This window comes from Amycolatopsis benzoatilytica AK 16/65 (assembly GCF_000383915.1).
Lineage (GTDB): Bacteria > Actinomycetota > Actinomycetes > Mycobacteriales > Pseudonocardiaceae > Amycolatopsis > Amycolatopsis benzoatilytica.
Genome location: NZ_KB912942.1, coordinates 7900203 through 8012862 on the forward strand (window position 1 = coordinate 7900203; position 112660 = coordinate 8012862).

Genomic DNA, 112660 nt, shown 5'->3' on the forward strand with positions numbered 1-112660 from the left:
CCGGCTGGCGCATCCGCCGGAGGTCGACGTCGAGGTGTCCCGCCGGATGGGCCTTTTCGTGGTCGCGACGCTGGCCGAACGGCACGCCATCCAGGTGTCGCTGCGCCTGGCCGAAGGCCGTGGGCTGACCGCGACCGTCGTGGTGCCGTCCGGGCTGATCACCGAGGCCCCGCCGCTGCCGCAGCCGCCCGCGCCGGTCGAGCCGGAACCCGCGCCGCCGCAGGACCTGTTGCCACCGCTCGCTCCGCTCGCCCCGCTGGAGGAGCCCGCCGGACCCGGGGAACCGGACGAGCTGGTCGCGCCGACGCTCGATGCCGGTCCGCTCCGCCGCGCGCCGGTGGTCGAGGACGCGCCGGCGTGGCCGGCCGAATCGGTGCGCTCGCATCTCGAGATCGACGCGCCGACCGACCGGATGCCCGCCTACCGCGACGTGCTCTCGCGGTGGTTCGACCATTCGGCGCCGGCGGAGGACCCGGCGGCGCCGGAGCCGCGGACGGTGGCGCCGATGCCGGAGGTGCCCGCGTTCGAGCCGCAGCCGGCCGCGGAAGACGAACCGCTCGCCGACGGAGCCGCCCGGTGGCAGCAGACGGTGCGCGTGCCGCCGGTCCGCGCCGAACCGGAGCCGGTGGACTGCCAGCCCGCCGAGCAGCTGGCCGAGCCGGTATTCCCGACCGCCGACCCGGACGAGCTGGCTCCGGAGTGGCCGACGCCCGAGCAGCTGGAACAAGAGGACGGCGCCGAGCCCACCTGGCCGTTCCTGCGGGTCGCCGACGTGGCGGACGGCCCCGCCGCGGCACCCCAGCGGCGGCCGATACTCTCGCTTTCCCCCGATGCGGTGCGCGCCCGGATGACGAGCCTGCAAGGCGGCTTCCGGCGCGGCAGGCACGCCCAGGGGGACAGCACCACCCCACCACCCCGTCATCGGATCGAAACGGATGAGGCATGAGCTCGAAGACCGCCCTGCTGGAAGTGATCGCGCTGGGTCCGCAGGACGCGGAGAGCGCGCAGGAGGGCGGAGCGGACCGGCTCGAACTGATCTCCGACATGGCCAATGACGGGCTGACTCCGAGCGAGGCGACCGTCCGCGACGTGCTCGCCGCGTGTGATCTCCCGGTGCGCGTGATGCTGCGTGCGGAGAACACCTTCCGCGCCGGCGCGATCGACGAGCTGTGCGCCACCGCCGCCCGGCTCGTCGCGGCGGGCGCGCGGGAATTCGTGTTCGGCTTCCTGACCGAGGACGGCGAGGTCGACGTCGACGCGTGCCAGGCGCTGCTGAAGGAGATCGACGGACGGCAGTGGACGTTCCACCGCGCTATCGACCGCGCGCGCGATCCGATCGCCGCCTACGACGTGCTCGCCGAATTGGGCTGCGACACGGTTCTGGCCGCCGGCCACCCGAACGGCGTCGGCAGCGGATTGTCGGTGCTGCAGCAGTTGGCGCGCCGGACCGACGGACCGGCATTGCTGGTCGGCGGCGGTTTGCGCCCCCAGCAAGTGCATTTGCTGCGGGCCGGCGGGGTGCGCGGCTTCCACGTGGGCGGCGCGGTGCGACCGTCCGGTTGGGACGTTCCGGTCGACGCGGCCGCGGTCCGCGAATGGGCCGAGCTCGTCAACGGCTGAGCAGGCGGGGCAAGATCGGCTTGCCGGCCAGCGAGACCTTGCCGAGACCTGACGTCCCGGCAAGGTCTTCTCATTTTCTTGACAACCGCGCGGGCGCGTGCGCGCAAGGGCCGGAAATGTCGGCGGCATCCGTATTCCTGCTTTCGGCTGGTACCGGACGAATGCGGACAGTGCGCCGCTAATCGGTTAAAAAGCGAGGTTGGTGGAAGAAAAACTAACCGTTGGAAAAGCATAGCCAAAAGTAGGTTTTTTTGTTTCGAGGGGTTTCTTAGGCTCCTGCTCGCGGGTCGGTAACCGCGATTGGCCGGCTCGGTCCCCGCCTCTCGAGAGGAATTCCCATGCGCTTGCGCAAGCTTGTCGCCGCAGCGGTCCCGCTGCCGGCCCTGCTGTGCCTGTCGGTGGCCGGCGTCGCGAACGCCGACCCACTGGTTCCCCTGACCGGAAATGCCGCGCCGCTCGCCGCCAGTGCCCGCTCCGGCGACGTGCCCGCCGCTCAGCCGATGACCGCCGCGCTGTCGCTGAAGCTGCACAACCAGCAGGCGCTGCAGAAGTTCCTCGCCGATGTGCAGGACCCGGCCTCGCCGAGTTACCACAAATTCCTCTCTCCGGAGCAATTCACTGCTGCATTCGGCCCAACGCAGGCCGAAACGGACCAGGCGGTGAATTTCCTTAAGCGCAGCGGTGCGACCGGAATCGAGGTTTCCGGAAACCGGCAGGCGATCACCTTCTCGGCCACCGCCGGGCAGCTGGAATCCGCCTTCCACACGCGCATCGGCAATTACACCGACCAGGTGACCGGCCGGAAGTTCTACGCGAACGACGCCGCGCCGGAACTGCCCGCCTCGGTCTCCGCGGTGGTCGACTCGGTCGTCGGCCTGGACAACCACGCGGTCAAGCACCACGCCAAGCCGGCCGCCGCGCCGCGCACCGTCAAGCCGGTCACGCCGACCATCCTCAAGACCGCGTACGGCACCAAGGGCCTCTCCGCCACCGGGGCGGGCGTGAACGTCGGCTTCGTCGAATTCGACGGCTACAAGAAGTCCGACATCACCGCCTACGACACGACCTACAGCCTCAAGGCGGGCTCGGTCACCACCGTGTCGGTCAACGGCGCCAACTACGACTCCAGCCCCGGCCAGGGCGAGACCGAGGTCGACCTGGACATCGAGGTCGTGCACGCGCTGGCCGCGGCCGCGAACGACTACGTGTACGAGGCCCCGAACTCCAACGCGGGCGAGCTGGCGATGTACCAGAAGATCGCGTCGGACAAGAAGGTCAGCGTCGTCTCGATCTCGTGGGGCTCCTGTGAGGCGGCGGAGGGCTCCTCGGCGGCCACCAGCGTCGACAAGGCGATCGCGACCGGCACCGCGGAGGGCATCAGCTACTTCGCCGCCGCGGGCGACGACGGCACCACCGACTGCGCCCGCCAGACCGGCAGCAAGGCGCAGGCGGTCGACTTCCCGGCGTCCAGCCCGAACGTCTCCGGCGTCGGCGGCACGCAGCTGACCGTCAACTCCACCAACGGCTACAGCAGCGAGACGACGTGGAACGACGGCGCCACCGGCGGTGCCGGCGGCGGCGGTATCTCGACCCTCTTCGCCGCGCCGTCCTGGCAGTCGAAGCAGAGCACGACCAAGCGCAAGGTCCCGGATGTCGCCGGCGACGCGGCGAAGGGCTCGGCGTACACCATCATTTCCGGCGGCCAGACCGGAAACGTCTGGGGCACCTCGGGCGCGGCTCCGCTGTGGGCCGGCTTCGCCACCCTGCAGAACGAGGTCCACAAGGGCTCGCTGGGCAACCTGAACCCGAAGTTCTACGGCATCGGCAACGGTTCTTCCTACGGGACCGGCTTCCACGACGTGACCACCGGCAACAACACCTTCAACGGCACCACCGGATTCTCCGCCGGCACGGGCTATGACCAGGTGACCGGCTGGGGCTCGTTCAACGGGACCGGACTGTCCAAGCTGATCGGCTGAACCTGATCTTCGGGGGCGGCCGGGCCGGGTTCTCCCGCCCGGCCGCTCCCGAGTTCACTTCGCTGGCCGGAACTTCCGGGCACGGCCGATTGACCTGCCGGAACCGCGCTGTTTGGATGAGCCGGGTGGATCCTCTCCTGACGACTCAACAGCAGGCACTGGTCGATCGAGCCGGCAAGCTCGCGGACGTGTTCGCGGAGCGGGCGGCCGAGCACGACCGCGAAAACACCTTCCCGTACGAGAACTACGAGGATCTGCGCGAAGCCGGTTTCCTTCGGCTGTCGGTGCCCGAGGAACTGGGCGGATTCGGCGCCGGGCTGCCGGAGATCCTGCCCGTGCTGGAACGGCTCGCGATGGGCGACGGCGCGACCGCGCTGGCCTTCACGATGCACCTGTCGCCGTTGGGTCAGTGGGCGAGCGTCTGGCGGCGCACCAAGGCGCCTCGGCTGGCGGAACTGCTGCGCAAGGCGGTCGACGGCGAGCTGATCTGGGCTTCGCTGACGAGCGAAACCGGGCTGCGCAACGACATGACCGACGCCAAGACGCAGGCGGTGCGGGTCGAGGGCGGGTTCGAGCTGACCGGCCGCAAGAGCTTCGCGACGAACTCTGCGGTCGCCACACACTGCTCGACCACCGCGCGCTATGAGGACGCCGAGGGCGGCCCTCGGCTGCTGCTGTGCCAGATTTCGCTGACCCAGCCCGGGGTTTCGATCCACCAGACGTGGAACACCATGGGCATGCGCGGCACGCAAAGCAACGACGTCGAGTTCGACAAGGTGTTCGTCGAGGACGCCGCGGTGGTGCACTCGCTGCCGGTCAAGCATCTGGACTCGCGCGTGCTGGAAACCGTATGGGCGTGGGCGATGCCGGCGTTCTCGGCGGTCTACACGGGAATCGCGGCCGGTGCGCTGGACTGGGCCGTGCGATCGCTGGTGCGGCGTGGCAAGGCCGAGGACCCGGTGCTGCAGGACGTGATCGGCGAATGCCAGATCCTGCTGGAAAGCTCGCGGGCGCTGATCTACCGGCAGGCCGACGAGGTCACCAGCCGGCGTCTGTTCACCGGCGACATCCAGGACGGCGTGGCCCGCAGCGCGGTGGTGAAGTACACCGCGGCGAACAACGCGGTGAAGGTGCTGCAGCGGCTGGTGGACGTGCTGGGCGGCATGTCGTACGCCAAGGCGCTGCCGTTCGAGCGGATGTGGCGGGACGTCCAGGCGAGCACGTTCATGCCGATGGGCAACCTGGCCGCGCGCAAGCTGATCGGCGCCAACGTGCTGGGTGTGCGGACGCTGCCGGAGATCGGCCCGGACGAGACCGGGCCGGATTCCCGGGCCAAGGAATGAGCCGCACCTCCCCAGGGCGCCGCTTGTCCGTGAAGGGCCCCTTGAGGGACTTGGATTCCCTCAAGGGGCCCTTCACGGACAGACAAGGCCGGCTGTTACCGGACCGGCAAGGCGAGTCCTTCGCGGACCGGCAGGTCAGCCCTTCTTGACGGCTTCGGCGGCGTCCGAAGAAGACTCCTTCGCGTCGTCCGATTCGGACTCGGCCACCGCGGCCGCGACTTCGGCGGCTTCCTGCTCGGCCAGATCCGCTGCGGCCTGGACCGCCGGACCGTGCAGCAACCGCGCCACTTCACCGCGCAGCGAAACGAATTCCGCCGATTCCCGGGTGGTGATCTGATCCCGTTCCGCGGGCAGGCCGACCTTCAGGTCGGCGACGATCCGGGCCGGCGACTTCGACAGCACGAGCACCCGGTCGCCCAGGTACACGCTCTCGTCGATGTCGTGCGTCACCAGCAGCACCGTGGTGCCCTGTTCGACCTGCACCCGGCGCAGCAGGTCCTCCAGTTCGAACCGGGTCTGCGCGTCCACCGACGCGAACGGCTCGTCCATCAGCAGCAGCGCCGGACGGCTCGCCAGCGCCCGCGCGATCGACACCCGCTGCTGCATGCCGCCGGACAGCTGCCACGGATACTTGCCCGCCGCGGCGGACAGGCCGACCGCTTCCAGCGCCTCGGCGGCCCGGGCGCGCCGGGTCGCCTTGTCGAGTTTGCTCCAGCGCAACGGGAATTCGACGTTCTTCGCGACCGACAGCCACGGGAACAGCGACCGGCTGTAGTCCTGGAACACCACAGCCAGATCGTCTGGCACCGAGGTGACCCGGTCGCCGTGCAGGCTCACCGTGCCGCCGGTCGGCGGGATCAGGCCGGCGATCGCGCGCAGCAGGGTGGACTTGCCGCAACCGGACGGGCCGACGATGCACGCCAGCTGCCCGGTCTCCACCGTGAACGACAGGTCGTTCACCGCGACGTGTGCGGAGTCGCCGCTGCCGTAGCGGTGGCTGAGGCCGGAGACCTCGAGCATGGTCGACATAACGGGAAACCTTCCTAGTTCCGGTTCCGGCCGGGCTGCCAGCCGAGCACCCGGCGCTCGATGCCCAGCAACGCGGCGTTGAACCCGTATCCGAGGATGCCCAGCAGCACGATCCACGCCCACATCTGGTCGAAGTCGTACGCGCGCTGGGCGGCGATCAACGCGTAGCCGATGCCGTTGAGAGCGCCGACCAGCTCGGAGATCGCCATCAGGATCAGCGCGATCGAGAGTGACAGCCGCAGCCCGGCGAAGATCTTCGGCAGCGCCGCGGGCAGCACGACCAGCCCGATCCAGTACCGCTTCGGAGTGCGGAACGCACGCGCCGTCTCCACCTTGACCTGGTCGACCGAGCGGACCCCGTCCACCGTGTTCAGCAGCACCGGCCACACCGAACCGAAGATGATCGTGGCCACCTGCATGCCCGGCCCGATGCCGAACAGCACGATGAACACCGGCACCAGCGCGGGCGGCGGGATGGCGCGGAAGAACGCGAACAGCGGCCCGACATAGTCCATCCCGGTCCGCGAACGGCCCAGCGCGGTGCCCAGCGCGACGCCGATCAGCACCGAGAGCAGCCAGCCGCCGAGGATCCGGGCGAGGCTCGGCAGGATGTGGTCGAATACCGGGTCGCCGAGGAACAGGTGTGCCGCCGGTCCGGTGAACCACAGCTTCCCGGCCGCGCCGAGGATCTGCGTCGGCGGCGGGAAGAACGGGCTCCCGGCCAGCCGGGCGGCGATCTCCCACAGCACCACGAGAACGACGAACAGCAGCCATTTGCGGGCGAACCCGCTGAGTCCGCGGCTCACCCGGCCGGGTACCGCGGACGGCTTCACGACCACACTCACGCGGCGGCTCCTTCAGCGGCGGCGTTCCATCGGAACAGCCGGTTGCCGAGCCGCTCCAGCCCCTCGTTGACGAGGTAGCCGAGGATCCCGGCGATCACCGTGCCGGCGAGCACGAGGTCCATCCGGCCCGGTCCGGAGCTGGCTTCCAGCACGAACTGCCCGATGCCGAGCTTCGCGCCGGCCAGGAATTCGGTGCTGATCACCAGGATCAGCGAAATCGCGGCGGACAGCCGGATTCCGGTGAACACGAACGGGGCGGCGTGCGGCAGCGCGACCGAGGTCAGCACGCGCGAGCGCGGGGTGCCGTAGGTGCGCGCGGTTTCCAGCAGCAGCGGGTCGATCTCGGCGAGCGCGTAGATGGTGTTGAACAGGATCGGCCACACCGCGGCGTATACGGCGAGGGTGATCTTCGCTTCCGGTCCGCCGCCGATCACCAGCAGTACCAACGGGATCAGCGCGACCGACGGGATCGGCCGGAGGAATTCGACGATCGACTTGGTCGCGTCGCGCAGCCACGGCACACTGCCGAGCAGCAGGCCGGCCGGCACCGCGATGGCGATCGAGATCAGCAGCGCGATCATCCAGGCGAGCACCGAGGCGATCGCGTCGCGGACGAACTCGACGTCGCCGAGCAACTGGCCGATCCGGGCGAACACCACGGTCGGCGGGGGCAGGTCGTTCTTGTCGATCAGGCCGGCCCGCACGACCGCCTCCCAGATCAGGAGGAAGCCGAGCAGGCCGGTCAGGTTCCGGAGAATCCGCACGTCAGGAAGCGCTGACCTGCGGGACGATCATCGACGCGACGTCGATCTTCGACGGGATCGAGTTGAACTGCTGCAACAGGTCCGGCACCCGCTGGATGCGCCGGGCGTCCAGAGTGGACTGGAAGGTCAGCAGCGTGGTGAGCTTCGCGGTCTGGGCGTCCACCTTGGAGAACTGGACCATCAGCGGCTCGATCTTGGACCGGTCGGCGGCGTCCTTGGTGGCCTTGACCATCGCGCGCTGGAACGCCGCGACCGTCTTCGGGTTCGCGTCGGTGAACTTGCCGAGCGAGCCGAAGCCCGCGGTCGGGAAGTCCTTGGTGCCGCCGGACGCGGTGTCGATGACCTCGACCGTGCCGTTGACCTTCGCCGACTGGGTGATGAACGGCTCGGTGAGGAAGCCAGCGTCCACGTCGCCGCGCTTGACCGCGGACCCGATGTCCGGGAACTTCATCGAAACCCAGGTGACGGTGGAGAAGTCCGCACCGTTGTCACGCATGACCGACTTGGTCAGGGTGTCGCAAATGGTGTTGGTCGCGGTGATCGCGATCTTCTTGTGCTCGAGGTCGTGCACGCTCTTCACCGGGCCGCCCGGCAGGGCCACAATCTCGGTGCTCTTGGGGCCGGCCGAGGAGCAGTCGGCGACCAGCTTGATGTCGCCGATGTTCTTGCTCTTGGCGATGAAGAACGGCGTGTAGCTGGAGTAGGCGATGTCCACCTCGCCGCCGATCAGCTTCGTCAGCGAAGCGTCACCGCTGGCCGCGTCGACCGTTTCGACCTCGAGACCCTCGTTCTTGAAGTAGCCGTTCTGCACCGCGAGGTGGAAGGGAGCCAGGTCGATGGTCGGCATGATCGACACCTTGATCTTGGCCTTCTCCACCCCCGAGCCGCCGCTCGTGCTGCCCGAATCGTCCGATCCGCCGAGCAGACCGCATCCGCTCGCGGTCATCGCGACACCGCCGGCCATCGCGAGCGACAGGAATCCGCGCCTGCCGTAGGTGCGGCGGCTGCTCGCTGCTTCATCAAACAAGGTCGCTCCTAGCAAATGGGCCCGCGTCTGGGATGGACGCGGGGGGAAGGTGGCTCATTGTCCGGAGTCACGCGGCTACTGTAGAGAAACCAGTCGATCACTCACAATGGGTGTTCATATACGATTCAGAAGTGTTGCTTGTCACTCGATCAGGTGATCGAATCTCCAGGTGCACGGGGGTTTGAGGACGTCGCGTGGGTGCCCTCGATGCCTTGATCGGCTGCCCGGGTGCTCCGTGGGCAACTTCTGGAGGGTTACAAATCGGCCAAGCGTTCGCTACCCTCTGCGCTGCAGTGTGAGGGTGTGGACCACCGATGTAGTGAGAGCAAGCCTTGGGAAAAAGGCACTCCGCAACCGCAGGCGCCGAGTCAGCGGTGGGTGGCCTCGGCCGAACGGACCACAAGATCGACCACGTGCGGGGACCGAACGTCATGCCAGACCTGAACCGATTCCGCGCCCGAGGCGGCGAGCGACCGCGCCAGGAAGTCGATCTTTTCACCCGTAAGGGTGTAACGGCTCGGTCAGCGGTCCAGGCCGATCTGGTCATGGACCACCTGCCGGGAGCGTGCGCGTAGTGGCCAGGAGCACGGCAGGTTCGGAATCAGCGGGCTCATCGGGTCCGGACGGCTTTGGTGGTGCGGCGGTGCCGAACGGAGAGACCCCGGGCGCGGCGGAGGCTCCCGCCGAGCAGAATCCGGCCAGCCCGCGGCAGCGGTCCTGGCTGGCTCTCGCCAACTGGCGGTTGCGCTCCAAGCTCGCCCTCATCCTCATCATCCCCACGCTGACCGCGCTCGTGCTCGGTGTTCTGCAAGTGGTCGGCAACGTGCGCTCAGCGGTCGACCTGGGCCACACCGCCGACCAGGTCGCGTTCGCCGAGAAGGTCACCGCGGTCGTGCACGACCTGCAGCGCGAGCGCGCACTGGCGGTCATCCGGGTCTCGTCGAACGACCCGCTGCGCCAAACCGGCCTCGACGCGCAGATCGCCAAGGTCGACCACGACGTGGACGAACTGCGCAACGCCGCGGTCAACCTGGACAGCACCGACCAGGCCGCCAGCGACCGGTACGCGCACGGCCTCCAGCGCCTCGACGCGCTGCGCCCGCTGCGCGAGGCGATGGCCAACGGCTACTCCGACCGCGCGATCCTCGACACCTACTCCTCGGTGCTCGACGCGCTGATCCAGCTCGGCCGCGAGGTCACCACCGCCACCACCGACCGGGACCTGCTCCGGGTCGGCAACAGCACCCAGGCGATCAGCGAGGCGAAGGAATACATCCTCCGCGGCGACTCCGCGCTGCAGATCGCCGCGTTCCGCAACGACTTCCCCGGCAACCTCCTCGACGAGACCCGAGCCGCCGAGGCCAGTGGCGACGCGCAGATCAGCGCCTTCCTCACCAACGCCACGCCCGACCAGGTGCAGCTGTACAACGACACCTACTCCGGTCCCGAGGTCGACGAACGGCGCCGGCTGCAGACCCAGGCGTTCGCCTCCGCCCAGCAGAACAAGCCGCTGAACATCGAGCCGACCGGGCTCGGCCAGGACTCCGCGGTCGCCGCCGACAAGCTCCGTGCGGTCGAGGCGTCGCTGCTGAGCCAGATGCGCGCCCAGGCCGACAGCCTGGCCAGCAACGCGGTCCGCTCGGCCTGGGTCGCCGGGGTCGTGGTGCTCGCCGCGCTGATCGCCGCGCTGATGCTGATGCTCGTCATCGCCCGGCTCATGCTGCGCCCGCTGCGGGTGCTGCGGAAGACCGCGCTGGACGTCGCCTACACCCGGCTGCCGGAAACCGTGCAGGCGATCCTGGACGACCCGGACCCGGTCAACGCCTCGAAGAAGGCGGTCGCACCGGTGCCGGTCGACTCTCGCGACGAGATCGGCGAAGTGGCGCGCTCGTTCGACGTGGTCCACGAGCAGGCCGTCAAGATGGCCGCCGAGCAGGCGCTGCTGCGCGAGAACGTCAACGGCATCTTCGTGAACCTCTCCCGGCGTTCGCAGCGGCTGGTGGAACGCCAGCTCGGCGTCATCGACCGGCTCGAGGCCGACGAGCAGGACCCGGACCATCTCGCCAGCCTGTTCGAGCTCGACCACCTGGCCACCCGGCTCCGCCGCAACGGCGAGTCGCTGCTGGTGCTCTCGGGCGCCGGCCTGGCGAAGTCGGTGCCCAAGCCGGTGCCCGCGGCCGACGTCATCGGCGCGGCGGTGTCGGAGATCGAGCAGTACGCCCGGATCGAGATCGGCATCGTGCCCGAGGTCGCGGTGCAGGGCCTGGCGATCCACGACCTCGTGCACGTGCTCGCCGAGCTGCTCGACAACGCGACGTACTTCTCCGAGCCGGAAACCAAGATCACCGTCCGCGCGGTCATCACCCGCAAGAAGGCGCTGGCGATCCAGGTCACCGACCACGGCGTCGGGATGAGCGAGGAACGCCTCGCCGAGGTCAACGAGCGCCTCGCCGACCCGCCGGACCTGGACGTGTCGGTGACCCGGCGGATGGGTCTGTACGTGGTCGCGCGGCTGGCCCAGCGCCACGGCATCGAGGTGCGGCTGCGCGAGAACGAGGACATCGAGGGCGGCGTGATCGCCCGGGTCGTGGTTCCGATGGAGCTGCTCACCCAGGTCCGGGCGGCGACCCCGCCGGCGCTGCGGCACACCCCGCCGCCACCGAACCGCAACGAGATCTCGCACCCGAGCCTGCCGCCGCTGAACCGCGAGCCGGAACCGCTGCCGCCGATCACCCCGCCGCCCGCCGCGGCGGAGCTGACCGAGGCGATCGGCTCGCCCGCGTCGGCCGCCGGTGCGGCCGAGAACGGCGGACTGGTCCCGCTCGACCAGCCGATCAGCCTGGACGACCTGGTGGCGGGCAACCGCGCGGCCGGCCCGTTCCTGAGCCCGGCGGTGCCGGCTTCGGAGGTGCCGGCCTGGCCGACCGCCGAGGACCTCGCCCCGCTCACCCGGGACACCAACGGCGACGGCGCGAGCCTTACGCAGACCGAGTTCGCGCCGCTGGCGTTGCCGAAGCGCGAGCCGAGGTACGTCGCGCCGGAAGCGCCGAAGGAAACGCCAGCCGAACCCGACGCTTCCGCGGCGCTCGAGGACGACGTTCCGACCCGGCGGCTGCCGATCTACCAGTCGGTGCTGTCGCGCTGGTTCAGCGAGGGCGAAGACGGCGACACTGGCGCCTCGGCGGAATCCGCGGCCGCGCCCGAGGCCCCGGCCGCCGAGGCGAACGGGGCCGATCTGACCGCCGAAGCGAACGGGTCCGACCTGGCGACCGAGCCGGTGTCCCGGCCCGAACCGGCGGCGAAGGCGGCTCCGGTCGAGTCGACCCCGCTCTACCCCGGCACGGACGAACCGGACGACAGCTGGCACAGCGTCTCCGACGAGGGCTGGCAGGCGGCGCAGTCGCTGCTGGAGTCCAAGAACGAGGAGATGACCTCCGCCGGGCTGCCCAAGCGCGTGCCGAACGCGTATCTGGTCCCGGGCTCGATCGGCAACGCGCCGGAACCGGCGCAGCAGAACTCGTTCACCGACGCGACCTCCGGAATGCCCGGAACGGGTGCGATCACCCGCTCGGCGACGGCTGCCCGCAGCCGGATGGCAAGCTTCCAGCGTGGGTACAAGTCCGGACGGCATGCGCTGAAGGAGCGGCCGCCGGAAGCCCGGCTCGACGAGGACGGGGTTCGCGTCACCGGGGCCGGGTATGTGAGCGACAGCAGTGAGGAGCGAGAGTGACACGGGCGGGAGTGCAGCCGGGAGGCGGCTCGGTGCAGCCGAACGGCAGGCAGGTCGGCGCCACCGCGGCGGGCAGCTTCGCATGGCTGATCACGGACTTCGTCCACCGAGTGCCCGGTGCGGCGCACGCGGTGGTCGTCTCGGCGGACGGTCTGCTGCTCGCGTCTTCGCGCGGGCTGCCGAAGGACCGGGCGGACCAGCTCGCGGCCGTCGCCTCGGGGCTGACCAGCCTCGCGCGCGGCGCGGCGAAGGTCTTCGAAGGCGGCCCGGTCGCGCAGACCGTGGTCGAGATGGCGAACGGATTCCTCTTCTTGATGTCGGTGTCCGACGGCTCGTGCCTCGCGGTGCTGGGCTCGCCGGAGAGCGACATCGGCTTGGTGGTGTACGAAATGACGCTGCTGGTCGAACGGGTCGGTCAGCAGCTGACACCGGAGATGCGGGCACAACTGCAGGGCGCTGCGGTCCGTCGCTAGGCGGACCTAGGACTACAGGAGTAAACCGTGGACGACGGGCGCTTGCGCGGCGATGGCCGGCTCGGTGACGAGCACACCGGAGGCTGGGGCGATCGAGACCAGAGCCGGGAGGACTGGAAGTCCTTCCGGGACCGGGTCGACCGCGAATGGCGTTCCCGGGAGGTCCGGGCCGCGGATTCCGAACCGGTGCGCGAACCGCCGAACTGGCTGACCGACTCCAACGCCGGACAACAGCCGGGCATCACCGCGATGCCCGGGTACCGCGAACGGCTGCTCGGCGGCCCCGGCGCGGAACTGTTCGGCGGGGCGAGCGGACCGCTGTACGACTCGGCCGAGTTCGCCGCGTTCAGTGCCGAACGGGACGGCGGGCCGTCGTCGAACGACCTGGCCGCCGCTCTGCCGGCGCAGGCGGCGGGCGAGTACGTGGACGAGCCGGCCGAGGTGGAGACCTCCGGCCTCGTCCGTCCTTACTTCCGCACCCGCGGCCGCACGAAACCGACCTACGACCTCGCGATCGAGGCGCTGGTGTCGACCAGCGAGCAGGGCCGGGTGCTCGACCGGGTCCGCGTGCCGGAGCACCGGTCGATCTGCGACCTGTGCCTGGACACCCGGTCGGTCGCCGAGGTGGCCGCGCTGCTGCGGTTGCCGCTCGGCGTGGTGCGGGTGCTGATTGGTGACGTGGCGGGCCTCGGCCTGGTGCTCGTGCACACGAGCAGCAGCAAGAATTCGGGCGACCGCCCCAGTATCGAGTTCATGGAAAGGGTGCTCAGTGGGCTTCGGAGAATTTGACTCCGACGCGAACACGCCGCAAGCAGGTCCGACCTCGTCGGCCAAGATCGTGGTCGCGGGCGGGTTCGGTTCGGGCAAGACGACGCTGGTCGGGGCGATCTCCGAGATCGACCCGCTGACCACCGAGGCCATGATGACCGAGGCCAGCGTTGGCCACGACGACACGTCGGCCACGCCGAACAAGTCGACCACCACGGTGGCGATGGACTTCGGCCGGCTTTCGCTCGACTCGGACCTCGTGCTGTACGTGTTCGGTACGCCGGGGCAGCACCGGTTCTGGTTCATGTGGGACGACCTCGCGGTCGGCGCGATCGGCGCGGTCGTGCTGGTGGACACGCGCCGGCTGGCCGACGCGTTCCCCTCGATCGACTTCTTCGAGAACCGGAAGCTGCCCTACGTCGTGGCGATTAACTGCTTCGACCGGCTGCTGCACCACCAGATCGAGGACGTGCGGCACGCGCTCACCATCTCGCCGTCGGTGCCGATCATGGCGTGCGACGCGCGGGAGCGGGAATCGGCGAAGCAGGTGCTGATCTCGGTCGTGCAGCACGCGATCGCGCACGACACGGCTTTGCGGGCGGGCTAGCCCCCGCCCGCGGTCCCCGCCGCCTTCCGCGAAGGAGGAACCGCAGACCCAGTCTTCCCGTCCCCCGCCCCCGGCGCGGGTGCGGCCGTTGGAGTGAACTCCACCGGCTTCACCCGCTTCGGGCAGTGGTGCCGCCGACCGGGGGCAGACCGTGGAGCTCTGCCCCTGCCGAGGGGCGCCGGCGAGCCCGATCGGCCGCCGGACCAGCGGTGACCTGCGCGGACATCCCACTGCGCACGGTGCCCGTTGCCACCACCGAGTGACCCGCGAATGCGTGGTTGTGCATGCGTTCGCGCGTTGTCGCCACCGGCAGACACGTACGGTGCCCGGACGCACGCTCGACACGACCGGGCGCGTGAATACGCTGGAGCGGCGTCTCCGCCTCGCGGCCAGGCCCCACGGCCTGCCGGGAGGAGCGGACGCACGGCAGCGTTCGACAGCTTGGAGGGACAGTGACCGATTCCGGCCGGTCAGCGGACCAGGGCACGTTCAGCTGGCTGATCTCGGATTTCGTGCGCCGGGTCCCGGGCGCGGCGCACGCCGTGCTGGTGTCGGCGGACGGCCTGATGCTCGCGCCGTCGGAGGGACTGCCGCAGGACCGGGCCGAGCAGCTGTCGGCGGTGGCGTCCGGGCTGGTCAGCCTGACCCAGGGGGCGGCGCGCTGCTTCGAGGCGGGCGGCGTGAACCAGACCGTGGTGGAGATGGAACTCGGGTACCTGTTCCTGATGTCGGTCTCCGACGGGTCCAGCCTCGCGGTGCTGGCCGCACCCACCTGCGACATCGGAACGGTGGCTTACGAGATGACGTTGCTGGTCGAACGGGTCGGCGAACAGATCACGCCGGAGCTGCGCGCGCAGCTGCAGGGCGGCGGGGTGCTGGGGTAGCGGATGAAGATCTCCGGATTCGGCGAACAGGAGACCGGCGCCTGGGACGCCTTGCACAAAGGGACGGAACGCGAGTCGTTCGACTCGCCCAGCCGCTTCGACATGAGCACGTTGGGCGTTCGGTTGCCGCACCGGCAGCCGCGTCCGGCCGCTCCGCCTCCGGCTCGGCCCGTTCCTCCGCCGGCTTCGCGGGCGGCCCAGGCTCCGGCCCCGGTGGCGCCGCGGCCGGTCGCGCCGGTGCTGCCGCCGCCCGCTCCGGTGCGGGAAGAGTCGTGGGACGACGGGTACGAGTGGGTCGAGGACGGCGAGTCCGGTTACTGGGAGGAACCCGCGCCGGCGGCTTCGGCAGGTCAGCCGGCGGTGCGTGACCCGTATTCGTTCGACGAGTACGCCGGGTCGCCGGGTCCGGAGGATCGGGCGGTGCCGGAGGGGTCGGCGTATCAGCGGCGGCCGGCCGACGAGGAGCGGCGCAGCCGGCACGCGCTGGAGGATCCGTACGAGACGGACCGGTTCTCCGCGGAGTCTCGAAACGCCTATGCGGAGGAGCGGTACGCCGACGGCGAGCCCGCCGCGGGGGCGTCCGACCTGGATCAGTTCTGGTCCGGGACGGAATCGGAGCCGGTGCCGGAGCCGGTTCGACCCGAGCCGCCGACGCAGCCGACCAAGTCTCGGGTGCGGCCGTACGCGCGCACTCGTGGACGGACCCGGTCGGACCACAACCTCGCGCTGGAGGCGTTGGTTTCCACCAGCGACGAAGGCCGTCGGTATCGCGGAGTGCGCTCGATCGAGCATCGGCGGATTTGCGATCTTTGCCTGGAAACCCGGTCGGTCGCGGAGATCGCCGCGCACCTGCACTTGCCGTTGGGCGTGGTGAAGGTGCTGGTGGGGGACATGGCGGATATCGGACTGGTGCTGCTGCACCAGACTGAGCTGATCCTGGGGGATCGGTCTTCGCGGGAGTTCATGGAGCGGGTTTTGCAGGGGCTGCGGCGGCTCTGAGCCGGGTTCTTGATGTCGTGAAGGACGGTCGCCCGGTCAGTCTTCGACGAGCGCGGCGGAAGTGATGCGGTGCAACGGGTACCGCTCGTTGTTGGCGCCTTCCAGGACGCCGCCGCCGACTCGCATCGGGCGTACTACCCGTTGACTGGCCGTGCCCCGGGAGTCCACGAACCCGATCCACACTTCCCGTTGTTCCAGTGTGGCGCGGGAAAGCAGGTCCAGGGTCGCGGTGGTGTCGGCACCGCCGCCGCCTGGTGCGCGGACGGTCGACCCGCGTCGTCGTGCGGCCGCTTGATCGCCCGCGCGCAGGTTCGACACGATTCGTGCGGTCTGTTCGTCGGTCAGCACTGCCTGTTCGCCTGCGCGCGGGCGCGCTGCTCGGGCTCGTGCGGGAAGCCGTCGTCCGGTGGGGCGCAGATCTACGACGCGGCCGTCCGGGCCTTCCGCGGCAGGGGCGAAACCCGCGCTGCGCAAGGCTTCCAGTACTTCGCCGAGCGGCGCGGAGCTGATCAGGACCGTCGGCGCGATCAGGCGTAAGTCGTACTCCGCGGCTACCGGGTGGGCGAGTACTTCGGCAAGCAGGGCCTCGTCGTCGCAGCGCAGGAACGAACCCGCGGCACCGCCGCGGAGGCGGCCGTGGCGGCGGGCTACGTCGTCGATCAGGTAGGTCAGCCCCTGCGGTACCGGGGTCGCCGACTTGTCGCGGAACATCGCGTGCAGTTCGTCGGCGGTTCGGCCAGTGTCCAGTGCGCGGCGGACGGACTGCTCGGTGATGCGGTAAACCGTTGCGTGGCCAGCGGATTCGACATTCGCGACCGCGGCCATCTCCGCCGCCAGCTCGGGTTCCAACGGGCCGGGTGCGACCACGGTGAGGTCGGCTTGCACCAGCACGTGACCGATCGGCGCGGGCAGGGCGTCGTGCATTGCTTCGACGGCGCCGGTGCGGTCCTCTTCCAGCAGCAGCCGGGTCGCGGTGGTGAGGCTGCCCAACCCGATCAGGCCCAGCGCGGTGGCCTCGTTCATGGTCCAGCGCACGGTCTCGTCGCGCAGCCGGCCGCCTCGGCGAGGGGCGCGCCAAGCCAGCACGGCAACCAGTTCGTCCGGGCTTTTCACGCCGGTGCCCGGGTTCAGTTCGGCCAGCGCGAGCAGCACTCGCCGCCGGGAGACGGGGGCGAGCGGACGGCGAAGTTCCTCGGACAGCGGAGCGATCGGCTTGTCTTTCGCGTCCCGTCCGCCGGCCAGGCCGGGCAGGCGCGGCAGTTCCAGCCAGGCTTGCGCCAGCGTCATCCAGCGTTGCACCGACGGCGACGCGAGCCAGCTGTCGGTCAGCATCGTCGGCACCCACTCGGGAGCGGTGTTTTCGCTGTCCGCGACGAGTCCCGCGCCGACGACCAGTTCGGCGAGCAAGGTCGCCCGGGTCTCGTCCACTTCGAGATCCTTGGCCAGCTTCTTCAGCTCGCGTACGCCGAGCCCGCCGGACTTGAGCACCGGAGGCGGCGAGTCCGACCAGGCGCGCAGCAGCGATTCCGTCTGCCGCAGCAGTTCCATCGCCTCGCCGGCCGCCGTGGTGTCCACAGTGTCCGTCCGATGTGGATTGACCGGCAGCTCGGGTTCGGTCAGCGCCGAGGGATCGAAGGCGAGGCCGCCGCGCAGCAGGAGGCCGAGTTCGCGGGGGAGCTCGACCGTCTGGTCGTCGCGCCGCAGCAGCAGGCCGCGGGCGAGCAGCTTCTGCACTGGGGTCGCCGCGTCGGACAGCGAGACGTCGAAGCTCGCGTCGCGGGTGCGGCCGATCGGCGGGCCGGCCGCCAGTGCGGTGAGCACGGCCCGCTCGTCGTCGCCGACCTCGGCGAGCCGGGCGTCTATGTCGGTGGCGGCCAGCGCGGGTGACGAGGCACCGAGCCCGGCCGGGTAGGGGCCGAGCGCGTCCCGGGCGGCCGGCGGCACGCGCAGCTCCTCGGCGGACCCCCAGACGAGGATCCGGGACCGCAGCCGGGCGAGCGGGGCGTCGATGTCGCGGCCGATCAGCGCGGTCACCGCGGACGACGGCACCGGATCGGTGTCGGCGCCGGCCACCAGCAGTGCGTCGAGCACCGCCAGGGTGAACGTGTCCAGGTCTTCGCAGGCTCGTGCGACCGACCCCGGCGTGCCGGCGCGGGTGGCGAGCACGGTGGTGTCGGACGGGGGCGGCGTGGACAGATCGCGCCGCGTGCGCAGCAGCTCGGCGAGCGCGTCGTCGGACTCCGCACGCAGCCAGTCCGCCAGGGAGGTCGCGGGCATAGACGTCCAGGATACCGGGCGGGTGCGCGCGCACGTCCGGCGTTCAGGCAGACTGTGTGCGAGTTAGCCGGACGAGGGCCTCGGAGGAAGCAGTGGCGAAGGGCGAAAAGACCAAGGGCATCGACCCCACTTGGCCGGGCGAGCCGGGCGAGCACCCGGTCACCGAGCTGTCCTCGGACCGGCAGGGCGCGCTTTCGCCCTTCGGCGATGTGACCTTCCCGCTCGACACGGTGCCCTACACGCACCCGGAGACCGAGATCAACCGCTGACCTGCGTCCGCTCGCGGGTAGCCGCTCCGCCGGGTGCCCGCGAGCGCGAAGTTACTGGTCAGTCACCCGGTTGGGGTGAGGTGGCGCGGGTCACCGGACTAGATTCGGACCCGTCTGAACCACCTCACCAGCGGGGAGTACGAGTCATGCCGGTTCCCGGTCCCGGGTATTCGATCACCGTCCGGGTCGAGGCCCCGGCTTCGTCCTCGGCCGCGGGCGACCTGACCACCGCGGTCGGCCGCGTCGGCGGCGTGCTGACGGCGTTCGACGTCGTCGAGTCGCACGCGGACATGATCGTGGTCGACATCAGCGCCAACGCGCTCTCGGAGAACCACGCGCAGGACATCACCCAGGCGCTCGAAACGCTGCCCGGCGTCCGCGTGCGCAAGGTGTCGGACCGGACGTTCCTGATCCACCTCGGCGGCAAGATCGAGGTCAGCCCCAAGGTCGCGCTCCGCAACCGCGACGACCTCTCCCGTGCCTACACCCCGGGCGTCGCCCGCGTGTGCCAGGCGATCGCCGCGAACCCGGAGGACGCGCGCCGGCTGACCATCAAGCGCAATACCGTCGCGGTGCTCACCGACGGTTCCGCGGTGCTCGGCCTCGGCAACATCGGCCCGGCCGCCGCGCTGCCGGTGATGGAAGGCAAGGCGGCGCTGTTCAAGAAGTTCGCCGGCGTCGACGCCTGGCCGGTCTGCCTGGACACCCAGGACACCGAAGAGATCATCATGATCGCGAAGGCGCTGGCCCCGGTTTACGGGGGCATCAACCTGGAAGACATCGCCGCGCCGCGCTGCTTCGAGATCGAGAAGCGGCTGCGCGAATCGCTGGACATCCCGGTGTTCCACGACGACCAGCACGGGACCGCGATCGTGGTGGTCGCCGCGCTGCGCAACGCGCTGCGCGTGGTCGGGAAAAACATCGAGGACTGCAAGATCGTGCTCAGCGGGGTCGGCGCGGCCGGCTCGGCGATCATCCGGCTGCTGCTGCGCAAGAACCCGGGCGACATCGTGGCGGCCGACATCGACGGCATCGTCTACCCGGACCGCGGCAACCTCGACGAGAACCTGACCTGGATCGCCGAGCACACGAACAAGGAGCGCCAGTCCGGCACCCTGCACGACGCGCTGGTCGGCGCGGACGTCTTCATCGGCGTCTCCGCCCCGAACCTGTTCGGGGCCGAGCAGGTCGCCACGATGAAGGACGACGCGGTCGTCTTCGCGCTGGCCAACCCGGACCCGGAGATCGACCCGCTGGAGGCGCAGAAGCACGCCGCGGTGGTCGCGACCGGCCGAAGCGACTTCCCGAACCAGATCAACAACGTGCTCGCGTTCCCGGGCGTATTCCGCGGCCTGCTCGACGCGGCGGCGAACAACATCGACGATTCCATGCTGCTGGCCGCTTCCGACGCGATCGCCGACGTGGTGGACAACGGCAAGCTCAACGCGTCGTTCATCGTCCCCAGCGTGTTCGACAACGCGGTCGCCCCGGCGGTCGCGGAAGCGGTGCGCAAGGCGGTGCGGGCGGAACGCGCCGGCTGACCCAGCCTCGTTCCATCCGTGAAGGGCTCCTTGAAGGAATCAGATTCCCTCAAGGAGCCCTTCACGGACTCTGGGCGAAGTTGCGCAGTAGCCTCGCGGTCGTGAGTGAACTCAGCCACGTAGACGAATCCGGCGCCGCCCGGATGGTCGACGTCTCGGAGAAGACGGCGTCGAAGCGCACCGCGCTGGCCGGCGGGACGGTCCACACCACCGAAGAGGTGGTCGGTCTCCTGTCCGCCAACGGCCTGCCCAAGGGCGACGCGCTGGCGACCGCGCGGATCGCCGGGATCATGGGCGCCAAGCGGGTGCCCGAGCTGATCCCGCTGTGCCACCAGATCGCGCTGTCCGGCGTCAAGGTGGAGTTCGAGCTGGACGGGGCCGCCGTGCACATCAGCGCGACGGCCAAGACCACCGACGTCACCGGCGTCGAGATGGAGGCGCTCACCGCGGTCGCGGTCGCCGGGCTCACCCTGCACGACATGATCAAGGCCGTCGACCCGGCGGCGACGCTCGACAACGTGCGGCTGATCCGCAAGGACGGCGGCAAGACCGGGACCTGGGAGCGGCCATGACCAGCACGGCACGCGTCATCGTCGCGTCCAATCGCGCCGCGCGAGGCGTCTACGAGGACAAGACCGGGCCGGTGCTCGTCTCCTGGCTGGCTGAGCGGGGCTACGAGGTGCCCGCGCCGGTCGTCGTCGAGGACGGCGACCCGGTCGGCCTGGCGCTGCGGGCGGCGGTGGCGGACGGCGTCCAGGTGATCCTGACGACCGGCGGCACCGGCATCTCGCCGACCGACCGGACCCCGGACGTCACGCGCGCGGTGCTCGACTACGAGCTGCCCGGCGTCGCGGACGCGATCCGGGCGGCCGGGTTGCCGAAAGTGCCCACCGCGGTGCTGTCCCGCGGCGTGGCCGGGGTCGCCGGGCGGACCCTGGTGGTGAACCTGCCGGGGTCGAGCGGCGGCGTGAAGGACGGTTTGCGGGTCCTGACCGACATCCTGGACCACGCGGTGGACCAGCTCGCCGGCGGCGACCACCCGCGCGAGGCCGCCCCCGCCGGTCCGCCGGTCCGGATCCTGCGCGCGGACGTGAGCGACCAGCCGCTGTCGGTCGAGGAACACGCGCGGCTGGTGGAGGACGAGGCCGCGGGGGCGGTGGTGACGTTTTCCGGCGTGGTGCGCGACCACGACGGCGGCAAGGGCGTGCGCGATCTGACTTACGAAGGCCACCCGACGGCGCGGGACGTGCTCGCCGAGGTGGTCGAGGACCTGGCGGCGCGCTGGAAGGGCGTACGCGCGGTGGCCGTGAGCCATCGCGTCGGTCCGCTGACGATCGGCGACGTCGCGCTCGCCTGCGCGGTCGCCGCCGAGCATCGTGGCCAGGCGTTCACCGCGTGTGCGGAGCTGGTCGACGAGGTGAAGGCGCGGCTTCCGGTGTGGAAGCACCAGCACTTCACCGACGGCACCGACGAATGGGTCAACTCGCCCTGATCCGCTCGGGAGCGGCCGGACCGGTTCTCACCGGCGCGGCCACTCACCAGGTTGGAGACGACGAAAGGCCCCACCGCCAGGGGATTGACGCGGTGGGGCCTTTCGGGCGTTCAGTCACAGCAGCAGCTGCGCCGGAACCCGCCTCACGAGGAGGCTCGGGTCACTTGGTGGCGAGCTTCTGGCCGACGACGATGAAGTTCGCGTTCGGCACGTACTGCTTGTTCAGGTCCTGCAGCTTCTGGTAGCCGCCCTGGATGTTGTGCTCCTTGGCGATCTTCGAGAGTGTGTCGCCCGCGACGACGGTGTAGTCGCCGTTCGGGTTCGATCCCGCGACCGCGGCCACCTGCTGGGTGACCTCCTTCTTCGGAGCGGTCACCTGCTTCTTGACCGACTTGGTGCTCTGCTTCGGGGTCGACTGGTGCGCGGAGGCGGCGCTGCCGCCCTTCTTGCCGCACACCGGCCAGGCGCCAATGCCCTGGCCCTGGAGAACGCGCTCGGCAACCGCGATCTGCTGGTCACGCGACGCGCCCTGCGGGCTGCCGGTGCCGCCGTAGGCCTTCCAGGTGCTCTGCGTGAACTGCAGGCCGCCGTAGTAGCCGTTTCCGGTGCTGGTGCTCCAGTTGCCGCCGCTCTCGCACTGCGCGATGGCGTCCCAGTTGGTCGCCGACGCGGGGGTCGCGGCGATCGCGAGGGGGGCGCCGACCGCGATACCCGCGACTGCGACACGGGCGATGGTGCGGGTGGCAGCGGACATCTTGCGGTGCTTGCCTCGGTAAGACATCTGAAACTTCTCGATTCCTGCGCCTGCGAGCTTCGCTGCGGGTCGGGTTGGGAGCCCGTCCGCCCGTTGCCGGGCGGCTGACGCGGACGGCGCACGACGCGCTGTCTTCGTCCCCTCGTCCCTGTCCGGAAATGCTTTCGCTCGGGGTATGGGTCCGGGATCCGTCGGACAGGGCTCGGCGCTACGGATTCCCGGTGTTGCTTGGTTGGTCGGGGCCAACCGAAAAGCGACGGTACGTAATGAGCGCCGTGATCGGAAATTATTCGGGCTGTGACCTACGTCACAGTAGCGGCACGCAACCTCGTTCGATCGCCTTGTTTATGCAGGTCAGAGCGTCGTTATCTGCCCGTTTTCTTGCCGAGATATTTCACGGATCGTGAGGCTTGGATCACGTCGATAAGGCGTCAGGGGTCCATTCGCGCCGGTTAAGCGCGGGCACCCTAAACCACTCGTCGATCAGTCCGCCACTGCAGCTGGAGTGGTTCTTTGAGCAGCTGGAATACGCCGTGAGCGAAACGCTTCGGAGAGTAGGGATAAAGAGTAATGGCCGCTCAGCGCGCGTATGCCGCCATTTGGCGTGGTCCGGACCAGATGGCCGGACAGGCCGGGGAAGTCGGTCTGTGCGGCGCTCAGCCGGGAGAACGGCGGATGAACGCAAGGGGTCGGCCGCGAGGGCTGGCAGGACGCTGCACGGCAGGCAAAAGTCACTGAGCGTGCACGGCACATTACTTAGAGCTTGCCGCGGGTCGTGCGCGCCGGACGGTCCGCTGGTCGGTCCGTGAAGGACCCCTTGAGGGAATCCAAGTCCCTGAAAGGGCCCTTCACGGACATCCGCCGTCGGCGAGGGCACCGGGCAGAGCCAGTTGTCGGCGAACAAACCGGGCGGATTCAGCCGCCGGCGAACGGCGGCAGCACGTCCAGCCGTGCTCCGTCGCTGAGCGCACGGCCGCGATCGCGCACCGCGACCTCGTTGACCAGGAAACTGGCAGCGTCGAGCACCCGGGACAGCCCGCCGGGGTGCAGCGCCCGCAGCGCCTCGATGGCGTTCGCCACGGTGGCGCCGTTCGCCAGCTCCACCTTCTCCTCTTCGGTACCGGCTGCGGCGCGGGCCGAGGCGAAGTACCGGACGACGACCGTCATCGACGAAGAGGTCGCCGCGGTGGCGGCCGGGGCCGGCGGGGAAGGGATGGTCATGCTCAACCGCCGATCGCGCTCATCGGCCGGATCGGCTGCGCGAACCCGGCCTCGTTGATCTCGTGGCCCGCGAGCTTGCCCCACATCGTGGCCCGCCACGCGTCCGCCACCTCTTCATCGCGCGCGCCCGCGCGCACGAGGGCGCGCAGGTCCGTCTCGTCGTTCGAGAACAGGCAAGACCGGACGGCGCCGTCCGCGGTCAGCCGGGTGCGCTCGCACGCGGAGCAGAACGGCCGGGTCACCGACGCGATCACGCCGACGTCGCCCGGGCCGCCGTCGACCAGCCAGCGTTCGGCGGGCGCGCCGCCGCGCGGGGCCGGGAACGGGGCCAGTTCGAACTCCTCGCCGAGCATCGCCAGGATCTCCTCGGCGGTGATCATGTCGCGGCGATTCCAGCCGTGCTGCGCGTCCAGCGGCATCTGCTCGATGAACCGCAGGTGGTAGCCCTCTTCCAGGCAGAACCGCAGCAGCGGCACCGCCTCGTGCTCGTTGTATCCGCGCATCAGCACGGAGTTGACCTTCACCGGAGACAGGCCGGCGTCGCGCGCGGCGGCCAGCCCGGCCAGCACGTGCGGCAGCCGGTCGCGGCGGGTCAGCTCGGCGAACCGCTCGCGGTCGATGGTGTCCAGCGAGACGTTGATCCGGTCCAGTCCGGCCGCCACCAGGCCAGGCGCGCGCTTGGCCAGCCCGATCCCGTTGGTGGTCATCGACACCCGGGGCCGCGGTTCGAGCGCGGTGACCCGCTCGATGATCCGCTCCAGGCCGGGTCGCAGGAGCGGTTCGCCGCCGGTCAGCCGGATGTCGGTGACGCCGAGCGTTTCGACCGCGATCCGCATCAGCCGGATCAGCTCGTCGTCGGTGAGCACCTGGTCGTTCGGCATCCAGTCGAGGCCCTCGGCCGGCATGCAGTAGGTGCAGCGCAGGTTGCACCGGTCGGTCAGGGAGACCCGGAGGTCGGTCGCGACCCGGCCGAAGGAATCGACGAGTCCTGGGTGCTCGGGCCGGGGCGTGCCGGACGTGCCTCGGTTGCCGGGGACACGAGGAAACCCGAGATCTACTGCCGTCATTGTGCTCAGGATAGCCCGCCCAGGCCGAAAAGGCAGGCTCGCGCAAACCAGAAAATTGCCCACGGTTCCGGTACCGCCGCTCTCGGTGAGCGCCGGGGCGGCGCACTCTTCGCGGCGGAGCAGTGAGATGACTCACTTCGCGAGATATTTCCGCAGTTCAGGCGGTGGGTGAAGGTCCTTGCCGCGGATCGGATCCAGTGCCGGCCGGAAGGGTCCGCCGAGCCCGATTCCGAGGAGCGGAAAGTGTTCGCCGGTTATCTGCGCGCAATGGCCGAAGCGTTACCGAAGAATAGGCATCGCGGATGGCTTTTCCGCATCTGCGGAGATAATGTTCCGGCCATGCCGCAATTTCGGTTGTCCGAGGCCGCCCGGCTGCTCGGCGTCAGCGACGACACGGTCCGCCGGTGGGTGCGCGCGGGCCAGTTGACCACCACTGACGACGCCGCCGGCCGCAAGGTGGTCGACGGTGCCCAGCTCGCCGCGTTCGCCCGGAACCAGGCCGCCGGCCCGGACGATCCGTCGGCGGTCGGTCGCTCCGCCCGCAATCGCTTCGTCGGGCTCGTCACCGAGGTCGTCGCCGACAAGGTGATGGCTCAGGTCGAGCTGCAGTGCGGGGCGCACCGAGTCGTGTCACTCATGAGCACCGAGGCGGTTCGCGAACTCGGGCTGCGCCCGGGCGTGCTCGCGGTCGCCGTGGTCAAGGCGACCACCGTCGTGGTGGAAACCCCGGAAGGATCCAGATGAAGAAGCTCGCCCTCGCCGTCGCCGGAACCGCGGCGATCGCGCTGACCGCCGGCGCCTGCAGCTCCAGCGACGAGCCCAGCACCGGCTCCGGTCCGGGGACCGCGGCTGTCCCGGCTCCGTCGAGCGGCACGCTGACGGTGTTCGCCGCCGCCTCGCTCACCGAGTCGTTCAACGCGCTGGGCAAGCAGTTCGAGGCCGCGCACCCGGGCGTCAAGGTCACCTTCGACTACGAAGGGTCCTCGGCGCTGGTGCAGAAGCTGGACAACGGGGCCAAGGCCGACGTGTTCGCCTCGGCCGACCAGAAGAACATGGACAAGGCCAGCCAGGACGGCGTGCTCGACGGCCAGCCCACTGTGTTCGCCACGAACAAGCTCGCCATCGCGGTCGCCAAGGGCAACCCGAAGGGCATCAAGACCTTCGCGGATCTGGTCAAGCCAGGCCTCAACGTGGTGGTGTGCGCGCAGCAGGTGCCGTGTGGTTCGGCGACCCAGAAGGTCGAGCAGACCACCGGCACCCAGCTCAAGCCGGTGAGCGAGGAGACCAACGTCAAGCAGGTGCTGGCCAAGGTCCAGTCCGGCGACGCGGACGCCGGCCTGGTGTACGTCACCGACGCGACCTCGGCCGCGGGCAAGGTGGACAAGGTCGACTTCCCGGAGGCGTCCGGCGCGGTCAACCAGTACCCGATCGCGGTCGTGAAGAACGCCCCGCAGGCGGCGCTGGCCAAGCAGTTCACCGACTTCGTCCTCGGCCCGCAGGGCAAGGCCGAGCTGGCCAAGATCGGGTTCGGCGCTGGCAAGTAAGGCGCGCTCGGGCGCGGCGGCCGACAATCGGTCGCCGCACGCCCGGGTGCCGCTGATCCTCTGGTTCCCCGCCGTCGTCGCGCTCGCGCTCGTCGTCCTGCCGGTGGTCGGCCTGCTGGTCCGATCTGACCTCGGCCGGCTGCCGTCGCTGCTGGTCACGCCGTCCTCGCTGAGCGCGTTGCGGCTTTCCCTGACCACCGCCGCACTGTCCACGCTCGCCTGCGTGCTGCTCGGCGTGCCACTGGCGGTCGTGCTGGCCCGGTCCCGGGTGCGCGGCGTCCGGCTGCTGCGTTCGGTGGTGCTGCTGCCGCTCGTGCTGCCACCGGTGGTCGGCGGACTGGCCCTGCTGTATCTGTTGGGCCGCAAAGGTTTCCTCGGGATGCTGATCACTTGGCTGAGCGGCGAGCAGGTGCCGTTCACGACCGCCGCGGTGGTGATCGCGCAGACCTTCGTCGCGATGCCGTTTCTCGTGGTCAGTCTCGAAGGCGCGCTGCGCGGTTCGGGTGACCGCTACGAGCAGGTCGCCTCGACGCTTGGCGCCCGCCCATGGACGGTGTTCCGCCGGGTGACGCTGCCGTTGCTGCTGCCGGCGCTCGGCTCCGGCGTGGTCTTGAGCTTCGCTCGTGCGCTCGGCGAGTTCGGCGCGACCATCACGTTCGCGGGCAGCCTGGAAGGGGTAACGCGGACTTTGCCGTTGGAGGTCTACACGCAGGCCGAAGTGGACATCGACAGTGCGGTCGCCTTGTCCCTGCTGCTGATCGTGGTGGCGCTCGTCGTGATCGCCGTCGCGCGGCCGCGTTCATGGGAAGGCGGTTTGCGGTGAGCCTTGCCGCCCGGATCGAGGCCGTCCGCGGCTCGTTCGAACTGTCCGTGTCGCTCGACGTGCCCACCGGGAAAGTGCTGGCACTGCTCGGCCCGAACGGCTCGGGCAAGTCGACCGTGCTGGGCTGCCTGTCCGGGCTGATCACGCCGGCCTCGGCGGAGATCACGGTAGCCGGGCGGGAACTGGCCGGGGTCCCGCCGCACCGCCGCGGGATCGGGCTGCTGTCGCAGGACGCGCTGCTGTTCCCGCACCTCTCGGCAGCGGACAACGTCGCCTTTTCGCCGCGTGCCACCGGATCCAGTCGCACCGCGGCGCGGGAACGGGCCCTGCACTGGCTGGCCGAAGTGGACGCTGCCGACCTCGCCGACCGGCGGCCCGGGCAGCTGTCCGGCGGACAGGCGCAGCGCGTCGCGATCGCCCGTGCGCTGGCGGCCGAACCGGATCTGCTGCTGCTGGACGAACCGTTCGCCGCCCTCGACGTCGATGCCGCACCGGCGATCCGCGGCCTGTTGCGGCGGGTGCTCAAAACCGGCCCGACCACGGTGCTCGTCACGCATGATCCGCTGGACGCGCTCGCGCTCGCCGACCACGTCGCGGTGATGAACGACGGCCGGATCGTCGAACGCGGCCTGACCCGTGCGGTGCTTTCGGCACCACGGACGGCGTTCACCGCGCGGATCGCGGGCCTCAACCTCGTCGCCGGCACTGCGGTCGAGGAGGGGCTGCGGACCGCTTCGGGTGAGGTGGTGTCGGGTATCCCGACCCCGGACGTCGTGCTGGGGGAGCCCGCGGTGGCAGTGTTCGCGCCGAACGCCGTGGCGGTCTATCCGCACGACGGCGAGCATCGCGGCAGCCCGCGCAATACGGCGGACGCGGTGATCGCGGCGATCGAGCCGCACGGCCCGGTGATTCGTGTCCGCGCTGAGGCCGACGGCTGGGCGCGCGGCTTGACCGCCGACCTCACCCCGGCCGCGGTCGCCGAACTCGCCCTGGAGCCCGGTTCGGCGGTGACGTTGTCGGTGAAGGCCGCGACCGTCGCGGTACACCCGGCCGCGACCACCTGACCTGGGCGCGCCTGCTCCTGCGCCCGCGCCCGCTCCGCCCGCTCGCGGGCCCTGAGTCCGTGAGGGGCCCCTTGGGGGAATCTGGGTCTGTGAGGGGCCCCTTGCGGGAATCTGCGTCCGTGAAGGGCCCCTTGTGGGCGGGCGGCAGCGGCGGCGGCCAGCGGGAACTTTCCGTCGATGTGGTTCAACCACGGAATCCGCTGTCTCTTGCCGCTGCGCCGGTCGATCGCCGGCCCCGGGAAATGTCCGGCGTGCGTCCACAATGCACTCGGCCGCAATGGCGAGTGCGGTCGCTGATCGCGGCGTCGGAAATTACTGCGGCAGCCCATTTTCGAGGCCCACGCAGGCAGCTCGCGTGCCTGCGCGCGTGGTAGGTTCCGCCCATGAGCGAAGGCCGGTGGACGTATCTCTCCGACATGGACGGCGTCCTGGTACGCGAGGAGCATCTGGTTCCCGGCGCGGACGAGTTCCTCGCCGAGTTGCGGAACAACCAGATCGACTTCCTGGTGCTCACCAACAATTCGATCTACACCCCGCGTGACCTGCGTGCGCGACTGCAGCGCACCGGGCTGGACATCCCCGAGGAAGCGATCTGGACCTCGGCTCTGGCCACCGCGAAGTTCCTCGACTCGCAGCGGCCGAACGGCACCGCGTTCGTGATCGGCGAGGCCGGGCTGACCACGGCGCTGCACGAGGTCGGCTATGTGCTGACCGAGCGCGACCCGGACTACGTGGTGCTCGGCGAGACCCGGACCTACAGCTTCAGTTCGATCACCAACGCGATCCGGCTGATCGAGAAGGGCGCGAAGTTCATCGCGACCAACCCGGACGCCACCGGCCCGAGCGTCGAGGGATCGATGCCGGCCACTGGTTCGGTCGCCGCGCTGATCGAGAAGGCCACCGGCCGCTCGCCGTATTACGTCGGCAAGCCCAACCCGCTGATGATGCGGTCCGCGCTGCGCCGGCTCGGTGCGCACTCGGAATCCACGCTGATGATCGGCGACCGGATGGACACCGACGTGCACTCCGGGATCGAGGCCGGGCTGCAGACGATCCTCGTGCTTACCGGCATCTCGAACGAGGAATCGGTGGAGAACTACCCGTACCGGCCGACCAAGGTGATCGGCTCGGTGGCAGACCTGATCGGGCGAACGCTCGACCCGTTCGGCGAAGGCTGACCGGCCACCGCCCGGGAGCAGGGCATATCGTCGAACAATGAGCGTCTATGTGGTGGGCGACGTCCACGGGCACCGCGACGCCCTCGTCGACGCGTTGCGGGCCGAGGGCCTGGTCGACGGCGACGGCAAGTGGACCGGGGCGGACGACCGGCTGTGGTTCCTCGGTGACTTCACCGACCGCGGCCCGGACGGCGTCGGCGTGATCGATCTGGTGCGTGAACTGCAGGAGCAGGCCGCCGATGCAGGTGGATCCGTGCAAATGCTGCTCGGCAACCACGAAATTCTGCTGCTCGGCATGTACCACTTCGGCGATCGCCCGGTCCCGTCCGACTTCGGCCCGCGCAGCTTCGCCCGCAGCTGGGAGATCAACGGCGGCCTGCTGTCGGATCAGGACCGGCTGACCCCCGAGCACATCGAGTGGCTCACCGAGCGCCCGCTGGCGGCGGTCGACGAGGACCACCTGCTGCTGCACTCGGACACCCTCGAGTACCTCGACTGGGGCGAGAGCATCGAGGCGATCAACGAGACCGCGCGCGGGATCCTGTCCGGCAGCAACATCGAGGACTGGTGGGACATCTGGCGCCGGATGACCACCCGGTACGCCTTCCGGGGCCCGGACGGCGAGGAGAACGCCCAGCGCCTGCTGGACGCACTGGGCGGGTCGCGGATCGTGCACGGGCACAGCGTGATCGCCGACCAGCTGGGGATCCACCCGACGCAGATCGAGGGGCCGTATCTCTACGCCGGGGGCAAGGCGCTGGGCATCGACGGCGGGCTGTTCGTGGGCGGGCCTTGTCTCGTCGTGAAGCTGCCGTTCGAGCCGGAGGATTAACCCGAGTTCGCCGGGCGGCCATGAGCGGTGGCGGATGCTGGCTCCGCCAAAGCCCGCTCGGGTGACGCGGCCGCCAGTGCCGCGCGTCAGCGCAACTCCACGATCTCCTTGCCCAGCGGCATCAGCGACACCGGGATCATTTTGAAGTTCGCCAGCCCGAGCGGGATGCCGATGATCGTGATGCACAACAGCACGCCGCTGATCAGGTGCCCGATGCTCAGCCACAATCCGGCGAAAATGAACCAGATGACATTGCCCAGGAACGATCCGACCCCGGCGTCGCGCCGGTCGACCACGGTCCGGCCGAACGGCCACAGTGCGTAGTGCGCGATCCGGAACGACGCGATGCCGAACGGAATCGTGACGATCAGGACGCAGCAGACAACGCCGGCGACCAGATAGCCCAAGGCCATCCAGAATCCGGACAGCACCAGCCAGACGACGTTGAGAATCAAGCGCATCAGACGTACAACTCCCCGCTCACCACAGTGACGGCCTGCCCGCGCAGCAGCACGCGGTCGCCTCGGATCTCGGTTCGGACCGTGCCCTGGCGGGCGGAAACCTGGGTTCCGACCAGATTCGTCTTGCCCGATCGCTCGGCCCAGTACGGGGCCAGCGAACAATGCGCCGACCCGGTCACCGGGTCCTCGTCCACGCCGACGCCGGGACCGAAGAACCGGCTGACGAAGTCCTCGCCCTCGGCGGTGACGATGAGCCGTCCGGTCCAGGTGGCGCGGAGGGCGTCCAGATCGGGCCGCAGATCGCGCACGGCCTCGGCGCTCTCCAGCTCGGCGAAGAGGTTTTCCCGGGCGCGGCCGGTGAAGGTCGCGGGCGTGCCGTTGAGCAGGTGAGAGAGGTCTTCGCCGGTCTCGACGGGCGGGTCGGACGGGAAGTCCATCTCGATCCAGCCGTCCGCCTTGGTGCAGGTGAGCTGGCCGCTGAGAGTGTCGTAGACCTGGTGCCCGCCGAGCACATGCGTGACGGCGATGGTGGCGTGGCCGCACAGCGCGACCTCGTCGGTCGGGGTGAACCAGCGGAGCGGCTTGACGGCGGACCCGTCGTCGACCACGAAGGCCGTCTCGGAATGCTTCATCTCGGCGGCGACTTGCTGCATCCACGCGGCCTCGGCGGGCCGGTCGAGGACGACCACGCCGGCCGGATTGCCGGAAAACGCCTGGTCGGTGAAGGCGTCGACCAGATGGAACTGGACGCTGCTGGCACTCGGATCCATGACAGCGATCCTGCCGCGCCGAGCGGGGACCCGGCATCGGGGATTAGCCCTGAATTCTCAGCGCACGCCCTCTTCGATCGTCTCCAGCAGCCACCGCCGCAGATGTGCCCCGGTGGACGGCGTGAAGTGCAGCCGGAAGCCGCCGTCCGGCAGGGGGTCGGAGAACGTCAGGTACCGGCCGCCGTCGGTGTCTGCGAAGGTCGCCGTCGAGACCGGGCGCAGGGTGCCTCGGCCGGGACGCAGCGAGAGTTCCACCGTGCCGTGCCGGTGCAGCGGCCACTGCGAGTATCCGGCCAGCGCGTCCACGTCCCGCTTCGACGGCTTCGGCGGTACCTCCGGCGCGCCGGGCGCGCGCCGCGGCGGCGGGGGCTGGGTGATCGCGACTGGGGGGACCGGCAGTGCCGGGTAGTCCGGGAACATGCTCAGCAGCAGGTCCACCAGCCGCTCGGGGCGGGACTGCCGGAAGCGGATGCCGTCTTCGATCTGCTCCGAGAACACGCCAAGGCCCTCGCCGATGCAGGCTCGGTACAGCACTGTTCCAGCCGGCAGTTCGGCCGCGCGCACGATGATCAGCACGTCCGGCTTGGTCCAGGCGCGCAGCGTCGCCTCGACGTCCCGGTCGAGTTTGTCGGCTTCGGCCAGGCCGCGGCCGCGCATCGCCGCCCACGCCTGTTCCGACAGCCGTTTGTGTTCGGTCATCGTCGCGCCCGCGCTGCGGATCTCGAATGGATGCCACGCCGCGGGCAGTCCGCTGCGCTGCACCGCGACGTCGGTCTCGGTCCAGCTCAGCGAGAATTCCTCTGGCAACGTCCCGGTCCCCTCGTGCGCGAATCTGCCGGCACCGAGCGTAGCGGAATCCGCACCGGGATCAGCCGATCGCGACGTGCGGACACCCCACAACGAGGGTGGCGGCGGGGTCCGAAATCGGACTTAGACTCAGGCCAGTCGAAGAAGACCGCCACGGGAGGCACCATGCCTGACGCCCCAGCTCTGCCCAGTTACGCCTCCGGGACGTCCACCGTCCCTCTCCTTGGCGACACGATCGGGGACAATTTCGATCGCACGGTCGCGGCGTTCGGCGATCGGGACGCGCTCGTCGACTGCGAGGCCGGTGCCCGCTGGAGCTACCGTGAACTGGCCGCCGAGGTCGACACCCTCGCGCACGGGCTGCTCGCGTCCGGCATCGGCAAGGGCGACCGCGTCGGGATCTGGTCGCCCAACCGGGCGGAGTGGACGTTCCTGCAATACGCGACGGCGAAGATCGGCGCGATCCTGGTCAACATCAACCCGGCCTACCGGTCGCACGAACTGCAGTACGTGCTGAACCAGGCGGGCATCCGGATGCTGGTCGCCGCGGACCAGTTCAAGACCTCGGACTACGCGGCGATGATCGAGGAGGTCCGGCCGAACTGCCCGGGCGTCGAGGCGGTCGTGCTGCTCGGCACTGGCTCCTGGACCGCGCTGATGGAGTCCGGCCGCGACGGCGACCCGGAGCGGCTGCGGCAGCTGCAGGCCGCGCTGTCCTCGGACGACCCGATCAACATCCAGTACACGTCCGGCACCACTGGCTTCCCCAAGGGCGCCACCCTCAGCCACCACAACATCCTCAACAACGGCTACTTCGTCGGGGAGCTGTGCAACTACACCGAGGAGGACCGGGTCTGCATCCCGGTGCCCTTCTACCACTGTTTCGGCATGGTGATGGGCAACCTCGCGTGCACCAGCCGCGGGGCGGCCATGATCATCCCGGCGCCTGCGTTCGACCCGAAGGCCACCCTCGCCGCGGTCGCCGCCGAACGCTGCACCTCGCTCTACGGCGTGCCGACGATGTTCATCGCCGAGCTGAACCACCCGGACTTCGAGACCTTCGACCTGTCCTCGCTGCGCACCGGCATCATGGCCGGCTCGCCGTGCCCGGTCGAGGTGATGAAGCAGGTCATCGACCGGATGGGGATGACCGAGGTGTCCATTTGCTACGGCATGACCGAGACGTCGCCGGTGTCCACCCAGACCCGCGCGGACGATTCGGTGGAGCGCCGGGTGTCCACCGTCGGCCGGACCGGGCCGCACCTGGAGTCCAAAGTGGTCGATCCGGAGACCGGGCTGACCGTGCCCCGGGGCACCCCCGGCGAGCTGTGCACGCGCGGCTACTCGGTGATGCTCGGCTACTGGGAGGAACCGGAGAAGACCGCCGAAGCGATCGACGCCGCGCGCTGGATGCACACCGGTGATCTCGCGGTGATGGACGACGAGGGCTACGTCAACATCACCGGCCGGATCAAGGACATGGTGATCCGCGGCGGCGAGAACATCTACCCGCGCGAGATCGAGGAATTCCTCTACACCCACCCGGACGTGCTGGACGCGCAGGTGATCGGCGTGCCGGACGTCAAGTACGGCGAGGAACTGATGGCGTGGGTCCGGATGCGCGAAGGCGCGCAGCCGCTGACCGCGGAATCCGTGCGCGAGTTCTGCCAGGGCAAACTCGCGCACTACAAGATCCCGCGCTACCTCCACGTCGTCGAGGAATTCCCGATGACGGTGACCGGCAAGGTGCGCAAGGTCGAAATGCGCCAGCAGGCGGTGACCCTGCTCGGGCTGGAGGAGGCGGCCGCACAGAAGCACGCGTGACCGGGCGGCGGCCGTCCACTGTGGACGGCCGCCGGCACCGGGTCAGGCCGAAGCCGCCGCCGCGGCCTCGGCGAGCGCCTTCGCGTCCTCTTCGCCGAAGGTGTCCTCCAGCTGTTCCGGCGAGTAGTCGAGGTCGATCTGCTCGACCGGCGTGCCGCGCGCGGATTCGATGGCGCCGAGCCGGCGCTGGGCGCGGTCGGCGGCGTACTGGATCAGTTCCTCCGGGTCGTTGTCGAACGGGACCTCTTCGAACTGGTCCTGCACCCACTGGATCATGCCCAGTGCGTGCGGCAGCAGTTCGCCCATCCGCTCCTGGACCGCGTCCCACATCGCGTCGTCCGCGGCGACATGCCGTCGGCAGGTGAAGGTGCCCCAGGCCATGTGGCGGCGCTCGTCGTCGCCGATGCGACGGACCAGTTCCTGCATGCCCGGCAGGATCTGGTTCTGCGTGCAGATCAGCTGCCACGAGTAGTAGCCGGTGAGGGCGAGGCTGCCTTCGATGACGTGGTTGTAGGTGACGCTCGCGCGGATCTGGTTGAGCGGGCTGGGATCGTTCTCCAGCGCACGCAGCGACTGCGGCAGCTCTTCGTAGAAAAGCTTGCGGTAGTGCGGGTTCTCCGCGACGTAGGAGTGCAGGTCGTCGTCCAGTCCTACCGCGTCCATCCAGCGCCGGAAGACCTCGACGTGCTTGGCTTCCTCGAAGCAGAACTGCGTCAGGTACATCTCGTCGCCGAACCGGCCGGTGGCCGACATCGCCCGCATGAACGGCTGGATGTCCTCGGTGACCGCCTCTTCGCCCGCGATGAACTGGGCGACGAGGTAGGTGGTGGAACGTTGTTGTTCCGGGGTCAGGCTTTCCCAGCCTTCGCGTTCCTGGCTGAAGTCCAGGTCCGCCGGGTTCCAGAACTTCTTGTTGCCCTTGACGAACAGGCGCAACGGGAACGAGTCCCAGTTCAGCCCGCCCTTGCGCAGCGAGGAGAATCCGCTGCGCAGCTCCGGAAGCGTGTCGGTCATGACTGGCCCTCTCGTTTCACTCCATTGTGGACGAATTGGTCGATGGCGGGGGCGAGCACCGCGAGGATCGAATCCGCGGCCTCGGCGGCGGAATGCGTCGGCAGCACCAGGTGGCTGAGCGACAGCCGGACCACCGTTTCGGCGAGCAGCGCAGCGTTTTCCGTGGTGAGCCGGGGCTCCAGCTCGAGGTACTGCTGTGCCGCGAGATCGGCGGACGCGGTGAGGATCGGCTCGCCGCGAGAGGTCAGCAGGGGCAGCAGATCCTCGCCGGCCTCGGTGCCGAGCGCCGCCGCGATCAGCCGGTTCTCGCGCGCGTGCTCGATCGTGTAGACGACCGCGCCGCGGATGCCCGCGAGCAGGTTTTCCGCGGCCTCGAACCGGCAGCGGATGCCGTCGAGGAATTCGGCCGCGGTGCGCAACGCGACGGCCTGGGTGAGCGCCGCCTTGCTGCCGAACTCGTTGTAGACGGTCTGCCGGCTGACCCCGGCCTGGGCGGCCACGTCGGCCATCCGCAGGCCCTGGTGGCCGTGGTCGGGGAGCAGGTCCGCGGCCGCGTCGAGCAGCGACTCGCGGAGGGAGGCTTTGGTCCGCTCGGTGAAGCTGGTCACACCCCGAGCTTGACACAGGATGATTCTGTGTCAAGCAGCTTTACCTGGATGGTGCACGTGTACAGCCATTGCCGGAATTGTCGGAGCGAACCGTTACCGTGTGGCGGTGGGCATCACGGTGGGCTTCGACCTCGACATGACTTTGATCGATCCACGGCCGGGCATGGCCGCGGTGATGAACGCGCTGGGCGTGGAGACCGGCCTGCCGCTGGACGGCGAAGCGTTCGCGTCGAACCTCGGCCCGCCCCTGGACCAGGCCCTGCGCGAGTTCGGTGCACCGGAGGACCGGCTGGTCGAACTCGTCGCGCGGTTCCGCGAGCTGTACCCGACGGTCGTGGTGCCCAGCACGGTCGCGCTGCCGGGTGCGGCGGAATCGCTGCGGGCGGTACGCGCGGTCGGCGGGCGGACGCTGGTGGTGACCGGGAAATACGGGCCGAACGCGCAGTTGCACGTGGACGCGCTGGGGTTCGAGGTGGACGAGCTGGTAGGCGAGCTGTGGTCCACGAACAAGGCCGGCGCGCTGATGGAGTTCGGGGCGCGGGCTTACGTGGGCGACCACCTCGGCGATGTACGCGGCGCACGGGCGGCGGGGGCGGTTTCGGTGGCAGTGGCCACCGGGCCGTGCACGCGGCAGGAACTGGCGGAGGAAGGGGCGGACGTGGTGTTCGCTTCGCTGACCGAGTTCCCGGAGTGGTTCGCGGAGACGTTCGTGGGGACGGTGGCGTAGCGGCTGACCTGGCTGCGCGGGAGCGGAGGCGGTGCCGTTCCCGCGTCCGGCGCAGCCGAGCGGCCGCCGCTCGGCGGGAAGTCGCAGGTCAGCCGTGCTTGCCCGCGCGGGCCTCCTGAATCAGCGCGATCAGACCGAGCAGCAGCCCGATCGGCGTGACCACTCCGGCCACCGCGCTCAGCCAGACCGGCAGGTTCTCCAGCCCGGCGGCGAACAGCACGAACACCGTGACCACCGCGATCATGCCGATGGCGAACAAACCGATGCCGAGCCGCATCAGGATCGGTTTGCCGGTGTGCTTCGCTGCGTTTTCCATGGACAAGAGGATATCCGGACTATCCGCTTCTCCCCAGCGGCTGTGGCGAGATACGCTTGACGGACGCGCGCCTCGGGTTCGCCCGGGGCGCGTTCGTTGTGACCTGCACAAGCAGAAGGACTGGTGAGGGAAGTGCCGACCGGCAAGGTCAAGTGGTACGACACGGAGAAGGGGTTCGGTTTCGTCACGCAAGATGGCGGTGCCGACGTCTACATCCGCAAGGCCGCGCTGCCGAAGGGCGTCGAGGGCCTGAAGGCCGGGCAGCGGCTCGAGTTCGGCGTAGCCGACGGCCGGCGCGGGCCGCAGGCGCTTTCCGTCCGGCTGCTGGACCCGCCGCCGTCGCTTGCCGAGGCTCGGCGGCGGCCGGCGGAGGAGCTGCACGGTCTGATCGAGGACATGATCAAGCTGCTGGAGCTGAAGGTCCAGCCGGACCTGCGACGCGACCGCTACCCGGATCGTAAGCACACCAAGCAGATCGCGGAGATCATGCGGGCGGTCGCCCGGGACCTCGATCCCTGATCCGCGACCGGCACCGGCTCCACTGACATTCCGTTAAGGGCCCCTTGCGGGAACTGGATTCCGGCAAGGGGCCCTTAACGGATCAAGACAGCGGGGTCAGCTGGGCTGGACCTGCAGCGACCACAGCGCGGTCGTGACCGCTTCCGCGTCGTTCGGGTCGCCGGTGCGGCTGACCACTGACGCCTGCGCGACCTCGACCACCACGATCTGGTCGTCCTTGGCCGGCGGCCGCGCGGTGTAGGCGTACCGGTCGCGCGAGGTGATGATGTCCTCCATCAGCGGCTGAGGCTGGCCCTTGCCGTTCAGGTACTGCACCGTCACCTTCCACGGCGTCTCGGCGATTTCCTTCGGCACCGAGATCTGCACCGGCTGGCCGGGCCGCACCTTCAGCTTGCCGGTCGCGCTGGGATTGGCCGCGCAGACCGCCGTCTTGATGTCGCAGTTGCCGATCGGCGTGACGTTCACGGTGTGCCCGTCGGCGTAGAACGTCACCTCGGACGGGCCCGGCCCGGAACAGCCGGCCACCGCGAAACCACCGACTGCCAGCATGGCGATGACCCGGGAACGTCGCATGTGCCGAGATTACCGGCGGCCTCGGCCGGCCCCGGGAGCGGGGAAGCTGCCGGTCGGTTCCGGGTGCAGCGGGCGGTTGCCGCCCAGCCCGGGCACCAGGGAGCCGCCGCGGCGGACCAGGTAGGTCTGGGCAAGGCCGACGCCGAGCAGGATCGTCACGACCAGGAACCCGATCCAGTACGTCGGAGGCAGCAGCAGCCCGACCGCGCCGCCGAAGCACCAGGACAGCTGCAGCACCGTCTCCGAACGCCCGAACGCGGACGCGCGCGACTGCTCCGGCAGGTCTTCCTGGATCACCGCGTCGAGGCTGATCTTCGCCAGCGCGCTCGCCGTGGCGCCGATCAGGCCGACGATCGCCGCGGTGGCCAGGCCGGGCAGCAGGGTCGCGACCAGGGTGGTCAGCGCGCACGCCGCGACACAGCCGACGATCACCTGGTCCGCTGAACCGAAGTGCAGCCGCGAACCCAGCGCGTTGCCGACGAACCCGCCCGCTCCGGCCGCGGCGCCGATCACGCCGAGCAGCAGCAGTTGCGTGAACGCGCTGTGTCCGGCTCCTTCGGTCTGCGCCTTCACCGCGAACGCGGCGAACATCATCAGGAAACCGGTCAGCACGCGCACCGAACCGTTGCCCCACAAGGCGACCACGATGTGCCTGCCCATCGGCTGGCGCTGCCGCTTCTGCTTCGGTTCCGGCCTGGCGGACAGCGACGCGGGCACTTCGCCCTCGGTCACCTCGACCCACGCCGGGATCCGCATCGACTGGACGGCCGCGGCGACGCAGATCACCGCGGTGAACCAGAGCGCGCCCGACGAGTTGGTTATGCCGCTCACGCCGCTCGCCAGAGCGCCGAACACGCCACCGGCGACCAGGCCGAACACGGTGATCCGCGCGTTGGTCTTCGACAGCGTGATCTCCGGCGGCACCACGCGCGGCGTGATCGCCGCCTTCAGCACGGTGAACGACTTCGACAGCACCATCATCCCGAGCGCCGCCGGGTACAGCAGCCAGTCGTCGAAGTGCAGCGCCATCACGACGGCCATCAGGCCCTGCCCGACCGACGACACGCACATCGCGAGCCGGCGGCCGCGCTGAATGCGGTCCAGCGCCGGCCCGATCACCGGTGCGACCAGCGCGAACGGCGCGATCGTGATCAGCAGGTACAGCGCGACCTTGCCCTTGCTCTCGCCGCTGGTGGCGGCGAAGAACAGCGTGTTGGCCAGCGCGACCGCCATCGCGGCGTCGCTGGCGTAGTTCAGCATCACGGCGTACATCAGCGAGGTGAGGCCGGACTTGTCCGCGCCGTCTGCCTTGGTGGCGCGCTGGAACGCGCCGATCGCCTGGCCGCTCAGCTGCTTGCTGCGCAGGGCGGCGACCCGCGTGACGGTGAGCTTCTTCGGCAGCTTCGGCACCGAACCCGCGCCGGGAACGGCCCCGGGCACCGCGGTGGTGCGCACCGCGTCGTCCTGCTCCTCGCCGACGCGCGGTTCGCCCGCGTAACCACCGGTGTCGTATGTCTCGTAGCCGGCGTTGCCAGGCCGGTCGTCGAACGGCCGCGGGTGCACCGGCTCGGTGCGATTTTCTCGAGGCGGGTACGGCCGGGCGCCCCGCGCGGGCGGCGGCCGGTGGTTTGCCGGGACCGCGCCGGTCGGCGCCTCGTCGGCGGTCGGCGGGTACGGGGGCACGTCGTCGTAGAACGAGCTGCGCGGCTCCGGCCGTCCGGGGTAGCCGCGCGGCGGTGAGTATCCGGGCGGCGGTTCCGCCGGGTAGCCGCGCGGCGGTTCGGCGGCGTAGCGCGGCGGTTCCCCGGGACGGCGCGGCGGTTCCGCCGGGATCCGCTCCGGCCGGGCGCGCGGCGGTTCGGGCGGGTAGTCCGCAGGTCGGCGCTGGTCAACCGCGTGCTCGACCCGGGTCGGCGGGATGTCTCGCCACGAGCGGGCCTGCGCGGCGCCGGGCTCCGGGGTCCACCGGCGCTTCTTCCGGCCGTGGCCTTTGCCCGACTGCCCGCCGAGGGGGCTGTCGGAACCGGAGCGCGAGCCGAAGAGTGCCACGGTTCAATCCTGCCTCATCGGGGTCCGGCCCCGCCCGCTCACGTGCCGGTTTATCGGTTTTCGGGGACGAACTTCACGCGGAACGACGACGGCCAGAGCTTCCCGGTCAGCAAGAACTCGTCGGTGCCGGGGATCGCCGCGATGCCGTTCAGCACGTCCTCGCCCGGACGGGTCGGCGTGCGGAGCCCGCTCGCGTCGATTTTCGCGGTGATGCGCCCGGTGTTCGCGTCGATGCGCAGGATGGTCCCGGTCTGCCAGACGTTCGCGTAAACGGTGTCGCCGACGCACTCGAGTTCGTTCAGCTGGTCCTGGCCGACATCGACGGATCCGGTGACCGCAAACGTTTGCGGATCACGAAACGTGAGCATCGACGACCCGTTGCTCATCACCAGCCGTCCGGACGGCTGGTGGCACAGGCCCCAGCCCTCGCCCTCGTACTGGACCCGGCGCAGCTCGGCGAGCGTCTGGGAGTCGCGTTCGATGGCGATGCCGTCGCGCCAGGTGAGTTGCCACAGCTTCGGGCCGAGCACGGTGATGCCCTCGGCGAACAGCGGCGAGGGGAGCGCCACCTGCTTGGCCGGCGCGCCGCCGGCCGGGCCCGCGGTGAGCGCGGACTGGCCTTCGAGACCACGGCTTTCATACAACGTGGCACCGGAGTACTCGAGCCCTTCGGTGAACGCGGCCGGGTCGTGCGGCAGGGTTCCGAGCACCTGGACCGTGAGCTGTTCGGGCTGGGCGGGCGCGGCTGGGGTGGCCGCGCAGCCGCCGAGCAGGGCGGCAGCCACCAGCGGCCAGACGATCAGGGTTCGCACAAGGAACAGCCTGGCACGGGCGGCGCGGATGCGTGCGGCACAATTGGGGGTATGACGCTGCTGTTGACCCTGGACGACGGCTTTCTCCACCAGAAGCTCGCGGACGCCGTCGGCGTCGCGCGGGAGGCGGTGCTGGCGAACGCACCCGAGGAACAGGTCGGCGAGCACGTCGGAGTGGAGCGCGAGGACGCCGTGTCCGCGACCCACCAATTCGAGGCAGCGGTGCCTGGGTACTGCGGCTGGCGCTGGTCGGTCACCGTCGCGACGGCCGGACCGGACGAGCCGGTCACAGTGAGCGAGCTCGTGCTGCAGCCAGGGCCGGACGCGCTGGTCGCGCCGGCTTGGGTGCCCTGGGAGCAGCGCGTGCGCGCGGGCGATCTCGGCGTCGGCGACCTGTTCCCTGCGGACAAGGACGACCCGCGGCTCTCGCCCGCCTACCTCCAGTCGGACGACCCGGCGGTCGAGGAAGCGGCGCACGAGGTCGGCCTCGGCCGGGTGCAGGTGCTCTCGCGCTACGGCCGGCTCGACGCGGCCGCCCGCTGGCACAGCGGCGAGTTCGGCCCCCGCTCGGACATGGCGCGCAGCGCCCCCGCGTCCTGCGGGACGTGCGGGTTCTTCATCCCGCTCGCCGGCTCGATGCGCGGCGCGTTCGGCGCGTGCACGAACGACATCGCACCCGCTGACGGGCATGTGGTGGACGTGGCTTACGGGTGTGGCGCGCACTCGGAGGTCAAGGTCGAGGTGATGTCGTCGGTTCCGGTGGCGGAGCTGGTCTACGACGATTCGCTGATCGACTTCACGACGGCGCCGGAAGCTGCTCCGGCTTCGGACGAGGCTGCTTCGGAAGAGGCGGCGGTGGACCCGGCGGTGGTGGCGGAAGCTGCCGAGGCGGCGGCGGAGGAGACTGTCGCGGCGCCGGAGGTCGAATCGGAAACCGCGGCGGAGGTCGCGGTGGAAGAGGTGGCGACGGAAGCCGTGGTCGCCACGGAGTTGGCCGAGTCGGCTGAAGCGGCTGAGCCGACCGAGTCGGCGGAGATCGCCGTTGAGCCGGTTGCGGTGGCGGAGTCTGCGGCGGCGGAGCAGGAGACTGCGGTCGCCGCCGAGCCGACCCAGGTCGTGGAGACCGAGGTCGTGGTCGCGGAGACCCCTGCCGATGACGAGCTGGCGTCGGCCGACGAGACCCCGGCGGACGAGGCTCGGGCGGACGAGACCCCGGCGGACGAGACCTCGGCGGACGCCGAGCCGGCGTCGGCCGACGAGACCCCGGCCGCTGTCGAGCGGGCTGAATCGGCGGAAGCGGCGGGAACGACGTCGTCCGGTGAGTGAAGTCGCTGAAGGGCTGTCGGATCCCTTCGGGACAGCTCGGCTGCGGGCGGCGGTACTGGCCGCCTGGCGCGACTCTCCCACTCGCTTCACCGAAGACACCAACTCCGAGCGCGACTTGCGCGTCGGCGCGTACCGGGACCGGCTCTTCGTCGAGCTGGCCCAGAACGCCGCCGACGCCGCGCAGGTCGCCGGGGAACCCGGCCGGATCCGGGTGTCTCTTGCGGACGGTGAGCTGCGGTTCGCGAACACGGGCGCACCGCTGAACTCGGCCGGGGTCGAGTCGCTGGCGTCGCTGCGCGCCTCGGCCAAACAGGGCACCGTCGGGCGGTTCGGCGTCGGCTTCGCGGCTGTGCTGACCGTCACCGACGAACCGCGCGTGGTGTCCGAGACCGGCGGCGTGGCGTTCTCGGCGCAGCGCACGCGCGAGGAGTCCGGCCGGGACGGCGACGTTCCAGTGCTGCGCTTGCCGTTTCCGATCGCGGAGACCCCGGACGCCGGTTTCGCCACCGAGGTCCGGTTGCCGCTCAAGGAATCCGGCCAGGACCTGCTGGACCGGTTCGCCGCCGAGATCGAGGACCTGCTGCTGGCGCTGCCCTGGCTGGCCGAGGCCGAAGTAGCCGGTCGCAAGTGGACGCGAAGCGGCGAGAAGATCGTGGAGATCGCTTCGCCGAACGGAACGCGGCGCTGGCTGAAGCACGGCTCGTGGGCGGTTCCGGTCGACGCGGACGGGGTGCCCGAAGCACTGGGCGACGACGTACTGCACGCGCCCACGCCCACGGACGAAGGCTTGTCGCTCCCAGCTCGGCTGATCGCCGACGTGCCGTTGGAGCCGTCGCGGCGGCGAGTGCTTCCGGGGGCGGAGCTTCGCGGCGCGCTGGAAAAGGCGGCGGACGAGTATCTCGGCCTGGTCCTCGCGGTGCCGGCCGAGTACCGGCCGGGGCTGGTCCCGGTCGCCGGGTTCCCGCAGTCCACTGTGGATGCTGAGCTGAAAGACCTGCTGTACCAAGCACTTGCCGAGCAACCCTGGCTTTCCGCGGTGGACGGCGAGCTGGTGTCCGGGCGGCAGGCGCGGGTGCTGGACCTGGACGGGCTGCCGGAACTGCTCGCCGACGTCATTCCCGGTCTGGTGTGGGCGACGACGGAGGCGGCTCGGCTGCTCAAGCCCGCTTCGGTGCGGCTGCTCACCATCCAGGATGTGCTCGAAGCCCTGGACGGCATCCAGCGCGAGCCGGAGTGGTGGCGCAAGCTGTACGCGGCGCTGGCGATGGCCGTCGAGAGCCACGCGCTGGTCCCGGCGCAGCTGGAGGGGTTGCCGGTTCCGCTGTCGGACGGGCGCACCCTGCCCGGCGCCAACGGGGCGTTGCTGGTGGACGGCAGCAGCGAACTCCGCGAACTGCTGTCCGATGTGGATGTTCCGGGACTGCGTCTGGTGCACCCGGGAGCGGCGCACGAACTGCTGGAACTGTTGGGGGCCAAGCACGCTGACGCGCGTCAGCTGCTCGAAGCCGACCAGCTGCGGTACGCGGTGGAGCACAGCGTCGCGGACGTCCGGTCCGGTTTGGACGGGATGAACCTGGCCGGCGCGGTCCTGCGGCTCGTCACCGACTGCGGAGACCAGGCACCGGAGTGGCTGGGCAACCTCGCGTTGCCCGCCGAGGACGGCTGGCGGCGCGCGGCCGAACTGGTGCTGCCGACGTCGCCGCTGCTGGACGTGATCGACCCTGAGGTGTTCGAGCCGGACGGCGCGCTTTCCGTACTGGACGAGGAATTCGCCGAAGACTGGCCGGTCGGGACGCTGGTCGCGGCCGGCGTGCTGGACTCGTTCGCGGTGGTCCGCGACGAGGAACCGCACGAACCCGACCACGATCTGCCGGACGAGGACCACTGGTGGGACTCGTTCGAGAAGCCGCCGGCCACGGTGGTGTCCATCCGGGACCTCGACCTCGTCGCGGACGACGCCTGGCCGGAGGCGCTGCGGCTGATCGCGGCGCGCCCGGAGACGTGGCAGGCGCTGCACAGTCCGGACGGTCACGCCGGCTGGTGGCTGGCTCGGTACGCGCTGCTGGCGGGCGAACCGCCCGGCTCGTGGCGGCTGGCGTCGGCGACCGGGCTGGCCGGGCTGTACGACGCGGTACCGGACCTGGATCTGAGCGACGACCTGCTCCGCGCGGTCGGCGTCCGCATCGGGCTGGAGCTGGAGACCGCTGACGACGTGGCCGATCTCCTCGACCGCCTCGGCGACCCGGACCGCAGTCCCACCCCCGGTCTCGTCGCTCGCGCGCACGCGGCGCTGGTGGCCGCTCCGGTCGAGGTTTCCGACGTCGACGCGCCCGCCCGGGTTCGCGCGGCGGACGGGTCGGTGGTCGAAGAGGCCGTCGTGCTCGACGTCCCGTGGTTCGCCGCGGCATTGCCCCCGGCGAAGCTCCTGGTCGCGCCGGTGGAGCCGGAGCGGCTAGCCGAACTGCTGGACTTGCCGGTGGCGAGCAGCCTCGCCGCCGACGTCGAGACCACCGGCGAGTACGTGGCCTGGGCCGATCTCCCGGCGCTGGCCCTCGCCGCGGACCAGCTCGGCATCGCGCTGCCGGACGGCGGCCTGCTGCTGCACGACACGCTGACCGTGTCGGTGGACGGCGAATCGCATGACGTCCCGTGGTGGTCGGACGACCGGCTGCACGCGGCGGACACGTCGGAGGGCTTGGCCCGCGCCTTCGCCTGGGCGAGCGGCCACTGGGGCGAGCGTTACCGGATCACCGCGCTGCTGGACGACCCCGCGCCGCGCACCCTGCTGAACTGACCTCGCGTGCGGCGAAGCCGGTCCTCACCGGTTTCGCCGCTCACGAGAACGTCAGAGCCGCTGTGCCGACTTCGATCCGCGCCGGGCGGCGGTGCGCTGCCAGAAAATGATCCCCAGCCCGATGAAACCGAGGACGATCCCGGCCACGCACGTCTGCACCCAGACCCCGCTCGCCGTGAAGAACAGCACCACGAGCGCGACAAGCCAGAGCGCAGTACCTACGATCACCACCGGCGTCAGGTCGGTGAGCCGCTTCGGCAGGTCCGGCGTGTGCCGCAATGCAGTCGTAACGTCCGGGGTACCGGTCGGTTCATCCACGAGGTGCAGCCTACCCGGTGCGAACAGCGAGACAGGCGGGGAAATGGCGGAGCAGAGCGCACGAAGTGCCCGGACGGGGTCCACTCTGGACCGCTTCTTCCGGATCAGCGAACGGGGGTCGACGCCCGGGCGGGAGATCCGCGGCGGCGTGGTCACCTTCGTCACGATGGCCTACATCGTGGTGCTGAACCCTCTGATCATCGGCAGTTTCGCGGCGAACACGCCGTCCGCGCACAAGGACGTGCTCGGCGCGATCCTGCCGGTGCCGCAGGTCGCCGCGGTGACCGCGCTGGTCGCCGGCGTGCTGACCATCCTGATGGGCCTGGTCGCGAACTACCCGTTCGGCATCGCCACCGGCCTCGGCATCAACAGCCTGCTCGCGGTCACCATCGCCCCGCAGATGACCTGGCCGGAGGCGATGGGCCTGGTGGTCATCGAGGGCGTGATCATCGTCGTGCTGGTGCTCACCGGGTTCCGCACCGCGGTGTTCCGCGCGGTGCCGGCGGAGCTGAAGTCGGCGATCGCGGTCGGCATCGGCCTGTTCATCTGCCTGATCGGGCTGGTCGACGCCGGCTTCGTGCGCCGGCTGCCGGACGCCGCGCACACCACGGTGCCGGTCGGGCTCGGCATCGACGGGTCCATCGCGTCCTGGCCGACCGCCGTGTTCGTGGTCGGGCTGCTGGTCACCGGGGTGCTGGTGGCCAAGAAGGTGAAGGGCGCGATCCTGATCGGCGTGCTCGGCTCGACCGTGCTCGCGATCGTGGTCGAAGCGATCGTGAAGGCCGGTCCGTCGAACGGCTCCGACCCGAAGGGCTGGAACCTCGGCTACCCGGCGCTGCCGGCCAAGGTGGTCGGCCTGCCCGACCTGTCGCTGGTCGGCGACGTCTCGTTCGGCGCGTGGACGCGGCTGCCGATCATCACCGTCGCGCTGCTGGTTTTCACCCTGGTGCTCGCCGACTTCTTCGACGCGATGGGCACGATGACCGGTCTCGGCAAGGAGGCCGGCCTGCTCAGCAAGGACGGCCAGCTGCCGAACGTCGGCAAGGCGCTGTTCGTGGAGGGCCTCGCGGGCGCGGCCGGCGGGTTCGGCTCGGCCAGCTCGAACACGGTGTTCGTGGAGTCCGCGGCGGGCATCGCCGAGGGCGCGCGGACCGGGCTCGCGAACGTCGTCACCGGCGTGCTGTTCCTCGCCGCGATGTTCCTGACCCCGCTGTATCAGGTGGTGCCGGTCGAGGCGGCCGCGCCGGCGCTGGTCGTGGTCGGCGCTCTGATGATGGCGCAGGTCCGCGACATCGACTTCACCAAGTTCTCGGTCGCGCTGCCCGCGTTCCTGACCATCGTGGTCATGCCGTTCACCTACTCGATCGCGAACGGCATCGGAGCGGGCTTCGTCAGCTACGTGGTGATCCAGGCGGTGACCGGGAAGGTCCGCAAGATCCACCCGTTGATGTGGGTGATCGCGGTGGCGTTCGTCGCCTACTTCGCGGTCGGGCCGATCCAGGCCGCGCTGCGCTGACTGGGTGATCCAGCCGGAAAGCCCTGACCGGCGCAAACGCGCCCGGATAGTCGTGAGGTATGCTAACTATATGTCCGGCGACCCGCACGAGCGCTCTCTCGCGAGCCGCCTTCGGCTCGCGGTGGTGCGGCTCAACCGCAGGCTCCGGGCACAGCGGGTGGGCGAAGACGTGTCGCTGACGCAGATCGCGGCGCTGTCCACCCTGTACAAATGCGGCCCGCTGACCCCCGGTCAGCTCGCCGCGAAGGAAGGCGTCCAGCCGCCCTCGATGACGAGGGTGATCGCCGCGCTCGAAGAGATGAAGTTCGTCGTGCGCAGGCCGCACCCGACCGATGGCAGGCAGGCCATCGTCGAGCTGTCCGACGAGGGCCTCGCGTACGTGCGCAAGGCCATCTCGGTGCGAGAGGCGTGGCTGGATCAGCGATTGGCCGAACTCGGCGAGGAAGAGCTCGAAGTGCTCTCCCGCGCCGCGGAGATCATCGACAGGATGGCGGGGAACTAGCACAGGTGACGACCACGGGTAGCGAAACAGGATGTCCGGCCCAATCCGCTGCTACCCGGGAAACGGCATCACCGCCGACCGGTTCCGCCCCACCCGGTCCCCGCTTCTCCACCGCCGGGAAATCGTCGTCTCCGCCGGAGCCCGGTGCGGGCAAGAACCGCCGCACCATGTTCGCCTCGCTGCGGGTGCGGAACTACCGGCTGTTCTTCAGCGGCCAGGTGATCTCGAACATCGGCACCTGGATGCAGCGCATCGCGCAGGACTGGCTGGTGTTCACGCTGTCCGGCAACGACCCAGTGGCGCTGGGCATCGCGGTCGCCCTGCAGTTCACGCCGACCGTGCTGCTGTCGCTGTGGGCGGGCGTGCTCGCCGATCGGGTCGACAAGCGCCGGCTGCTGATGATCATCCAGTCCGTCAACTGCGTGCAGGCGGTGCTGCTCGGTGCGCTCGACCTGGCCGGAGTAGCGCAGCTTTGGCACGTGTACCTGCTGTGCGTCATGCTCGGCGCGACGTCGGCGATCGAAGTGCCGACGCGGCAGTCGTTCGTCGCCGAGATGGTCGGCCGCGACCAGGTGGCGAACGCGGTCGCGCTGAACTCGTCGATCTTCAACATGGCGCGCATCGTCGGCCCGGCCATCGCCGGGTTCGCGATCACCTGGGTCGGCACCGGCTGGCTGTTCATCGCGAACGCGGCGAGCACGCTCGCGGTGATCATCGGGCTCGCGTTGATGAACCCGGCGAAGCTGTTCCGGGGCCCGGCGATCCCGCGGGCGAAGGGCCAGCTGGTCGAGGGTCTGCGCTACGTGCGCGGGCGGCCGGATCTGGTGACCGTGATGGTGCTGATGTTCTTCGTCAGCACCTTCGGCATCACCTACTTCACGTCGCTGCCGATCGTCGCGGCGAACGTCTTCCACACTCAGGCGGACGGCTACGGGTTGCTGTCGACGCTGGTCGCGGTGGGCACCTTTACCGGCGCGCTGGCGTCCGCGCGCCGCGGCGCGAAGAGCCGGCCCCGGGTGCGGCTGATGCTGGTGTCGGCCGGGCTGCTCGGCGTGTTCGAGATGATCACCGCGTTCATGCCGACCTACGTGAGTTTCGGCATCGCGCTGATCCCGCTCGGCTACGCCACGATCACCTTCCTGAACACGGCGAACGCACTGGTGCAGACCTCGGTGTCGCCGGAGATGCGCGGCCGCGTGATGGGCATCTACGTGCTGGTGCTGATCGGCGGGAACCCGATCGGCGGCCCGATGACCGGTTGGATGGCCGACGCGCTGGGCGGCCGTTCGCCGTTCTACATCGGCGGCGCGGTCTCGGCGATCGCGGCGGTGGTGTGCGCGGCGATCCTGATCCGGCGCGGCGGTGTGAAACTGCCCCGACGGCTGGGCAACGGGCTGCGGATTCTGCCCCGGGAACGGGTCTGAACTGCGAAAACGCGTGAGTGACCGGCGAAAGTCGTCACTCGGGCGAGTGAGACGGGCGTCTCCGCGAGGCCGGTCTTGCGCGAGGTGATGAGGTTAGGCTAACCTCATCCTTGTCCGCTTCGTGGTGGGAGCGGCAGTCAGTTCGGGAATGGACAGAGCCCCGCGACCTGGGAACCCCAGGGGGCGGGGCTCTGTTCGTGCTCGGGGCTGATGCTGGCGGACGGACGGCGAGCGGCGTGCTCGCCGGTTACGAAGAATGCAGCGCGGGCGTCTCCAGCGGATGCTCTCCCGGTCGCACCGGCAGCCGGTTCAGGCTGATCCCGAAGTAGACCCGGTACGCGAGCCGCACGGACGCGTCGGTCGGCAGCAACACCTCGTTCCGCACTCCGTCCACCGTCTCGATCAGCCGATCGCCCGAGAGCGTCACGCGGCCTTGGGCGGTCGGGCGGGAACAGGTCAGGCTCTGCGTGAAGTGCGACTTCGGCGACGTCGACTGCCACCAGGCCATCGGTGCGAAGTCCGCGAGATCGCGCGGGCGACGTTCCAGCCGGTACGCGGGCTTGCCGTCGACCAGCACGTCCACGTCGCCGTACGGGGCGTCCAGCAGGAGGTATTCGCCGTCTTGGTCTTGCTGTGGTTCCACCGACGAAAGGGCTAGCGGGACCCGGCTGAACTTGCCGAATCCGACGTCCACGAGCCATTGCTCGCCCTCGATCCGGACCAGAATGGCGGCGTGGTCCAGCGGCGGGCCGGCGACGCCAGCGTCATTGAACACCTTCGCCGCGTGCAGCGTCGCGGCGAAGCCGAGTTTGCGCAACAGGACAGCGAACAGGCCGTTCAGCTCGTAGCAGAACCCGCCACGACGGCGGGTCACGATCTTGTCGAACAGGGTTTCTTCGGTGAGGTCGATGGGTTCGCCAAGGTGCACGCTGAGGTTCTCGAACGGGACGTGCAGCAGGTGGCGCTCCTGCAGCAGCCGCAGCGCGGCCAGATCGGCCGCCGCGGGCACCGGCAGGTCCAGGCGGGCAAGGTAGGCGTCGACGTCCATGGCTACCACTCTCACACCTCGAGTGCGCTTCAGGTCAAGGGATTTACTGATCCGACCAAAAGCAGGCCGACCTCCACCCGGCACGTAGCCGTTGCTGCGAAGCCATTAGGCCGTGACTGTGGTCGGACTGGTAACGATCGGCACAGTAACGGGACCCGGCCCGGCGGCCGGGTCCCGTGTGCTCAACCGAGCAGCAGGCCGTTGCCGCCGGCGACGGCGTTGTCGAAGCGCTTGCCGATCTCGGCCCAGTCGAAGATGTTCCACAGGGCGTTGACGTAGTCCGGCTTGACGTTCTTGTAGTCGAGGTAGAACGCGTGCTCCCAGACGTCGACCAGCAGGATCGGGGTGGTCGGCAGGACCAGGTTGTTGTGGTGGTCGCGCAGCTGCTGGGTGATCAGCGTCTTGCCGATCGGGTCCCAGGACAGCGCGCCCCAGCCGTTGCCCTGGATGGTGGTGGACACGGCGGTGAACTGGGCCTTGAACTTGTCGAACGAGCCGAACGCCTCGTCGATGGCCGCGGCCAGCTCGCCGGTCGGCTTGTCGCCGCCGTTCGGCGAGAGGATCTTCCACCAGACGACGTGGTTGGCGTGCCCGGCGAGGTTGAACGCCAGGGTGGTCTCCAGGCCGACGATGTTGCCGAAGTCGCCCGCCTCGCGCGCGGCGGCGAGCTTGTCGAGGGTGTCGTTGGCGCCCTTGACGTAGGTCGCGTGGTGCTTGGTGTGGTGCAGCTCGTTGATCTCGCCCGAGATGTACGGCGCGAGGGCGCCGTAGTCGTAGTCGAGTTCGGGCAGCTGGTAGCGGGCCATGGGCCTTCCTTCTGGTCGACGCACGTTTAGCCTGCGGCATTTCCCGCGCAGGCCGTTCCTAAACGTGAGCCTGGTACTTCGAGCTAGGTAGAGGTCAACGCCGTGTGACCTGGCTCATGCCGCCGGATCCCGGTAGCGGTCGAGGTCGCGGGCGAGTTCGTCGAACACCGCCACGTTGTGTTCGAAGGCGGCCACTGATTCGTCGATCAGCCGTGCCCGCTCGTCGGTGCTCCACGGGGCGGCGTCCAGCTGTGTGCGGTAGCGGTCGCGGAACGCCGGGGCGCTGCCGATCTGGTCGAAGCGGTAGAAGAGCGTGCCCGCTTTGGCGAGATCGTACTTCTTTTCCAGCAGCCGCCGGATGATCTGGCCGCCGGCGATGTCGCCGAGATAGCGCGTGTAGTGGTGCGCGACGAACCCTCCGGACCACTTCGCCGCTTCGGCGATGCGCGCGGTGTACGCCTGGGTCGAGGCGAGCGGGGCGATCTCAGCCTGCCAGCCGGGGCCGACGAGGTGCGCCAAATCGCGTTCCAGCGCGGGCAGCCGGCGCAGCTCTTCGAACACGAACCGGCCGCCGACCGGGTCGCTCGCGATCGCGTCGCCGGCGCTCTCGATCGCCTGGTAGATGAAGTAGTACTGGGTGGCCAGTGCGGTGTAGCCGGCCAGTGTCAGCTCGCCGCCGAGCAGCGCGTTCATGTAGGCGGAGTGGTTGGCCTTCTCGTGCACGACCTTCGTGGACGCGCGCAGCTGTCCGGAGAAGGGGCTGGCTTCCGCGGTCACCGTCATGAGAGGGCCTCCCGGCATCTTTCTGACAAGCTGTCAGAAAGAGCGTAGGCCAGAACTGGGACTTAGGCTACCCTAAATCAGCTGGATTCCCCCGAACCGACCGCACGGCGAACGAACCGCACAGCCGCCTCGACGGCGTTTTCCAGCTGGTCAGCGGGCACGTCGATGACCTGGCGGCTGCCCAGCGCGGCGGTGACCATCGGGATCACCACATCGAGGTCTTGCGCGGGCCAGCTGCCCGCGTCGACCCCGGCGAGCAGGATGGCGCGCAGCTGTTCGGTGATCGGGTCGGCATGCGCGCTGATTCGTTGATACGCGGCGGGCGCGAGCGCGGACTCCAGTGCGGTGCCCGGGGGCAGGTGATGAGCGGCCAGCACGCGCAGCTGCAATCGGACGAACGTGGCCAGCTGGGCGGCCGGGTCCGGCTCGGCATCCACCGCGGCGCGCAGTTGCTCGACGTACCGGGCCGCTTCGTCCTCCACGAAAGCGACGAGCAGGCTTTCCTTGTCCGGGAAGTGGTTGTACATCGCGGTCCGGCCGAGCCCGGCCTCCGCCGCGACGCCGGCCAGGGTGATCGCGCCGAACCCGCGCTCGTAGAGCTGCGCGCGCACCACTTCGAACACCCGCGAACGCACTTCGCGGCGGTGCGCTTCGAGTGAGCCGCCGAGCACCTTCGGCACGCGCGCCACCCCCTTCTCGTGCAAAACACTTTAAGGGACCGCGCAAAACGGCTCAGGTGTCGAGGGACCAGGTGTGCACCGGCTCGCCGGACGAGGACAGCTCCAGGTACCGGCGCAGCATCCAGTTCAGCGCGGTCTCGCGGTCCGCACCGCGTTCCTGCGCGCGGAGCACGTAGTCCCGCTGCCACGTCGCACCGTTGCGCCGGGCGAGGCACCGGCGTTCGATGATGCCGAGATAACGCACGCGGGCCTCGTCGGACACGTCGGAGCGGCGCAATCCCTCGTGGGCCAGCGGCAACAGCACGCGCAACGCCAGCTCGTCCGGCGGGATCCAGCCGATGCCCGGCCAGTACAGCTGCGCGTCGAACCCCTTGCGGGCACCTTCGTACAGGTTTTCTTCCACCGCCTGGAAGGACATCTGCGACCAGACCGGGCGGTCCTCCTCGGCCAGCGCACGTTGCGCGCCGTAGAAGAATGCCGCGTTGGCCACGATGTCGGCGACTGTCGGGCCGGCCGGCAGCACCCGGTTCTCCACCCGCAGGTGCGGCCGGCCGTCGACCACGTCGTACACCGGACGGTTCCATCGCCAGATAGTTCCGTTGTGCATCCGCAGTTCGGAAAGCTTTGGCGCCTGCCCGGATTCGAACGCTTCGACCGGGTCTTCGAGGTCGGTCTCCGGCAGCAGGCCGGGGAAGTAGCGGACGTTTTCCTCGAACAGGTCGAAAATCGACGTGATCCACCGTTCGCCGAACCACACCCGCGGCCGCACGCCCTGGTTCTTCAGCTCCTCCGGCCGGGTGTCGGTGGCCTGCTGGAACAACGGGATCCGGGTTTCGTGCCACAACGCCTTGCCCAGCAGGAACGGCGAGTTCGCGGCGAGCGCGATCTGGACGCCGGCCAGGCACTGCGCGGCATTCCAGTGCGTCGCGAATTCCTCCGGAGCGACTTGCAGGTGAAGTTGGACTGAAGTGCAAGCTGCTTCCGGCAAAATGGATTCCGCGTAGTGCCGCAGCCGTTCCGGTGCGCCGCCGGGCAGCGCCGGACCGTCCATCGCCAGCGCCATCCGCTCGCCGCGGGCGGCGAAAATCTCGTCGTTCAGCGACGAATACCGTGTCTTGTGGGAAAGCCACTTCTGATCGAAGTGCTCCGCGCGCAGCGTCGGCAGGATGCCGATCATGGCCAGCGAGGAACCGGTGGCCGCGGCGGAGGTCTCCGCCTTCGCGAGATAGCCGTGCAGGTCCTGTTCCAGTTCCAGCGCGGAGTCCCCGGCGAGCGGCCGCGGCGGGACGTTCAGCTCCAGGTTGTGCTGGCTCAGTTCGCTCGTGAACGACGGATCGTTCATCGCTTCCAGCACCGCGGAGTTGGTCATCGACGGACGCAGTTGCCCGTCCACCAGATTCAGCTCGACTTCGAGACCGATATTCTTGCGGGGAAAGGAAAAACTCCCGTCGTTGAGCATCCTCGCCAGGGTGTCGAGACAGCGTTGGACCTTTCGGCGGTACCGTCCGCGGTCGAGCCGGCCGGGCTGTGCCGAGAGATCCGTACCCATGTGTGACGCGCTCCTAGAGTGCTGTCCGAGGCGTCCCGGGGCGAGGACTACCAGGCCGCCCACGGTCGCATAGCGCGGCACACCGGGGCTAGCGGCCAAACTGGTGCTCTCTGTCACGGCGGGTTGACGCTGCGCAAAAATGGGCCGTTCGCAGTACAACGCGCGACTCATTCGGACCAGTGGGCGCGGGTAGGGCCGGATGCGAGACTGTCCGATGTGGCTGAACTGATCTTCACCGAGGACCGCGATCACCCCGGACTCGATGACTTCCGCGACCTGTCCACAGCGGACCGGCGCCCGGACCGTCCCGGCGGGCGCGGATTGGTGATCGCCGAGGGCACCGTGGTGGTCAGCAGGTTGCTCGCTTCGCGCTATCCGGTGCGAGCACTGCTCGGCGTGGAGCGGCGGTTGCGGGAGCTGGAAGACGAACTCGCCGGCTTCGCCGTTCCGGCGTACGTCACCTCGGCGGAGACGATGGCCGACGTCGTCGGCTTCCACCTCAACCGCGGAGTGCTCGCGGTCGCGGACCGGCCGACGCCGCCGACCGTCGTCGAAATCGTCGAAGGCGCACAGGTTCTGGCCGTGCTGGAGGGGGTCGGCGACCACGAGAACCTGGGCGCGATCTTCCGCAACGCGGCCGCGCTCGGCGTCGACGGCGTGCTGCTCGGGCGGGGCTGTTCGGATCCGCTGTACCGGCGCAGCGTGCGAGTTTCGATGGGGCACGTGCTGCGGGTGCCGTTCGCGACCTTCGACAGCTGGCCCGGCGGGCTGGATGTGCTGCGGGCAAGGGGATTTTCGGTGGCCGCGCTCACCCCGCGGGCGGATTCCGTGCCGTTGCGGGGATTCCGCGACAGAGTCCCCGGACCGATCGCGCTGCTGCTCGGCGCGGAAGGCCCGGGCCTGACCGAGGAGGCCATCGCCGCCGCCGACGTCGCCGTGCGCATCGAGATGGTGCCCGGCGTCGATTCGCTGAACGTCGCCACGGCCGCGGCGATCGCGTTCCATGAGGTCGCCGCGGGGTCTTCCGCACTAGAGTGACCCCGGCACGTTTCTCGCGGGGAAGGACACTATGGAGCTGCGGATCCGGGGCGAGCAGGCAGTGCTGGCCGGTCCGGGCGGAGAGGGCGCGAGGGAGGTCGACCCGCGCCGGCTCGCGATCGGTCCGGACCTCGCCCTGGCGCTCCACGAATGGGCGCGCGTCGCGTCCGCGGTGACCCGGTCCGGACCGGACGCGGAGGGCGCCGCCGCCGTGGTGTCGCAGCGCGGCCGTCAGCTGGCCGCCCGGCTCGCCGCGGTGATGGGCACCCAAGTCCGTTTCGTCGACCCGGTGACCGGCGTGGAGGTCGTCGTCGACCCGCCGCCGCGGCCCGCGCAGCGACCGCCGCGTGCGACCAGTCCAGAGCCGACGCCGTGGCTGACCGGGCTGACGGTTTCGGCTTTCACGGCGGCACTGGTGGTCGTCGCGATGCTCGCGCTGGCCACCACCATCGCCGACGAAACAAGCAGCTGGCTCGCGCTGATCGCGGCACTCGTGGTGACCGGTGGCGTGGCGCCGTCGTTGTGGCTCGGGCGGAAGGTGCTGATCGTCCGCTGGGCGGTGTACGGGGCAGCGGTCGGGTTGGCGGCGTCGTGGGTCGGCGTGCTGGCGACCGTGTTCTGACGCCATGGCACCGATCGACCGGCTGCGCGCGCTCTGCGCGGCCGCAAGACAGACCGGTCCGTGAAGGGCCCGTTGAGGGAATCTGAGTCCCGCAAGGGGCCCTTCACGGACGGGAAATCGGGGGACGGCTCAGCCGCGCTGGGTGCGGACGCCGAGCAGCACGTCTTCCCAGGACGGCACGATGGGGTGGCTCTTCTTCGCCTTCGTGCGCGGCTGTTCGACGTCGTCGCTGTCGCCGTCCGAACCCGGGACGCGCGGAATTTCCCGGGTGTCGTCGTCGCCGTCGGCCGGGCCTTCGATGGCGCGCGGTTCCTCGACCGCGTCCAGCGTCGGCTGCACCACCGATTCCCGGGCCGGCGCGAGCGCGCGCACCGTCCGCGGCGCGACGTAGGCGTTCGGGTTCAGCAGGACTTCGGCGTTCTCGTCCAGCGCGTGCACCGTGCCGCCGTGCGCGCCGGGGGAGAACGACCAGTGCGCCCGGTTGTCCGAGCGGCCGGCCTTCCAGCGCAGCACCACGACCCACTTGCCGTCGTCGCCGCGCCACGCGTCCCAGGCGGCCTGGTTGTAGTCGTGGCCGCGGACGCCGAACGCGTACGCGATGACTTCGCCGAGCGTCTGCACGTCAGGCCCGTCCTCGCGGACCGGGTGCGCCGACTGCGCGAGCTCCGCGGTGCGGGACCGTTCGAGCAGCACGGGGTAGGCGAACCGCTCGACGCGCTGCGCCGAAACGCCCGCACTGCTCGCGACCTGCTCGACGGACTCGCCCGCGCGGATTCGCGCCTGGATCTCGCGTGGCCGCATCTGGCTCTCCAACTCGATCTCGATCTGGCCTAGCCGGGCTATGTCCCCCCTTGCCGCCGCGCGCAGTCTTTCGTCGGCCGGGAGCAGGAAGCGGGTACGGCTCGCCGGGTCCTCCAGCACCAGGGACTTCCCGTCCTCGTGCAGCCCGACCACCCGCAACGCCCGCATTTCTCGCCTCCCCGGCCTTCACCTTTGTGGGTGCCTACGTTAGAACGGCGCGTCGGCTTGACGTGCGAGGCGCGCCGACGCCTCACCCATCCGAACCTCAATCCGACGGCTGTCGTGGATCATCCTTCCGGCTGCTGACGCTGCGTGCTGCGGTGACACGCCGACCACGGTGCGTCACGAACGAGTGGTCGTGCGGGCGGCCGTCCGTCCGTCCCGAGGGCGTCACCGAAACAAAACCGCCCCGCGAGCCAGTCGGCCCGCGGGGCGGTTCGGGTTCTCTTCGGGTGCCGGCTCAGCCGAGGCGTTCCACCACGTACTCGATGCTCTGGGTCAGCTTCGTGACGTCGTCCGGGTCGATCGCCGGGAACAGGCCGACGCGCAGCTGGTTGCGGCCCAGCTTGCGGTACGGCTCGGTGTCGACGATGCCATTGGCGCGAAGGGTCTTCGCCACCGCCGCGGCGTCCACCTCGTCGGCGAAGTCGACGGTGCCGACGACCTGCGAGCGCAGGTCCGGGTTCGCCACGAACGGCGTCGTGTAGGAGGTCTTCTCGGCCCATTCGTAGAGCCGGGTCGAGGATTCCTTGGTGCGAGCGGTGGTCCAGGCCAGGCCGCCCTCGCCGTTCATCCACTCGATCTGCTCGGCGAGCAGGAAAAGCGTCGCGACGGCGGGAGTGTTGTAGGTCTGGTCCTTGCGCGAGTTGTCCAGCGCGGTGGTGAGCGACAGGAATTCGGGGACCCAGCGGTCGCTGGCTCCGATCTCGCCGATCCGCTCGACCGCGGCCGGCGACGCCAGCGCGATCCAGAGGCCGCCGTCGGAGGCGAACGACTTCTGCGGCGCGAAGTAGTAGACGTCGAAGTCCTCGGCGTTCACCGGCAGGCCGCCGGCCCCGGAGGTCGCGTCGATCGCGACCAGCGCGCCGTCGCTGCCCGCCGGGCGCCGCACCGGCACCGCGACGCCGGTCGAGGTCTCGTTGTGCGCCCAGCCGACCAGGTCGGCGCCCTCCTGGTAGGCGATCTCCGGCGCGCTGCCCGGGTCGGCCTTCACGACGATCGACTCGCCGAGGAACGGGGCCTTGTTGGTGACGGTGGCGAACTTCGACGAGAACTCGCCGTAGGTGAAGTGCTGGGCGCGCTCGCGCACCAGGCCGAACGCGGCGGCGTCCCAGAACGCGGTGGTGCCGCCGTTGCCGAGGATCACCTCGTAGCCCTCGGGCAGCGAGAACAATTCGGACAGACCGGCGCGCACCCGGCCGACCAGCGACTTCACCGGCTTCTGCCGGTGGGAGGTGCCGAGATAGGTGGAGCCGGACCGGGCGAGGGCGGCGAGCTGCTCTTCGCGGACCTTCGAGGGTCCGCAGCCGAAGCGGCCGTCGGCCGGCTTGAGGTCTGCGGGGATGGTCAACTCAGCGTCGGTCATGTACCCAGTCTCTCAGGTCGGGACGGGGCTGGTAACAGCACCGGGTGGGTGTCCGACATGTGGAACTGTGACGCAAACGCGCGGTTATCGGCCGCGGTGGGGATGGTTCGCGCTTTTCGCGGCGGGCGCGCTGGTGCACCCGTGGGATTCGACGGCGAAGATACGCCTGCCGATCGGGTTCGCGGTGACCCTGCTGCTGGTCTTCGTGCCGCGGTGGCCGTCGGTCCCGCCGAGGGTGGTCGCGCCGGTGCTGGCCGGGTTGGCTGTCGTGTTCGCCGGGCTTGTCGTCGCCGCGTTGATCGTCGAAAAGCCGGAGGCGAGCGAGGCTGGTGCGGCGGTCTTCGTGGCGGTGGTCGAGGGGTTGTTCCTGACCGGTTCGCTGCTGTGGTGGCGTTCGGTGCGCCGTCCGGCACCGGCTCGCGGGAAGGGGCCGCTGCGGGAGGTCCGGGCGGTCCTGGACGGGGAGACCAGCCAGTGGGACCACCGGACGGAGTTGCCGAGGCTGCTGCGCGTCACGGTTCGCCCGAGCGGCTACCTGACTCTGCTCGATTGCCCGGCCGAACAGGCTCGCGAACTGCGGCGGGCGGAGCGGCTGCGGCTGACCGAGCCAGACGAGCGGGGACGAGTCCAGGCGCGGATCGGCAAGGTGGCGGTGCCGGGACTTTTCACGAAGGACCCCACTGGGCTGCCAGTCCGGCCTTCGTCGTTCCGGCGCGCGCGGATGCTGGCCGCGATCGCCGTTCCGGTCGCGGTGCTGGTGGTGGCGGCCGCGGCGGGCGGGGTGCTCGCGGCGTTCTGGTTCATCGGAGGTTCGGGCTGGCCGACGCTGCTGCTGGCGTTGTTCTGGGGCGGGCTCGCGGCGATGTGGGCCGGGCAGGTTCGCGAGGACTGGCGGAGTCTTCAGGGGCCGCTGATTCCGCGCTGGGCCGCACTGGCCGACCGGCACGTGTGGCCGGGCGCGCCGGTCCGCGGCTGGATGGTGATGGAACCCGGCTGGCCGGTGCGGTTCGAGATCGAGCACTGCCCGCCGGACTTCGCGGCCGAGCTGCTGGACCATCGGCGAGTGTGGCTGCACGACGCGCCGACGCTGGGCGTGGCCGCGTTCGGGCTGCCGGGACAGGACGGCTACGTCAAAGCGGTGCTGTATCCGACTGGACGGCGGGCCTGGCCGCAGGACGAACCCGAACCTGAAGCCGAAGCCGGCGTCCCCGTCGTAGCGGGCTGAACCCGGCGGGCCCGGCGCGAAGGCCGGGCCCGCCGCGTCCTCAGCGCCAGCCGCCCTCGTCCAGGCCGCCCGGGATGGGCGCGGCCGGGTCGTACGGGGTGCGGCTGAAGATGAACGTCGCCAAGTTCAGGTGGTTCGCCTTTCCGGCGGCGTCGCGCCCGACGGTCAGCGTTTCGCCCGCGTAGTAGCCGTCCAGGCCGAGCCAGGTGTCCGGGCCCTCCGCGCGGAACCGGGACGCGCGGCCGGTGCCGACGGCCGGGTTCAGCGTGATCAGGCCGTCGCCGAGAACTCGCAGGAAGTACGGCGACGGGCCCCAGTGCCACAGGCCGGTCAGGGCCAGCAGTTCCGGGTCCACAGTGGACGGAAGCCATTCGGCCGGCAGCGCCGGTTCGAGCTCGTCGGCGGTGGTGAGCAGGTCGAGGCAAAGCTGGGTGATGCCGACGCCGGCGGTGGAGTTCGCGAAGCACAGCGCGCCGGTGCCGGTGGCCGGGTCGACCAGCGCCGCGGCGAGGAAGCCGGGCATCGAGCCGGTGTGCCCGGCCAGGTGCCGGCCCTGGTAGCGGACCACCATCAGGCCGAGACCGAAGCCGGTCGTCCACACCTCGGTGTCGTCGACGGTGTTCATGGTCCGCATCTCGTCCACCGTCGCGGCCGACAGCACGTCGCCGGTGTGGCCGCCGAGGAACGAGGTCCAGCGGCCGAGGTCGTTCACCGTCGACCAGAGCTGGCCGGCCGGAGCCATCGCGCCGGCGTCCGGCCAGCGCTCCGGCATCAGCACGTCGGCGAACGGGTGCACGGCGAATCCCTCGGCGTGCGCGCCCTCCGGATGCGGGGTGGTGCGGTGCATTCCCAGCGGGGAAAGGATTTCCTCGCGCACGACGTCGTACCACGGACGTCCGCGGTGCCGGGAGACCAGCTCGCCGAGCACGCCGTAGCCGACGTTCGAGTAGTGGAACTTCGACCCCGGGCGCAGCTTGGTCGCGCCCTTTTCCAGGCTGGCCACGAGCGCCGCCCAGTCCGCGCCGGGCGCGCGCTCCCACCACTGGCCGGGCGATTCCGAGGTGAGGCCGGAGGTGTGCGAGAGCAGCTGCGCGACCGTGGCGGCGCCGAACGCGGTGCCTGGCACATGCCGCTCCAGCGGATCGGTCAGGTCGAGCTTGCCCTCGTCGCGCAGCCGGAGTACCGCGGTCGCGATCATCGTCTTGGTGATCGACCCCAGCCGGTACTGCGTGTCGTCGGTGGGCCGCTCGCCGCCGACCCGGCCGCGGCCGCCGGACCAGACGAGCTCGCCGCCCCGCACCACGGCGGCGACGAGGGACGGGGCACGGCTGCCTGCCTGCTCTTGGGCGAGCCTTCGGTACAGGGCGAGTTCGGTGGAGTCGAGCATGGCGTCATTCTGCCTGGGCCGGTCCCTTCGCGGACCGGCGGTTCGACTGGCTTCGGTCAGCCGGACGAGAGTGCTTTGTCGATCCTCGCGGCGGTCGGCGCGGTCGCCGGTCCGTGCCGGGTGACGGCCAGCGCCGCCGCGATATTCGCCCGGCGGGCGGCGGTCCGCAGATCGCTTCCGCGCGCCAGCGCCGCGGCGAGAACACCGCCGTGCGTGTCTCCGGCGCCGTTGGTGTCGACAGCGGCGACGGGATACGCGGGCACGTGGGTCACCGGCGTGCCCGCGTCAGCGACCCAACAGCCGGTGCCGCCGGTGCGCACGATCGCGGCCCGGCCGCGGACCCGCTCCGCGAGCTCCGCCGCGGCCGACGCCGGATCGTCGAGGCCTGTCATGAGCTGGGCCTCCCGGTCGTTCACGCTGATCAGGTCGATGCGCGCCAGCACGTCGGAGATCAGGCCGGGGTCGAGGTCGCCGACGAGCGGCGACGGGTCGAACAGCACCCGGACCGTCCGGGGGAGTGCCGCCAGCCAGCCTGGCAGGGCTTTCGCGTTGACCGGATGGGCGAGGCTGTAGCCGGAGACGTAAACCAGATCGTCCGGGTGCACCGGGATCCGGTCCAGGTCTGCCCGGGTGAGCTGTCCCTCGGCTCCGGCCGAGGTGACGAAGGTGCGCTCGGCGCTCGCGTCGATCATCGCGACGCAGTATCCGCTGTCCACATCGGACAGACCGGGCTGGACGATCTCGAACCGGGACGAGGCGAGCGCGGACCGGACGATGTCGCCGAACGGACCGGTGCCGTACTGGCCGCCGAAGACCACGCCCAGTCCGTCACGCTGGGCCGCGACCATCGTGTTGTAGCCGCCACCCGCGGTGAGCGTGCTGGCCGAAGCGACGACATCGCCGCCGGGCTCCGGGATCGCGTCGACCGCGAGGACGAGGTCGACGATCACGTTTCCGGTGAAGACGAGCCGGGGGTCAGCCACGAGCCCGCTCCGAAACAGCCGGGACAGGTGCGTCCAGAGTGCCGCGTGCGCCGCCGAGTGCGAGGTAACCCGCGGCCGCCACCGCGAACGCGACGATCCAGGCGATGCCGCTCTGCCCCAGTCCGAGCAAGACGTATCCGCAGACCACGGCCGCCAGCCACGAACCGACCGCTCGCCATTCGACGCCACCGGCGTACCAGTACCGGCCGCCGCGGCCCATGTTCAGCAGTGCCTCCGGGTCGTACCAGCGCCGCTTGAGCAGATCGGCCAGGAAGACCGCGAGCCACGCGGTGATCGGGATGGCCAGCAGGGAGATGAAGCTGATGAACGGTCCGTAGAACGAGCCCGCGATCAGCATGAAGTAGATCGATCCGAGGAAGGTGACGACCACGTCGACCGACACCGCCCACACCCGAGGGATGCGCACCCCGAGGGTGAGCGTGGTCAGTCCAGCCGAGTACACCGAGAGGTGGTTCGAGAGCAGCAGCCCGCCGAACGCGGCGATCAGGTACGGCACCGCCATCCACGACGGCAGCAGGTCGCGGATGGCAGCCACCGGATCGTTCGCGGTCGCGAGGGTGGTGTCGCCCGCGCTGAGCACCGCGCCGAGCCCGATCAGCAGGACCAGCGGGATGCCCGCGCCGGCGGCACTGGAGGCGACCAGATGCCCGGCCTTGGCGCTGGTCTTCTGGTAGCGGGCCATGTCCGCGCCCGCGTTCGCCCAGCCAATGCCGGTGCCCGCGGCGATGGTGCCGATGCCGACCAGCACCGCGCTGAACGAGCCGCCCGGGGCCGCCGCCACCGCGGACCAGTCGACGGTGGCGATCAGCGCGACGGCGACCGCGATGTTGAGCGCGCCGAAGATCCAGGTCGCCCATTTCTGGATGACCAGGATCGCGGCATGGCCGAGCCCGGACACCAGCAGCGTGCAGAGTTCGAAGAGCGCGATCGCGGCCAGCGCGAGCAGCGGCACCGTCCTCGCGTCCGCGGAACTGCCGAACACCAAGGCGAACAACGACAACAACACGAACGCGCCGGTGGTGGTGTTGACGGTTTCCCAGCCGAGCCGGGAAAGCAGCGACACCAGAGTCGGGCCGGCGTTCCCGCGCGGGCCGAACACCGAGCGGGACAGCGTCATGCTCGGCGCTCCGCCGCGGCGGCCGGCGGTGGAGATTACCCCTACGATCGCGAACGACCCGCCCGCGCCGATCGCGGCGACCAGCAGAGCCTGCCAGAGATTCAGTCCCTGGACAGCGACCAGCGTCGCGCCGAGCGGCAGGCCGAGAATGGAGATGTTCGCGGCGAACCAGACCCAGAACAACTGGAGCGGGTTGCCGTTCCGTTCGTTCTCCGGGACAGGTTCGATGCCGCGTTGTTCGACGGCGGAGAGAGTGCGCATCGGGGTTCCCAACATCGTCGGTGGTTCGGGGAGGATCAGTCGCGCAACGCGAGCAGTTCCCTGGACAGCGAAGCGAGATCAAGGTCGTTCGTTTTGAGGAGGACGGCGCGTTCGGGGTCCGGCCACACTGCCGTTCCGTGTGTCGCGCCAAGGACGGCCCCGGCCATCGCGGCGACCGTGTCGGTGTCGCCGCCGAGTTCGGCCGCGAGACACAGCGCGCCCCACGGTTCTTCCGCGGTCGCGGCGATGGCGAACGCGGCGACCACGGATTCCTGCGAGGCCACCGAAGTCCCGATTACCTCGGCGATCGCGTCCGCGCGTTGGGACGTCGGTGTCCTTTGCAGATAAGGGATCGCCCACCGCAAGCGTGGGCCGATTTCCCCGCCCGCGGCCCAGTGCCCGCGGCGAGCGCCTTCGTCGGCAGCGGTGATCGCGACCTGTACCGCTTCGGTCAGATCGGCACCGGCCACTCCGGCGCTCACCGCCGCGCCGACGGCGGCCGCACTGGCGATGCCGAGCGAAGTGTTGTGCGTGGCCACGCTGGTCGCCTCGACCGCATCGACGAACTTCGGGATCGACCGGACGGAGCACGCGAGGCCGAGCGGGGTGATCCGCATGGCCGCGCCGTTGGTGGTGCCGTAGCGGCCTGCCTCGCCTGCCGGGATTCCGTCGGAAAGGCGCTGCAGTGCGGATTTGGTGCTCGGGCCGAGGAGGTCTAGCGAGCCGCGAGCGGCCATCGTGGCCTCCCACTCCAGCAGCCGTTCGGCGAACACCGTCACGTCGACCTGGCCGGTGCCTTCGATCAGCAGCCGGGCGAGCAGGACGGCCTGTTCGGTGTCGTCGGTGATCGAACCGGCGGGCAGGCCCGCGGCGATCTTCTGTCGCGGTCCCGCCGCGCGGAACCCGCGGATCGTCCCGTAGTCCTCCCGGATGTGCTGCCGGGACATGGATTGCGTCGGCATCCCGAGCGCGTCGCCGAAGGCCAGTCCCTCCAGCGCGCCGAGTGCGCGGTCGGCGAGGCTCACCGGCCACCGCCGAACTTCGTGTGCAGTCGGAACCGTTTCGGGTCCAGCCAGCTGGTGACCTTCTCCGCGAACCGGCCGTCCGCGGTGTAGGAGATCCGTACCGCGTGCAGGAAGGCGTCATCCGGGCGCCGGCCGAGCAGTTCGGCGTCGGCGGGTTCGAGCGGGGCCACCGCGATCCACTGCTCGCCCCGTGCCGAGCTGAGCCCGGCCTCGGCCATCGTCGCCGTCAGCGAGTTGCCGACCAGTCCTTCGAGCGGCACGTCGGCGATCCGGCCGACCGCGGGCACGCGGCTGCGCTCGAGTGACACCGGAGTGCCGTCGGCCAGCCTCCGGACGCGGTCGAGAGCGAGGAATTCCATCCCCGCCGATGCCACCGACGCGGCGAGCTCAGGGTCCACCACGAGCTGGGCGCGCACGATCTCGGCGCGAACCGGCGCGCCGAGCACCGCGAACGCGTGTCCCCAGCTGGGCTCGGCGCCGAGCGGCTGCCCGTCGAACGTGACGAAGGAGCCGACCCCGGTCTGAGTGTCGATCAGGTCTTCCTCGGCGAGCGAGCCGAGCGCTCGCCGGATCGTGCCCCGGCTGACCCCGAACCGCTGGGCTAGCTCGTTCTCCCCGGGCAGCAGCGCCCCGTTGCCGTAGCGCCCGGCGACGATCTCCGCACGCAGTTCAGCGGCGATCTCCTGGCGTTTCAGCGCGGTGCGGCCGCGTCGGTCCGGGCTCGTGTGCTCCACCATGAGCGGGAACGGTACCTGTTCAGTACCTGTACCGTAAAGGCTTGACATGGGTCGAGCCTGTCGATCTCAGCGTCCCGCCGACGGTCGCGGGGGAAACCCGGCGGTCAGCCGAGCAGATTCCGGTCCAGCGCGGTGGTGACCGCCGCCGTCCGATCGGACACGCCGAGCTTCGCGAACGACCGCAACAGGTGGGTTTTCACCGTCGCCTCGCTGATGTGCAGCTCCCGGCCGATTTCCGCGTTGGTGCCGCCCTTCGCGACCAGCCGCAGCACCTCGACCTCGCGCGCGGACAGCGGCGAGACGGGTTCCGGGTTCCGCATCCGGTGCACGAGCTTGCCCGCGACCGACGGTGCCAGCACGGTTTCGCCGCGGTGCGCGGCGCGGATCGCTCCGGCCAGTTCGCCGCGGGACGCGTCCTTCAGCAGATACCCGGCCGCGCCGGCCTCCACCGCGCGCAGGATGTCCGCGTCGGTTTCGTACGTGGTGAGCACGACGATTCGGCGACCGGGCGCCTGCTTGAGGATCGCGCGGATCGCGCCGACCCCGTCAAGGCCGGGCATCCGCAGGTCCATCAGGACCACGTCGGGCTGTTTCACGCTGTCGAGCGCGACCGCTTCGGCGCCGGATCCGGCCTCTCCGACCACGGTCAAGTCGTCCTCGGCTTCGAGCATTCCGCGCAGTCCTTCGCGGACTACCGGATGGTCGTCGACGAGCATGATCGTGATCACGCGGGCATCTCCAATTCCAGTTCGGTGCCGCCTCCGGGCCTGGCCCGCACGGCCAGCGTTCCGCCGACCTGCTCGACCCGCGAACGCATTCCGCGCAACCCGAATCCGGCCCCGGTCGCATCCGGCGCGAAGCCGCATCCGTTGTCCGCCACGAGCAACCGTACCGCTCCGTCCGCCGCGGACAGCCGGACGCGGACGTCGGTGGCCGCCGCGTGCTTGCGCACGTTCGACAGTGCTTCCTGCGTCGCGCGCAGCAGGACCACCTCGACTGCGGTGCGAAGCGGCGGCAGCGCATCGTCCACTTCGCACTGAACGGGCAGGCCGGCTTCCTCAGCCAGCCGATCCGCTTGGCGGCGCACGGCATCCGGCAGCGATCCGGAGGCCAAATCGGACGGTGCCAGCGCCGCGACCATCGCGCGGGCCTCGGCCAGGTTCTCCCGCGCGGTGCGGCCGGCCAGCGCCAGGTGTTTGCGCACAATGGACAGATCAGTGTCCAGTTCGGACTCCATCGCCTGGGTCAGCGCGATGATGCTGGTGAACCCCTGTGCCAGCGTGTCGTGGATTTCCCGGGCCAGCCGCTCGCGTTCGGCGGCGGTGCCCGCCTCCCGGGACAGCCGGGCGACCTCGGCCTGGCTGCTCTCGAGCTCCTGGATCAGCGCGGCGCGGGCTTTGCTCTGCTGCAGCACGTCGGTGGTGAACTTGCCGGCCAGCACGCTGAACACGATCAGGATCGCGGTCATCGGCAGCAGAATGGTCAGCAGTTGGCTGGACCAGCCGTTGTGCAGCACCGCCGACGCGGGCTCCAGCAAAACCAGTACCGACGTGGTCGCGACCGCGGGCCGCAGCTCCAGCAGCATGAACAGCAAGGGAGACGCGAAGAACAGGATGAAGCTGGCCGTGGTGTCCGCGAGAATGGCGGTGCCGGTGAACAGGAACACCGCGGCCGATGCGGCGATAGGGGCCGCCCCGCCTGCTTCGCCCTGCACGACCCGTCGGCCGAATGCCAGGTAGCCGAGCGCCAGCGCGGCCATCGCGGCCTCGGACACCACCTTGAGCGCGTGCGGCCCGTCGTCGAAGGCCACCAGGAGCGCGGTCGCCGCGTAGGCGACCGCGTACAGCACCTCCCAGGACCAGTACGACTGCTTCCACGCGTCGGGCTGGGTCACTTCGCTTCGTTCGTCCACCGGAACGTCGCCCTCGCCAGCACCAGGCCCACCACGCACCACCCCGCCAGCACCAGCGCCACCATCGGAAGTTCCCATGTCCCCGCCATCTCCTGGGTCGCGGCCTCCGGCGGCAGGAACACCGACCGGAAGCCCTGGCAGATCCATTTCAGCGGGAAGAACGACGCGATGTCGACCATGATCCTCGGCAGATGCGTGATCGGCGTGACGAACACCCCGGAAATGAACTGCAGCACCAAGTACACCAGCTGCACCAGCGCCACGGTTCCGTTGGCGGTGCGGGTGACCGAGCTGATCGCGATGCCGAGCAGTGTCGAGGACACGATGCCGAGCAGCAGCACCCAGAGCAGGGTCAGCCACTTCGCCGGATCGGACGGCAGCTGCAGACGGAACATCAGCATCGCGACCGCGGCCATCAGGACGGTCTGCGACACGCTGGTCACCGCGACCATCACCATCTTGCCGGCGAAGTACGCCGCGGCGGGCATCGGCGTGCCGCGCAATCGTTTCAGCGCACCGATTTCGCGGTCCGCGGCGATCCCGATGCCGACGCTGTTGAACGAGGTGGACACGATGCCCGCGCCGATCATGCCCGCGGCGAGCAGCTGCCCGGACGAAACGCCGGTCTGCGCGGTCGGTCCGTCCAAGATGGATCCGAGCAGGATCATCAGCACCGCGGGCAGCGAGAACGTGAAGACCACCTGCTCGCGATTGCGGAAGAACTGCCGCAGCTCGATCGCGCCGCGGGCAAGGCCGAGATGGAGCGTGCCCGGCACCGCCATCGTCGCGGTCACGATTCTTCCCCGATCAGGTTGAGGTAGACGTCTTCCAGGCTGGGTCGCGTCACGACGAGTCCTTCGAGTTCGCCGTGGACGCCGGCGAGCTGCGCGACGAGCTTCGTCGGGTACGGCGTGCGTTCAGCGTAGCTGCCGCGTTCGTCGTGCCACCGCACGACGGCTTCGGCACGTTCGCGGCCGCCGAGAGTCGCCGGGGTGCCCTCCGCGACGATCGAGCCGCGTGCGACCACCGCCAGCCGGTCGGCCAGCGCCTCGACCTCGTCGAGGTAGTGCGTGGTCAGGATGATCGTGGTGCCCTCGTCGGCGAGGCTGTCGATGAGCGTCCAGAACTGCCGCCGTGCCTCCGGATCGAACCCGGTGGTGGGCTCGTCCAGGAACAGCAGCTCCGGGCGGCCGACGATGCCGAGCGCCACGTCCACCCGCCGGCGCTGCCCGCCGGACAGCGCTTTCACCCGCGCCCCGGCCTTCGCGGTGAGGCCGACCTGGTCGATCACCTCCTCGGGGTCCCGCGGGTTCGGGTAGTACTTCGCGAAGTGCCGGACGGTCTCCGCGACGGTCAGTTCCGCCGCGTCGGAGGCCGTCTGCAACACGATGCCTAGGCGGGCGCGCCACGCACGCTCCGCGGTACCCGGGTCCTCGCCGAGGACGACGGCTTCGCCCGCCGTCCGCTGCCGATGCCCCTCCAGGATCTCGACGGTGGTCGTCTTGCCCGCGCCGTTGGGCCCGAGCAGGGCGAACACCTCGCCGTGCCGGATGTCGAGATCGATCCCGGCCACGGCCAGGTGGCCCGGGTACTCCTTGCGCAGTCCGCGCACTCGCACTGCTGTGCTCATGGGGCAAGCGTGCTCCGCCGCGATCGGTTCGCGGGACGTCCGGCCAGTGGAATCCGGCTGTCCACCGAACGGTGGACAGCGGCTTGCTCCGGGGTGGTTCCCCGTGAAACGACGCACTCCGCTGTTGACAAGTTGTCTAACATGACAAGATGTCTCACAAGCAGGTGACTGCCAGCGACGGAGTCCGCCTTTCGGCCCGGGTGAGTGGCAATCCGGACGGGCCCACCGTGGTGCTCGTGCACGGTTATCCGGACAACAGCTCGATGTGGGACGGCGTCGCCGCGGAGCTGCGCCGTGCGCATCGAGTCGTCGTCTACGACGTGCGGGGCGCGGGGGAGTCCGACAAGCCGCGTCCGCGCCGGGCGTACCGGCTGGACCAGCTCGCCGACGACCTCGCCGCCGTGGTCGACGAGGTGCAGCCGGAGGGCAGGGTCCACCTCGTCGCGCACGACTGGGGCTCCATCCAGGCCTGGCACGCGGTCACCGGCGACCGGCTGCGCGGCCGGATCGCTTCCTACACTTCGCTTTCCGGGCCCAGCCTGGATCACGCCGGGGCCTGGTTCCGCGCGCAACTGACCCGGCCGACCCCGCGCCGGCTCGGGCACGCGCTGCGCCAGTTCCTGCACTCGTACTACATCGTCGCGTTCCAGTTCCCGGTGCTGCCGGAACTCATGTGGCGCAGCGGAGCCATGGGCGCGCTGATCCGGAAACTGGAACCCGCCGAGTCCTCGCCGAAGATCTCGGACGGCGTGCACGGCCTCAAGCTGTACCGGGCGAACATGGGCCCGCGGCTGTCCCGGCCGCGCCCGCGTCCGGCCGACATCCCGGTCCAGGTGCTGGCCCCGACCGGCGACTCGTACGTGACAGCTCCGCTGCAGACCGAGGTCGAACGCTGGGTGCCGGACCTCTACGTCCGGCGCGTGATCGGCTCGCACTGGATCACCCGCGCCAAGCCCGCCGTCGTCGCGTCGGCGGCTGCGGAGTTGATCGCGTCGGTGGAAACCGGCGAGCAAACCCGCTCCTTGCGCCGAGCCCGGGCCGGCCGCACCGGCCGGTTCGCGCACCACTTGGTGGTGATCACCGGCGCGGGCAGCGGAATCGGCAGGGAAACCGCGCTGGCCTTCGCCGCGGAAGGCGCCGACGTCGTGGTCAGCGACATCAACGGCGCCTCCGCCGCGGAAACCGCGAAACTGGTGCGAGAGCGCGGCGTCGACGCTGGCGAGTACACAGTGGACTCGTCGGACGGTGCCGCGGTGGAGAAGTTCGCCCAGCAGGTGCGCGAGGAGTTCGGGGTGCCGGACATCGTCGTGAACAACGCCGGGATCGGCATGTCCGGCCCGTTCCTGGACACGACGATCGAGGACTGGGAAAAGGTCGTGGACGTCAACCTGTGGGGCGTGATCCACGGTTGCCGCGCCTTCGCGCCGATGATGAAGGAACGGTCGGAGGGCGGGCAGATCGTCAACCTCGCCTCGGCCGCGGCTTATCTGCCGTCGAAGATCCTCACCGCGTACGGAACGACCAAAGCCGCGGTTTTGGCGCTGAGCAACGGGTTGCGTGCGGAACTGGCCGAGGACGGCATCGGCGTGACGGCGATCTGCCCCGGGTTGGTGAACACCAACATCACCAGCACCACCCGGTTCGTCGGAGTGGACACCGCCGAGGAGCAGCGCCGGCAGAAGGCGTCGTCAAAGCTTTATGCCCGCCGCAATTTCGGCCCGGAGCGAGTGGCCCGCGACATTCTGAACGCGGTGGAGAAGAACGTCGCGATCCAACCGTCGACTCCGGAGGCGAAGGTCGCCTGGATCCTGTCCCGGCTGACGCCCGGAGTGCTGCGCGCGGCGGCGAAACTGGACGTCACCCCGTGAGCCGTCCGCGCCGGATGACCGCGCAGGCCCGCCGGGACGACCTGATCGCCGCGGCGCTGGACCTGTTCGGCACCCGAGCGCCGGAACTGGTCACGGTCGACGACATCGTGGCGAAGGCGGAGGTTTCGCGACCGCTGTTCTACCGGTATTTCCCCAGTCTGCGAGATCTGCAGATGCAGGCGTTGCGCACGGTCACCGACGGCTTGGTGGACCGCCTGGCGACGCTGGAGGAAGGCCCGCCGGAAGAACGCCTCCGGGCGGCGGTGCGGGGGTTGATCGACGTCGCCGCGCATTACCGAGAGGGATACGTGGCGCTGCTGCGCAGTGGTTCGGTGATCGCCACGTCGGAGACGGACGCGGCCATCGACGAAGTGAGAAACCGGGCAGTAGAACTGATCTTGGAATCGCTGCCCATCCCGAACCCGTCGCCCTTGGTGCTGCTGACGCTGCGCTGCTGGACCGCGGTCGTGGAAGGCGCGCTGCTCTCCTGGCTGCAAGAAGGCACCGTCCCGCGCGAAACGCTGGACGGCTGGCTCGTCGACCAGCTCACCGCGATGCTCGCCGCCACGCGCACCTGGGCCTAACCCGCCCCAATGTGGCATTGGGTGCATGCGACGCACCCAATGTGGCATTGGGTGCGTCTGATGCACCCAATGCCACATTGGGGCGTTCGGGTCAGGACTGGGTGACGTTGTCCCAGCCTTCGACGTCGGACGGCTTGCGCGGCCCCGGACCGACGTACTTGGCGGACGGACGAACCAGCCGGCCCGTCTTCTTCTGCTCCAGAATGTGCGCCGCCCACCCGGCGGTACGGGCGGACGAGAACATCGCCGGCATCATGTGCGGCGGCACCTGCGCGAAGTCCAGGATCACCGCGGCCCAGAACTCGACGTTCGTTTCGATCGGGTGGTCCGGACGCCGCTCCCGCAGCTCGGTCAACGCAGCCTGCTCCAGCGCGGCCGCGACCTCGTACCGCTCCGCGCCGAGCTCCTTGCAGGTGCGCCGCAGCACCCGGGCCCGCGGGTCCTCGGCCCGGTAAACCCGGTGCCCGAAGCCCATCAGCCGCTCCTTGCGGTCAAGGATTCCCTTGACCAGCGCCCGCGCGTCCCCGGTCTTCTCGACCTCTTCGATCATCGGCAGCACCCGGGCCGGCGCGCCGCCGTGCAGCGGCCCGGACATCGCGCCGATGGCACCGGACAGCGCCGCCGCGACGTCCGCGCCGGTGGAGGCGATGACGCGGGCGGTGAAGGTGGAGGCGTTCAACCCGTGCTCGGCAGCGGAAACCCAATACGCGTCAACCGCTTTGACGTGCGCCGGGTCCGGCTCGCCGCGCCAGCGGATCATGAACCGCTCGGTGATCGACTTGGCCTCGTCCACCCGCGTCTGCGGCACCGCCGGCTGTCCGATCCCGCGCGCGGACTGCGCGACATAGGACAGCGCCATCACCGAGGCACGGGCGAGCTGGTCGCGGGCCTCTTCGTCGGTGATGTCGAGCAGCGGCCGGTAGCCCCAGATCGGCGCCAGCATGGCGAGCGCGGCCTGGACGTCGACCCGGACGTCGCCGGTGTGCACCGGGAGCGGGAACGGCTCGGCGGGCGGCAGGCCATGGCCGAACCGGCCGTCGACCAGCAGCCCCCATACGTCGCCGAAGGTCACTTTCCCGGCGAGGTCCTCGATGTCGACGCCGCGGTAGCGCAGCGCCCCGCCGTCCCGGTCGGGTTCGGCGATTTCGGTACGGAACGCGATGACGCCTTCGAGGCCCGGTCGGAACCCGTCGTCGGCTTCATCGGTCTTGCTGATCGTGGAGGTAGTCACTCTTCGAGAACCCTTTCGATGCGCATTCCCCGGCTGTGTTTCTCACGCGCGCGGACGGGATACACGCTGGCTCCTGCGCGCCTCATCGCACGGTGGGACAAACCATGCTCCCTTTGCCCGCCGGGGGCAACGGAAGATGTCGTGGTTTCGGTCACGATTACGAGAACGATTCAGTCCAGCTAGGCCAGGCACGCCACTTTCTCCGCCACGAGCATGTGACCGGAGCCAGGTACCCCGGTGGCGCGCAGGTGAATCCGGGCTTGCGAAGCGGGGGCGCGGGGCTGGGCGGGCGGGTGGCCCGGGGCGGTGCGTCGGCCGGACTGCCAGAGCGGTGCGCGGGCGGGCGGCCGGGGCAGTGCGCGGCCAGGTGGCCCGGGACGGTGCACGGGGCAGGTTCCGAAGGCTGGATTATCGCCGGTTTGTCTACTTGCCCTGAGCGTGTCACGCCGAGTGATCGACGCCGTGCGGGTCCGCGCGGCTGCGCTGCAACTCGTTCTGCAGCCACTGTGGAAACGACCGGGCTGGATCTTCATCGACTATTCGGCCCTAGCCCCCGCGGCGAACGCTGCTTCAAGCGCATTCCAGGTGGGACACCGGCCGGTTTGCGCACCATCTCCGGGGCGCATAGCGCACCCGGACTGCGCCGACGGGCGGGACTCGCCGCGTGAACAAGTAGCGCTGGAGAGCGGGCTCGGCTGTGGCCGAGTCCTAGGACGGCAGGATTAGCCCTTCGGCAGGAGTGGTTCTAGTGCGGTGGCGTACTTCTCTGCCTGGGCACAGGCCTCCGCGGTACTCAAGTCCGAGGAGACGAGCACAAGTGCCCTCGACCGAGGTTCGACAGCCATGCCCACCTGGCACTGCCCAGTTGTATTTTGCGGCGAGGGTTGCTCGATTGACGGTCGACCGTTGATGTCTCCGCGTCGGGCTGTGTCTGGGCGCAGGATGTTGTCGGTGTAGAGCTGGCCGTCCTGCAACGCGATCGCCACGTCAATGCTGGAGGTCGTTCCAGTGGACGGCTTTTGCGATGCGCAAGCCCGCTTTTCGTCGGCGATAGAAGGGGTGGCCTTGGGGAATCCTTGGCCAGCGAGGATCTGGTCCAGCAGCGCGCATTGGTTCCGGGCGGCGAAAGGGTTGCCCGAGGGCGGTGCCGAAACCGAAGTGGCTGGTTTGCCCGGCTGAGCCGTCCCGGCGACTGGGCCGGAGCATCCGGCCAGCATGATCCCGAGTGTGCCGAGCGCCGCAAGTGTGATCGTCGCTGGTGAGGTGTTCACTGGCCGTTGGTTTCCTTGCTGAGGTCGGCGAACGAGACGGAGTGGGCGTGTTCGGTCTCGCGGTAGTTCTTGCGGGCGATGGTCAAGGCTTCCCGTGCCTGCAGGATGCCTTGCCGCATGAGATCGAGGTTGGGCAGGATGGAGCTGGCATCCCCGTCGGCAACTTTGACGTTGAAGTCGGCAACGTTTCGAGCGTAGTCGGACGATCCCATTCCGGCTGCCTGCGCCAGGAAGCCGACATCCCGGCTCATCCGGTTGTAGCCGTCGAGGAAGAAGTTGCAGGCGTTCAGATACGCCTGGAACCCCGCCTCATTGACCGCGAACGATCCGTTCTGTGCAAGCGTCTTCAGCCGGGCTCCACCGGCGTTCACCTGTTCGGCGGCCTTATGGTCGGTCAGCCCCAGTCCGAGGTTGGAGAAGAAGTCCGTGCCAGCGTCGCCAGCGGCCCCGCCAGTGCCGACGCCGGGTTCTCCGAAGTGTGCACCCGTCATGGTCCCCTCCGCCGCTTCCTGTCGTGAGCCCGCTACCACGGAGGGTAGCCGGTATCGGCATTTGCTGTCAGGCGCTTGCCGGATCCCGCCTCCGCTGCGCCAGGTAAACACTGCGTTTCCGGACTCAGCGCTCCCCCTTCCGCGGTGGTAGACCATTGCCATGCATCTGAGCCCGCAGGAGCGCGACAAACTGCTGGTCCACGTCGCGGCGGACGTGGCGCGCAAACGGCTCGAACGCGGCGTACGGCTCAATCACCCCGAGGCGGTCGCGCTCATCACCGACTACGTGCTGGAAGGGGCGCGCGACGGTCGCACGGTCAGCGAACTCGCTGCTGGCGGCCGGAGCGTGCTGTCCCGGGCGCAGGTGCTCGACGGAGTGCCGGAAATGATCGAGTCCGTGCAGGTGGAGGCGACGTTCCCGGACGGCACGAAGCTCGTCACGGTGCACGAGCCGATCGGCTGAGGAGGAAGTCGTGCGTCCAGGCGAGATCATCCCCGGCGACGAGCCGGTTCCGCTGAATCCGGGCCGCTCGCGCGTGCGGCTGCGGGTGCGCAATCTCGGCGACCGGCCGGTGCAGGTCGGTTCGCACTATCACTTCGCGGCGGTCAATCCCGGCCTCGAGTTCGACCGCGAGGCGGCGCGCGGGCACCGGCTCGATGTGCCCGCCGGCACGTCGGTGCGGTTCGAGCCGGGCATCGACCGCGAGGTGGACCTGGTTCCGCTCAGCGGTCATCGGCGGGTGCCGGGCCTGCGGGCCGAGTACGCGGGGGAGTTCTGATGCCGGAGATCGACCGGGAGCGCTACGCCGAATTGTTCGGCCCGACCGCGGGCGACCGGATCCGGCTCGCGGACACCGATCTGCTCATCGAGGTCACCGAGGACCGGTCGATGGGGCCGGGCGGCAGCGGCGACGAGGTGCTCTTCGGCGGCGGCAAGGTGATTCGCGAATCGATGGGGCAGGCCACCGCGACCCGTGCCGAGGGCGCGCCGGACCTGGTGATCACCGGGGCGGTCGTCCTCGACCACTGGGGGGTGGTCAAGGCCGACGTGGGGATCCGCGACGGACGTATCGTCGGCATCGGCAAGGCGGGCAATCCGGACACCATGGACGGAGTGGATCCGGCGCTGGTGATCGGTCCTTCCACGGAGGTGCTGGCGGGCAACGGGAAGATTCTCACCGCCGGCGGCATCGACTGCCACGTGCACTTCATCTGCCCGCAGCTGGTCGACACCGCGCTCGCGGCCGGGCTGACTACGCTCGTCGGCGGCGGGACCGGGCCCAGCGAAGGGTCGAAGGCGACCACGGTCACGCCCGGTGCCTGGAATCTCGGCCGGATGCTGTCCGCGATGGACGGCCAGCCGGTGAACGTCTTGTTGCTGGGCAAGGGAAACACCGTCCGCCCGGAGGCGTTGCGGGAGCAGCTGGCGGCCGGGGCCGGCGGGTTCAAGCTGCACGAGGACTGGGGGTCCACCCCGGCCGCGATCGATGCCTGCCTGACCGTCGCCGACGAGTCCGGCGTGCAGGTCGCGATCCACACCGACACCCTCAACGAAGCCGGCTTCCTGGAGTCCACTGTGGACGCCATCGGCGGCCGGTCGATCAACGCGTACCACACCGAGGGGGCCGGCGGCGGGCACGCGCCGGACATCATCGAGGTCGCCGGGATGGCGAACTTCCTTCCCTCGTCCACGAACCCGACCCGGCCGCACACCGTCAACACGCTCGACGAACACCTCGACATGCTGATGGTCTGCCACCACCTGAATCCGTCGGTGCCGGAGGACCTGGCGTTCGCGGAGAGCCGGATCCGGCCGAGCACGATCGCCGCCGAGGACGTGCTGCACGACCTCGGCGCGATCTCGATGATGAGTTCCGACGCGCAGGCGATGGGCCGGATCGGCGAGGTGATCATCCGCACCTGGCAGACCGCGCACGTGATGAAGCGCCGCCGGGGCGCGCTGCCTGGCGACGGCGCCGCGGACAACCTGCGGGCCCGCCGCTACGTCGCGAAGTACACGATCAATCCGGCGATCGCGCACGGGATGGACGGCGAGATCGGTTCGGTCGAGGTCGGCAAGCTCGCCGATCTGGTGCTGTGGGAACCGAAATTCTTCGGCGTGCGCCCGCACGTGGTGCTGAAGGGCGGATTCCCGGCGTGGGCGGCGATGGGCGACGCGAACGCTTCGATCCCCACCCCGCAACCGGTGCTGGCCCGGCCGATGTTCGGTGCCGCGCCCTCGGTCGCGGCCGCGTCCAGCCTTCATTTCGTGGCACCGGAAGCGATGGATTCCGGTCTGTCCGAACGGTTCCGGATCTCCCGTCGGCTCGTCCCGGTCGCCAATACCCGGCGGCGGACGAAGGCGGACATGGTGCTCAACGACGCGACACCGGAGATCCGGGTGGATCCGGACAGCTTCGCGGTGCGTGTGGACGGGGAACTCATCGAACCTCATCCGGTAGCCGAATTGCCAATGGCGCAAAGGTATTTCCTGTTCTGATGAATCCTTCCGCGCTGCTTCTCGCCGATTCCCGGTTCCCGGGCGGCGGGCACGTGCACTCGGGCGGCCTGGAAGAGGCGGCGGCCCGTGGTCTGGTGCGCTCGGAACGCGATCTGCCGGGCTTCCTCTATGGCCGGTTGCGCACCGCGGGCCTGCTCGCCGCGGTGTTCGCCGCCGCGTCGGCACACGCGGCCGCTCGGACTGTCCACAGCAGCCATTGGCTTCGGCTCGACCAGGAACTCGACGCGCGGACGCCTTCGCTGGCGCAACGGGAAGCCTCCCGGGCACAGGGCCGGGGCACCGCCCGAGCGGGACGGATCGCCTGGCCGTCACCGGTGCTCACCCGATTGCTGGCCGAGACGCCCCGCCCGCACCATCCGATCGTCGGCGGCGCGTTGGTCGGCATCGGCGGCGGCGCCCCGGTGGACGCGGCGATGGCGATGGCCTATCTCGCGGTGAGCGGCCCGGCGAGCGCGGCGGTGCGGCTGCTCGGGCTGGACCCGTTCGCGGTGAACGCGGTGGTCGTGCGGCTGGCCGGGCCGCTTCAGGAGGTCAGCGACGAGGCGGCGGCGACCGCGGGCGCCGATCCGGCCGATCTGCCCGCGCCGGCGTCGCCGGTGCTGGATCTGTTCGCCGAGGAACACGCTCGGCATCACCAGGAAGAGGTGCGTCTCTTTGCCAGTTGAACACGGCCACGGGCACGGGCACGTGCACCCGGTCAACTTCGACCCGACCGCCGCCGAACCGGACCGCTACGACGCCGCGCCCACCGCCGGGCGCGCGTACCGGATCGGCATCGGCGGACCGGTCGGCAGCGGCAAGACCGCGCTCACCGCCGCGCTCTGCCGGGCGCTGGGCGCCGAGCTGAACCTGGCGGTGGTCACCAACGACATCTACACCACCGAGGATGCCGACTTCCTGCGCAAGGCGGGCGTGCTCGACCCGGAGCGGATCGAGGCGGTGCAGACCGGGGCCTGCCCGCACACCGCGATCCGCGACGACATCACCGCGAATCTGGACGCCGTCGAGCGGCTGGAGGAGAAGTTCCCCGGGCTGGAACTGGTCATCGTGGAAAGCGGCGGGGACAACCTCACCGCGGTGTTCAGCCGCGGGCTGGCCGACAGCCAGATCTTCGTCGTCGACGTCGCGGGCGGGGACAAGGTGCCGCGCAAGGGCGGACCCGGCGTGACGACCGCCGACCTCCTGGTGATCAACAAGACCGACATCGCGCACCTGGTCGGCGCCGACCTGACGGTGATGACCTCGGACGCGCACCGGATGCGCGGGGACCTGCCGGTGCTCGCACAGTCCCTGGTGGACACCCCGGACGCACCGGCGGTCGCGGACTGGGTGCGTTCGCTGGTCCCGGTCCGGCACGGGTGAGGGCGCACGCGCGGCTGACCGCGGTCTTCGACGGCGGCCGGACCGTGCTGCGCGAGCTGAGGTCGATGGCCCCGCTTACCCTCGTCCCGCGTCGCGGCAGCGGGCCTGGCGCACTGGTTCACCTCGTCAGCTCGGCGACCGCGCCGCTCGGCGGGGACGACCTGCGGCTGGAGATCCACGTCGGCCCGCTCGCTGAGTTGACGCTCTCCGGCGTCGCGGCCACCCTCGTGTTGCCTGGGCTGGCCGGCGACGAGAGTTCGTCCACCGTGCAGGTGAGTGTCGAGGCAGGCGGTTCGTGCGCGTACCTGCCGGAGCCGACTGTCGTCACCGCGCGGTCCAACCATCACGCCGTCCTTCGCGCCGACCTGGCGGAAGACGCTCGATTCCACACCCGCGAGGTGCTCGTCCTCGGCAGAGAAGGGGAACGCCCGGGACGGCTGTCCTCGACGCTGCACGTGACACGAGCGGGAACCCCGGTGCTGCGGCAGACGCAGACGGTGGGCGACGCCGCGCTGGACGCCAGCCTCGCCGTACTGGCCGGGTATCGGGTGCTGGTGACCGAACTCGAGTTCGGCGGCCCGTCGCGGCCCGCCGCGTCCGGGCCGTGGTGGTCGCGGACCCCGCTCGCCGCGGGCGGCACGCTGACCACCGCGGTCGGCCCGGACGTGGTGACCGCGTCGAGCGCCGGTCTAGCCGGCGGTCCGGAAAGTCGGCGGGGGCAGTGAGACCGGACCGGCGGTGCGGCACATGTCGTGGCAGCTGCGGTCCAGGGTGCAGCACAGCGAGCAGATCGCGCCGCCCTGGTTGGCGCAGTCGGCGATGTCCGGCAGTTCGTAAGCGTCGCCGCAGACCGAACAGCGATGCGTGCTGCGCGGGTCCGACTCGGCTTCCGGACCGGAAACGAGGTTGGGCCGCACCAGGTAGTACCGGCCGCGGGTGGCCAGCGCGAGCGCGGGCACGAGCACGACCGCGATCACCAGCGCCAGCAGCGGGCTGAATGCTGCGAGGTATTCGCCGAACGCGCCGAAGTACGCCGCGATCGACACCGCTGACGCGCTCACCATCGCGCCGAATCCGACCGGATTGATCTTGTGCAGGTAAGCCCGCTTGAACTCGATGTACCGCGGGGAAAGCCCGAGCGGCTTCGCGATCACCAGGTCCGCGCACACCGCGCCGATCCAGGCGATCGCGACGTTCGAGTAGAAACCGAGGATCTTGTTCAGGAAGCCGAACGCGCCGAACTCCATCAGCGCGAGCGCGATCCCGCAGTTGACCAGCACATACCAGGCGCGGCCGGGGTGGCGGTGCAGCACACGGGAGAAGAAGTTCGCGAAGGACAGCGAACCGGAGTACGCGTTCGTCGTGTTGATCTTGATCTGCGAAACCACCACGAACAACGCGGCGAAGGTGAGCGCGGCCGGTCCGAGCGCGGGCCGCACCGCCTCGAGGTAGGGCGCGATCGGTTCCAGCGCCGCGGTTTTGCCGACCGCTCCGAGCGCGACGAAGGCCAGCAGCGCGCCGCCGATCTGTTTGGCCGCGCCGAGCACCACCCAGCCCGGCCCGGCGGCGAGCACCGCGGCCCACCAGGAGCGCTTGTTCTCCGCCGTCTTCGCCGGCATGAAGCGCAGGTAGTCGGCTTGTTCGCCGATCTGCCCGATCAATGACAACGCGATGCCCATCCCGAAGCCGAATCCGACCGCGGAGAATCCGGAACCCGCGCCGTCGACGCCGCCGAACGCGGCGAACTCGGCGAACCGCCCGGGTTCGCGCACGAGCACGACGACGAACGGCAGCACCAGTCCGGCGATCCAGATCGGCTGCGTCCAGGTCTGCATCTTCGCGACCGCGCCCATCCCGTAGAGCGCGAACGGCAGCACGATCAGCGTCGCCAGCAGGTAACCGATCGGCAGCGGAATGCCGAGCGCCAACTGGAACGCCTGGCCCATGATCGAGCCTTCGAGCGAGAAGAAGATCACCGTGAAGCTGGCGTACACCAGTGAGGTGAGGGTGGACCCGAAGTAGCCGAAACCGGCACCGCGGGTGAGCAAGTCCATGTCCACGCCGTAGGTCGCGCAGGCGCGCGCGATCGGCACGCCGGTCACGAAGATCACCACCGCGGCGGCCAGAATCGCGAGGACTCCCGAGGTGAAGCCGTAGGACAGGACGATGCTGGCGCCGATGGCGAAGTCGGCGAGGTAGGCGATCCCGCCGAGTGCGGTGGTCGCGACCACGAACGGCGACCAGCGCCGGAACGATTGCGCGGCGAAGCGCAGGGAGTAGTCCTCGCGGTTTTCGTCGGCGGCGAGTGCGGCGTAGGTGCGCTGTGGTTTTTCCGTGTCGTCGCGTTCGGACAGGATCTCGGTCATCTGGCCTGCCTCCGATGCTGGGGAACGGGTGCCGGAGCAGGTCGAAAGGTAGGGGTGGCCTGTATCGATCAGGGCCCAGCCGGTAAACAGCGAGTTACAACTCGGCGGCCTGCGGTTACGTCGCGATGGCGGGCCGGGCGTGGCAGGAGTCACCGTTCGGTGGGTTTCGCCGGGACTCCCGACCCAATACCGTCGGCGGATAGCCGTGATTCGACACCCTCACCAGGGGTAACGGAAGGTTGGGCCGGATGACACCGGAGATCGACGAGGCGGTCGTGCGGCTGCCTGGCATGCGGGTGGCCTACGACGGTGCGCCGTTCGACGAGTCCGCGCTGGCCGCCACCTGGCACGAGCAGCTGCAGAGCTGGCTGAGCCAGGCGATGTCGGAAGCGCTCGCGGAACCCAACGCGATGGTGCTCGCCACCGCCGACGCCGACGGACGGCCGTCCTCCCGCACCGTGCTGTGCAAGGGCCTGGACGAACGCGGCGTGGTGTTCTACACCAATTACACGTCGATGAAGAGCCACGATCTCACCGCGACGCGCTACGCGTCCGCCACCTTCCCCTGGTATCAGCTGCAGCGTCAGGTGACGGTGCGCGGCGAGGTGGAGAAGGTGAGCGCGGACGAGACGGCCGCGTACTGGGCCCAGCGGCCGCGTGGTTCGCAGCTCGGTGCTTGGGCCTCGCCGCAGTCTCGGGTGGTCGACGGCCGGCGCGCGCTGGAGAACGCGCTGCGGAACATCGAACGCCGCTTCGCCGACGTCGAGCGGATCCCGGCCCCGCCGCATTGGGGCGGCTGGCGGATCCGGCCGGACTTCGTCGAGTTCTGGCAGGGCCGGCAGGACCGGATGCACGACCGGCTGCGCTTCCACCGCACCCACGACGGCTGGCACGTAGAGCGCCTCGCCCCCTGACCCCGGCTCACGCGGCGAACTGTCCGTGAAGGGCCCCTTGCGGGAATCCAAGTCCGGCAAGGGGCCCTTCACGGACAGTCAGCGACTCTTGCGGGGAAAATCACCTGCGCCCAAATTATTAGCGCGGCTAAAGTAATCAGTCGTGACTTCAGAACCGGGCTTAATGCCGCCCCGCAAGGGGCTCCGCAAGCTGCTCAGCCGGATCGTCGTGGACACGCGTCCGCTGAAGATCCCCGCGTTCCGGCGGCTCTGGATGTCCACCGCGGTCACCGCGGTCGGCTCGCAGCTCACCGCGGTCGCGGTGCCGAAGCAGATCTTCGACCTCACCGGTTCCTCCGGCTACGTCGGGCTCACCGGCGCGGTCGCGCTCGTGCCGCTGCTCGTGTTCGGTCTCTGGGGCGGTGCGATCGCCGACGCGGTCGACCGGCGCAAGCTGCTGCTCGTCACGAACGTCGGCCTCACCGTCACGTCCGCGTTGCTGTGGCTGCAGGCGTTCGCCGGGATCGGCTCGGTGTGGCTGGTGCTCGGCCTGCTCGCGGTGAACCAAGCCTTCTTCGCGATCAACATGCCGACTCGCAGCGCGGTGGTCGCGAGGCTGGTGCCGGCCGCGCTGATGCCGTCGGCGAACGCGCTCAACACCACGATGGCCACCTTCGGCGCGGTCTTCGGGCCGTTGTTCGGCGGTGCGCTGATCCCGGTGATCGGACTGTCCACTTTGTACTTGGTGGACGTCGGCGCACTGGCGGTCACGCTGATCGCGGTGTGGCGGCTGCCGTCGATTCCGCCGCTCGGCGAAGGTGCGCGAAAAGCGGGCATCAGCTCGGTAATCGACGGATTCCGCTATCTGGCGGTCCAGAAAGTCCTGCTCGCGTCGTTCGTGGTGGACATCATCGCGATGGTCGCGGGCATGCCGCGCGCCCTGGTCCCGGAAATGGCCGAGCGCACGTTCGGCGATCCGCCGGGCGGCGGTCCGGCGCTCGGCTTGCTGTACGCCGCGATGCCCGCGGGCGCGGTGCTGATCGGGCTGTTTTCCGGCTGGCTGCACCGGGTGCAGCGGCACGGTGTCGCGGTGGTGCTGGCGATCTGCTGCTGGGGGGTGGCGATGGCCGGGTTCGGGCTCGCGCATTCGCTGTGGCTGGCGGTCCTGTTCATGGCCGCCGGCGGCGCTGCGGACATGGTGAGTTCGGTGTACCGGCAAGCGATCCTGCTGACCGCGACCACCGACGAGATGCGCGGCCGGCTCAGCGGCGTGTTCACCGTGGTGGTCGCGGGCGGTCCGCGCATCGCCGACCTCACGCACGGCTGGTCGGCCTCGGCCTGGGGCACCCGCGTGGCGGCTACCGGCGGCGGTTTCCTGGTGATCATTCTCGTGCTCGCTTCGCTGGCTGTGCTGCCGACGTTCTGGCGTTATCGGGCCGCGGTCGAAGAGGCCAGCTGAACCTGTTAGTCCAAACGGACTAGCATGCCCGATATGCGCGCATACCCAGTCGCTCTGGTGTTGTCCGCCGCTGTGCTCACCGCCTGCTCTTCAGGAGAGCAGAAGGCAGCCGCGCCGACGCCTTCGCCCGCCAATGCCCCGACCACGTCTTCGTCTTCGCCAGCGAACGGCAAGAAAACCGCGGACCCGTGTGCCTTGCTGCCGGCGGACGACGTCAGCAAGGCGATCAACATCCCCGGCATCGCCACGAAGCCCGGCCCGGCCCACAGCGATCCGAAGAACGGCGGCAAGGCCACCAGCTGTGAGTACGTCGTCCAGGGCAAGACGGCCGGTGCGCTCGCGGTGACCCGCTACGAGGGCCGCGAGGCAAAGCCCGCCGACATGGTCGCCGCGATCAAGAAGGCCAAGCCGGGAGCGGTCGACGTGCCGGGCTTCCCGGACGGCGCGGTGTACTACGTGGACGAGCAGAAGACCGCCACGCTCGCCGCGGCCAAGCTCTCCGGCGGCGTCCCGGTGCTGGTCAACTACACCGGACCGGTCAAAATGACCAAGGAAATGATGACCCCGCTGGTGCGCACCGCGGTATCCGGGGCCTGAACGGCGGATTTCCCCGGCCGGTCCGCTGGTGAGCCCGTTGCCCGGCCGCCCCGCGCAGGACTGCCTGGTGGCCGAGGTGCTGCTCGCGGTCGGGATGGTGTTGTGGGTGGTGAACGTCCTGGCGAAGCGGGTGCTGGACCGGCGGGTCAGTGGTGCGTCATCGCCGCCTGGAGCCACCAGGAGCTGAATCCGGCGATCTTCGCGTCGACCACCAGCGGCCGGTCGAGGCCGCCGCTCACCTTGGCGGCCACCTCGGCGAGATCTTCCTTCGTGCGTACGGTTATCCCGTCGCAGCCGTAGCCGCGGGCAATGGCGGCTAGGTCGGTGTCCGGGAACGTCACCGTGTCGGCGGGATGGCCGTCCGGCTCGAAGAAATAGACCTCGGCACCGTAAGCGTGGTCGTTGTAGACGACGATCAGCATCTTGAGGTTCAGCCGTACCACGGTTTCCAGTTCGGCGATGCTCATCAGGAACCCGCCGTCACCGCACGCGGCGACCGGGAACCGGTCCGGCTGCGCGAGGGCGGCCCCGACCGCGGTCGCCAGGCCGAGGCCGATCGACTGGAACGCTTGGGTGAAGCAGAAACCGTTCTCGTCGGGGACGTCGAGGTACATCGTCGGGTAGCCCATGAAGTTGCCGGAATCGACGCCGACGACGCGGTCGGCCGGGACGATGTCGTCCAGCGCGGCGGAAAGGACTCGGGGGTCGATCGCGTCCGCGGTGCTCACGTCCTCGTGGGCACGCCAGCGGATCTCCTCGCTGATCTTGGTTCCCAGGGCTTCGCTGCGATAACCACTGTGGACCTCGAGCTGGTCGGCGACCGCCGCCGCGGTGCCGGCGACGTCGCCGACGATGCCCAGGTGCACCGGCCGGTTCCGGCCGAGCGCGGCGGATTCGAGGTCGACCTGGACGAGCGTGGTGCCCGGGGAAAGCAGCCGGCCGTGCGCGGTGGTCCAGTCGTTGAGCGCCGATCCCCAGCCGACGACGACGTCCGCGCCTTGGATCAGTTCGGTCGTCAGCGGGGACGAGAAGCCGCCGGAAACCCCGATCGACCACGGTTCGCCGGTGAAAAGTCCTTTCGCGACCGCGCCTTCGGCGAGCAGAGCGCCGCACCGGTCCGCCAGCGCGATCAGCTCGGCCCTGGCGGACCGGGCCCCGCGTCCACAAAGGAACACCGGCCGGGACGCGCCTCGCAGGAGTGCGGCGAGCGCTTGGACGTCCGCATCGGCTGCTCGCGGATAGGGCAGCGGCTCGATCAGTGTGAGGTCGTCCAGCAGCGTTTCGTCGAAGGGCGCGTTCTGGATGTCCAGAGGGAGTCGCACGAGGACAGTACGCCGATCGCGCCGGGCCAGGGTGAACGCACGGCGGACGTCGGCCAAGGCGGTGGCCGCGGACCGGACCAGCACGCTGACCGCGCCGACGGACCGGGCGAGCGCGTCCTGATCGATGTGGAAGTTGGACAACGGATCGGTCGCCTCGCCGGTGACGACGAGCAGCGGGGTCCGGCTCTTCGCCGCTTCCCCAAGTCCGGTGGTCGCGTTGGCCAGCCCGCAGCCTTGATGGACGGAGACCACCGCGACTTCGCCGCTGCACCGCGCGTACGCGTCGGCCATCGTGGTCGCGCCGCCCTCGTGCCGGGCCGCGACGAACTCGGCTCCGCCCCGCACCAGGCCGTTGGTGACGTGGAAGTTCCCGCTGCCGACCACGCCGAACGCCCGCCGGACGCCGAATCGGGCGAGTGCGATCCCCACGGCCTGCGCGACGTTCACGAGGCCACCACCGCGAGCACTCGTGCCGGGCTGCCGGTGCCGCCGACGATCGGCAACGGGCAGACCACGACCAGCGCGCCGGTCGGCGGCAGCGAGCCGAGGTTCTGCAGGGAGGTGATGCCGTATTTGTCCGCGCCGAGCAGATGATGGTGGGCGGGCATCGGCGGGTCGAGCGCGAATCCGTTGCCCGAGTCGATCCCGACGGTTTCCACGCCGTAGCCGGCGATCGGCGTCTCCTCGGCGAGCCAGCGCGCCGCTTCGGCGGAGATGCCCGGGGTGTGGCTGGTCCCGTCGGAGAAGTTGAGGAACGCGTCGCGGTCCCGCGCGTACTGGTCCCAGCCCGAATGCACGAGCAGCCAGCCGCCCGGGCGCAGCGGCCCGTGTTCGGCCGTCCAGGCTTGGATGTGCTCGATCTCCAGCAGGAAGTCCGGGTCGGCGGCGGCCTGGGCGGAGATGTCCAGCACGTGCGCCGGGCCGATCAGCCTGCTGACCGGCAGCTGGGACACGTCCGCGCCGTCGCGGTTGGAGATCCAGTGCCGGGGAGCGTCCAGGTGGGTGCCGATGTGCTCGCCGGTGTGGATGTTGTTGTGCCGCCACAGCGGACCGGAGTCGTCGAACTCGCTGACCGGTTCGAGGCTGAAGTCGATCAGGTTCGCGAACGGCTCGGGCAGCCGCAGGGTCGGGGTGGCGGCGCTGAGCTGGTTGGTCAGGTCGACCACCCGCAATCCGCCGTCGGACAAACAGGTCAGGAGCTGGTCGATCGCGGATTCGGCGGAGGTGCTCATCGGTGCGTCCTCTCGGTCGCGGGAGCGCGCTATGTCGGATCTTTGACGGTCGTTGACAGCGCGTAAGGCCCTATCTACAGTACCGGTTTCAGCTGCACTGATGGAATAGCAGTATTTGATCAGTCAGAGTGAACAGGCTTTCGAGAACCTCGAGGAACGGAGCGTCGTGACCGACCAGCCCAGCCCGGCCGCCTTCCGGGAGCGTTTCCCCGCCTTCGCCGACTCGGTGCACCTCGCGAGCTGCAGCCAGGGTGCGCTGTCGGACGCGCTGACGGCGGAGCTTTTCGAGTTCCAGCACACGATCCGTGAGCACGGCGCGCCGTGGGGCATCTGGATGGCCAAGGTCGCGCAGGCCCGGGAGCTGTTCGCGCGGTTGATCGGCGCAGGGCCGGACGACATCGCAGTCGTGCCGTCCGCGTCCGAAGGGGCCTACCAGGTCGCGTCCACTCAGTCCTGGCACGAGCGATCGCGGCTCGTCACAACCGATCTGGAATTCCCTTCGCTCGGGCACGTCTGGCTTGCGCAGCAAGGACGTGGCGCGGCGGTGGAGTTCGCGGAGCAGCACGACGGCATCGTGGACGCCGAGGACTACGCCGCGCTCATCACGCACGAGACACAGCTGGTTTCCGTCCCATTGATCAGCTACGCCAACGGGTTGCGTTTCCCGGTGCGCGATGTCGCCGCGCTGGCCCGTGCGCACGGCGCGCGCACGTTCGTGGACGCGTATCAGGGCCTCGGCGTCGAGCCGGTCGATGTCACCGAACTCGGCTGCGACTACCTGGTCAGCGGCAGCCTGAAGTATCTGCTGGGTATCTCCGGGATCGCTTTCTTGTACGTTCGGCCCGGCGTGCGCGACGCGGTTTCCCCGCCGCTCACCGGCTGGTTCGGCCGGACGAACCCGTTCGAGTTCGATCCGCGGCACCTGGACTATCCGGCGCACGCCCGCCGCTTCGAGGCGGGGACGCCGTCAATTCCGTCCGCGTACGGCGCGGTAGCCGGGCTGACCTTGCTGCACCAGTTGGACGCTTCGCACATTCGCGACCACCTCACCGGATTGACCGGGCAACTCCAGCAACGGCTGCTCGACGCGGGTGAAACGCTCCGGTCGCCGCTCGACGAGGCGCGGCGCGGCCCGCTCGTCGCGCTGCGGGACCGGGATCCGGACGCGCTGGCCGCATTCCTCGCCGAGCGCCGGATCGTCTGCAGCCCTCGCGGCGACGTGCTGCGGATGTCCTTGCACTACTACAACAACGAGTCCGATCTCGACACCGTCGTCCGGGCGATCGCCGATTACCGGGTGAGTCAGTAGGGAGCAGACATGGCCGAGTCCCCGTCCCCGCACCAGCTGCAGCGCAGGTTGCGGAGCAGGCAGCTGACGATGATCGGAATCGGCGGGGCCATCGGCACCGGCCTGTTCCTCGGGTCGAGCCTGGCGATCTCGCACGCCGGACCGGCGGTCGTGCTCGCCTACGTCCTTTGTGGACTGGTCGCGCTGGTGATTTCCTGGGCGCTGGCCGAGATGGTGGTAGTGCATCCGACCGCGGGCGCGTTCGGCAGCATCGCGCAAAAGTATCTGGGCGCGGGCAGCGGATTCGTGGTGCGCTGGGCGTACTGGGCCATGCAAGTGATCGCCATCGGCGGTGAGACCATCGCGGCCGGAGTGTACGTGCAGTACTGGTGGCCGCAGATCCCGTTGTGGGTTCCGGTCGCGGTGTTCTCGCTGCTGGTGATCGTCGTCAACGGCGCGGCGGTGCACATTTTCGGCGAGTTCGAGTACTGGTTCGCGATGATCAAAGTGTGCGCGATTCTGGTCTTCATCGCACTCGGCCTGATCCTGGTCTTCTTCGGCCTGCCGCACACCCCCGCCGCTGGCACGGCCAACCTGAGCGCCGGCGGCGGATTCCTGCCGCACGGCGTGTCCGGGTTGTTGCTGGCGATGGTTTTCGTGCTGTTCAGCTACATCGGCACCGAGGTGGTGTCGGTGACCGCCGCGGAATCGGAGAACCCGACCCGCGACGTCCCCCGGGCCGCGCGGGCGATGGTGGTGCGGCTGGGCATTTTCTACGTCGCCGCGATGCTGGTCGTCGTGCTGGTCGTCCCGTGGACGGTGACCGGGGAAGGCGGTTCGATCACCGCCAGTCCGTTCGTCCGGGTCTTTCAGTCGGCCGGCATTCCGGCCGCGGCGACGGTGATGAACTTCGTGGTGCTCACCGCCGCGTTGTCGAGTGCCAACACCAATCTCTACCTGACCACGCGGATGCTGCATTCGCTTGCCTCGCACCGGTTCGCGCCGGCGTGGGCCGGCCGGTTGACCACCTCCGGGGTGCCCCGCAACGCCTTGGTGCTGTCCACCGCCGGGCTGATCATCGCGACCATCCTGTCGAAGAATTCGGACTCGAACGCGTATCTGGTGCTGTTCGGCATTTCGATCTTCGCGGCCTTGGTGGTGTGGATGATCATTCTGGTGACGCACCTGGCGTTCCGGATCCGCCGCCGCCGAGCCGGACTGCCGCCGTCGCCGGTACGGCTGTGGGGCGCGCCGGTGGTGAACGTCGTGGTGATCGCGTTCCTGGCCACGGTCCTGATTTCGACGTTCTGGATCGACGGGCTGGACCCGGCGTGGAAGTTCGGGATCCCGTTCTTCGCGCTGCTGGTGGTGGTTTACCTGGTGCTGCGGGCGACCGGGCGGGCCAAGCACGCGGTGGAGGCCGAGCTGGAGGATTCGACGTTGCTGCCGGTGCGGGAGCAGGCTTAGCGGGTGCCCGCTGGTCTGTCCGTGAAGGGCCCCTTGAGGGAATCCAAGTCTCTCAAGGGGCCCTTCACGGACAGGCAGCCAGACTGGTCGCCGGGCCGGGCTTCTCAGCGGCGCAGCGCCTGGAATTCGACCGGACTGTGCGCGCTGAAGATCGAGATCTCGTCCGCCTGGTCGCGGGCCAACGTCTGCAGCCGGGCGAGGTTGGCGCGGCGGGTGCGGCCGTCCATCTCGTTCATGACCTCGAAGGCGCGCATCCCCGGCGGGCAATGCGGCTTCACCGGGGCCATCTCGCCGTGGAAGAAGTACGCGTCGCCGGCGTGCAGGAGCCAGCCGTCGCCGGTGTCGACGGCCACTCCGGAATGGCCGTGCGTGTGGCCGGGCAGCGGCACGAGCAGGATCTCCGGCGGCAGACCGCGCAGCGGGCGCACCGCGTCGAAGCCGAACCAGCTGTCGCCGGCCTCGTCGTAGGTGCTCCAGAGCGGGCTGTGGGCGAACTGCGCGGCGCGGTAGCGGGTCTTCTCCGGGAAGCTCTTCGGGTTCCCGGCCGCGCGGCGTTCGGTCGTACGGACGTGCACCGTCGCGTCCGGGAAGTCGGCGAGGCCGCCCGCGTGGTCGACGTCCAGGTGCGTCATCACGATGTGCCGGACGTCCGCCGGGTCGTGGCCCAGCGCGCGGATCTGCTCGATCGCGGTTTCTTCCATCACCGGTTTGGCGCCGACCATCGCCATGAACGGGCCGCCGAGCCAGCGCCGCGAGTCGGTGACGCCGCGGGTGCCGAACCCGGTGTCGACCAGCACCAGCGCATCGGAGGTCTCCACGAGCAGGCAGTGCGCCACGATCAGGCTGCGCCGCAGCAGCCCGGGGCGGCCGTCGAGCGCCTTCCCGCCCAGCGGGTGCATCGTGCCGCAGTTGAGGTGGTGCACCTTCATACCCTGCTCCTCTCGCTCAGCCGCTCGAAGTCGGCCAGGTCGTGCGAGGCGAACACAGTCACCTCGTCGGCGTGGTCCCGGCGCAGCTCGCGCAGCCGCCGCTGGTTCTCGCGCCGCGGACCGGGCAGCGTCTGCACCCGTCGTTCGAACATAGCCAATCCGGGCGGGCAGTAGGGATCGGAGTCGATCTCCTGGTGGAAGAAATACGCGTCGCCGGCGTTGAGCACCCAGCCGGTCCCGGTGTCGACCGCGACGCCGGCGTGTCCGGCGGTGTGCCCGGCCAGCGGGACGAGCGCGATGCCCGGGAGCCCGTCCAGTTCGCGGACCGCGTCGAAGCCGAACCACTGGTCGCCCGCGTCCGGATAGGACTTCCACCGCGGGCCGTGCCGGAACTGGACGTCGCGGTAGCGCGGGTTGCCGGTGCGGTACGCGTCGAGTTCCTTGCCATAGACGTGCACGCGGGCGTGCGGGAAGTCGACCAGGCCGCCGGCGTGGTCGAGGTCCAGGTGAGTGACCACGATGTCGCGCACGTCGGCCGGATCGAAGCCGAGTGCGCGGATTCGGCTCAGCGCGGTTTCGCTTTCGTCGGCGACCGGGTTGGACGTGCGCAGGAACCGGGAGCCCAGCCAGCGGGCCGGGTCGGTGACGCTCGGCGAGCCCATGCCGGTCTCGATCAGCGCCAACCCGGTGCCGGTTTCCACCAGCAGGCAGTGGCAGACCAGTGTGGCGCGCCGGAACAGGCCGGGCTGCCCGTCGACCAGTTTGCCGCCGATCGGGCGCATCGTGCCGCAGTTGAAGTGATGTACGCGCATCAGGCGAACTCCCTTTCCACAGTGGTGTGCAGGTGGGCGGCGATGGCCTCCATCGGCGCGGTATCGCGGCGGGTGCGGGCGAGCAGCAGTGCTCCTTCGACGGCGGACAGCACTACGGTCGCTAGCGAAGCGGCGCGTTCCTCGGCCAGGCCGTGCGCGGTGAAGTAGGCGGAGAGGTGGTGCAGCCAGCTTTCGTAGCCTTGCTCGCAAGCTTCGCGAATCAGGGCGCTGTCGGTTGCTTCCAACGCGACCGTCGCGATCGGACAGCCGCTCCGGAAGTCCGATTCGGACAGTGCGGCGGCGAGCGCGGTCACGATCCGCTCGATCGCGGTGGCCGGGTCCGGGGCGTTCGCGGTGAGCTCGCCGAACTGCCCGGCCAGCCGTTCGCCGGAAAGCCGCACCGCCTCCGCCGCGAGCTGTTCCTTGCCGCCGGGGAAGTGGAAGTACAGCGAGCCCTTCGGGGCCCGGCTTTCGGACACCAGCTGGGTCATCCCGGTGGCGTGATAGCCCTGGGTGCGGAACAGTTCGGCCGCCGATTCCAGCATCCGGCGGCGCGTATCGGTGCGGTGGACCATGCGCCCACCGTAGCTCAAACTATGACGACCGGTCTAGTTAGTTCGAGGGGTGTCCGCGCTGTCCGCCACGCCGGTAATCTCGGCGCCATGGCGAACCCCACCGGAGAACAGTTCGAGATCACCCGCGGCAACGCCCGCGCCGTCATCACCGAAATCGGTGCCGGCCTGCGTGCGTTCGAGATCAGCGGCGTGCCGTATGTCGAGACGTTCGCCGAGGACGAGAAGCCGCCGAAAGCGCTCGGCGAGGTGCTGCTGCCGTGGCCGAACCGGACCAAGGCCGGCAAGTGGGAGTTCGAGGGCGAGGAGCAGCAGCTGGAGATCACCGAGGAAGCGCGCGGCAACGCCATCCACGGCCTGACCCGGCACCTCGAATGGGAGCTGCTGGAGCACGCGGAATCGTCGATCACCATGGCGGTGGACGTCGAGGTACAGCCCGGCTGGCCGGTCCCGCTGCGCGCGACCGTCACCTATGACCTGCAGCCGCGAGAGCTCGTCGTCACGCACGAAATCCGCAACGAGGGCGAGAAGCCGATCGGCGTCGGCCTCGGCACGCACCCGTACTTCCGGATCGGCGACGCGCCGACCGACGAGCTGACCCTCACCTTGAGCGCCACCCGGGTGCGGCCGGCCGCGCCGGACGAGCAAATGCCGTACGCGGACGAACAGGACGTCGAAGGCACCGAGTACGACTTCCGGTCCGGACGGTCGCTGGAGGGCGCGGACCTGGACACCGCGTTCGGCGGGCTGTCCCCGGCTGAAGACGGCACCCACCAGCACGTGCTCTCGCACGGCGACCAGCACCTGGTGGTCTGGGCCGGCCCGGACTTCCGCTGGGTGCAGGTATTCACGCCGGACGACCTGGTCGGGCGCGGCCGCGCGGTGGCGCTGGAGCCGATGACCTGCCCGGCGGACGCGTTGAACACCGGCACCGACCTGATCGAACTGGAGCCGGCCACGTCGTGGACCGGCAGCTGGGGGATCCGGGTCCCGTGACGCCGGAGATCCTCCCGGACGCAGCGGCCGGCGAACTGCTGACGCTGCAGCAGGCCGCCTATATCGGCGAAGCGCGAGCGCACCGGAACTTCGACCTGCCGCCGTTGCTGGACACCCTCGACGACATCCGGGCGGCGCTGGCCGACCCGTCGATCACCGTCTGGGGTTTCCGCGACGGCGGCCGGCTCGTGGCGAGCGTGCGGATGCGGCTGGCCGGCGAGGTCGGCGAGGTCGGCCGGCTGGTAGTGGCCCCGGATCGGCACGGCGAGGGCCTCGGCACCGCGCTGCTGACCGCGGCGGAGAACGCGACGCCGCCGGAAGTGACGGTATTCCGGCTGTGCACCGGCGAGCGCTCGGCCGGGCCGCGGTATTTGTACGGAAAACTCGGCTACCGCGAGACGCATCGCACCCCGGAAGCGGACTATCACCTGGTGCACCTGGAAAAACCCCGGGTGCGCGCATCCGGGTGAGTTCGTTAGCGTGTCGAACTATGGCTTACAAGGCGATTGTCGGGGGCTATGTCGTCCCTGTCGGTGCGGCTCCGATCGAGGGCGGCACCGTGCTTATCGAAGACGGCCGGATTCTCCAGGTCGGCGCTGAGGCCGACGTCGAGGTCCCGGAGGACGCCGAACTGGTCGACGCGTCCGGCAGCTGGGTGCTGCCCGGGTTCATCGACGCCCACGCGCACCTCGGCGTGCACGAGGAGGGCGAAGGCTGGGCGGGCAACGACACCAACGAAATGACCGATCCGAACGGGGCGCGCTTCCGCGCGGTCGACGGCATCGACCCGTATGAACCGGGCTTCGACGACGCGCTGGCCGGCGGCGTCACGAGCGTGGTGATCAAGCCGGGCTCGGGAAACCCGATCGGCGGCCAGACGATCGGCGTGAAGACCTGGGGCCGGTCCATCCTGGACATGACGTTCGCCGAGCAGGTCAGCGTGAAGAGCGCGCTGGGCGAGAACCCGAAGCGGGTGTACGGCGACAAGAAGGTGACACCGTCGACCCGCCTCGGCGTCGCGGCGATCCTGCGCGAGGCGTTCACCAAGGCGCGCAACTATCAGGAGAAGCGCGAGCACACCCGCGCCGAGGGCAAGCCGTTCGAGACGGACTTGACCAACGAGACGCTGGCGAAGGTCCTGGACGGCGAGCTGTACTGGGACCAGCACGTGCACCGCGCCGACGACATGGTCACCGCGATCCGGCTGGCCGACGAATTCGGCTACAAGCTGGTGATCAACCACGGCACCGAAGGCCACCTGATCGCTGATCTGCTGGCCGAACGCGGCATCCCGGTCATCCTGGGCCCGCTGTTCACCACGAAGTCGAAGGTGGAACTGCGCAACCGGACGCTGCGGTCGGCGGGCATCCTGGCGCGCGCCGGGGTGAAGATCTCGATCACCACCGACCACCCGGTGATCCCGATCAACTTCCTGGTGTACCAGGCCGCGCTCGCGGTGAAGGACGGCTTGGACCCGGAGACCGCGCTCAAGGCGCTGACCCAGCACCCGGCGGAGATGCTCGGCCTCGACGATCGGGTCGGCACGCTGGCCCCGGGCTTGGACGCCGACGTGGTCCTGTGGTCCGGCGACCCGCTGGACGTGATGAACCGCGCGATGCGCGTCTTCGTGCGGGGACAAGAGGTGTACCACTTCGACGAGTCGGCCGGCGAGGGCGTCTCGGCGGATCGGCGGTACCGGGAAGCTCGCTGAGGCGCCGCTCGGTTGGGGTGCGCCGGGCGGGGCGCCTCAATCGAGCAGCGCGGTGAGGTCGATCTCGAACGGGAACGGCTCGGTGGTGCGGAACTTCCCGGCGACGGCTGGGGCGTCCTGGTAGCCGAGTTCTCCGGCCTGGTGACAAGCGACCAGGGAGATCGGGTCGCTGAGGTCGAGGATCCAGTAGAACGGGATCCCGGCGTCGGCGTACTCGTCGTGTTTGGTTGTGTAGTCCGTGCGCTTCGAGCCAGGGGACACGATCTCGATGACCACGACGACCTCGTCCGCGCGGAACATCGCCGACTCCCGGTCCACCCTCTCGTTGGCCTTGCGGTACGTGACGATGGCGTCCGGACGCCGGGCCGAACCCGCTTCGCCCGGCGGAGCGAATCCCAGGTCGACGTCGACATCGAGGTTGAAATCCAGCTCTGGAGGCAACTGTGCCTCCAGAGCTTGGATAGCGTCTCCTCACGTCACCGGCATTGTCTCACGCATGCGCTGAGGCTGTCAGTGATCACATCGATACGGAGAGCCATGTTTCGCCGTCGGGTTGATCTTCAGGCGACTCGGCTGGTCAGGCGTTCTTCAGCGACCGCGCGATCACCATCCGCTGGATCTGGTTCGTCCCCTCGAAGATCTGCGGCACCTTCGCCTCCCGCATGTACCGCTCCACCGGGAAGTCCCGCGTGTACCCCGCGCCGCCCAGCACCTGCACCGCGTCCGTGGTCACCTTCATCGCGCCGTCCGTCGCGACGAGCTTCGCGATCGACGAGTGCCGCTGGAAGTCCATCCCGCGGTCGCGTCGCCGAGCGGCGTCCAGGTACGTCGCGCGGGCGGATTCCACCGTCGCGGCCATGTCCGCGAGCAGGAACTCCAGTCCCTGGAAGTCCGCGATCGGACGGCCGAACTGGGTCCGTCCCTTCGCGTACGCCACTGCCTCGTCCAGCGCCGCTTGTGCGAGCCCGACCGCGCACGCGGCGATCCCGAGCCGTCCCGAGCTGAGCGACGCCAGGGCGATCTTCAGCCCCATGCCTTCGCCGCCGATGAGGCGTTCGGCCGGGACGTGCGCGTCGTCGAACAGCATCTGCGCGGTCGGGGACCCGGTCAGGCCCATTTTCCGTTCGCGCGGCGCCGCGGACAGACCCGGAGTCGATGAGTCGACAAGGAGACATGAGATCCCTCGTCCGCTGTCGTCGCTGGTGCGGACCATCGTCGTGTAGAAGTCCGCGACTCCGGCGTGGGTGATCCACGCCTTCGCGCCGCGTACCACGTACTCGTCGCCGGATAGCCGCGCGCGCGTAGTCAGTGCTGCTGCGTCTGAGCCCGCCTGCGTCTCTGACAGTGCGTATGCGCCCAGGAGCGAGCCGCCCAGCATGTCCGGGAGCCACTTGTTCTGCTGTTCTTCGCTGCCGTAGTGCGCGAGCGCATAGCAGGACATCGTGTGCACCGAGAGTCCCACGCCGACGCTCATCCACGCGGCCGCGATCTCTTCCAGCGCCTGCAGGTAAACCTCGTACGGCTGCTCCGCGCCGCCCCACTGTTCCGGGTACGGGAGGCCCAGCAGGCCGGACTTGCCCATCAGGGCGAACAGGTCCCGCGGGAACTCCTCGTTCTCCTCGCCGGCCGCGGCACGCGGCTTCAGCTCGTCGCGGGAGATCTCCGTAACCAGGCTGAGCAGGTCTTCTGCCTCCGGGGTGGGCAGCAGACGTTCGACGGGCATGGTCGTCCTCCCAGCAGCGACGGTACTGAAAACAGTACTAACGGCCATTTGAGAGTACCGTATGCGGCGCGGCGCTGTCCCGCATCGGTAGGAGATAGTGACCTGATGTCCACCCCCGAAGCCCGTCGCCGGCCCACCGCGCGCCAACAGGCGCTGCTGCGCGAGCTCGAGACGCTGTTTCTGGCGGAGGGCTTCGCCGGCTTCACGCTCGACGACCTCGCCGCCCGGCTCCGCTGCTCGAAGTCGACGCTCTACGCGCTCGCGCCGAGCAAGGAGCAGCTGGCCGTCAAGGTCGTCGCGCACTTCTTCCGCGACGCGGCCGAGCGGCTGGAGAAGCGGATCGCCGGCATCGAGGACGCGCGCGAGCTGATCGGCGAGTACCTCTCCGGGGTCTCCGAGCACCTGAACCGGGCATCGCCGGAGTTCATGGCCGACATCGCCGCCTTCGCGCCCGCACGCGACACCTATCAGCTCAACAGCCGTGCCGCCGCCCGGCGGATCCGCGCGTTCATCGACAAGGGCGTCGCCGACGGGGTCTTCCGCGATGTGCACGCCCGGCTCGTCGCGGAAATGACCGGACTGATCATCGAAGGCATTCAGACCGGCGTGCTCGGCAGGCGCACCGACGTTTCCGACGCCGAAGCGTTCACCGCGCTCGGTGAACTTCTGCTCGGCGGACTGGACAAGAACTGATTTGTCCATTGCCGGACACGAATTGTCAGCGCGCGTTCCTCTACACTCGCCGCGTGATCGTGGTGGGTGGAGAGGCGCTGGTCGACCTCGTTCCTGGTGAACCGTTGGATTCCACTGTGGACGGTGGGCTGCGCGCGCTGCTGCCCCGGCTCGGCGGCGGACCGTACAACGTCGCGCTCGCCGCGGCCCGGCTCGGCGCGCCGACGGCTTTCCTGTCGCGGGTTTCCGCCGACCGGTTCGGCGTCGCGCTGGTGGATCGCCTTGCCGCGTCGCAGGTGGACATTTCCTTGCTGCAGCGCGGCGACGAACCGACCACGCTCGCCGTCGTCGCGTTGGACGAGCGCGGCGGCGCGCAGTACACCTTCTACGTCGAGGGAACCGCCGATCGGTTGGTTTCCGACCCGGGCGCGCTGCCGGAAGAAACCACCGCGCTGTCGCTCGGCACGCTCGGCATGGTGCTGGAGCCCGGGGTCAGCACGTATGAGCAGGTGCTGCGCCGCGAATCGGCGCGCGGCACGCTGACCGCGCTCGACCCGAACATCCGCGAAGCCCTCATCGCCGATCCGGCGGCGTATCGCGAGCGGTTCGCGTCGTGGCTGCCGGATGTCCGGTTGCTCAAGATCTCCGACGACGACGCCGCCTGGCTCGCCGAGGGGACCGATCCGGTGGCCGCGGCCAAGACGTGGATCGAATCCGGAGTGGACGCCGTCGTGCTCACTCGCGGCGCGGACGGCGTTTCTGTGATCACATCGGCCGGTGAGCTGGCCCACGTCCCGTCCCGCAAGGTCACTGTGGCGGACACCATCGGCGCCGGCGACACCGTGCAGGGCGCCCTGCTCGCCTGGCTGCACGAGCACGAGGTGCGCGACCTGGCCGCACTCGACGCTTCGGCGTGGACCCAAGCGCTCGGATTCGCCGCGATTGCGGCGTCCATCACGGTCTCCCGCAGCGGAGCGGAGCCGCCGACCGCCGCGGAGATGGCTTCCGCCGTGTGAACCTGGTCCCAATGGGGTCATTCGGAGCAACGCATCGAGTGCGGACCGGCCCACCTTTCGACTAGCGTAGTCGTGAATTCATACCCAGCGGGGCGGTGTGCAGCGAGGCGCGTGTTTCCTCGCGTGAACACGTTGGCTTCTGCGGAACCTGCAGGCGCCGCCGCTCCGTGCCCAAACGTGAGAGGGACCTGCATGTCCGACGCGACGAATGCGGGGCAGTCCGGCGGCGAAACCGCGACGCTGCGCCTGCCGAGTGGCGAGCACGAGTTCAAGGTGGTCCACCCGGTCGAGGGGGCGCCGGGAATCGAACTGGGAAAGCTGCTGGCGCAGACCGGGTACATCACCTACGACCCCGGGTTCGTCAACACCGGAGCCGCGTCGTCGGCCATCACCTACATCGACGGTGATGCGGGCATCCTGCGCTACCGCGGCTACCCGATCGAGCAGCTGGCGGAGAAGTCCACCTTCATCGAGGTGTCCTACCTGCTCATCTACGGCGAGCTGCCGACCGCGGCCCAGCTGGCCGACTTCACCGAGAAGATCCAGCGGCACACCCTGCTGCACGAGGACCTGAAGGCGTTCTTCTCCGGCTTCCCGCGCGACGCGCACCCGATGCCGGTGCTGTCGAGCGCGGTGTCCGCGCTGTCGACCTTCTACCAGGACTCGCTGAACCCGTTCGACGAGCCCAACGTGGAGCTGTCCACCATCCGCCTGCTGGCGAAGGTGCCGACGCTGGCCGCCTACGCCTACAAGAAGTCCGTCGGGCAGCCGCTGCTGTACCCGGACAACTCGCTGGGCCTGGTGGAGAACTTCCTGCGGATGACGTTCGGCTTCCCGGCCGAGCCCTACGAGGTCGACCCGGAGATCGCGAAGGCGCTCGACCTGCTGTTCATCCTGCACGCCGACCACGAGCAGAACTGCTCCACCTCCACCGTGCGCCTGGTCGGCTCGTCCGAGGCGAACCTGTTCGCCAGCATCTCGGCGGGCATCAACGCGCTGTTCGGCCCGCTGCACGGCGGCGCGAACGCGGCGGTGCTGGACATGCTCGAGGGCATCCGGGACAACGGCGGCGACGTCGCGGACTTCGTCAACCGGGTGAAGAACAAAGAGCAGGGTGTCAAGCTCATGGGCTTCGGGCACCGGGTCTACAAGAACTACGACCCGCGCGCGAAGATCATCAAGAACACCGCGGACGAGATCCTCGGCAAGCTCAAGGGCGGCGACCAGCTGCTCGACATCGCGAAGAAGCTCGAGGAAACCGCCCTTTCCGACGACTACTTCGTCGAGCGCAAGCTGTACCCGAACGTGGACTTCTACACCGGTCTCATCTACCGGGCGCTCGGGTTCCCGACGAAGTTCTTCACCGTGCTGTTCGCGCTCGGCCGGCTTCCCGGCTGGATCGCGCACTGGCGCGAGATGATCAACGACCCGCAGACCAAGATCGGCCGCCCGCGCCAGATCTACACCGGTCACGCGTCGCGCGACTACACGCCGATGTCGGAGCGCTGAGTCTCCCTGGTGTGAAACGCCCCGTCGTGCTCGCGCACGGCGGGGCGTTTATCGTTGTCCGACATGACGAAGGAAGCGCCAGTCGTACTGTGGTTCCGCCGCGACCTGCGGCTGCGGGACCATGCCGCCCTGCTCGCCGCCGCGCAGCACAGCAAGCATGTCCTGGCGCTCTACGTACTCGACGACCGGCTGCTGAAACCCGCCGGTTCGCCGCGAGTCGCGTTCTTGTTGAATTCCTTGCGAGAGCTGGACATGGCGTTGTCCGGCCGGCTGCTGGTGCGCTCCGGCGATCCGGTGCGGGAAGTCGTCGCCGCGGCCCGGTCGATCGGCGCGGCGGCGGTGCACGTCAGCGCGGACACCGGGCCGTACGGGCGCAAGCGCGACGCGGCGGTCGCGGAAGAGTTGGCGGAGCACGGAATCCAGTGGGTGCCCACTGGCTCCCCGTATGCGATCACGCCCGGCCGGGTGACCAAACCGGACGACACTCCGTACCGGGTGTTCACGCCGTTCTTCCGGGCCTGGAACCGGCACGGCTGGCGGCGTCCGGCAGACACTGATGCGTCCCTTGTGGACTGGGTGAAGCCGAAGGACTCCTTGCCGTTGCCGGATTCTCCGCCGGTGGACTTCGCCCTGCCGCCCGCGGGGGAGGAAGCGGCGCTCGCGGTGTGGCGCTCGTATCTGGCGAATGGCCTCGAAGACTATGCGGCAGAACGAGATCGGCCGGATCACGACGGCACTACCCGGCTGTCGCCGTACTTGCGGTGGGGTGCCATCCACCCGCGCACGATCCTGGCCGACCTGGACGATTCCGAAGGCGCGACGACGTTGCGTTCGGAGCTGTGCTGGCGCGAGTTCCACGCCGACGTGCTCTGGCACCGGCCGGAAACCGCGCGGCAGAACTACGACCGGCGATTCGACGGAATGCGGTACGACACCGGCGCGGCGGCGCGGTCGCTGTTCGATCGGTGGTGCGAGGGCCGGACCGGCTACCCGGTCGTCGACGCCGGAATGCGGCAGCTGCTGGCGGAAGGCTGGATGCACAACCGGGTCCGGATGATCGTGGCGAGTTTCCTCGTGAAGGATCTGCATCTGCCGTGGCAGTGGGGCGCGCGGCACTTCATGCGGCACCTGGTCGACGGCGACCTGGCCTCGAATCAGCTGAACTGGCAATGGGTCGCCGGCTGCGGGACGGATGCCGCGCCGTATTTCCGGATCTTCAACCCGACCACCCAGGGGCAGAAATTCGATCCAGCCGGCGACTATGTGCGCCGGTATGTGCCGGAACTGCGCGCGGTGGCCGGGAAAGCCGTGCACGTGCTGAAGGAACGGCCGGCGGAGTATCCGGAACCGCTCGTCGACCACGCCGAGGAGCGTCAGGTGGCGTTGCAGCGGTACGGGACGATCACCGGCTAGCGGCGCAGCGCTTCGCCAAGCCGGGCGCGAGTGCCTCCCCGCAGCACGCCATTCCGGTAGACCCGCGCTCCGGCCCAGGTGACGACGGCGATCGTCGCGCCGGTCAGCACCAGCGACAGCGCGATTTCCCACGTCCGCACCGCACCCACAGCGATCCGCGCGGGCATCAGGATCGGCGACAGCGGAGGGATGAGCGAGACGATCCGCGTCGCCGCTCCGTTCGGTGCGCGCGCCACCAGACTGACCGCCGAAACGAACCCGATCACCAGCGCGACGTTCACCGGAGCGACCACCGACTGGGTGTCTTTCTGCCGCGAAACCAGCGCGCCGGCCGCGCCGTAGAGCATCGCGTACAGCAAGAAACCCAGCAGATACCAGACGATTCCCCACATCAGTGTTCCCAGTGCGAGGCCGGAAATCGAGATCACCCCGGACAAGCCGCCCGCGACCAGGCCCACCGCGGCGAGGATCGCCAGCTGCGTCAAGCCGACCAGACCGAGTCCGATCACCTTGCCCAGCAACAGCTGGGTCGGCCGGACGGTCGCGAGCAGCAGCTCCACCACTCGGCTGGACTTCTCCTCGACGACACCCTGCGCGACGAGCAATCCGTAGGTCGTGATGCTGAGGTAGAGCAGCAGTGCGACGATCAGCCCGGCGGCGAGTTTCGATCCGGCTTCCGGATCCGGCGGTACCAGTGGCTGCACGACGGCGTGCGCGGCGGACACCGCCTGGTGCACGGCGACGGGATCCTGGTTGAGCGCGTACAGCTTCGCGTCCAGTACCTGGCTCTGCGCGATGCGGTCGAGCGCCTGCCGCAGGTCGGGGTCCAAAATGGACTCGACGGTCACGTGCAGCCGGGACGCACTGCCGGAGACCAGCGCGTCGACGTCGCCGGAGCGGACCTGGGTCACTCCATCCGATTCGGACGGCACCCGGACCAGTTCGACGGCCGGGTCCAGGTTCGCCAGCTGCGTCGCGATGCCCTGGGCCTGCCCGGACAACGCGACCCGGGTGGTGTCCCGTGCGTTGGCGAGAAACCCCTGCAGCGTGACGTAGCCCAGCAGCAGCACCAGCATCACCGCGGTGCTGATCAGGAAGGACCGGGTGCGCAACCGGGTGTTGAGCTCCCGTTTGGCGACCAGCCGCACGGCGCGCAGGGAACGGTTCACCGCGGCCCTCCGACCGCATCGCGGAACAGCTCGGCGAGTGTCTGCCGGCGGTAGCTGAACTCGGTGACCGGCCCGGTGGCGAGCGCGGCCGCGAGCACCGCCTGATCGTCCGCGCTGGGCGCCAGCTCCAGCACCGTCGTCGCACCGCGCGCTTCGAGCGCTTTGGCGCCGGTAACCGCCGTCGCCCAGCCCGGACTCGCGTTGGGCGCGGTGACGACCAGCCGGCGACCCGCGTCGCGAGTCAGCTCCTCGACGGTGCCGGCCGCGACCATCCGGCCGCCGCGAATGATCCCGACCCGGTCGCACAGCCGTTCCACGAGGTCGAGCTGGTGGCTGGAGAACACCACCGGCACGCCCGCCGCCGCCTTCTCCCGCAGCACCTTGCTCATCACGTCGACCGCGATCGGGTCGAGGCCGGAGAACGGTTCGTCCAGCACCAGCACCGCCGGGTCGTGCACCAGCGCGGCGGCCAGCTGGACGCGCTGCTGGTTGCCGAGGCTGAGAGCCTGGACATGCTCCTTGCGCTTCGGTCCCAGCCCGAGCCGGGCGATCCACAGCTCGGCCGCGCGGTGCGCGTCGTTGGTGCTGAGCCCGTGCAGCTCTGCGAAATAGACGAGCTGGTCGATCACCTTCATCTTCGGGTACAGGCCGCGTTCCTCCGGCATATACCCGATCCGGGCGCGGGTTTCGTGGTTGATCGGAGCTCCGGCGAAGCGAACGACACCGGAATCGGCGGCCAGTACGCCCAGCGCGATCCGCATGGCGGTGGTTTTACCGGCGCCGTTCCCGCCGACGAAGCCGAACAGCTCTCCGGGGGCGACGGTGAAACTCACGGCGTCGAGGGCGGTTTTGGCGCCGAACCGCTTGCTGACCCGGTCGATCTCCAGCATTACCGCTCCTTGGCGCGCCGCACCGGGCTCATGACCGAACTGTGGCAAAAACACTACTCACGGTCAAGGCGGCTGGCCGGGGAGGGCGGGTCGGCTGGTTTTGTGTCCTTCACAGACGTTTCTGGGGTCAGCCGAGACCGGCCAAGGTCTTTTCGACCAGGTCGGCCACCCGTGCCCGCGCCGAGTCGGCGTCGGACGGGACCAGCGACAAGCGGGTGCGGCGTTCCAGTACGTCCTCGACTGTCTCCGCGCCTTCGTGCCGGACTGCCCACACCACTTCGGCGGCGGTGATTTCCGTCGCGGGAGACAGCGGGGCGGCGAACTCGGGCTCCAGTTCGCCGAGGGCGGCCACCCGGGGCGCCTCGGTGCCGTACTTGGCCACCAGTCGCGCTGGGGCGTCCACAAGGGACAGTCGGGTGCGCGGCGCCGCGCCGAGCAACGGCAGCTTCGCGGTACGCGACGGGCCCGCGTGCAGTCCGGCCTGCGTCAACGCGGCGTCGACGGCGTCCTCGGCCATCCGGCGATACGTGGTCAGTTTGCCGCCCACCACGGTCAGTGCGCCGTCGGAACTGGTGACCACCGCGTGTTTGCGCGAAAGATCCGCGCTGCGGCCGCCGGAACCCGAGACGAGCGGCCGAAGCCCGGCGTACGAGCCGATCACGTCGGCCGCCGTCAGCGGCCGGTTCAGCACCGACGACGCCGTCGCCAGCAGGAAGTCCACATCGGACTCCGGCACCGTCGGCACGTCCGGCACGTCGCCGGACACCGGTTCGTCGGTGAGCCCCAGATAGACCCGGCCGTCCGGTTGCGGCAGCAGGAAGACGAACCGGTTGGTCTCGCCGGGCACGGAGATGTTGATCGACGTGGCGCCGACTCGGACGGTATCCGGTGCGAGCACCAGGTGCGAGCCGCGCGAGGGACGCAGTCGTACCGCATCGGTGAGCGTGTCCGCCCAGACGCCGGTCGCGTTGATGACCTGTCGCGCGTGCAGGTCGTACTCCGCGGAGCCAGCGCGGACCCGGACAGTGTCGCCGGACAGTGAAACCGCGGGCAGTCGAGTGAGGATCCGGGCACCCAGCATGGCCGCGGTGCGCGCGACGGCGACGACCAGCCGGGCATCGTCGATCAATGCGCCGTCGTAGGCCAGCAAAGCCCCGCGCAGCCCGGCCGAGGCCAAGCCGGGGGACAGCGCCAGTGCCTCGGCGGCGGGAATCTTCCGCGGCCGCGGGAGTACTGATGACGGCGTCCGCGCGGCGCGGCGCAGCACGTCCCCGGCGTGCAAGCCGGTGGCGATCAGCGCTTGTTGCGCGGCGGACGTATCCGGATAAAGCGGGAACAGCTGCGGCATCGCGCGGGTGAGGTGCGGCGCGGTGCGGGTCATCAGAATTCCGCGCTCCACCGCGCTTTCGTGTGCCAGCCCCAGCTCGCCCTTCGCCAGATAGCGCAGCCCGCCATGCACCAGCTTGCTCGACCAGCGCGACGTGCCGAACGCGAGATCGTGCGCCTCCACCAGCGCGACCGACAACCCGCGTGCGGCGGCATCGAGCGCGATGCCCGCACCAGTAATGCCGCCGCCGACCACGAGGACGTCGACTTTTTCGCCGTCGGCCAGCCGCGCCAGTTCGCGGTCGCGGCGGCACGCGTTGAGCGATCCGGTGCTCATGGCTTCAACCCCGCTTCGACCAAGTGCCGGAACTCGGCGAGCAGTGCGGCCTCGTCGAGATCGGCAGTCGCCGGGCGCAGCGAGAACGCGAACGACTGCACGACCAGCAGCACCGAGCGAGCCTGCACGGCCACGTCGGCAGGGCGCACCGAGCCGTCGCGGTGCCCCTCTTCGAGCAGGCCGCGCAGCACTAGCTCGGCGAAGTGCTGGGTCGCCCCGAGCCGCTCCACGAGGTAGGGCAGCAGGAGTTCGGCATCGACGTCGAGCAGGGTGCGGAACAGCGGATCGGCGGACAGCGCGCGGACGCCGGCCGCGACGATGTGCACGATCCGGTCGCGGGCGTGAGCGGCATCACTTCCGGATTCGCTGACCCGCCGCAGCAGGCCGCTGAACTCGCGCGTCATCAGGGCGGCGAGCACACTACGGACATCCGGGAAGCGGCGGTACACGGTCATGCGGCTGACCTGCGCGGTCCGGGCGATTTCGGCGAGCGTGGTGCGCCGGACGCCGACCGCGAGCACGCACTGGCGCGCGGCGTCGAGGAGCACGTCGTCGGCTACCCGGGCCGAGCTCGGGCGGCTGCGGGTGTCCGCGAGTGCGGAAGGGGCCTCCCCCGACGGGGAGTGACGTTTGACGTCCATATGTCACACTGTAGTCGTGAGCGATCTGATCAACCACCGCATCCGGCGTTCGTGGACCGAAGAGGGCGGGGCCGCCGCCGGCCTGCCCGATCGGGCGGTCCGGTGGCTAGGCCAGCGTATCGGCGTCCTCGGCGCCGATCGAGACAGGAAACCGGCCGCCCCGGCGCCGGTCGCGGAGTCCGCGCTGACTGTGCCCGTCCGTACCGAATTCGAAGACCTTCTCGGCGCGGACCAGGTGCTGCTCGACCCGGCCGAGCGGCTCGGCCGTACCGGTGGCTTGTCCTATTTGGACCTTTTGCGCGCCCGGGCCGGCGCGGCGGCGCCGGTGCCGGACGCGGTGCTGCTGCCCGCGACCCCGGAGCAGGTCCAGGCGGTGCTGGAGTTGTGCGTGAAGCACGACATCGGCGTGGTCCCGTTCGGCGGCGGCACGTCGGTGGTCGGCGGCGTCGCGGCGCTGCGCGGCGACAAGTCCGCGGTGATCGTGCTGGACCTGGTGCGGCTGGACGAACTGGTTTCGGTGGACCCGGTTTCGCGGATCGCGGTGCTGCAGGCCGGCGTGCGCGGGCCGGAGGCGGAGCGGCTGCTCGCGGCGCACGGCTACACACTGGGGCACGTGCCGCAGTCGTTCGAGCGGGCCACCATCGGCGGTTTCGCGGCGACGCGTTCGGCCGGGCAGGCGTCGTCCGGGTACGGCCGGTTCGAGGACATGGTCACCGGGGTCCGGCTGGCGACGCCGAAGGGCGAGTGGCGGCTGGGGGTCGCGCCCGCGTCGGCGGCGGGGCCGGACTTGCGGCAGCTGGCGGTGGGCAGTGAAGGCGCGCTCGGCGTGATCACCGAGGTCGCGCTGCGGGTGCGGCCGTTGCCGGAGGAGCGCCAGTACGAAGGCTGGATCGTCGACGGCTGGGAAGCCGGCGCGGCGGCGGTGCGGAAGCTGGCGCAGGACCACGCACTGGCGGACGTGACCCGGCTGTCCGATGTGGACGAGACAGACGTTTCGTTCTCGTTGAACGCCAGTCTGAAGACGGCTGCGCTGCGCGGGTACTTGTCATTGCGCGGGATCCGGAACCCGTGCCTGCTGATCGTCGGCTGGGAAGGCGATGTCGCGCGGCGCCGCCGGCGCACTTCGGCGATGTTGCGGCGCTCCGGTGCGGTGCGGATCGGCAAGGTGCTCGGCGAATCGTGGCGGCACGGCAGGTTCTCCGGGCCGCGGCAGCGGGACGCGCTGCTGGACCTCGGCGTGTGCGTCGAGACGCTGGAGACCGCGGCGTACTGGTCCAATTTGGACGAACTGCACGACGCGGTCCGCGCGGCGCTGGTGGCGTCGCTGGGCCGGGCGATCGTGATGTGTCACGTTTCGCACGCGTACGAGACGGGCGCGTCGCTGTACTTCACCGTGCTGACCGCTCGCGACGACCGGGACCCGGTCGCCCAGTGGCAGCGGGCCAAGGCGGCGGCGTCCGAAGCGATCACCGGGCTCGGGACTATTTCGCACCACCACGCGGTCGGCGTGGACCACGCGCCGTACCTGCAGGCGGAGATCGGGAAGCTCGGCGTGGAGGTGCTGCGGGCAGCCAAGTCCGCGGTCGACCCGACCGGAATTCTGAACCCCGGCAAACTGATCGGCTAACCGAAGGTGCGCGGTGGCGGCAGCACGGCACAGGCTAACCCGTGGCCTGCTGCCGCGTCGCCGGTCAGTTCCGCCGCTTCGGCTTGCGCGACCTCGGCGACCCGCACCGGCTCGCCATCGACCAGCAACGGGTAGCGCAGCGGCGCAGCGCCGACATACGCGTGCACGCCGGTCAGGAGTTCGCCGTCCAGCCGGATGTCGGCGTCCTCCAGCACCGCCAGGTCATACCGGTTCCCGCGCCCTTCGCAGACGTCCAGCACCGCCAGCTGCTCCGGAGTCACGAACCACACGAAGTGGTCCTCGACCGCGCCCGGCAGCGCGGTAAGCGTCGCCGGGCGCTGGCCGTCTCGTTGCCGTACCCCGGCTGCCCACACCGCTGCCAGCCCGGTGCATCGGACGCGGGCCGCGGCTACCGGGCCGGTCAGGCCGAGCTCGGCGCGCAGCCAGGTGATCTTCGACGGGCAGGCGTTCGATCCGTAAGCCAGCACCGGAAGCCGGGCACGCCACCCCGGCGGTGCCGTGTCCCAGGAGTGACCGGCGCCGTCGAGGTGGACGTACGAGCGGTCCGGCCGGGTGCCGGGATACGGGTCCGCCGGGTAGTCCGCGTCCGGGAAGAGGATCAGAACTGCACCACGCTGCGCAGCACGTCGCCGTGGTGCATCCGTTCGAAGGCTTGCTCCACGCCGTCCACGCCGATGCGTTCGGTGACGAACTTGTCCAGCGGCAGCCGGCCCTGCAGGTACAGATCGACCAGCATCGGGAAGTCCCGTGACGGCAGGCAGTCGCCGTACCAGGACGACTTGAGCGAACCGCCCCGGGAGAAGAAGTCGATCAGCGGCAGGTCGTCGAGCTTCATCTCCGGCGTCGGCACGCCGACCAGCACGACGGTGCCGGCCAGGTCGCGTCCGTAGAAGGCCTGCCGCCAGGTTTCCGGGCGGCCGACCGCGTCGATGACCACGTCCGGGCCGAACGAGCGGGTCGCGTCCTGCATCGCGGTGACAACGGCTTCCTCGCTCAAGCCCCGGCTGTTCACCGTGTGGGTGGCGCCGAAGTCCTTGGCCCACTCCAGTTTCCGGTCGTCGGTGTCGATCGCGACGATGGTGGTCGCGCCGGCCAGCCGGGCACCGGCGACGGCCGCGTCGCCGACGCCGCCGCAGCCGATCACCGCGACCGAATCGCCGCGGCTGACCGCGCCGGTGTTGAGCGCGGCGCCCAGACCGGCCATTACTCCGCAACCGAGCAGCCCGGCGACGGCGGGTTCGGCGCGTTCGTCGACCTTCGTGCACTGTCCACTATGGACGAGGGTTTTCTCCAGGAACGCCCCGACGCCCAGCGCCGAGGAGAGCTTGGTGCCGTCGGTGAGGGTCATCGGCTGCTCGGCATTGAAAGTCGAGAAGCAGTACCACGGCTTGCCGCGCTTGCACGCCCGGCAGGTGCCGCACACCGCGCGCCAGTTCAGGATCACGTAGTCGCCGGGGGCGAGATCGGTGACGCCCGCGCCGACCTTGTCCACACGGCCAGCCGCTTCGTGGCCGAGCAGAAACGGGAACTCGTCGTTGATCCCGCCCTCGCGGTAGTGCAGGTCGGTGTGGCATACCCCGCAGGCCTGCACCGACACGACCGCCTCGCCGGGGCCGGGATCCGGCACCACGACCGTTTCGAGCGTGACCGGCTGGCCCTTGGCCCGCGAAACGACTCCCTGGACCTCGTATGGCATGCGCGTATCCCTTCGACGGCGTTCTCCCGCAGCTAACCATCCATCATGCGCATGTCGCCATAGCCCGATTCAGCCGTGCCGCGCCGGCCGGTAGACCAGTTCCTGGGTGCGCCCGTCGAGCGTCCGACGAAGACCATCCGCTGCTCGTCGCCGTACAACTCGGCGCGGTGTTCGAGCAGCTCGGGGCCCTGCTTGCCCCAGTAGCCGCCCCAGTCGCCGTGGTGCGAGGCGCAGCCGTCGAGGCTGGCGAAGATGTCGAAGGTGTCGAAGGTGTAGGTGGCGGTCATCGCGTTCTCCTAGGTGTGCGGGGCTCTCACCTGGGCTACGAACGCGCTGGCCGCTAATCGACACCGGCCGCGGAAAAACTCCGCCGCAGTTCAGGGGTGATGGTTCAGGCGGGGGTGATGAGGTACACGATCCCGCCTGGTCCGCCAGCGACCGCGCCGGTGTCGGTGTGCCGCTTGGTGCGCTGCCAGATTTTCTCGAACTGGTCGCGCTTGTACACCGTCCGCACGCGGTTGTCCGAGCTCGATGCCGGATCATTCACGATCACATCGCCCGCCTGGGTGAATCCGATGACCACCATCAGATGGCCCGCGGTGCCGTAGCCCGCCCCGTCCAGCTCGCTGGACAGGAACGACTGCGACGTGATCACCGGGACGCCGCGCGCGATGTAGTCCTCGAGTTCGTTCAGGTCGTGGAGGCGGGTGATGTGGCCGCGCAGGCCCAGCGAAGCGGCGTAGGCGGTGTTGAACGGCCAGTTGCCGGTGCCGTCGTAGGCGTAGTCGTAGGTGCCGCGCGCGGCGTAGACCACCGAACGGTCCTGGTAGTCCGCCGGGATCCAGTCCATCTGCTGCTCGCTCGGCTTGCGGCCCCAGTACTCGGCGACCATCTCGGTCGACGTCGGACTGCACCACGCCTCGCCGCCGCCTCCGTATTGCGGAAACTGTCCTTTGTGGATGTTCTGGGCGTACGCGGGCACCTTCAGTTCGATGCCGCGCGCCGTGGCCGGCTTGGTGGTCTGCACGTCGAACCGGTCCGGTACGTTCGAGGTCATCGCGCCGAGCGAGGTCACCGTCGGGGTGACCGGCGCGCCGTGCTCGCGATAAAGCGTCACGCGCAGCTGGTACGAGCGCAGCGTGACGCCGCTCTTCGTGGCCAACGTGTCGACGTCGACCGAGGCGTTGTCATCGCTCTGGCCGTCCACGCTGGTGCGCTGGATGTCTTGGTCGCCACTGGCCCAGCGGCCCATCGTGTACCAGGCCGTCTCGGCGCCGGCCGACGTCCGGCCGCGCGCCTGCACCTCCAGCCAGGTCTTCGCCGGCGTGAGTGCGTTCCACGACGCGATCAGCTGGGTGGCGTCGAACCCCTGCCGGTACTGCGGGGACGTCCAGGTGCCGTAGTCGTACGTGCGGGTGGTGCCCAGTCCCGCTTCGGTGTGCGCGACGCTGCCCGCCGGGCGGGTGATCCGCAGGCCGCCGTAACCGAAGCCCAGCCCGTCGAGCCGTCCGGCGAAGAACGAGCCGGACGACCACTCGTGATAGTTGATCGCCTCGTCGTCCTTGGCCGGCCGCGGCTGCGCGGCGGCCTGTGTCGCACCTGCCGTGACCATGACGATGGACAGTAACGTGCACAATCCGCGAACCCGCATTCCGGCTCCCGTCCCCAGACCCCAGTAGTAGCCAGAGATTTTCGCCTTCCGGAGCGGGTAAGTAAAGAGGTGGCGCTAGAGAACTGCCTGCGTCTGGGTGATTTTCGCGGCGAGCTTGCCCTGGTCGTCGTGGATCTCGGTCTCTACGACCACCACCCGGCGGCCCGTGTGCAGTGGTCTGGACGAAGCGGTGGCGTAACCCGAACGGACGCCCCGCAGGAAGTTCGTCTTCGACTCCAGCGTGGTGGTGCCCTGCGCGCCCTCGGGCAGGTTGAGAAACGCGCAGACCGCGCCGGTCGAATCGGCCAGCGCCATCAGCGCGCCGCCGTGCAGCGCGCCGCCGAGCGTGCACAGCGATTCGTCCCAGGCGATCCGGCTGCGGACCAGGTCCGCGCGGTGCTCCAGCACCTCGATGCCGAGCCGTTCGCTGAACGGCATCGTGGAGTGGAACAGCTTGGTGCCTTCGACGTCGGTCATGCCGAGCAGTCAACCGCAGCCGGTGCCGTGGCGTCGATTACCTCGCGGGTAATCAGCTGAGCGGGTTGGCGAGCAGCAGTTCGGTGTTGCGGTCGCTCGCCACGCCCACGTTGCTGAGCTTCGCGTGGATGTCGTTGTAGGAGAACTCGCGGTACATCGACGCGATCGCGTCCGGCGTCTGGCCCGAGTAGTCCACCGCGTACGGCGCGTCCGCCTCGATCAACGTGGTGAACAGCGAGAGGGTGCCGTCGTGGTTGTCGGCCAGCTCGATGACGCGGGCGTGCTGCGGGAAGTCGATGTGGCTGGCGGTGTTGATCTCCCAGAAGCTCTGCTGCGGGGTTTTGCCGGCGTGCGGGGTGATCTTGTTGTAGTGGGTGTGCCCGTTGACCCAGGCCACCACGTTCGGGAAGCGCTGCAGCAGCCCGACGAAGGTGTCCCCGTTGAGCCGCGGGTCCAGCAAATGGCGCGCGTCCGGGAGCAGGTTGCCCATCGTGCCGCTGGTGTGGTGGCTGAACAGGACGAACAGCTCGTCGGTGACCGAGTGGGTGACCTTGCGGCCGAAGAAGTCGTAGTAGGCGGAGCTGCCGCGCTTGAGCGTCGATTCGACCCAGTTGAACTGCTCCAGTCCGATCGAGCCGTCCGCGAAGCCGCCCTGCGTGGTGGTGTCAAGGCTGATCCCGGTGACGCCGGGTGCGACGCGGAAGGTGTAGTAGACGTTGCGCCCGTCGGAGTTGGCGTCGGTGAACCCGTGCCCGACCGGGCCCGGGCCGGTGTTCTTGGCGTCGAGGTGCGCCTTGACGAACTCGGCGGTGCTGAACGGACGGCGGCGCGGGTCCGGCGTGACCTCGCGGACGGTCCCGCCGCCGAACAGCTCGCCCAGCGGCACGGTCTTGCCGCTGGTGAGGGCGGTGCCGAGCTTGCGGGTGCTGCTCTCGTCCTTGCCGATGACCTTGTATTTGCCGGTGTACCAGCCCTCGATGCCCGGGATGCCTTCCGGCAGGGTGCCGACGACGCTGTCGTCGTGGTTGCCGAACGTGCAGTACCAGGGCAGGTCCAGTCCGGGGGCGGTGAACGGCGCGATGCCGGCGGCGAGCAGGCCGGGGATCTGCGGGAATCCCTTTTTGGTGTAGTCGTCGGCGAGTTTCGTGCCCGGGTTCCAGAACGTCGGGTTGCCGGAGGCCTGAACGCCTTCGTAGCGCGCCGGGTCGCCGGAATTGGGGGTGATCTTGCCGCCGTTGAGGGTGGTCAGGAACCAGTCCAGCTCGATCAGCTCGTGGTTGTCGGTGTTGTCGCCGGTAGTGATGAGGAAGTCGAACTGGCGTCCGGTGAACGGGCCGGAGCGGAGGTTGTTGACGCGGTTGACCAGCGCGCTCGTGGCGACCGTGCCGAGGACTTCCTGCGGCCGGTGCGCGGAGCCGATGAAGGGGTGCAGGTACTCGAACCGCGCGGGCGACTCGGTGTCGGTGATGTGCAGGTCGGTGAACTGCACGAACGCGCCGAGCGCGGTTCGGCGATCGTCCCGGCCGGTCTTGGCGACGGTGAGCTCTTCGCGGACCGCGAGGGGCCAGCCAGGGCCCGCGGACAGCCGGGAGTAACCGGTGGGGCTGCCGCTGGCGGCCTGCTGAAGCGTGGTGCCCGCGGTTTGGACCGCGCGAGTCCTCGTCTGGCGCAGTGCGCGGTCGAGTGCGTTGGCGGTCGGGGTGCAGAGGAGGAGCCCGACGGTGGCGGCTCCGGCGGTGGTGAACGCGCGCCTGGTCAGTTCTGCCATGGTCTCCACTCCCCGGGGTTCGGTGCTCTCGGCACGGTCCCGGACGGGTGTGTCCGGGGGGTGAACTGAGCCGGAGCAGAACGCGAAGGTAACTCACATTTATTGTGACAACGCGAGCGACTATGTCACGAAGGAGTAAGGGCAGCTACCGCCGATGGTCGGGTGTTGCCGCGAAGGGCCCCTTGCAGGAATTGGATTCCCGCCAGGGGCCCTTCGCGGACGTTTCGGAGCGTCAGCAGTAGAACGCGCAGGTAGCCGCCCCCACCGCGGACAGCGAGATGATGAAGAAGACCAAGAACAAGATCGCCGGGATCGCCGCGAGGATGCCGCAGACCAGGCCGGCGATGCCCATGCCCTGTCCGGTCCAGCCAGGTTTTCCGGCCTGCACCATGCCGGCCCAGGAGAGACCGATCGCGGCGATCGCCGCCACTACGTCGAAGAACGGGACCCAGAAGAACACCAGCGCGACGATGCCGACCACCATGCCGGCGATCGCCATGCCGCTCGTCCGCAGCGGCGGGGCGACCGGGTACGGGACGTACCCGTACATCGGCGCACCGTAGGGCACCGGCGGCTGGCCCGGCGGCGGAACCTGGCCGGAGTAGGGCTGGTACGGGTCGGTCATCGGAGCGGCTCCTGGTGCGCTGGGCGGGTCGCTGGCTGGTCGGCGATCAAGGACGAAACGTTACGCGCATTCCCCGCCCGGATGTTCGGTTTCAGCCTTTCAAGCCCGATTCGGCTACCCCGCGGACCAGATAGCGCTGCAGGAACGCGAACAGCAGCACGATCGGCAGGATCGACAGCGCGGCGGCCAGGAACAGCAGGTTCAGTTGCGGGTTCTGCGCGGTCAGCAGCCCGGACAGCGCCACCTGCACGGTCCACGAGTCCGGCGACTGCGCGATGATCAGCGGCCACAGGAACGCGTTCCAGCTGCCGATCACGGTGATCACCGCGATCGCGGCGAAGAAACCGCGAGAGTTCGGGACCACGATGCGGCGGAAGACGCCCCATCGGGTCAGGCCGTCGACGCGGCCGGCGTCCTCCAGCTCCTTCGGGAAATCCAGGAAGTACTGCCGGAACAGGAAAACGCTGAACGCACTGAACAGGCCCGGGATCACCAGGCCGCGGTAATCGGACAGCCAGCCGAGGGACGACACGACCACGAAACTCGGCACGAAGGTCACCGAGGTCGGGATCATCAGCGTCGCCAGCACCGCGTAGAACACCGGTTTCGAGTAGCGGTACGGGACCCGCGCCAGCCCGTACCCGGCCAGCGAGGACACCAGCAGCAGGCCGACCGTCTGCAGCACCGCGACGACGATCGAGTTGACGATGCTGCGCGCGAACGGCACGTCCTGCTGGCCGAACAACTTGGAGAAGTTCTCCCAGTGGATCTGCTTCGGCCACAGCGTCCAGCCGGGCGCGGTGATTTCCGCCCGGGCGGCCAAGCCGTTGCGCAGCAGCAGGTAGAACGGCAGCAGAAACAGCAGCGCGGCGACGATCAGCGCTGTCCAGCGGAGCGTCGCGCGGATCATGTCGCGCTCCGGTCGAAGCGGAAAAGCTTGCCCTGCAAAAGAGTCACGATGGCGATCAGCAGAGCGAGGATCATCGCGCCGGCGCTGCCGCGCCCCAGATCCTGGCCGCCGGATCCCAGCGACGTGTAATAGAGGTACACGAGCGGCGGGCGGGCGAACGGCGGGTAGCCGCGGGAATCGCCCATGATGTTGTAGAACTCGTCGAACGCTTGGTAGGCGTTGATCAGGTTCAGCAGCAGCACGGCGACCGACGTGGCGCGCAATTGCGGCAGGGTGATGTGCCGGAACACCTGCCAGCCTGGTTTCGCGCCGTCCAGCCAGGCGGCCTCGTACAGCTGCTTCGGGATTCGCTGCAGCGCGGCGACGAAGAGGATCAGGTAGAAGCCGAGCTGCAGCCACAGGCGCGCGGTTACCAGCACCACCCAGTACAGCGGCGGGCTCACGGTGCCGGTCCACGCCACCGGGTCGATGCCGAAAAGGCCGAGCACGGTGTTCGCGAGGCCGTACCGGACGCCGG

General features: G+C 69.7%; 109 protein-coding genes and 2 pseudogenes (2 of these 111 only partly in view). 53 read left to right on the forward strand and 58 right to left on the reverse strand.

Annotation, left to right across the window (positions count from 1 at the left end; all coding sequences use genetic code 11):
- The 4 genes from AMYBE_RS0136950 to AMYBE_RS0136965 all read left to right on the forward strand — a co-directional run.
- On the forward strand, positions 1-946 hold the final stretch of the coding sequence (locus tag AMYBE_RS0136950; protein WP_051125042.1) for a sensor histidine kinase. It extends 1808 nt beyond the left edge of the window; 946 of the gene's 2754 nt are visible here — the last part of the coding sequence; its start codon lies beyond the left edge, outside the window; its stop codon occupies positions 944-946.
- Positions 943-1620: a copper homeostasis protein CutC gene (locus tag AMYBE_RS0136955; protein ID WP_020664432.1), complete on the forward strand. Its 678-nt coding sequence runs from the start codon at positions 943-945 to the stop codon at positions 1618-1620. Before AMYBE_RS0136950 ends, AMYBE_RS0136955 begins: the two co-directional genes overlap by 4 nt.
- Before the next feature lie 338 nt (positions 1621-1958).
- Positions 1959-3599: a S53 family peptidase gene (locus AMYBE_RS0136960; RefSeq protein WP_020664433.1), complete on the forward strand. Its 1641-nt coding sequence runs from the start codon at positions 1959-1961 to the stop codon at positions 3597-3599.
- 116 nt (positions 3600-3715) lie between these two features.
- On the forward strand, positions 3716-4942 hold the full coding sequence (locus AMYBE_RS0136965) for an acyl-CoA dehydrogenase family protein (protein WP_020664434.1): 1227 nt from the start codon (positions 3716-3718) through the stop codon (positions 4940-4942).
- 135 nt (positions 4943-5077) lie between these two features.
- Here the strand turns inward: AMYBE_RS0136965 and AMYBE_RS0136970 are convergent, their stop codons facing one another.
- The 4 genes from AMYBE_RS0136970 to AMYBE_RS0136985 are packed head-to-tail and all read right to left on the reverse strand — an operon-like array spanning position 5078 to position 8544.
- The gene (locus AMYBE_RS0136970) at positions 5078-5971 is read right to left on the reverse strand and encodes an ABC transporter ATP-binding protein (RefSeq protein WP_020664435.1); all 894 of its coding nucleotides are present in this window, start codon (positions 5969-5971) and stop codon (positions 5078-5080) included.
- Between the two features lie 14 nt (positions 5972-5985).
- A complete protein-coding gene (locus tag AMYBE_RS0136975; RefSeq protein WP_020664436.1) occupies positions 5986-6816 on the reverse strand; it encodes an ABC transporter permease in 831 nt (276 codons plus the stop codon).
- Complete coding sequence (locus tag AMYBE_RS0136980; RefSeq protein WP_020664437.1) at positions 6813-7580, reverse strand: ABC transporter permease; 768 nt, start codon at positions 7578-7580, stop codon at positions 6813-6815. The genes AMYBE_RS0136975 and AMYBE_RS0136980 overlap by 4 nt, the downstream gene beginning before the upstream one ends.
- Position 7581: 1 nt before the next feature.
- Positions 7582-8544 (reverse strand): ABC transporter substrate-binding protein, encoded by a 963-nt coding sequence (locus AMYBE_RS0136985; RefSeq protein ID WP_020664438.1) that lies wholly within the window; start codon positions 8542-8544, stop codon positions 7582-7584.
- A 706-nt stretch (positions 8545-9250) separates the two neighbouring features.
- Between AMYBE_RS0136985 and AMYBE_RS0136990 the strand changes: the two genes are divergently transcribed.
- From AMYBE_RS0136990 to AMYBE_RS0137015, 6 genes are all read left to right on the forward strand, one after another.
- Complete coding sequence (locus tag AMYBE_RS0136990; protein WP_020664439.1) at positions 9251-12337, forward strand: sensor histidine kinase; 3087 nt, start codon at positions 9251-9253, stop codon at positions 12335-12337.
- Positions 12334-12810 carry a roadblock/LC7 domain-containing protein gene (locus tag AMYBE_RS0136995; protein WP_027928410.1) on the forward strand — a complete coding sequence of 159 codons (477 nt, stop codon included), beginning with the start codon at positions 12334-12336 and terminating at the stop codon, positions 12808-12810. Before AMYBE_RS0136990 ends, AMYBE_RS0136995 begins: the two co-directional genes overlap by 4 nt.
- Before the next feature lie 27 nt (positions 12811-12837).
- Positions 12838-13599 carry a DUF742 domain-containing protein gene (locus AMYBE_RS0137000; protein WP_020664441.1) on the forward strand — a complete coding sequence of 254 codons (762 nt, stop codon included), beginning with the start codon at positions 12838-12840 and terminating at the stop codon, positions 13597-13599.
- A complete protein-coding gene (locus AMYBE_RS0137005; protein WP_020664442.1) occupies positions 13580-14185 on the forward strand; it encodes a GTP-binding protein in 606 nt (201 codons plus the stop codon). Before AMYBE_RS0137000 ends, AMYBE_RS0137005 begins: the two co-directional genes overlap by 20 nt.
- 452 nt (positions 14186-14637) lie before the next feature.
- A complete protein-coding gene (locus tag AMYBE_RS0137010; protein ID WP_020664443.1) occupies positions 14638-15069 on the forward strand; it encodes a roadblock/LC7 domain-containing protein in 432 nt (143 codons plus the stop codon).
- A gap of 3 nt (positions 15070-15072) precedes the next feature.
- Positions 15073-16068: a DUF742 domain-containing protein gene (locus AMYBE_RS0137015; protein WP_020664444.1), complete on the forward strand. Its 996-nt coding sequence runs from the start codon at positions 15073-15075 to the stop codon at positions 16066-16068.
- 582 nt (positions 16069-16650) lie between these two features.
- Here AMYBE_RS0137015 and AMYBE_RS0137020 read toward each other — a convergent pair.
- A pseudogene (locus AMYBE_RS0137020) lies at positions 16651-18345 on the reverse strand (helicase-associated domain-containing protein); the annotation flags it as partial.
- A 92-nt stretch (positions 18346-18437) separates the two neighbouring features.
- Between AMYBE_RS0137020 and AMYBE_RS45285 the strand changes: the two are divergent.
- The 4 genes from AMYBE_RS45285 (at position 18438) to AMYBE_RS0137040 (ending at position 21647) form a co-directional block, all read left to right on the forward strand.
- Positions 18438-18614, forward strand: a complete 177-nt coding sequence (locus tag AMYBE_RS45285) for a hypothetical protein (protein WP_020664446.1) — start codon at positions 18438-18440, stop codon at positions 18612-18614.
- 146 nt (positions 18615-18760) lie between these two features.
- Positions 18761-20155, forward strand: coding sequence for an NAD-dependent malic enzyme (locus AMYBE_RS0137030; RefSeq protein WP_020664447.1), 1395 nt, complete (start codon positions 18761-18763; stop codon positions 20153-20155).
- Positions 20156-20256: 101 nt separating this feature from the next.
- A complete protein-coding gene (gene moaC, locus AMYBE_RS0137035) occupies positions 20257-20727 on the forward strand; it encodes a cyclic pyranopterin monophosphate synthase MoaC (protein WP_027928411.1) in 471 nt (156 codons plus the stop codon).
- On the forward strand, positions 20724-21647 hold the full coding sequence (locus tag AMYBE_RS0137040; protein WP_020664449.1) for a molybdenum cofactor biosynthesis protein MoaE: 924 nt from the start codon (positions 20724-20726) through the stop codon (positions 21645-21647). The genes moaC and AMYBE_RS0137040 overlap by 4 nt, the downstream gene beginning before the upstream one ends.
- 160 nt (positions 21648-21807) lie before the next feature.
- Here AMYBE_RS0137040 and AMYBE_RS0137045 read toward each other — a convergent pair whose 3' ends face one another.
- The 3 genes from AMYBE_RS0137045 to moaA all read right to left on the reverse strand — a co-directional run bounded on the left by AMYBE_RS0137045 (position 21808) and on the right by moaA (position 24689).
- Positions 21808-22428, reverse strand: a complete 621-nt coding sequence (locus AMYBE_RS0137045) for a LysM peptidoglycan-binding domain-containing protein (protein WP_020664450.1) — start codon at positions 22426-22428, stop codon at positions 21808-21810.
- Positions 22429-23316: 888 nt separating this feature from the next.
- Positions 23317-23568, reverse strand: a complete 252-nt coding sequence (locus AMYBE_RS0137050; RefSeq protein WP_027928412.1) for a MoaD/ThiS family protein — start codon at positions 23566-23568, stop codon at positions 23317-23319.
- Between the two features lie 56 nt (positions 23569-23624).
- Complete coding sequence (moaA, locus tag AMYBE_RS0137055) at positions 23625-24689, reverse strand: GTP 3',8-cyclase MoaA (RefSeq protein ID WP_020664452.1); 1065 nt, start codon at positions 24687-24689, stop codon at positions 23625-23627.
- A gap of 339 nt (positions 24690-25028) precedes the next feature.
- On the opposite strand from moaA, the gene AMYBE_RS0137060 reads away from it, so the two are divergent.
- The 6 genes from AMYBE_RS0137060 to AMYBE_RS0137085 all read left to right on the forward strand — a co-directional run bounded on the left by AMYBE_RS0137060 (position 25029) and on the right by AMYBE_RS0137085 (position 30130).
- Positions 25029-25433 carry a TOBE domain-containing protein gene (locus AMYBE_RS0137060; RefSeq protein WP_020664453.1) on the forward strand — a complete coding sequence of 135 codons (405 nt, stop codon included), beginning with the start codon at positions 25029-25031 and terminating at the stop codon, positions 25431-25433.
- On the forward strand, positions 25430-26233 hold the full coding sequence (modA, locus tag AMYBE_RS0137065) for a molybdate ABC transporter substrate-binding protein (protein ID WP_020664454.1): 804 nt from the start codon (positions 25430-25432) through the stop codon (positions 26231-26233). Before AMYBE_RS0137060 ends, modA begins: the two co-directional genes overlap by 4 nt.
- A gap of 55 nt (positions 26234-26288) precedes the next feature.
- Positions 26289-27056: an ABC transporter permease gene (locus tag AMYBE_RS0137070; protein WP_027928413.1), complete on the forward strand. Its 768-nt coding sequence runs from the start codon at positions 26289-26291 to the stop codon at positions 27054-27056.
- Entirely contained in the window at positions 27053-28120 is a 1068-nt protein-coding gene (locus AMYBE_RS0137075) for a sulfate/molybdate ABC transporter ATP-binding protein (RefSeq protein WP_020664456.1), read from the forward strand. The genes AMYBE_RS0137070 and AMYBE_RS0137075 overlap by 4 nt, the downstream gene beginning before the upstream one ends.
- A gap of 383 nt (positions 28121-28503) precedes the next feature.
- The gene (locus AMYBE_RS0137080) at positions 28504-29298 is read left to right on the forward strand and encodes an HAD-IIA family hydrolase (protein ID WP_020664457.1); all 795 of its coding nucleotides are present in this window, start codon (positions 28504-28506) and stop codon (positions 29296-29298) included.
- Between the two features lie 37 nt (positions 29299-29335).
- Entirely contained in the window at positions 29336-30130 is a 795-nt protein-coding gene (locus tag AMYBE_RS0137085; RefSeq protein WP_027928414.1) for a metallophosphoesterase family protein, read from the forward strand.
- Between the two features lie 86 nt (positions 30131-30216).
- On the opposite strand, the gene AMYBE_RS0137090 is transcribed toward AMYBE_RS0137085, so the two are convergent.
- The 3 genes from AMYBE_RS0137090 to AMYBE_RS0137100 are packed head-to-tail and all read right to left on the reverse strand — an operon-like array spanning position 30217 to position 32168.
- Positions 30217-30591 carry a YccF domain-containing protein gene (locus AMYBE_RS0137090; RefSeq protein WP_020664459.1) on the reverse strand — a complete coding sequence of 125 codons (375 nt, stop codon included), beginning with the start codon at positions 30589-30591 and terminating at the stop codon, positions 30217-30219.
- Entirely contained in the window at positions 30591-31361 is a 771-nt protein-coding gene (locus AMYBE_RS0137095; RefSeq protein ID WP_020664460.1) for a PhzF family phenazine biosynthesis protein, read from the reverse strand. The genes AMYBE_RS0137090 and AMYBE_RS0137095 overlap by 1 nt, the downstream gene beginning before the upstream one ends.
- Before the next feature lie 57 nt (positions 31362-31418).
- The gene (locus tag AMYBE_RS0137100) at positions 31419-32168 is read right to left on the reverse strand and encodes an ESX secretion-associated protein EspG (protein ID WP_020664461.1); all 750 of its coding nucleotides are present in this window, start codon (positions 32166-32168) and stop codon (positions 31419-31421) included.
- Between the two features lie 165 nt (positions 32169-32333).
- Between AMYBE_RS0137100 and AMYBE_RS0137105 the strand changes: the two genes are divergently transcribed.
- Entirely contained in the window at positions 32334-33992 is a 1659-nt protein-coding gene (locus AMYBE_RS0137105; RefSeq protein ID WP_020664462.1) for an AMP-binding protein, read from the forward strand.
- A 42-nt stretch (positions 33993-34034) separates the two neighbouring features.
- Here AMYBE_RS0137105 and AMYBE_RS0137110 read toward each other — a convergent pair whose 3' ends face one another.
- The gene (locus AMYBE_RS0137110) at positions 34035-35006 is read right to left on the reverse strand and encodes a R2-like ligand-binding oxidase (protein ID WP_020664463.1); all 972 of its coding nucleotides are present in this window, start codon (positions 35004-35006) and stop codon (positions 34035-34037) included.
- Positions 35003-35614 (reverse strand): TetR/AcrR family transcriptional regulator, encoded by a 612-nt coding sequence (locus tag AMYBE_RS0137115; RefSeq protein WP_020664464.1) that lies wholly within the window; start codon positions 35612-35614, stop codon positions 35003-35005. Before AMYBE_RS0137115 ends, AMYBE_RS0137110 begins: the two co-directional genes overlap by 4 nt.
- Positions 35615-35720: 106 nt before the next feature.
- On the opposite strand from AMYBE_RS0137115, the gene AMYBE_RS0137120 reads away from it, so the two are divergent.
- Complete coding sequence (locus tag AMYBE_RS0137120) at positions 35721-36341, forward strand: HAD family hydrolase (RefSeq protein WP_027928415.1); 621 nt, start codon at positions 35721-35723, stop codon at positions 36339-36341.
- A gap of 88 nt (positions 36342-36429) precedes the next feature.
- On the opposite strand, the gene AMYBE_RS0137125 is transcribed toward AMYBE_RS0137120, so the two are convergent.
- Positions 36430-36657: a hypothetical protein gene (locus AMYBE_RS0137125; protein ID WP_020664466.1), complete on the reverse strand. Its 228-nt coding sequence runs from the start codon at positions 36655-36657 to the stop codon at positions 36430-36432.
- 132 nt (positions 36658-36789) lie between these two features.
- Here AMYBE_RS0137125 and AMYBE_RS0137130 point away from each other — a divergent pair, with 132 nt between their 5' ends.
- The gene (locus tag AMYBE_RS0137130) at positions 36790-37176 is read left to right on the forward strand and encodes a cold-shock protein (RefSeq protein WP_020664467.1); all 387 of its coding nucleotides are present in this window, start codon (positions 36790-36792) and stop codon (positions 37174-37176) included.
- A gap of 96 nt (positions 37177-37272) precedes the next feature.
- On the opposite strand, the gene AMYBE_RS0137135 is transcribed toward AMYBE_RS0137130, so the two are convergent.
- From AMYBE_RS0137135 to AMYBE_RS0137145, 3 genes are read right to left on the reverse strand one after another with little or no spacing between them, the layout of a single operon-like run.
- Positions 37273-37749, reverse strand: a complete 477-nt coding sequence (locus AMYBE_RS0137135) for a DUF2771 family protein (RefSeq protein WP_020664468.1) — start codon at positions 37747-37749, stop codon at positions 37273-37275.
- A gap of 9 nt (positions 37750-37758) precedes the next feature.
- The gene (locus tag AMYBE_RS0137140; RefSeq protein ID WP_020664469.1) at positions 37759-39798 is read right to left on the reverse strand and encodes an MFS transporter; all 2040 of its coding nucleotides are present in this window, start codon (positions 39796-39798) and stop codon (positions 37759-37761) included.
- A gap of 50 nt (positions 39799-39848) precedes the next feature.
- Complete coding sequence (locus AMYBE_RS0137145) at positions 39849-40610, reverse strand: glutaminyl-peptide cyclotransferase (protein ID WP_020664470.1); 762 nt, start codon at positions 40608-40610, stop codon at positions 39849-39851.
- A gap of 51 nt (positions 40611-40661) precedes the next feature.
- Between AMYBE_RS0137145 and AMYBE_RS46760 the strand changes: the two genes are divergently transcribed.
- Complete coding sequence (locus AMYBE_RS46760; protein WP_020664471.1) at positions 40662-41936, forward strand: DUF3027 domain-containing protein; 1275 nt, start codon at positions 40662-40664, stop codon at positions 41934-41936.
- Complete coding sequence (locus AMYBE_RS0137155; RefSeq protein ID WP_020664472.1) at positions 41929-44730, forward strand: sacsin N-terminal ATP-binding-like domain-containing protein; 2802 nt, start codon at positions 41929-41931, stop codon at positions 44728-44730. Before AMYBE_RS46760 ends, AMYBE_RS0137155 begins: the two co-directional genes overlap by 8 nt.
- A 51-nt stretch (positions 44731-44781) precedes the next feature.
- On the opposite strand, the gene AMYBE_RS0137160 is transcribed toward AMYBE_RS0137155, so the two are convergent.
- Positions 44782-45009 carry a DUF2530 domain-containing protein gene (locus AMYBE_RS0137160; RefSeq protein ID WP_020664473.1) on the reverse strand — a complete coding sequence of 76 codons (228 nt, stop codon included), beginning with the start codon at positions 45007-45009 and terminating at the stop codon, positions 44782-44784.
- Positions 45010-45091: 82 nt separating this feature from the next.
- On the opposite strand from AMYBE_RS0137160, the gene AMYBE_RS0137165 reads away from it, so the two are divergent.
- The 3 genes from AMYBE_RS0137165 to AMYBE_RS0137175 all read left to right on the forward strand — a co-directional run bounded on the left by AMYBE_RS0137165 (position 45092) and on the right by AMYBE_RS0137175 (position 48490).
- Positions 45092-46564 (forward strand): NCS2 family permease, encoded by a 1473-nt coding sequence (locus AMYBE_RS0137165; protein ID WP_020664474.1) that lies wholly within the window; start codon positions 45092-45094, stop codon positions 46562-46564.
- Between the two features lie 70 nt (positions 46565-46634).
- Positions 46635-47066: a MarR family winged helix-turn-helix transcriptional regulator gene (locus tag AMYBE_RS0137170; protein WP_020664475.1), complete on the forward strand. Its 432-nt coding sequence runs from the start codon at positions 46635-46637 to the stop codon at positions 47064-47066.
- Positions 47067-47233: 167 nt separating this feature from the next.
- Positions 47234-48490, forward strand: a complete 1257-nt coding sequence (locus tag AMYBE_RS0137175) for an MFS transporter (RefSeq protein ID WP_020664476.1) — start codon at positions 47234-47236, stop codon at positions 48488-48490.
- Between the two features lie 247 nt (positions 48491-48737).
- Here the strand turns inward: AMYBE_RS0137175 and AMYBE_RS0137180 are convergent, their stop codons facing one another.
- The 5 genes from AMYBE_RS0137180 to AMYBE_RS0137200 form a co-directional block, all read right to left on the reverse strand.
- Entirely contained in the window at positions 48738-49538 is an 801-nt protein-coding gene (locus AMYBE_RS0137180) for an arylamine N-acetyltransferase family protein (protein WP_020664477.1), read from the reverse strand.
- 182 nt (positions 49539-49720) lie between these two features.
- The gene (locus AMYBE_RS0137185) at positions 49721-50344 is read right to left on the reverse strand and encodes a superoxide dismutase (protein WP_020664478.1); all 624 of its coding nucleotides are present in this window, start codon (positions 50342-50344) and stop codon (positions 49721-49723) included.
- A gap of 114 nt (positions 50345-50458) precedes the next feature.
- Complete coding sequence (locus AMYBE_RS0137190) at positions 50459-51127, reverse strand: biliverdin-producing heme oxygenase (protein WP_020664479.1); 669 nt, start codon at positions 51125-51127, stop codon at positions 50459-50461.
- A 77-nt stretch (positions 51128-51204) separates the two neighbouring features.
- Positions 51205-51807 (reverse strand): TetR/AcrR family transcriptional regulator, encoded by a 603-nt coding sequence (locus AMYBE_RS0137195; RefSeq protein WP_027928417.1) that lies wholly within the window; start codon positions 51805-51807, stop codon positions 51205-51207.
- A gap of 52 nt (positions 51808-51859) precedes the next feature.
- Positions 51860-53356, reverse strand: coding sequence for a glutamate-cysteine ligase family protein (locus AMYBE_RS0137200; RefSeq protein ID WP_020664481.1), 1497 nt, complete (start codon positions 53354-53356; stop codon positions 51860-51862).
- A 216-nt stretch (positions 53357-53572) separates the two neighbouring features.
- Between AMYBE_RS0137200 and AMYBE_RS0137205 the strand changes: the two genes are divergently transcribed.
- Both AMYBE_RS0137205 and AMYBE_RS0137210 read left to right on the forward strand, forming a co-directional pair.
- A complete protein-coding gene (locus AMYBE_RS0137205) occupies positions 53573-54394 on the forward strand; it encodes a TrmH family RNA methyltransferase (RefSeq protein WP_020664482.1) in 822 nt (273 codons plus the stop codon).
- A gap of 31 nt (positions 54395-54425) precedes the next feature.
- Positions 54426-55016 (forward strand): DUF2537 domain-containing protein, encoded by a 591-nt coding sequence (locus AMYBE_RS0137210; RefSeq protein WP_020664483.1) that lies wholly within the window; start codon positions 54426-54428, stop codon positions 55014-55016.
- Positions 55017-55145: 129 nt separating this feature from the next.
- Here the strand turns inward: AMYBE_RS0137210 and sepH are convergent, their stop codons facing one another.
- Together sepH and serC are read right to left on the reverse strand one after the other, a co-directional pair.
- On the reverse strand, positions 55146-55985 hold the full coding sequence (gene sepH / locus AMYBE_RS0137215) for a septation protein SepH (RefSeq protein WP_020664484.1): 840 nt from the start codon (positions 55983-55985) through the stop codon (positions 55146-55148).
- 292 nt (positions 55986-56277) lie between these two features.
- Positions 56278-57402, reverse strand: a complete 1125-nt coding sequence (gene serC / locus AMYBE_RS0137220; RefSeq protein ID WP_020664485.1) for a phosphoserine transaminase — start codon at positions 57400-57402, stop codon at positions 56278-56280.
- A gap of 67 nt (positions 57403-57469) precedes the next feature.
- On the opposite strand from serC, the gene AMYBE_RS0137225 reads away from it, so the two are divergent.
- Positions 57470-58627 carry a hypothetical protein gene (locus tag AMYBE_RS0137225; RefSeq protein ID WP_020664486.1) on the forward strand — a complete coding sequence of 386 codons (1158 nt, stop codon included), beginning with the start codon at positions 57470-57472 and terminating at the stop codon, positions 58625-58627.
- Between the two features lie 40 nt (positions 58628-58667).
- On the opposite strand, the gene AMYBE_RS0137230 is transcribed toward AMYBE_RS0137225, so the two are convergent.
- From AMYBE_RS0137230 to AMYBE_RS0137270, 9 genes are all read right to left on the reverse strand, one after another.
- Positions 58668-60014, reverse strand: coding sequence for a serine hydrolase domain-containing protein (locus AMYBE_RS0137230; RefSeq protein WP_020664487.1), 1347 nt, complete (start codon positions 60012-60014; stop codon positions 58668-58670).
- 56 nt (positions 60015-60070) lie between these two features.
- Positions 60071-60997 (reverse strand): PfkB family carbohydrate kinase, encoded by a 927-nt coding sequence (locus tag AMYBE_RS0137235; protein ID WP_020664488.1) that lies wholly within the window; start codon positions 60995-60997, stop codon positions 60071-60073.
- Positions 60990-62396 (reverse strand): purine-cytosine permease family protein, encoded by a 1407-nt coding sequence (locus AMYBE_RS0137240; RefSeq protein WP_020664489.1) that lies wholly within the window; start codon positions 62394-62396, stop codon positions 60990-60992. Before AMYBE_RS0137240 ends, AMYBE_RS0137235 begins: the two co-directional genes overlap by 8 nt.
- Positions 62397-62431: 35 nt before the next feature.
- Positions 62432-63421, reverse strand: coding sequence for an ADP-ribosylglycohydrolase family protein (locus AMYBE_RS0137245; RefSeq protein ID WP_020664490.1), 990 nt, complete (start codon positions 63419-63421; stop codon positions 62432-62434).
- Positions 63418-64158 (reverse strand): GntR family transcriptional regulator, encoded by a 741-nt coding sequence (locus tag AMYBE_RS0137250; RefSeq protein WP_020664491.1) that lies wholly within the window; start codon positions 64156-64158, stop codon positions 63418-63420. The genes AMYBE_RS0137245 and AMYBE_RS0137250 overlap by 4 nt, the downstream gene beginning before the upstream one ends.
- Positions 64159-64262: 104 nt before the next feature.
- Entirely contained in the window at positions 64263-64886 is a 624-nt protein-coding gene (locus tag AMYBE_RS0137255) for a response regulator (protein WP_020664492.1), read from the reverse strand.
- Positions 64883-66052: a sensor histidine kinase gene (locus AMYBE_RS0137260; RefSeq protein WP_020664493.1), complete on the reverse strand. Its 1170-nt coding sequence runs from the start codon at positions 66050-66052 to the stop codon at positions 64883-64885. The genes AMYBE_RS0137255 and AMYBE_RS0137260 overlap by 4 nt, the downstream gene beginning before the upstream one ends.
- Positions 66049-66864: an ABC transporter permease gene (locus AMYBE_RS0137265; protein WP_020664494.1), complete on the reverse strand. Its 816-nt coding sequence runs from the start codon at positions 66862-66864 to the stop codon at positions 66049-66051. The genes AMYBE_RS0137260 and AMYBE_RS0137265 overlap by 4 nt, the downstream gene beginning before the upstream one ends.
- Entirely contained in the window at positions 66861-67700 is an 840-nt protein-coding gene (locus tag AMYBE_RS0137270; RefSeq protein WP_154676408.1) for an ABC transporter ATP-binding protein, read from the reverse strand. The genes AMYBE_RS0137265 and AMYBE_RS0137270 overlap by 4 nt, the downstream gene beginning before the upstream one ends.
- A gap of 149 nt (positions 67701-67849) precedes the next feature.
- Here AMYBE_RS0137270 and AMYBE_RS0137275 point away from each other — a divergent pair, with 149 nt between their 5' ends.
- Both AMYBE_RS0137275 and AMYBE_RS0137280 read left to right on the forward strand, forming a co-directional pair.
- Positions 67850-69568, forward strand: coding sequence for an SDR family oxidoreductase (locus AMYBE_RS0137275; protein ID WP_245573331.1), 1719 nt, complete (start codon positions 67850-67852; stop codon positions 69566-69568).
- Between the two features lie 14 nt (positions 69569-69582).
- Positions 69583-70152, forward strand: a complete 570-nt coding sequence (locus AMYBE_RS0137280; RefSeq protein ID WP_020664497.1) for a TetR/AcrR family transcriptional regulator — start codon at positions 69583-69585, stop codon at positions 70150-70152.
- Positions 70153-70243: 91 nt separating this feature from the next.
- Here AMYBE_RS0137280 and AMYBE_RS0137285 read toward each other — a convergent pair whose 3' ends face one another.
- From AMYBE_RS0137285 to AMYBE_RS0137290, 3 genes are all read right to left on the reverse strand, one after another.
- Entirely contained in the window at positions 70244-71383 is a 1140-nt protein-coding gene (locus AMYBE_RS0137285; protein ID WP_020664498.1) for a citrate synthase 2, read from the reverse strand.
- A gap of 722 nt (positions 71384-72105) precedes the next feature.
- On the reverse strand, positions 72106-72654 hold the full coding sequence (locus AMYBE_RS44470; protein WP_084470288.1) for a DUF3558 family protein: 549 nt from the start codon (positions 72652-72654) through the stop codon (positions 72106-72108).
- The gene (locus AMYBE_RS0137290; RefSeq protein WP_020664499.1) at positions 72651-73145 is read right to left on the reverse strand and encodes a hypothetical protein; all 495 of its coding nucleotides are present in this window, start codon (positions 73143-73145) and stop codon (positions 72651-72653) included. Before AMYBE_RS0137290 ends, AMYBE_RS44470 begins: the two co-directional genes overlap by 4 nt.
- A 160-nt stretch (positions 73146-73305) precedes the next feature.
- Here AMYBE_RS0137290 and AMYBE_RS0137295 point away from each other — a divergent pair, with 160 nt between their 5' ends.
- Genes AMYBE_RS0137295 through AMYBE_RS0137320 form a run of 6 tightly spaced genes read left to right on the forward strand, consistent with a single transcriptional unit; the run spans position 73306 to position 77753 of the window.
- On the forward strand, positions 73306-73608 hold the full coding sequence (locus AMYBE_RS0137295; RefSeq protein ID WP_020664500.1) for an urease subunit gamma: 303 nt from the start codon (positions 73306-73308) through the stop codon (positions 73606-73608).
- 10 nt (positions 73609-73618) lie between these two features.
- Positions 73619-73924: an urease subunit beta gene (locus AMYBE_RS0137300; protein WP_020664501.1), complete on the forward strand. Its 306-nt coding sequence runs from the start codon at positions 73619-73621 to the stop codon at positions 73922-73924.
- Positions 73924-75645 carry an urease subunit alpha gene (locus AMYBE_RS0137305; protein ID WP_020664502.1) on the forward strand — a complete coding sequence of 574 codons (1722 nt, stop codon included), beginning with the start codon at positions 73924-73926 and terminating at the stop codon, positions 75643-75645. Before AMYBE_RS0137300 ends, AMYBE_RS0137305 begins: the two co-directional genes overlap by 1 nt.
- On the forward strand, positions 75645-76331 hold the full coding sequence (locus AMYBE_RS0137310; protein WP_020664503.1) for an urease accessory protein UreF: 687 nt from the start codon (positions 75645-75647) through the stop codon (positions 76329-76331). Before AMYBE_RS0137305 ends, AMYBE_RS0137310 begins: the two co-directional genes overlap by 1 nt.
- Positions 76321-77028: an urease accessory protein UreG gene (ureG, locus tag AMYBE_RS0137315; RefSeq protein ID WP_027928422.1), complete on the forward strand. Its 708-nt coding sequence runs from the start codon at positions 76321-76323 to the stop codon at positions 77026-77028. Before AMYBE_RS0137310 ends, ureG begins: the two co-directional genes overlap by 11 nt.
- Positions 77025-77753, forward strand: a complete 729-nt coding sequence (locus AMYBE_RS0137320; RefSeq protein WP_020664505.1) for an urease accessory protein UreD — start codon at positions 77025-77027, stop codon at positions 77751-77753. Before ureG ends, AMYBE_RS0137320 begins: the two co-directional genes overlap by 4 nt.
- On the opposite strand, the gene AMYBE_RS0137325 is transcribed toward AMYBE_RS0137320, so the two are convergent.
- A complete protein-coding gene (locus tag AMYBE_RS0137325) occupies positions 77718-79394 on the reverse strand; it encodes a purine-cytosine permease family protein (RefSeq protein ID WP_020664506.1) in 1677 nt (558 codons plus the stop codon). The two genes, AMYBE_RS0137320 and AMYBE_RS0137325, sit on opposite strands and share 36 nt — an antisense overlap.
- 248 nt (positions 79395-79642) lie before the next feature.
- Here AMYBE_RS0137325 and pdxH point away from each other — a divergent pair, with 248 nt between their 5' ends.
- The 4 genes from pdxH to AMYBE_RS45290 all read left to right on the forward strand — a co-directional run bounded on the left by pdxH (position 79643) and on the right by AMYBE_RS45290 (position 82530).
- Entirely contained in the window at positions 79643-80308 is a 666-nt protein-coding gene (gene pdxH / locus AMYBE_RS0137330; RefSeq protein WP_020664507.1) for a pyridoxamine 5'-phosphate oxidase, read from the forward strand.
- Between the two features lie 163 nt (positions 80309-80471).
- The gene (locus AMYBE_RS0137335) at positions 80472-81746 is read left to right on the forward strand and encodes an MFS transporter (RefSeq protein WP_020664508.1); all 1275 of its coding nucleotides are present in this window, start codon (positions 80472-80474) and stop codon (positions 81744-81746) included.
- A gap of 33 nt (positions 81747-81779) precedes the next feature.
- On the forward strand, positions 81780-82343 hold the full coding sequence (locus AMYBE_RS0137340) for a DUF3558 family protein (protein ID WP_027928423.1): 564 nt from the start codon (positions 81780-81782) through the stop codon (positions 82341-82343).
- Between the two features lie 28 nt (positions 82344-82371).
- Complete coding sequence (locus AMYBE_RS45290) at positions 82372-82530, forward strand: hypothetical protein (protein WP_211226894.1); 159 nt, start codon at positions 82372-82374, stop codon at positions 82528-82530.
- Here AMYBE_RS45290 and AMYBE_RS0137345 read toward each other — a convergent pair.
- Entirely contained in the window at positions 82490-84112 is a 1623-nt protein-coding gene (locus AMYBE_RS0137345; RefSeq protein WP_020664510.1) for a thiamine pyrophosphate-binding protein, read from the reverse strand. The two genes, AMYBE_RS45290 and AMYBE_RS0137345, sit on opposite strands and share 41 nt — an antisense overlap.
- A complete protein-coding gene (locus AMYBE_RS0137350) occupies positions 84109-84897 on the reverse strand; it encodes a cyclase family protein (RefSeq protein ID WP_020664511.1) in 789 nt (262 codons plus the stop codon). Before AMYBE_RS0137350 ends, AMYBE_RS0137345 begins: the two co-directional genes overlap by 4 nt.
- Positions 84898-85063: 166 nt before the next feature.
- On the opposite strand from AMYBE_RS0137350, the gene AMYBE_RS0137355 reads away from it, so the two are divergent.
- Positions 85064-86206 carry an aminotransferase class V-fold PLP-dependent enzyme gene (locus AMYBE_RS0137355; protein WP_034289804.1) on the forward strand — a complete coding sequence of 381 codons (1143 nt, stop codon included), beginning with the start codon at positions 85064-85066 and terminating at the stop codon, positions 86204-86206.
- Positions 86207-86215: 9 nt separating this feature from the next.
- Positions 86216-87652, forward strand: a complete 1437-nt coding sequence (locus AMYBE_RS43015) for an amino acid permease (RefSeq protein WP_020664513.1) — start codon at positions 86216-86218, stop codon at positions 87650-87652.
- 104 nt (positions 87653-87756) lie between these two features.
- Here AMYBE_RS43015 and AMYBE_RS0137365 read toward each other — a convergent pair whose 3' ends face one another.
- The 3 genes from AMYBE_RS0137365 to AMYBE_RS0137375 are packed head-to-tail and all read right to left on the reverse strand — an operon-like array spanning position 87757 to position 89968.
- On the reverse strand, positions 87757-88581 hold the full coding sequence (locus AMYBE_RS0137365; RefSeq protein WP_020664514.1) for an MBL fold metallo-hydrolase: 825 nt from the start codon (positions 88579-88581) through the stop codon (positions 87757-87759).
- Positions 88578-89393 carry an MBL fold metallo-hydrolase gene (locus tag AMYBE_RS0137370; protein WP_020664515.1) on the reverse strand — a complete coding sequence of 272 codons (816 nt, stop codon included), beginning with the start codon at positions 89391-89393 and terminating at the stop codon, positions 88578-88580. Before AMYBE_RS0137370 ends, AMYBE_RS0137365 begins: the two co-directional genes overlap by 4 nt.
- Positions 89393-89968: a TetR/AcrR family transcriptional regulator gene (locus AMYBE_RS0137375; RefSeq protein WP_020664516.1), complete on the reverse strand. Its 576-nt coding sequence runs from the start codon at positions 89966-89968 to the stop codon at positions 89393-89395. Before AMYBE_RS0137375 ends, AMYBE_RS0137370 begins: the two co-directional genes overlap by 1 nt.
- An 87-nt stretch (positions 89969-90055) precedes the next feature.
- On the opposite strand from AMYBE_RS0137375, the gene AMYBE_RS0137380 reads away from it, so the two are divergent.
- From AMYBE_RS0137380 to AMYBE_RS0137390, 3 genes are read left to right on the forward strand one after another with little or no spacing between them, the layout of a single operon-like run.
- On the forward strand, positions 90056-90961 hold the full coding sequence (locus AMYBE_RS0137380; protein WP_020664517.1) for an aldose 1-epimerase family protein: 906 nt from the start codon (positions 90056-90058) through the stop codon (positions 90959-90961).
- Positions 90928-91431: a GNAT family N-acetyltransferase gene (locus tag AMYBE_RS0137385; protein WP_020664518.1), complete on the forward strand. Its 504-nt coding sequence runs from the start codon at positions 90928-90930 to the stop codon at positions 91429-91431. The genes AMYBE_RS0137380 and AMYBE_RS0137385 overlap by 34 nt, the downstream gene beginning before the upstream one ends.
- Positions 91432-91451: 20 nt before the next feature.
- Positions 91452-92672 (forward strand): amidohydrolase, encoded by a 1221-nt coding sequence (locus AMYBE_RS0137390; protein ID WP_020664519.1) that lies wholly within the window; start codon positions 91452-91454, stop codon positions 92670-92672.
- Positions 92673-92708: 36 nt separating this feature from the next.
- On the opposite strand, the gene AMYBE_RS43020 is transcribed toward AMYBE_RS0137390, so the two are convergent.
- Positions 92709-93134, reverse strand: coding sequence for a Uma2 family endonuclease (locus tag AMYBE_RS43020; RefSeq protein ID WP_063710050.1), 426 nt, complete (start codon positions 93132-93134; stop codon positions 92709-92711).
- A gap of 115 nt (positions 93135-93249) precedes the next feature.
- Positions 93250-94395: an acyl-CoA dehydrogenase family protein gene (locus tag AMYBE_RS0137400; RefSeq protein WP_020664521.1), complete on the reverse strand. Its 1146-nt coding sequence runs from the start codon at positions 94393-94395 to the stop codon at positions 93250-93252.
- A 105-nt stretch (positions 94396-94500) separates the two neighbouring features.
- Here AMYBE_RS0137400 and AMYBE_RS0137405 point away from each other — a divergent pair, with 105 nt between their 5' ends.
- The 4 genes from AMYBE_RS0137405 to AMYBE_RS0137420 all read left to right on the forward strand — a co-directional run bounded on the left by AMYBE_RS0137405 (position 94501) and on the right by AMYBE_RS0137420 (position 99005).
- The gene (locus AMYBE_RS0137405; protein ID WP_020664522.1) at positions 94501-95088 is read left to right on the forward strand and encodes a TetR/AcrR family transcriptional regulator; all 588 of its coding nucleotides are present in this window, start codon (positions 94501-94503) and stop codon (positions 95086-95088) included.
- Between the two features lie 53 nt (positions 95089-95141).
- Positions 95142-96083, forward strand: a complete 942-nt coding sequence (locus tag AMYBE_RS0137410) for a carbohydrate kinase family protein (RefSeq protein WP_020664523.1) — start codon at positions 95142-95144, stop codon at positions 96081-96083.
- Between the two features lie 192 nt (positions 96084-96275).
- A complete protein-coding gene (locus AMYBE_RS0137415) occupies positions 96276-97592 on the forward strand; it encodes a citrate synthase (RefSeq protein ID WP_020664524.1) in 1317 nt (438 codons plus the stop codon).
- A 63-nt stretch (positions 97593-97655) separates the two neighbouring features.
- Positions 97656-99005, forward strand: coding sequence for a cryptochrome/photolyase family protein (locus AMYBE_RS0137420; RefSeq protein ID WP_020664525.1), 1350 nt, complete (start codon positions 97656-97658; stop codon positions 99003-99005).
- Here the strand turns inward: AMYBE_RS0137420 and AMYBE_RS0137425 are convergent.
- The 4 genes from AMYBE_RS0137425 to AMYBE_RS0137440 all read right to left on the reverse strand — a co-directional run bounded on the left by AMYBE_RS0137425 (position 99002) and on the right by AMYBE_RS0137440 (position 103368).
- Positions 99002-100174: an ABC transporter permease gene (locus tag AMYBE_RS0137425; protein ID WP_020664526.1), complete on the reverse strand. Its 1173-nt coding sequence runs from the start codon at positions 100172-100174 to the stop codon at positions 99002-99004. The genes AMYBE_RS0137420 and AMYBE_RS0137425 overlap by 4 nt on opposite strands.
- On the reverse strand, positions 100171-101064 hold the full coding sequence (locus AMYBE_RS0137430; protein ID WP_020664527.1) for an ABC transporter ATP-binding protein: 894 nt from the start codon (positions 101062-101064) through the stop codon (positions 100171-100173). The genes AMYBE_RS0137425 and AMYBE_RS0137430 overlap by 4 nt, the downstream gene beginning before the upstream one ends.
- A 127-nt stretch (positions 101065-101191) precedes the next feature.
- Positions 101192-102727, reverse strand: coding sequence for a glycerol-3-phosphate dehydrogenase/oxidase (locus AMYBE_RS0137435; protein WP_020664528.1), 1536 nt, complete (start codon positions 102725-102727; stop codon positions 101192-101194).
- A complete protein-coding gene (locus AMYBE_RS0137440; RefSeq protein ID WP_020664529.1) occupies positions 102724-103368 on the reverse strand; it encodes a TetR/AcrR family transcriptional regulator in 645 nt (214 codons plus the stop codon). Before AMYBE_RS0137440 ends, AMYBE_RS0137435 begins: the two co-directional genes overlap by 4 nt.
- 16 nt (positions 103369-103384) lie before the next feature.
- Between AMYBE_RS0137440 and AMYBE_RS0137445 the strand changes: the two genes are divergently transcribed.
- A complete protein-coding gene (locus tag AMYBE_RS0137445) occupies positions 103385-104995 on the forward strand; it encodes an FAD-binding oxidoreductase (protein WP_020664530.1) in 1611 nt (536 codons plus the stop codon).
- Here the strand turns inward: AMYBE_RS0137445 and AMYBE_RS43025 are convergent.
- The 9 genes and pseudogenes from AMYBE_RS43025 to AMYBE_RS0137490 all read right to left on the reverse strand — a co-directional run.
- A complete protein-coding gene (locus AMYBE_RS43025) occupies positions 104992-105618 on the reverse strand; it encodes a hypothetical protein (protein ID WP_034289814.1) in 627 nt (208 codons plus the stop codon). The two genes, AMYBE_RS0137445 and AMYBE_RS43025, sit on opposite strands and share 4 nt — an antisense overlap.
- A complete protein-coding gene (locus AMYBE_RS0137455) occupies positions 105615-106712 on the reverse strand; it encodes an S-(hydroxymethyl)mycothiol dehydrogenase (protein ID WP_020664532.1) in 1098 nt (365 codons plus the stop codon). The genes AMYBE_RS43025 and AMYBE_RS0137455 overlap by 4 nt, the downstream gene beginning before the upstream one ends.
- Positions 106713-106840: 128 nt before the next feature.
- A pseudogene (locus AMYBE_RS44475) lies at positions 106841-106999 on the reverse strand (dihydrofolate reductase family protein); the annotation flags it as partial.
- A gap of 104 nt (positions 107000-107103) precedes the next feature.
- A complete protein-coding gene (locus AMYBE_RS0137465) occupies positions 107104-108324 on the reverse strand; it encodes a peptidase C39 family protein (protein WP_020664534.1) in 1221 nt (406 codons plus the stop codon).
- 114 nt (positions 108325-108438) lie between these two features.
- Positions 108439-108840, reverse strand: a complete 402-nt coding sequence (locus AMYBE_RS0137470) for a PaaI family thioesterase (protein ID WP_020664535.1) — start codon at positions 108838-108840, stop codon at positions 108439-108441.
- Positions 108841-108892: 52 nt separating this feature from the next.
- Entirely contained in the window at positions 108893-110608 is a 1716-nt protein-coding gene (locus AMYBE_RS0137475) for a TIGR03767 family metallophosphoesterase (protein WP_020664536.1), read from the reverse strand.
- Positions 110609-110840: 232 nt separating this feature from the next.
- Entirely contained in the window at positions 110841-111233 is a 393-nt protein-coding gene (locus tag AMYBE_RS0137480; RefSeq protein ID WP_020664537.1) for a DUF4190 domain-containing protein, read from the reverse strand.
- Positions 111234-111324: 91 nt separating this feature from the next.
- The gene (locus AMYBE_RS0137485) at positions 111325-112143 is read right to left on the reverse strand and encodes a carbohydrate ABC transporter permease (RefSeq protein ID WP_020664538.1); all 819 of its coding nucleotides are present in this window, start codon (positions 112141-112143) and stop codon (positions 111325-111327) included.
- Positions 112140-112660, reverse strand: the 3' portion of a protein-coding gene (locus AMYBE_RS0137490; RefSeq protein WP_020664539.1) for a carbohydrate ABC transporter permease. The gene runs 391 nt beyond the window's last position; 521 of the gene's 912 nt are visible here — the last part of the coding sequence; its start codon lies off the right edge, out of view — the gene reads right to left on this strand; the stop codon is at positions 112140-112142. The genes AMYBE_RS0137485 and AMYBE_RS0137490 overlap by 4 nt, the downstream gene beginning before the upstream one ends.

Coding starts and splice junctions, on each gene's coding strand:
- AMYBE_RS0137390 (WP_020664519.1), top strand. CDS start 91,452: ATGGCTTACAAGGCGATTGTCGGGGGCTATGTCGTCCCTGTCGGTGCG.
- AMYBE_RS0136960 (WP_020664433.1), top strand. CDS start 1,959: ATGCGCTTGCGCAAGCTTGTCGCCGCAGCGGTCCCGCTGCCGGCCCTG.
- AMYBE_RS0137240 (WP_020664489.1), bottom strand. CDS start 62,396: ATGCGCACTCTCTCCGCCGTCGAACAACGCGGCATCGAACCTGTCCCG.
- AMYBE_RS0137370 (WP_020664515.1), bottom strand. CDS start 89,393: ATGCGCGTACATCACTTCAACTGCGGCACGATGCGCCCGATCGGCGGC.
- AMYBE_RS0137090 (WP_020664459.1), bottom strand. CDS start 30,591: ATGCGCTTGATTCTCAACGTCGTCTGGCTGGTGCTGTCCGGATTCTGG.
- AMYBE_RS0137335 (WP_020664508.1), top strand. CDS start 80,472: ATGCCGCCCCGCAAGGGGCTCCGCAAGCTGCTCAGCCGGATCGTCGTG.
- AMYBE_RS0137280 (WP_020664497.1), top strand. CDS start 69,583: ATGACCGCGCAGGCCCGCCGGGACGACCTGATCGCCGCGGCGCTGGAC.
- AMYBE_RS0137455 (WP_020664532.1), bottom strand. CDS start 106,712: ATGCCATACGAGGTCCAGGGAGTCGTTTCGCGGGCCAAGGGCCAGCCG.
- AMYBE_RS0137325 (WP_020664506.1), bottom strand. CDS start 79,394: ATGACCGAGATCCTGTCCGAACGCGACGACACGGAAAAACCACAGCGC.
- AMYBE_RS0137085 (WP_027928414.1), top strand. CDS start 29,336: ATGAGCGTCTATGTGGTGGGCGACGTCCACGGGCACCGCGACGCCCTC.
- AMYBE_RS0137420 (WP_020664525.1), top strand. CDS start 97,656: ATGACGAAGGAAGCGCCAGTCGTACTGTGGTTCCGCCGCGACCTGCGG.
- AMYBE_RS0137230 (WP_020664487.1), bottom strand. CDS start 60,014: ATGCTCGACTCCACCGAACTCGCCCTGTACCGAAGGCTCGCCCAAGAG.
- AMYBE_RS0137170 (WP_020664475.1), top strand. CDS start 46,635: ATGTCCGGCGACCCGCACGAGCGCTCTCTCGCGAGCCGCCTTCGGCTC.
- AMYBE_RS0137080 (WP_020664457.1), top strand. CDS start 28,504: ATGAGCGAAGGCCGGTGGACGTATCTCTCCGACATGGACGGCGTCCTG.
- AMYBE_RS0137375 (WP_020664516.1), bottom strand. CDS start 89,968: ATGGTCCACCGCACCGATACGCGCCGCCGGATGCTGGAATCGGCGGCC.
- AMYBE_RS0137110 (WP_020664463.1), bottom strand. CDS start 35,006: ATGACCGACACGCTTCCGGAGCTGCGCAGCGGATTCTCCTCGCTGCGC.
- serC (WP_020664485.1), bottom strand. CDS start 57,402: ATGACCGACGCTGAGTTGACCATCCCCGCAGACCTCAAGCCGGCCGAC.
- AMYBE_RS0137210 (WP_020664483.1), top strand. CDS start 54,426: ATGGAGCTGCGGATCCGGGGCGAGCAGGCAGTGCTGGCCGGTCCGGGC.
- AMYBE_RS0137275 (WP_245573331.1), top strand. CDS start 67,850: ATGTCTCACAAGCAGGTGACTGCCAGCGACGGAGTCCGCCTTTCGGCC.
- AMYBE_RS0137185 (WP_020664478.1), bottom strand. CDS start 50,344: ATGGCCCGCTACCAGCTGCCCGAACTCGACTACGACTACGGCGCCCTC.
- moaA (WP_020664452.1), bottom strand. CDS start 24,689: ATGACGGCAGTAGATCTCGGGTTTCCTCGTGTCCCCGGCAACCGAGGC.
- AMYBE_RS0137095 (WP_020664460.1), bottom strand. CDS start 31,361: ATGGATCCGAGTGCCAGCAGCGTCCAGTTCCATCTGGTCGACGCCTTC.
- AMYBE_RS0137310 (WP_020664503.1), top strand. CDS start 75,645: ATGAATCCTTCCGCGCTGCTTCTCGCCGATTCCCGGTTCCCGGGCGGC.
- AMYBE_RS0137400 (WP_020664521.1), bottom strand. CDS start 94,395: ATGCCCGTCGAACGTCTGCTGCCCACCCCGGAGGCAGAAGACCTGCTC.
- AMYBE_RS0137045 (WP_020664450.1), bottom strand. CDS start 22,428: ATGTCTTACCGAGGCAAGCACCGCAAGATGTCCGCTGCCACCCGCACC.
- AMYBE_RS0137175 (WP_020664476.1), top strand. CDS start 47,234: ATGTTCGCCTCGCTGCGGGTGCGGAACTACCGGCTGTTCTTCAGCGGC.
- AMYBE_RS0137475 (WP_020664536.1), bottom strand. CDS start 110,608: ATGGCAGAACTGACCAGGCGCGCGTTCACCACCGCCGGAGCCGCCACC.
- AMYBE_RS0137465 (WP_020664534.1), bottom strand. CDS start 108,324: ATGGTCACGGCAGGTGCGACACAGGCCGCCGCGCAGCCGCGGCCGGCC.
- AMYBE_RS0137040 (WP_020664449.1), top strand. CDS start 20,724: ATGACCAGCACGGCACGCGTCATCGTCGCGTCCAATCGCGCCGCGCGA.
- AMYBE_RS0137015 (WP_020664444.1), top strand. CDS start 15,073: ATGAAGATCTCCGGATTCGGCGAACAGGAGACCGGCGCCTGGGACGCC.
- AMYBE_RS0137305 (WP_020664502.1), top strand. CDS start 73,924: ATGCCGGAGATCGACCGGGAGCGCTACGCCGAATTGTTCGGCCCGACC.
- pdxH (WP_020664507.1), top strand. CDS start 79,643: ATGACACCGGAGATCGACGAGGCGGTCGTGCGGCTGCCTGGCATGCGG.
- AMYBE_RS0137135 (WP_020664468.1), bottom strand. CDS start 37,749: ATGCGACGTTCCCGGGTCATCGCCATGCTGGCAGTCGGTGGTTTCGCG.
- AMYBE_RS0137105 (WP_020664462.1), top strand. CDS start 32,334: ATGCCTGACGCCCCAGCTCTGCCCAGTTACGCCTCCGGGACGTCCACC.
- AMYBE_RS0137290 (WP_020664499.1), bottom strand. CDS start 73,145: ATGACGGGTGCACACTTCGGAGAACCCGGCGTCGGCACTGGCGGGGCC.
- AMYBE_RS0137270 (WP_154676408.1), bottom strand. CDS start 67,700: ATGAGCACAGCAGTGCGAGTGCGCGGACTGCGCAAGGAGTACCCGGGC.
- AMYBE_RS0137435 (WP_020664528.1), bottom strand. CDS start 102,727: ATGAGCACCGGATCGCTCAACGCGTGCCGCCGCGACCGCGAACTGGCG.
- AMYBE_RS0137430 (WP_020664527.1), bottom strand. CDS start 101,064: ATGCTGGAGATCGACCGGGTCAGCAAGCGGTTCGGCGCCAAAACCGCC.
- AMYBE_RS0137295 (WP_020664500.1), top strand. CDS start 73,306: ATGCATCTGAGCCCGCAGGAGCGCGACAAACTGCTGGTCCACGTCGCG.
- AMYBE_RS0137485 (WP_020664538.1), bottom strand. CDS start 112,143: ATGATCCGCGCGACGCTCCGCTGGACAGCGCTGATCGTCGCCGCGCTG.
- AMYBE_RS0137180 (WP_020664477.1), bottom strand. CDS start 49,538: ATGGACGTCGACGCCTACCTTGCCCGCCTGGACCTGCCGGTGCCCGCG.
- AMYBE_RS0137365 (WP_020664514.1), bottom strand. CDS start 88,581: ATGAAGGTGCACCACCTCAACTGCGGCACGATGCACCCGCTGGGCGGG.
- AMYBE_RS0137415 (WP_020664524.1), top strand. CDS start 96,276: ATGTCCGACGCGACGAATGCGGGGCAGTCCGGCGGCGAAACCGCGACG.
- AMYBE_RS43015 (WP_020664513.1), top strand. CDS start 86,216: ATGGCCGAGTCCCCGTCCCCGCACCAGCTGCAGCGCAGGTTGCGGAGC.
- AMYBE_RS0137060 (WP_020664453.1), top strand. CDS start 25,029: ATGCCGCAATTTCGGTTGTCCGAGGCCGCCCGGCTGCTCGGCGTCAGC.
- AMYBE_RS0137440 (WP_020664529.1), bottom strand. CDS start 103,368: ATGGACGTCAAACGTCACTCCCCGTCGGGGGAGGCCCCTTCCGCACTC.
- sepH (WP_020664484.1), bottom strand. CDS start 55,985: ATGCGGGCGTTGCGGGTGGTCGGGCTGCACGAGGACGGGAAGTCCCTG.
- AMYBE_RS0137190 (WP_020664479.1), bottom strand. CDS start 51,127: ATGACGGTGACCGCGGAAGCCAGCCCCTTCTCCGGACAGCTGCGCGCG.
- AMYBE_RS0136970 (WP_020664435.1), bottom strand. CDS start 5,971: ATGTCGACCATGCTCGAGGTCTCCGGCCTCAGCCACCGCTACGGCAGC.
- AMYBE_RS0137340 (WP_027928423.1), top strand. CDS start 81,780: ATGCGCGCATACCCAGTCGCTCTGGTGTTGTCCGCCGCTGTGCTCACC.
- AMYBE_RS0136985 (WP_020664438.1), bottom strand. CDS start 8,544: ATGGCCGGCGGTGTCGCGATGACCGCGAGCGGATGCGGTCTGCTCGGC.
- AMYBE_RS0137480 (WP_020664537.1), bottom strand. CDS start 111,233: ATGACCGACCCGTACCAGCCCTACTCCGGCCAGGTTCCGCCGCCGGGC.
- AMYBE_RS0137050 (WP_027928412.1), bottom strand. CDS start 23,568: ATGACGGTCGTCGTCCGGTACTTCGCCTCGGCCCGCGCCGCAGCCGGT.
- AMYBE_RS0137405 (WP_020664522.1), top strand. CDS start 94,501: ATGTCCACCCCCGAAGCCCGTCGCCGGCCCACCGCGCGCCAACAGGCG.
- AMYBE_RS0137250 (WP_020664491.1), bottom strand. CDS start 64,158: ATGGTGGAGCACACGAGCCCGGACCGACGCGGCCGCACCGCGCTGAAA.
- AMYBE_RS0137200 (WP_020664481.1), bottom strand. CDS start 53,356: ATGGGTACGGATCTCTCGGCACAGCCCGGCCGGCTCGACCGCGGACGG.
- AMYBE_RS0137165 (WP_020664474.1), top strand. CDS start 45,092: ATGGCGGAGCAGAGCGCACGAAGTGCCCGGACGGGGTCCACTCTGGAC.
- AMYBE_RS0137470 (WP_020664535.1), bottom strand. CDS start 108,840: ATGACCGACGTCGAAGGCACCAAGCTGTTCCACTCCACGATGCCGTTC.
- AMYBE_RS0137030 (WP_020664447.1), top strand. CDS start 18,761: ATGCCGGTTCCCGGTCCCGGGTATTCGATCACCGTCCGGGTCGAGGCC.
- AMYBE_RS0136965 (WP_020664434.1), top strand. CDS start 3,716: ATGAGCCGGGTGGATCCTCTCCTGACGACTCAACAGCAGGCACTGGTC.
- AMYBE_RS0137380 (WP_020664517.1), top strand. CDS start 90,056: ATGGCGAACCCCACCGGAGAACAGTTCGAGATCACCCGCGGCAACGCC.
- AMYBE_RS46760 (WP_020664471.1), top strand. CDS start 40,662: ATGACGCTGCTGTTGACCCTGGACGACGGCTTTCTCCACCAGAAGCTC.
- modA (WP_020664454.1), top strand. CDS start 25,430: ATGAAGAAGCTCGCCCTCGCCGTCGCCGGAACCGCGGCGATCGCGCTG.
- AMYBE_RS0137125 (WP_020664466.1), bottom strand. CDS start 36,657: ATGGAAAACGCAGCGAAGCACACCGGCAAACCGATCCTGATGCGGCTC.
- AMYBE_RS0137350 (WP_020664511.1), bottom strand. CDS start 84,897: ATGAGCACCTCCGCCGAATCCGCGATCGACCAGCTCCTGACCTGTTTG.
- AMYBE_RS0136955 (WP_020664432.1), top strand. CDS start 943: ATGAGCTCGAAGACCGCCCTGCTGGAAGTGATCGCGCTGGGTCCGCAG.